Below are 111,990 nucleotides of genomic sequence, written 5' to 3'. Positions count from 1 at the left end.
AGGGCTCCAAGACGATGGGCTACGAGCTGGCCGAGCAGCTCGGCTGGCGCATCCCCGCGCAGGTCGTCATCCCCATGGCGTCGGGCTCGCTGCTGACCAAGGTGGACAAGGCGTTCCGCGAGCTGACGGCCGCGGGGATCGTCGAAGCCACCGAGTGGACGATCTTCGGCGCCCAGTCGGCCGGCTGCGACCCGATCGCCACGGCGTTCGACAACGGCTGGGACGTCGTCAAGCCGGTGAAGCCCACCGGCATCGCCAAGTCGCTCAACATCGGCAACCCCGCCGACGGGCCGTATGCGCTGGACGCCGTCCGCCGCACGGGCGGCGCGGTCGGCCGGGTGGGCGACGACGAGATCGTGCAGGGCATCCGCGACCTCGCCCGCACCACCGGCGTCTTCGCCGAGACCGCCGGCGGGGTCACCGTCGCCGTCCTGCGGCAGCTCGTCGGCGACGGCCGGCTCGACCCGGCCAAGGAGACCGTCGTGCTCAACACGGGGGAGGGCCTCAAGACCCTCGACCCGCTGGAGCCGGTCGTCGGCCCGACCCACCGCGTGCAGCCGTCGCTGGCCTCCGCACGGGCTGCCGGTCTGATCGGGTAGGCGTAGGGTCGAACCCCTCACCGGTCAGGGCGACACGAGGCTCCCCAGATCCGGCTATTCGCCCTGCGTGGAGTGGGTGTAACGCGGGCCACTCTGCTGTACCTTCTCGCACGGTTCGAGTTCCACGTTCGTGTTTCGGCGGGCGGAAGAGCGAGACCTCGGTCCCCCGATCCAGAGGGTCCGACCGCACGCACGAAACGTGGGAGCACACGTGGCACAGGGCACCGTGAAGTGGTTCAACGCCGAGAAGGGCTTCGGCTTCATCGCCGTCGACGGCGGCCAGGACGTCTTCGTCCACTACTCGGCCATCCAGATGGACGGGTACAAGAGCCTCGACGAGGGCCAGCGCGTCGAGTTCGAGGTCGTCCAGGGCTCGAAGGGCCCGCAGGCCGACGCCGTCCGCGCCGCCGGCTGACGCTCGAAGCCTGGGACGACGACGGCGCGGCTGACGTGCCGTCCGCCTCCGGCGAGCGGCCCGGTCTCCCTCGTGGGGGCCGGGCCGTCGTCGTCCCCGAGGCGGGGAGTGGTCGCCCACCGGCCGCCTGGGTGCAGGCGGTGCTGACGGCGCACCTCGTCCTCGTGGGCCTCGCCGCCGCCGTCGGGACGGTCCTGGCGACCGCCGGGGTGGACAGCTCCGGGAGGGACGAGGCGGGGCGGTTGACGGGCCCGCCGGCCGTGGTGCCAGTGGTGTCCTGGGCGGTCGCCGTGCTGGTCGTCGTCGTCGTGATCCGCTGGGTGGGGCCACGGCATCCGGAACGCCTCGCCTACTGGGCCCTCGGCACGGCGTGCTGGGCCGTCGTGCCCGTGGCCTGGTTGACCGTCGCGACCGCCGCCTCGGCCCCCGAGACGGCGGCTTGGTACCTGATGTTCTTCGCGCTCTCGCCCTACGGCTTGGTCTTCCTCGTCCCGGCGTTGGTGATCGGCGCGGTCTGGACCGCCGTCCTGGCCCGCATGAACAGCTGAGAAACGGTCGGGAACAGTCCCGCGGGTGACCCCGTTCTTGCACTCGGCAGGGTCGAGTGCCAGACTCGTTTCTGGCACTCGGCGCTGTAGAGTGCCAATCAGGTCGGAACGGTGAGGTACCGGTCCGTGGGCCGACGGAGCGCCCACGTCCCCGGTGTCGTCCGTCGCGGGCACCAACCCGGCCGTGCAGCGATCAATGCATGGAGGACATCACCACATGGCCAAGATGATCGCGTTCGACGAAGAGGCGCGCCGTGGCCTCGAGCGAGGGATGAACATCCTCGCCGACGCCGTGAAGGTGACGCTCGGCCCCAAGGGCCGCAACGTCGTACTCGAGAAGAAGTGGGGTGCCCCCACCATCACCAACGATGGTGTGAGCATCGCCAAGGAGATCGAGCTCGAGGACCCGTGGGAGAAGATCGGGGCCGAGCTGGTCAAGGAGGTCGCGAAGAAGACCGACGACGTCGCGGGTGACGGCACCACCACCGCCACCGTGCTGGCCCAGGCGCTCGTGCGCGAGGGTCTGCGCAACGTCGCCGCCGGCGCGAACCCGATGTCGCTGAAGAAGGGCATCGAGAAGGCCGTCGAGGCCGTCACCGAGTACCTGCTCTCCACGGCCAAGGACGTCGAGACCAAGGAGCAGATCGCGGCCACCGCCTCGATCTCCGCCGCCGACACCGCCATCGGTGAGCTCATCGCCGAGGCGATGGACAAGGTCGGCAAGGAAGGTGTCATCACCGTCGAGGAGAGCAACACCTTCGGCCTCGAGCTCGAGCTCACCGAGGGCATGCGCTTCGACAAGGGTCACCTGTCGGCGTACTTCGTCACCGACCCCGAGCGCATGGAGACCGTGCTCGACGACCCCTACATCCTGGTCGTCAACTCCAAGATCAGCTCGGTCAAGGACCTGCTCCCGCTGCTGGAGAAGGTCATGCAGTCGGGCAAGCCGCTGGCGATCATCGCCGAGGACGTCGAGGGCGAGGCCCTCGCGACCCTGGTCGTGAACAAGATCCGCGGCACCTTCAAGTCCGTCGCCGTCAAGGCCCCGGGCTTCGGCGACCGCCGCAAGGCCATGCTGGCCGACATCGCCATCCTCACCGGTGGCGAGGTCATCAGCGAGGAGGTCGGTCTCAAGCTCGAGAACGCCGACCTGTCCCTCCTCGGCCGCGCGCGCAAGTTCGTCACCACCAAGGACGAGACGACGATCATCGAAGGTGCGGGTGACGCCGACCAGATCCAGGGTCGGGTGAACCAGATCCGCGCCGAGATCGAGAAGTCGGACTCCGACTACGACCGCGAGAAGCTGCAGGAGCGCCTGGCCAAGCTGGCCGGGGGCGTCGCCGTCATCAAGGCCGGCGCCGCGACCGAGGTCGAGCTCAAGGAGCGCAAGCACCGCATCGAGGACGCGGTGCGCAACGCCAAGGCCGCCGTCGAGGAGGGCATCGTCGCCGGTGGTGGCGTCGCTCTCGCGCAGGCCACGGCCGTCGCGTTCGACAAGCTCGAGCTCACGGGCGACGAGGCGACCGGTGCCAACATCGTGCGCGTCGCGCTCGAGGCTCCGCTGAAGCAGATCGCGATCAACGCCGGCCTCGAGGGTGGCGTCGTCGCGGAGAAGGTCCGCAACTCCGAGACCGGCTGGGGCCTCAACGCCGCCACCGGCGAGTACGTGGACCTCGTCGCCAGCGGGATCATCGACCCCGCCAAGGTGACCCGCTCGGCGCTGCAGAACGCCGCCTCCATCGCGGCGCTCTTCCTCACCACCGAGGCCGTCATCGCCGACAAGCCGGAGAAGAACGCTCCGGCCATGCCCGGCGGCGACGGCGGCATGGGCGGCATGGACTTCTGATGAAGGACCACGTCGCCCCCCACGACACGCTTCGCGCACCGCGGGTCCCGGCGACGTAGCCGTTCCATCGCGTCACCTCCGGCAGGGGCGGCACCGCGTTCGCGGGGCCGCCCCTGTCGGCGTTCTATGGGCTCCGTTCTGCCACCGAGCCGCGGGATCGAGTGCGACGAACTCGTGGCCATCGAGCGCTGATGACCACGAGTTCGTCGCACTCGATGGGAGCCGTCAGTCCTCGGGCGCGAACACGCAGAACTCGTTGCCCTCGGGGTCGGCGAGCACGTCCCACTCGATCTCGTCGTCCTGGGCGCGGACCATCGTGGCACCGGCGGCGAGCAGGGCGGCGGTGTCGCCGAGGACGTCGAAGTGCAGGCGGTTCTTCACGATCTTCGGTTCGGGCACCGGGACGATCCACATGAGCGGCCCCGAACCGGTGGGGTCGACGATGGGCACCGGCCAGTCGGTCGGGCGCGGCTCGTCGTCCTCCGGCGTCGCGGCGTCCTCGAGCGCGTCGCGGCGCACGTAGCCCAGCGCCGTGCACCACCAGTCGGCGAGCGTCTGGTGGTCGCGGGCGTCGAGGCAGAGGTCCTTGAAGCGGGCGGGTGCGTCAGCCATGACGCAGGAGGGTAGGCGGCTGCCCGTGGCGGTGATCATCGGGACCTCGGGGTGGCAGTACCGCGACTGGCGCGGCGCCTTCTACCCGCAGAAGCTCGCCCAGCGGCTGTGGCTCGAGCACTACGCCGAGCACTTCGCCACGGTCGAGAGCAACAACGCCTTCTACCGGCTGCCCGAGCGGGAGACGTTCGAGAAGTGGAAGCAGCGCACGCCGCCCGACTTCCGCTGGGCCGTCAAGGCCAGCCGCTTCCTGACGCACATCAAGCGGCTGCGCGAGCCGGAGGAGCCGGTGGGCCGGCTGATGGAGCGCGCGGCGGGCCTGGGCGAGAAGCTGGACACGATCCTGCTGCAGCTCCCGCCGACCCTGAAGGCCGACGCCGACCTGCTGCGGGAGTGCCTGGCGCAGTTCCCCGGTGGCACGCGGGTCGCCGTCGAGCCGCGGCACGAGAGCTGGTGGACCGACGACATCCGCGCGCTCCTGGAGCGGTACGGGGCCGCGCTGTGCTGGGCCGACCGCGACGAGCAGCCGGTGGCCCCGCTGTGGCGCACCGCCGACTGGGGCTACCTCCGCTTCCACCGCGGCCTCGGCGACTGGCGCTACCGGCCCGAGACGCTGCGGCTGTGGGCCGACCGGCTCGCCGCGACCTGGGGCGCCGAGGAGGACGTGCTCGTCTACTTCAACAACGACCCCGGCTGCGCGGCGGTGATCGACGCCGTCGTGTTCGCCGAGGAGGTCCGCCGCGCCGGCCGCGTGCCCACGCGGGTGCCGACCGCCGACCAGGCGACCGGCCGCGCCTGGGCCGCCGCGGATTAGCTGAGGACCGTGGTGTCCTCGGCGTGCGCGACGCCGAGCTGATCGGCGGCCTCGCCCAGCACCGTCTGGACGGCGAGGGTGTCGGCCAGCGGCATGACCGCGCTCTCGCCGCGTCCCGCCCGCACGCCCTCGGTGACCTCGATCAGCTCGTGCGAGTAGCCCTGCCCCAGGGCCGGGCGGGTGATCGTCTCCGGCTCGGCGCCCGCCCGGTGCAGGACGATCGTCTCCGGGTGGTGGAAGCGGGGGAGGACGTCGATCCAGCCCGCCGTCCCGAACACCCGCGCCTGGCCCGGGAGCGCGTGCCGCAGCGACGTCGTGAGCGTGGCCGACCGCCCGTCGCCGTAGTCGAGCAGCAGCGCGGCCTCCGCATCGGCGCCGGAGGGGAACAGCGAGCCGGTCGCGGTCACGCGGTCGGGAGATCCGAGCAGCATCTGCGCGAACGACACGACGTACACGCCGACGTCCAGCAGGGCGCCGCCGCCGAGCTCCATCGCGAACAGCCGGTCGCTGGCGTCGTACTCGCGGGCGACGCCGAGGTCGGCCTGCACCGAGCGCACCTCGCCGATCGCGCCGTCGGCGATCAGCTCGCGCAGGGCGACGACGGCCGGCTGGAAGCGCGTCCACATCGCCTCCATCGTGAACAGGCCGGTGGCGCGGGCCCGGTCGATCACCTCGGCCGCGCCGGCGGTGGTCGCGGTGAACGCCTTCTCCACCAGCAGGGCCTTGCCGGCGTCCAAGGCGGCCAGCGCGACCGCGTGGTGCTGCGGGTGCGGCGTCGAGAGATAGAGGACGTCGACGTCCGGGTCGGCCACGATCTCCGCGTACGACCCGTACGCGCGCTCGAGCCCGTGGCGCTCGGCGAAGGCCTGCGCCCGCTCCGGTGACCGCGAGGCGACGGCGACCGCGCGGGCCCCGTCGACGACGGCGAAGTCCCGCGTCACCTTGTCCGCGATGCGGCCCGGCCCGACGATGCCCCAACGGATCTCTGTGGTCACCAGGACGACGCTAGCGGCGCCCGGCAGACTGCGAGACGTGGCCGTGCTGATCGACACCCCGGTCTGGCCCTGGCGCGGCCGGCTGTGGTCGCACCTGGTCAGCGACGTCTCCTACGACGAGTTGCACGCCTTCGTCGCGAAGGAGCTCGGCATCCCGCGGCGGGCGTTCCAGGGCGACCACTACGACATCCCCGAGGACCTCTACGACATCGCCGTCGCGGCGGGGGCGCACGCGGTCGGCGCCCGGGAGCTGCTCAGTCGGCTGCGTGCGGCGGGGCTCCGTCGCCGGAAGCGGCACGTGCCCTGAGCAGGCCGAGCTCGGCGGTCAGGTTCGCCCGGGCGCGCGGCGTCCAGTCCGCCGCGACGGCCGGCAGTCGGTACAGCTGCGGCAGCGCGAGCAACCGCTCCAGGACGGCGATGCGCCCGGCGGTGAACTCCTGATCGGAGAGGTGGCCGTACTCGGCCCGCACGGCCGAGGCGTAGGCGGCGTACCCCTCCGGCGGGCTGGCCAGCACGGCGAGGTCGGCGTCGCAGAGGACCGCGCCGTTGGCGTCCCCGGGCTCGGCATCGTGGCCGGTCGTGAGCAGCACCAGCCGCTCCACCTCGTCGAGCCGCGCGTCGGGCACGAGGCCGGTCAGGCCGGCCCGCGCCCGGGCGGCGCTGACCTGCTCGTTGTCGGTGCGCTCGGGGTCGTAGGCGACGTCGTGGTACCAGGCGGCGAGCCGGACGGCGTCGGGGTCGCTCGCCGCGTCGGCCAGCTGCCCGACCAGCCCCAGGACGGCGGCCAGGTGGGAGAGGTCGTGGTAGCGGCGGTGCGGCTCGCTCCACGCGGCGACGAGGAACGCCCACTCGGTGCGGGAGGTGGGGGAGTCGCCGGCCAGCTCCGCCCACGCCTCGAAGCCGACGAGCTCGCTCATCGGATGCCGCAGGTGCGCAGGGCCAGCAGGGCGTACGCGCGGGTCGCCGTCACCAGTTCCGCGATCGGCACCCGCTCGCCGGGCCCGTGCGCGAGGTTCAGGTCACCGGGGCCGTAGTGCAGCGTCGGTACACCGGCCGCGGCGTACTGCCGCAGGTCGCTGCCGGCGGCGATGGCCCGCTCGGCGGGCACGCCGCCGCCGGCGTCGGTGACCGCCTGACGGACGGCGGGCAGCAGCGGGTGCCCGGTCGGCAGCTCGCCGCTGGCGAAGGCCCCGCCGGTCCACGTCAGGCGGACGGGGTGCTCGGCGAGCCAGGGGTGCGCGGCGCAGACGTCGGTCAACCGGGCCGCGAACGCCTCCCTCGCCGCCTCCAGCGGCTCGCCGAGGCGCACGCCGTACCGGCCCTCGGCCACCAGCAGGTCGGGCACGGAGCTCGCCCAGTCGCCGGCCTGCACCCGCCCGATCGAGATGCCGTACGGGTAGGGCATGGTGCCGAAGCGCGGGTCGGCGCCGCGCTGGCGCTCGGCCTCGAACTCCTGCAGCGCCGCGTGCACGTGCGCGAACAGCTCCACGGCGCTGACACCCTGTTCCCGCATCGCGGCGTGCGCGGCGCGGCCGGTCACCTCGAGCCGGAAGGTCAGCGCCCCGGCGTTCGCGGTGACGACCGCCTGCGCGGTCGGCTCGGGGATCACGCAGAGCTCACCGAGATGGCCCCGGCGCAGCGTGGCCCAGGCGCCGAGCCCGCCGTCCTCCTCGCCGACGACGCCGTGGATCGCCAGGGGGCGCACCAGCTCGATGCCGGCTGCGCGGATCGCCGCGACGGCACCGAGGGAGGCGATCACGCCGGCCTTCATGTCGCACGCCCCGCGGCCGTGCACCGCACCGTCGGCGATGCGGGGCACGAACGGGTCGCCGTCCCACAGCGACAGGTCGCCGGGCGGGACGACGTCGGTGTGGCCCGACAGCACGAGGGCCGGCACGCCGTCCTCGGCGGAGGGCAGCGTGCCGACGACCCCCCACGCCTCGCTGCGCTCGACCTCCTGGCCGGGCGCGCCGGCCTCGGTGGCGGCCGCCGCGAGGTCGATCGGCCAGACGTCGACGGCGCAGCCCAGGTCGTGCAGCCATTCGGCGAGCAGGTGCTGCACCTCGCTCTCGGCCGGAGTGCCGCCGATCGAGGGGACGGCGATCATCCGGCGCAGCCGGTCGACCAGCCAGCCCTCGTCGACGGCGGTCAGGACCCCGGCCTCCGCGCCGGTCAGGTCGGCCATGCGCGGAGTCTGGCACGCCGCCTGCGCCGTCCTCCGGGGTCGGGGCGCTAGCTTGACCGTCGTGACGCAGCCGCCGCCCCCTCCGGGCTGGTACCCCGACCCCGCCGGCAGCGGGGGCACCCGCTGGTGGAACGGCATGGACTGGACCGACCACGTCCAGCAGGCCGCCCCGGTCCCGCCGCCTCCGCCACCTCCTCCGCCGGCGCCGATGCCGCCGTCGCCACCCCCGCCCCCGGTCCACGCCGCGCAGCCGCCTCCGCCCCCGCCCCCGGTCCACGCCGCGCAGCCGCCTCCGCCCCCGCCCCCGCCCGCCCCGGCTCAGCAGCCGGGCGGCCCCCAGTACGGGCCGGGGCCCTCGCTCTACGACCAGTCGGTGCTGGTGGTGAACCAGAAGACCAAGCTGATCGAGCTCACGAACGAGTACGAGGTCTACGACGCGCACGGGCAGCAGATCGGCGCCGTCGTCCAGGTGGGGCAGAGCACGCTGAAGAAGGCGGTGCGTTTCGTCTCCAACCTCGACCAGTTCCTCACCCACCGCCTGGAGGTCCGCGACGCGACCGGGGTCGTGCTGGTGCTCACCCGCCCGGCGAAGTTCGTGAAGTCGCGGGTGCAGGTGGCCCGCGGCGACGGGCTGCCGATCGGCGAGATCGTGCAGGCCAACGTCTTCGGCAAGATCCGCTTCGACCTGGTCGCGAACGGCCAGGTCGTGGGTGCCATCCAGGCCGAGAACTGGCGGGCCTGGGACTTCGCCATCGTCGACTCGGCGGGCACCGAGGTCGCGCGCATCACCAAGCGCTGGGAGGGCCTGGCCCGCACGCTGTTCACGACGGCCGACAAGTACGTCGTCCACGTGCACTTCAAGCTGCCCGAGCCGCTGGCCAGCATGGTGATCGCGGCGGCCCTCACCGTGGACACCGCGCTCAAGCAGGACGACCGCGGCTTCAATTAGATCCTCCCGGGCGAGATCGGCGATCTCGCGCGGTTTGGGGGCGGAAACCGGGCGAGATCGCCGATCTCGCCGGTCTGTGGGCGTCGAATCGCGCTCCGGAACCCCTGGCCGGTCCGGAGGCGCGTAATCTCGACCGTGTCCGGGCCGGGTGCATCGTGCCCCCGGGTGCCATTTGGTTACCGCCTTCACGGACTACCGCCCCGACCTCGGTCGGGGGCCTGGAGCCGCGTTGTGCATCTCGCCGCGAGGCGGCCGTCATCCGGTCCGGACCCCATCCTTCGACATGCCGTCCCCTGGGACCGCGCTTAGCGTGGCGTCCGGAACAGCCGGACGAGGGACGGGGGACCCGTGGCAGAGGCGGTCAAGCAGGATCCGACGATCGCGTCTGCGCGGGAGCCGCACAAGCTCCCGGTGAAGACGCTGGTCTCGGCGAGCATCGGCAACGCCGTCGAATGGTTCGACTGGACGGTCTACGCGACGTTCGTCGTCTTCTTCGCCGGCCAGTTCTTCCCGTCGGACAACGAGGCGCTCGCATTGGTCGGAGCGACGTCGACGTACGCCCTGGCCTTCTTCTTCCGCCCACTGGGCGGCCTGCTGCTCGGGCGCTTCGCCGACCTGCGCGGCCGCAAGGCCGGGATGCTGCTGACCATCCTGCTGATGGCCGGCGGCTCGATGGTGATCGCGATCCTGCCGACCTACGAGCAGGTCGGCTGGCTGGCGCCGATCCTGCTGCTGCTCGCCCGGATCGCGCAGGGGATGTCGCTCGGCGGCGAGGTCTCCAACGCCTCGGCCTACCTCGGTGAGATCGCCCCGCCGGACCACCGCGGGCGGTACTCGTCGTTCTTCTACATCTCCACCGGCTCGGCGCTGCTCGCCGCCTCCCTGCTCGGCGTCCTGCTCACCAGCACCCTCGACACCGACCAGCTCGAGAGCTACGGCTGGCGGATCGCGTTCTTCATCGGCGGCCTCCTCGGGCTGATCGGCATGTGGCTGCGCCGCTCGCTGGTGGAGACCGAGCAGTTCGAGGAGAACGCGGAGAAGGCGCGCGCCACCAAGCACCCCCTGCTGCAGACCATCAAGCACCACCCCAAGGCCGTGGGGCAGCTGATCGCTCTCACGCTGCTCAACACGCTGTCCTACTACACGTTCTTCAGCGCGCTGACGCCGTTCGCGATCACCTTCCGCGACGCCGACAAGACCGACGTGTTCATCGCCCTCTCGATCGGCACGGCCCTGTTCGTGGCGCTGTGCTACCCGTTCGGCAGGCTCTCCGACCGCTTCGGGCGCAAGCCCCAGTTGCTGGTCTGGTCCGGGGCCATGGCGGTGCTGATCGTGCCGCTGTCGTTCCTCGTGCAGGACAACCTGTTCTCGCTGATCGTCGTGTTCTGCACCGGCCTCGGGCTCTACGCGCTGATGGCCTCGCTGGCGCCGGCGGTCATGAGCGAGCTGTTCCCCACGGAGCTGCGGGCCACCGGCATCGGTGCTTGGTACAACCTGACGGTGGCCACGTTCGGTGGCACGGCACCGCTGGTCATCACCTGGCTGTCGGACGCGGGGCACCCGCTGTGGTTCTTCTGGTACGTCGCGATCGCGGCCGCCATCAGCTTCACCGTCATCCTGACGATGCGCGAGACCAACGGCACCGAGCTGCGCTGAGACGCACGACGGCCCCCCGTCCCGGGGGACAGGGGGCCGTCGAGGTGCGGGTGGCTCAGTAGGTCTCGTCGGTGGTGGTCCGCTGGACCGGGCCGCCGGCCGGGGCGCCGTAGCCCTCGGTGTGCGTCACCCGACGACGCGAACGAGGACCCCAGACGGCGACCTCGAGCACGATGCCGAGCGCGCCGACGATCATCAGGATCCAGCCGACCACCTGCAGGTCGATGCCGCTGACGTCGAGGCGCAGGGCGAAGGTGAGGATCGCGCCGAGCGCGAGAAGGACGATCGCGGTTCCGAGTCGCATGCTGACTCCCTTTCCTGGCGGTCGCGGACCGGGGTGTCCGGGCACGCGGGACCGGCGGCGGGCGCCGCTGGCAGGTTCGTTGCCCATCGGGCGCCGCCGGTAATCGCCGGCCGACGTCGTGATCCCCCGATCGGGTGGGGTCTGAGGGGCCTCAGACCCCTTAGGCGCCCGCCAGCCCCCAGGACTGCGTGGGTGCCCGATGCCGGCGGGCACCCCTCAGCACGAACGTTCTCCTCGTCCACCAGGGACGCCCCGGACCACCGGGGACATCGAGAGGACGAGACGATGACGCTCCACTACAGCAGCCCGGCACTCGACGCCGAGCTCGCCTACCGCCGCGAACAGCTCGCGGCCGCCGGCCGTGGCACCCGCAAGAGCGGCGGCAGCCGCGGCAGCTGGTTCCGGAACCGGCGGCGGGCGCACTGACCGTGTCCGCGCCGGCCGCCCCGGTGCTGTCGGCGGTCCGTGCCACGATCATCGACGTGTCACGCTGGGACGACGCACCACTGGTGGGACGGGCGGAGGAGCTCGGCCGCCTGCTCGGCGTGCTCGAGCGGGCCCGGTCCGGGCGCTCCTCCGCCGTCCTGCTCGCCGGCGATGCCGGTGTCGGCAAGACCCGCCTGCTCGACGAGCTCACCGCCCGCGCCCTCGACCGGGGTGTGCGGGTGCTCAGCGGCCACTGCGTCGACCTCGGTGACGTCGGCCTGCCCTACCTCCCCTTCGTCGACCTGCTCCGCCCCGTGGTCGCGGACCCGACGCTCGCGCCGGAGGCAGCGGCCGATCCGGCGCTCGCCGGCCTGCTGGCCGGGCGCCCGGGAGCGCTCCCGCCCGTGCCCCCGCCCGGCGAGGGCCGCGACCTCGGCCGGCCCCTCCCGGGGCGTGCGGCACCCCAGCCGATCGACGACGGCCGGCTGCAGCTGTTCGAGTCTGTCGCCGGGCTGATCTGCGAGCTGGCAGCCGCCGGCCCGCTCCTGCTGGTGCTCGAAGACCTGCACTGGGCCGACCGGTCCAGCCGCGACCTGCTGCGCTACCTGCTCGCGCGACTCACCGACGAGCCGGTCGCGGTGGTCGCCTCCTACCGCTCCGACGACCTGCACCGTCGTCATCCGCTGCGCCCCCTGCTGGCCGAGCTGGTGCGGCTGCCCGTCGTCGAGCGCCTCGATCTGGCCCCGCTCGGCGACGCCGACGTGGGCGCGTTGGTGCGCGGCCTGTCCGCCGGGGTGCCCGAGCGCACCGTCGACGACGTCGTGGCCCGGGCCGAGGGCAACGCGTTCTTCGCCGAGGAGCTCCTGGCCGCCGGCCTGCAGGGCGAGGCCCTGCCGCTGGCGTTGACCGACGTCCTGCTGGCCCGGGTCGAGCAGCGTTCCCCGGCCACCCAGCAGGTGCTCCGCATCGCCGCGGCCGCCGGGCGGCGTGTCCGGCACGAGTGGATCGCCGCGGTCGGCGGGCTCGCCCCCACCGAACTCGACCAGGCGCTGGCCGAGGCGGTCCACCACCACCTCCTGGTCGTGTCCGACGACCTGCGCTACCGCTTCCGCCACGCGCTCCTGCGCGAGGCGGTGATCGCCGATCTGCTCCCGGGGGAGCGCGTGCGGTTGCACGGGGCGATCGCGGCCTATCTGCGTAGCACTCCGGGTGCCGGCACCGCGGCCGAGCTGGCCCACCACGCGCAGGAGAGCAACGACCTGCCGGGTGCCTTCGAGGCATCACTCGAAGCGGCCGCGGAGGCCTGCCGAGTGGGCGCCCCGGCCGAGCAGGCGCAGCACCTCGAGACCGCTCTGGCCCTGTGGGCGGCCGTTCCGGACGCTGCCGAGCGCGCCGGCCGCGACCAGCCGGCGCTGCTGCTGGAGACGGCGCTGACGGCGCGCACCGCCGGGGAGCTGCACCGCGCCATCGCGCTGCTGCGCTCGGCCCTGGAGCTGCTGGGCGACGACGGCGATCCCGCGCTCCGGGCCCGGCTGCACTACACGCTCGCGCAGACGATGGTGCGGGTGGAGGACCACACCGCCGCGCACCAGGAGAGCGCCGCGGCCATGGCGCTCGTCCCTGCCGATCCGCCGTCCGAGGTGCGCACCTGGGCGGCGGCCACGCACGCGCGCATGAGCTACGCGATCGGCCTGCTCGCCGAGGGCGACGCTGCCGCGGAGGAGGCCCTCGCGGCCGCCGACGCCCTCGGCCTCGACAGCGCCTGGTCCGACACCGCCGTCTCGCAGGTGCGCTCCCGGCAGGGCCGCGACCTGCCCGCCGTGAAGGGCCGGCTGGAGGAGGCGCTGCTGCGCGCCCGCCGCTCCGGCGACCTCGAGGTCGAGATGCGGGTCCTCTACAACCTGGCGACCGTCGCCTTCGAGGCCGGGCAGGTCACCGAGGCGCTGGACTGGACCCGCCGGGCCACGCTGCGGGCACGCGATCTGGGCGTCGAATGGGCCTTCTACGCGGCCGAGCTCCGGTACCTGCAGGTCAACGCGCTGTACATGCTGGGCTTCTGGGACGAGAGCCTGGCCGAGGCCGACCTGCTCTCGCGGGTGCCCGAGATGGCCGCCCACGTGCGCGCCGTCGGGTTGCTGGTGCAGGTCGGGCGCGGCGACCCGGCCACACGCGAGCGGCTGGCCTGGGCCCGCGGGCTCCTCCCGCGGCTCGATGCGCACGTGCTGCTCTCCATGGTCACGGCCGCTGCGGAGATCGATCTGGCGGGCTGGTCGGGGGACCCCGACACCGCGGTCGACCTCGCCATCTCGACGTCGCGCCGGCTGGTGAAGCTGTGGGCCGACGACCATCTCGCCGTCCTGCGGCTGGTGGCCACCGCCCTCGGGACGCTCGGCGACGCCGCGGCGTCGGCGCGCCTCGTCGGCGACACGGCCGAAGTGGAGCGCCGGCAGGGGCAGGGGCAGCCGCTGATCGAGCTGGCCCGTTCTGCGGTGGCCGCGTTCCACGAGCTGGTCGGCGAGATGGGCGTCGAGGGGGCCGCCTGGAACTCCCGGGTGGAGGCGGAGGTCGCGCGGCTGGCGGGCGAGCCGGCGGTCGAGCGGTGGCAGGCCGCCGTCGAGGCGTTCGGGTTCGGGCACGTCTACGAGGAGGCGCGGTCCCGCTGGCGGCTGGCCGAGGCGCTCCTGGCCTCCGGCGACCGCACGGGAGCGTCGGAGCAGGCGCGGCTGGCGCACGAGGTCGCCGTCCGGCTGGGGGCGACGCCGCTGCGCGCGGCCGTCGAGAACCTGGTCCGGCGGGGCCGGCTCGACGTCGCCCTCCCGGGCGTGCGCCGGGCGGCCGAGGTCGACGCCGTCCTCACCCCGCGCGAGGCCGAGGTGCTGGCGCTGCTGGCCCAGGGCCGCACCAACCGCCAGATCGGTGCCGAGCTCTACATCAGCGAGAAGACCGCGAGCGTGCATGTCAGCAACATCCTGGCCAAGCTCGCCGCCGGCGGCCGCACCGAAGCCGTCGCGATCGCCGCCCAGCGCGGCCTGCTGCCCACTCCCTAGTCAGCGGCTCGTTCCGTGACCGGTGGGCGGTACGGCTGCACTCGCCCGGTCTCCAGATCGAACTCGCTCCGGTCCTGCGTCACGATGTCCGTCCCGTACACGTGGATCGAGACCGCGTCGACACCGTCGAGAGCCTCGACGGTGTGGATGGTGCCGTCCGGGACCAGGTGGACCGAGCCGGTGGGATTGACGAAGGTGCGGTCCGCGACGAGCTGCGCGGTCCCGGGCGTCGCGCCGCCGTCCGTCCGGCGGAACCACGTCTCGCGCTCCCGGCCGCGGTAGATCCCGATGACGGCCCAGGAGCCGTGGTCGTGCACGGGTGCTGTGACCCCCGGTGCGAACACCACCACCAGCATCGAGGCGCGCTGGTCCGGCGACCGGTGGAGCGGGTAAAGCATCCAGTCCCGGTCGTCCGGCCGCTCCTGGTACTGCTCGTCCAGCCAGTCCAGCGGCTGCGCCAGCACGGCCTGCAGCAGGGCCGTCGCCCCCGCAGGTCCGTACGCATCCTGCGACGCCAGGCGGGCGAACTCCTCGGCCAGCTCGGTCGCCGTGCGGATCCGGTCGTGCGACACGGTCATGACTGCCTCCTCGTGCGCGGGTACCTGCACCAGCAGGCACCGCCTGGACGCTAGGCGCGTCGAAGCGAGGGCGGATCCGTACCAGTACCGACTTCAGGCGCCGCTCGACTCACAGGCCGGCGTCGGCCGCGCGGCGCACGAGTTCGACGCGGGAGCGGACCCCGAGCTTCCGGTAGGCGCTGGCGATGTGCGTCTCGACCGTGCGCTCGCTGATGAACAGTCGCGTACCGATCTGCTGTGCGCTGAGGCCCTGCACGGCGAAGTCCGCGACCTCGCGTTCACGGCGGGTCAGTGACCGGGGACCCCAGCGCGGCCGCTCCCGGCGCCCCGGCCGGTGGCCGGTCACGAATGCCTCGACCTCGGTCAGCACGGCGTCGGAATCCCCAATCCACGGCCAGTGGTCGGCTCCGGGGAACTCGACGAGTCGCGCGGCCGGGATCAGCCGGGCGACGGAGCGGGAGTGCTCGACGGAGAGCCAGGGGTCGCCACGGCGGTGGAGCAGGAGGGTGGGGGTGCCCACGGTGCAGAACTCGGCGCGCAGGTCCACGGCGGCGCACAGCCCGAAGAGCTCGCGCACCTGCGCGGGGCTGGCCGCGGCGCGGGCGTTCCGGGCGAACCAGTCGCGGAAGCGCTCGTCGCCGGCCAGGCTCGGGTTCATGACGGCGGCGCTCTCCCCGGTGGCCCAGGACCGGTCGATCTCCCCGAGCACGTGGTCGAGGAAGTCGGCGCTCCACCCGGCCGGGTAGTCCGTGTCGGCGAGCAGCCGGGCGTGGGCTGCCCACAGGACCAGGCGGCGGACGGAGGCCGGATCGTCCAGTGCCACCCGGGTGCAGATGGACGCCCCCACCGCCACGCCGAAGAGGGTCGGACGATCGACTCCCGCGGCCCGCATCACCGCCCGCACGTCGTCGGCGGCAGCCTCCATCGTCAGCCGGTCCGGAGACGGGTCGGACAGTCCCGTGCCCCGGCGGTCGAACCAGATCAGCCGGCTGAACGACGCCAGGCCGGAGAGGAACCCGCTCAGGCACGCTTCCTCCCAGGCGAGGTCCAGGTGCGAGACGAACCCTGGCACGAGGACCAGGTCCGGTCCGTCCGTGCCGAGCACCTGGTAGGCGATGCTGAGGTCACCGCTGCGGGCGTACCTCACCGGAGGCCGCACACCGGCAGCGTAGGCCCGATCCGGTGACGGCCGTCAGAGCATCGTGCGGAGGCGCTCGCGGCGGGCGCGCAGGACGTCGACCGACGCCGACGCCGACGGCGGCCCGGGCACCGACTGCCGCAGCTGCGTGTGGATCACCGCGTGCGGCTGCGACGTCCGCGCGGCCACGCGCGAGACCAGCCGGTTGATCTCCCGACGCAGCTCCGCGGCGTCCCGCCAGGAACCGCCCGTGTCGTTCTCGTCCGGGTGGTCCTCGACGAGCATGAAGTCCTCGCCGTCGCCCCGGTGACTCGCGGCGATCCGCAGCCGCAGCTCCTCGTCCCGCTTCGACAGCAGCTCCGCCGTCTGCGCTGGGGTGAGCAGGCCGGGGATGCCCAGGAACTCCTCGTCCTCGGCGTCGACGGCGACCGGGCCCGACCCCTCGCCGGTGTGCGCCGTCCCCCCGTGCAGCACGTGCGCGAACCGGGCGTCGGCCTCCAGGGCCTCCCACTGCGCCAGCCCGTCGGGGTCCTTCTCCTTCGGCGGCAGCGGCTCGAGATCGAGCTCGTCGCCGACCTCGGTCTTCGGCGGCGGCATGACGTGGTTGCGCTGCTCCTCCATGGAGGCGGCCAGCGAGAGCAGCGGTCGCACCGCGGGGAGGAAGACCGTCGCCGACTCGTGCGGCGCCCGAGCGCGCACCACGCGGCCGACGGCCTGGGCGAAGAACAGCGGCGTCCGGTAGGAGGTCATCCACGCCAGGACGGCGGCCCGTGGGACGTCGACGCCCTCGGAGATCATCCGCACGCAGACGGCGATGCGGGCGGACCCGGAGGCGAACCGCTCGATCTTCTTCGACGCCTTCGGGTCGTCGGAGAGGATGAGCTCGGGCGCCTTGCCGGTCACCCGCCGGACGATCTTGGCGTAGGCGCGGGCGTCGTCCTGGTCGCTGGCGAGGATCAGCCCGGCGGCGTCGGGGATCCCGGTCTCGCGCAGGTGGGTGATCCGGTCGTCCATGGCGGCGATCACGTGCGGCACCCACTGGCCCTTGGGGTCGAGTGCCGTCCGCCACGCCTGCATCTCGACCGACCGGGTGCCTGCCTCCGACAGCGACGCGGCCACGACCTCACCGGCGGAGTTCCGCCAGCGCGACGTCCCCGTGTAGGCGGCGAACACGACCGGCCGGACGACGGAGTCGGCCAGCGCCTCCTTGTAGCCGTAGGTGTAGTCGGCGCGGGAGACCAGGCCGCCCTCGCCCTCGAACGAGTCCTCCTCGTAGCGGACGAAGGGGATGCGCTCGTCGGGCTTGGTGCGGAACGGCGTGCCGGTCAGGCACAGCCTGCGCGCGGCGAACCCGAACGCCTCCTCGGCCGCCTCACCCCACGACAGCCCGTCGCCGGCGTGGTGCACCTCGTCGAGGATCACCAGCGTCTTGACGGCGGTCGCGCGGGCGGCGTGCAGCATCGGCTTGCCGGCCACCTGCGCGTAGGTCGTGACGTAGCCCTGCGTGCCGGCCCGGACCGGGCCGACGGCGTTGGTCAGTCCGGGGTCGAGCACGATGCCCATCGCGTCGGCGGCGTCGGCCCACTGCAGGCGCAGGTGGTCGGTCGGGCAGACGACGACGATGCGGGCGACCTCGCGCCGCTGCAGCAGTCTCGCCGCCAGGGTCAGGGCGAAGGTGGTCTTGCCGGCACCCGGCGTCGCGGTGACCAGGAAGTCCTTCGGCGACTGCCCTTCGTACTGCTCGAGGGCGGCCTGCTGCCATGCCCGGAGCGGTCGGCTGCTGGTCCGTGGGGCGACTGCCTCCACCCGTGCTGCGCTCCCCATATCGCGGTCCATCTTGCGTGCTGCGAGGGCAACACGCCCAACGGTCGGGTTACCGCGCGCCCCGCCCGGGACGACGTATGGGACCGGTCCGCACGGTGCTGACCAGGGGTTTCTCGCCCCGGAGCCCCCGGGTGTGGCGATCGTCATGCTCGGGACGGACCGACACGTCACGCCCCGCCGGTCCCGGCCATCCCAGGAGCCCCCGAGACACCCGGGGCCGCCTCCGGGCCGACGGCGGCTACGGTCCGGCGGCATGACGCGGTTCGTGATCGATGCGCCCACGCTGCTGCACGTGGTGGCCGAGGGCGTCGCCGTGGCCCCAGGCCACCAGTTGGTCGCTCCCCAGCTGCTGCGGTCGCAGGCGCTCGATCTGCTCTACGCCGCCGTCCGCCGCGGCGAGCTGAGGGAGGACGTCGCGCTGGACCGGCACGAGGCGATGACCGCCGTGAAGGTGCGGCTGCTCGGCGACCGGGTGTCGCGCCGCGTGGCCTGGCGGATCGCCCGCGAGCGCGGCCTCGAGTCGACGGCGGACGCCGAGTACCTCGCGCTCACCCGGCTGCAGGCCGACGCATTCGTGTCCGTCGACCCGCAGGCGCGGGCGCGGGCCGACGGGGTGGTCCCGGTCGGGACCGTCGAGCAGCTGTCTGCCTGACCTCGGTCCGTTCAGTCGGCGGGGTCCTCCACCCAGTCGGGGCCGTTGACCTCGCCCGGTCCGGCGAGGTCGGCGGCGTCGACGATCGTGTACGCGTAGCCCTGCTCGGCGAGGAACCGCTGCCGGTGCGCGGCGTACTCCGCGTCGAGGGTGTCGCGGCTGACCACCGTGTAGAAGTGCGCCTGCCGGCCGTCGGCCTTGGGCCGCAGCACCCGCCCGAGCCGTTGCGCCTCCTCCTGGCGCGACCCGAAGGTGCCCGACACCTGGACGGCGACGGCGGCCTCGGGCAGGTCGATGGAGAAGTTCGCGACCTTGGAGACGACCAGCACCCGGATCTCGCCGTTGCGGAAGGCGTCGAAGAGCTTCTCCCGCTCCTTGTTGGTCGTCGACCCCTGGATGACGGGGGCGTCGAGCGCTGCCCCGAGCTCCTCGAGCTGGTCGAGGTAGGCGCCGATCACCAGCGAGGGCTCGTCGGGGTGCCGCTCCAGCACCCGGCGGATCACCGGCAGCTTCGACTGCGCGGTGGCCGCGATCCGGTAGCGCTCCTCGGGCTCGGCGACGGCGTAGGTCATGCGCTCCTCGTCGTCGAGCGAGACCCGCACCTCGATGCACTCGGCGGGCGCGATGTACCCCTGCGCCTCGATGTCGCGCCACGGGGCGTCGTACCGCTTCGGGCCGATCAGCGAGAAGACGTCGTCCTCGCGGCCGTCCTCGCGGACCAGCGTGGCGGTCAGCCCTAGCCGGCGGCGGGACTGGAGGTCGGCGGTCAGCCGGAAGATCGGCGCGGGCAGCAGGTGCACCTCGTCGTAGACGATCAGGCCCCAGTCCTGGGCGTCGAACAGGTCCAGGTGCCGGTACTCGCCCTTCCGGCGGGTGGTGATCACCTGGTAGGTCGCGATGGTGACCGGGCGGATCTCCTTGCGCTCGCCCGAGTACTCGCCGATCTCCTCCTCGGTCAGCGAGGTGCGGGCGATCAGCTCCCGCTTCCACTGCCGCCCGGCGACGGTGTTGGTGACCAGGATCAGGGTCGTCGCCTTCGCCTCGGCCATCGCCGCGGCGCCGACCAGCGTCTTGCCCGCCCCGCACGGCAGGACGACGACGCCCGAGCCGCCGGCCCAGAACCCCTCGACCGCCTCCTGCTGGTAGTCGCGCAGGTGCCAGTTGGACTGGTCGAGCTCGATCGGGTGCGCGGCGCCGTCGACGTAGCCCGCGAGGTCCTCGGCGGGCCAGCCGATCTTCAGCAGCGCCTGCTTGAGCCGGCCGCGCTCGGAGGCGTGGACCACCACGCTGTCGTCGTCGATGCGGGCGCCGAGCATGGGCGCGACCCGCTTGGACCGCACCACCTCCTCGAGCACCGCGCGGTCGGTGGTCGTCAGCACCAGGCCGTGCACCGGGTTGTTGGCCAGGGTCAGCCGGCCGAAGCGGTCCATCGTGTCGGCGACGTCGACCAGCAGCGCGTGCGGCACCGGGTAGCGGGAGTAGCGGACCAGGGCGTCGACGACCTGCTCGGCGTCGTGCCCGGCCGCGCGGGCGTTCCACAGCGCGAGCGGCGTCACCCGGTAGGTGTGCACGTGCTCGGGGGAGCGCTCGAGCTCCGCGAACGGCGCGATGGCCGCGCGGCAGTCGCGGGCCAGCGGGTGGTCGACCTCCAGCAGCAGGGTCTTGTCCGACTGGACGATCAGGGGTCCGTCGCTCACCAGTGAGGCTTCCTTAGTCGATCGAGGGGTCGTCGCCGCGGAGAAGGCACGCGGAACTCTCTGACGGTAACCGCCCCGGGCGACGAGGACTTCCCGCCGTCACACCCAGTCGGTGCGGCGCAACGGCGGCGGCGCACCGCCGGCGCGGCGGACCAGCACCTGGTTGACGCCCAGCTTGCCGCTCTCGAAGGAGAGCGCGGCCGCGGCCATGTAGAGCCGCCACACCCGGGCGCGCCCCTCGGACGTCAGCGCCACGGCGGTGTCCCAGTGCTTCTCCAGCCGGTCCACCCAGGCGCGCAGGGTCAGGGCGTAGTGCCGGCGCAGTGCCTCCACGTCGAGGATCTCGAACCGTTTCTCCAGCCCGGCGACGGTGTCGGCCAGGCTGATCAGCTCCCCGTCGGGGAACACGTAGCGGGCGATGAACGTGTCGTCGTCCCAGCTCGTCTCCCCGGCCGACCACGAGATGACGTGGTGCAGCAGCCGCCCGCCGGGGGCCAGGAGGTCGTGCAGGGCGGCGACGTACGTCGGCAGCCCCGACCGGCCGACGTGCTCGGCCATCCCGACCGAGCTGACCGCGTCGAAGGGCCCGTCGTCGACGGTGCGGTAGTCCTGGACCCGGATCGTGATGCGCTCCTCGAGCCCGGCCCCGGCGACCCGCTGCCGGGCCAGCGCCGCCTGCTCCTCGGACAGGGTGATGCCGACGACGTCGGCGCCGTGCTCCCGCGCGGCGTGCAGCGCCAGGCTGCCCCAGCCGCAGCCGACGTCGAGCAGCCGCATGCCCGGCCGCAGCCCGAGCTTGCGGCAGACGAGGTCGAGCTTGGCCACCTGGGCGGCGTCGAGGCCGGTGCCCTCGTCGGTCCAGACGGCGCACGAGTACACGAGCGTGGGACCGAGGACGAGCGCGTAGAACTCGTTGCCGACGTCGTAGTGGTGCGAGACGGCCGCGGCGTCGCGGCGCAGGGAGTGCAGCCGGTTCCGGCGTGCGCGGCGGTACTCCTCCGGCGGCGGGGCCGGGGGCGGGCCGACGGCGCCCAGCGCGGCAGCCGTGCGCGCGAGGCCCAGCCACTCGCGGGCGGTCGGGCGGGCGAACGCGTCGGACGAGGACAGCCGGGTGACCGCGCCGAGGGCGTCCAGCGTCGCGTAGACGTCGCCGCCGATGTCGATGTCCCCGGCGACGTAGGCGCGGGCCAGGCCCAGCTCGCCCGGTGCCCACGCCAGGCGGCGCACGGCCACCGGCGAGCGGACGACCAGCACGGGGGCGCCGGCCGGCCCGGCCTCGGACCCGTCCCAGGCGCGCAGCCGCCAGGGGAGCTCCTCGGCCCCGAGGACGGTGCGCAGCGCGGCCGCCAGGCGGCTCGCCACCGTGGGTCCAGTCTGCATCCGCGCCTCGCCTCGGCCCGTTCGACGGCGACGAGTATGGCGCTGCTCAGGCCGGTGTGGCGGGTTCCTGATCTTCCTCGACGAGTGCGACCGAGGTGATCCGGTGGACGGCGAACGTGCGGTTCTCGCCGCGGCGCTCGTCGTAGCCCTGGAGGAACCCGCCGACCAGCGACACCGGCTGCACCACGCGCTGGCTGCCGCTGCCCTGGGCATCGACGTAGCCCAGCCAGACCGGGGTCCCCTCGCGGACGGCGCGGGACAGCAGCTCGAGCGTGCCGGCGGTGGTGACCCCGGGGATCTGGCGCACCGGCTCGCTGCGGCGGGCGGACAGCGCCGCGTCGCCGGCGCGCATCTCGCGCACCGTGGCCTCCCGCTCGGCCGGCGTCAGCGGGCGCGCCACCGGGGAGGGCTCGCTGCCGGGACGGCGGCCCGCGGCCCGGGGCCGGCCGGGTGGGTGGGTGAGGACGGCGCCGCCCGGGTTCTCCCCGGCGGGGGCGTAGCCGGCGTCGCGGAGGACCGAGAGCACCTCGTCGGCGCCCAGCCCGCTGACCAGCACGCCCGGGGCCAGCCGGCGCAGCTCCGCGGCCGCGGTGCGCTTGTCGTTGAGGACCTGGGACAGCAGCCCGTGGTCGTCGGACCGCACGTAGGACTCGATCGAGCCGACCCGCAGCCGCCCGTGCTGGCGGGCGACGTCGTCGATCAGGTAGTCCAGCGCCTGGGGCACCGGCGTCCGCGAGGCGCGGGCGAAGAAGTCGTGCAGGTCGCTCGCCGACCACCCGGAGTCCAGGGCCCGCCGGACGCTGCCGTCGGAGACCCGGAAGACGGTCGCGCCACCGGAGGACTCGACGTCGGCGACCACGGCGAGGGTGTCGGCGAGCTCGGACACCAGCGGCCCGGGGGCGATCAGCGACAGGTCGGGCTGGGCGAGCACGTGGTCGACCGGGTCGGGCAGCAGCCCGCGCATGCCGTCGGCGGCGCCGTCCTCGCCGGACGCGAGCAACCCGCGACCCGCCGTCGACAGGACCCCGCCCACGAGCAGGCCCAGCCGGGCGGCTTCGGCCAGCATCCCGGGCACCGGCGCCAGCCGGTCGGCCCGGCGCGGGGTGCGCCAGCGCAGGAGGGCCACCAGGTCGTCGGGGGACAGGCCGGTGCCGGCCGGCGACTCGGCGAGCACGGTCAGCGCGGAGCGACGGATGGCCGGCGCGGTGTGCCGGACCAGGTCGGGGGAGAGCGGGTTGACCGCCTTGCCGGCGGCGTCGCGCTGCCCGACGAGCGAGGGCAGACGAACGCTGGTCAGCCAGCCGCCGGCCAGCACCGCCCAGCGGTCGGGCAGGTCCTGCTCCCGCCAGATGTCGTACGCCCGCGTGGGCAGCCACTCGTCGCGGTGCGGGCCGCCCACGTCGAGCAGCCCCGCGGCGTGGGCCAGCTCCAGCAGCCAGGCGGCCTCGGGCTCGGGGACGTGCAGCGACCGCGCCAGCCGCTTCTGGTCGCGCACGCCGATGCCGCCGCTGCGCAGCAGCCCGGCGGGCTCCTCCTCGAGGAGCGTGAGCAGTTCGGCGATCCGGCCGACGCTCTCCAGCGCCGCGCCGGCCGCCTGCCGGTCCAGGGTCTTCGGGTCGCGGGCGACCGACGGCGGCTCGGGGGGCAGCCGCGGCGGGCCGAACGGGCGGTCGCCACGCAGCAGCAGGCCCAGCTCCCGGGGGAGTTCGACGTTGAGGGCGTCGATCCGCGCCAGCAGACCGCGGTGCAGCAGCCTGCGAGCCGGCGTCGACCCGCCGTTCGGGGTGTCGGGCAGGTGCCCGACGGGGCGCTCGCCGGCCAGCCGCTCGAGCACGGCGCGCTCCTCGGGCGAGAGCTCCCCGACGGCCGCCGGGAGGTCGGCGGGCAGCTGCACCCGGAGGTCGACCGCGCGGCGCCCCAGCCCGGCGGGGTGGCGGACCGCCCGGCGCACCGGGTCGGGGGCGTGCAGGACGTCGTCGCCCCACAGCAGGGCCCGGGTGGTCAGCGTGTCCAGCGCGGCGGTGAGCACGTCCTCGGGCACGTCGGGGAGGGCCGCGACCAGCTCCTCCGGCGGCAGGCCGTCGGTGGGGGCGAGCAGCACCACGTCGAGCACCTGCAGCGTGGCGGCGTCCAGCTCGTCGAGGGCGCGGTCGACCGACACCGGCACCGCCAGCCGGCTGGCCAGCGCCACGATGTCCGACGGCGCCGGGCGTGCCACGTCGGGCCGGGCCGCGAGCAGCGCGCTCAGCTGCTCGTCGCTGCGCGTGCGCAGCCAGCCGGCGAGCGTCGCAGGAGGGTCCGTGGGCATCCGGCCCACGCTACGTCGTCGGCGGTGGGGACGCTGCTGCGAGCATGGAGCGGTGCACCCGGCCCACGACGACCCCGCCGTCCGAGCGGCGCTGGCCGGCTACCAGGCGGGCGCGGTCCGCTGGCTGGCCGGGGGCGCGATGGCCGTCGTCCTCGGGTTCCTGGGCGGCGCCGCGGCCGTCACCGTGGCCGAGACGGGACGGCGACTGCCCGGGGTGGGCCTCGTCGTCGTGGTGCTGGTCGTCGGGGGCACCGTCGCGGCGGTCGCCGGGGGCGGGGCGCTGATGCGTGCCCGCCGGTGGCGTCGGGCGCTGGCGCACACGGCGTGGCTGACCGGCCGGCTGCGGATCGCGGGGCCGTCGCTGCTGGCCTTCGAGCCCGACGGCTACGACGAACTCGACCCGGACGACGAACCGGTGCGGCTGCGGTTGATGAGCACCGCGGTCTGGCGCACCCGCGCCGCCCAGCAACTGGACGGCGGGGAGGTGCGCGTGGCGCCCGTCGGCGAGCGGGAGTGGGTGCTCACCGCCGACGGCCTGGAGACGCTGTACGGAGCCCGGCAGAGGACCTGAACGCCCCCGTCAGGGGAACAGTGCGTGCGTCGCGGCGTCTCGTCCGAGAAGATGGCCCCCAGCGAGTGCACCGCGCGGTGCGCCGGCACGACACGGAGGCGACATGGCCAAGCGCAAGGCGAAGAACGCACACCTCGTGGAGCCCACCTGGGGCGAGTCCGACAGCGGCGGCCCGCCGCTGACCGAGCTCTCCGCGTCGGTCGCCGGCCCGCTGAACCCCTTCGGCGAGGACCACTTCTTCCCGATCCCGGTCGAGCGCCTCCGGTACGCCCACCCGACCGACAAGCCCAACCGGGCCGGGGTCATGACCGCGGAAGGCCGGAAGCGGTGACCGCCCCCGCGCTGCCGTCCTACAGCAGCGGGACCTCCACGGTCCCCCTGCTCGGCGACACGATCGGGGCCAACCTGGATCGGACGGCGGCGCGGGTGGGCGACCACGAAGCGCTCGTCGAGTGTGCCACGGGTCGCCGGTTCAGCTATCCGGAGTTCGTGGCCGAGGTCGACGCGGTCGCCCTCGGCCTCGACGCCCTCGGCGTCGGCAAGGGCGACCGCGTCGGCATCTGGGCGCCCAACTGCGCCGAGTGGGCGTTCGTCCAGTTCGGGACGGCGAAGCTCGGCGCGATCCTGGTCAACATCAACCCGGCGTACCGCACCCATGAGCTGTCCTACGTGCTGAAGCAGGCCGGCATCTCGGTGCTGGTGAGCGCGCCGGACTTCAAGACCAGCGACTACCGCGCGATGGTCGCCGAGGTGCGCGGCGACTGCCCCGACCTGCGCGAGGTCGTCTTCCTCGGCTCGTCCGAGTGGCAGCGGCTGCTGGAGACCGGCCGGGCCGGCGACCGCGAGCTGCTGGTCCGCCGCGAGACCGAGTTGTCGGCCGACGACCCGATCAACATCCAGTACACGTCGGGCACCACCGGCTTCCCGAAGGGCGCGACGCTCACCCACCACAACCTGCTCAACAACGGGTTCTTCGTGGGCGAGGGCTGCGGCTACACCGAGGCCGACCGCGTCTGCATCCCGGTGCCCTACTACCACTGCTTCGGCATGGGCATGGGCAACCTGGCGTGCACCTCGCACGGGGCGACCATGGTGATCCCCGCACCCGGCTTCGACCCCGCGCTGACGCTGGAGGCCGTGCAGGAGGAGCGCTGCACCTCGCTCTACGGCGTCCCCACGATGTTCATCGCCGAGCTCGCGCTGCCGAACTTCGCCGACTACGACCTCTCGTCGCTGCGCACCGGGATCATGGCCGGCTCGCCGTGCCCGGTCGAGGTGATGAAGCGGGTGGTCAACGAGATGGGGATGGCCGAGGTGACCATCTGCTACGGCATGACCGAGACGTCACCGGTGTCCACCCAGACCGGCGCCGACGACGACCTCGACCGCAGGACGTCGACCGTCGGCCGCGTGCACCCGCACCTCGAGGTCAAGGTCGTCGATCCCGAGACCGGGCTCACCGTCCCGCGGGGCACGCCGGGGGAGTTCTGCACCCGCGGCTACTCGGTGATGCTCGGCTACTGGAACGAGCCCGAGAAGACCGCCGAGGTCATCGACCGCGCCCGCTGGATGCACACCGGCGACCTCGCGGTGATGGACTCCGAGGGCTACCTCAACATCGTCGGCCGGATCAAGGACATGGTCATCCGCGGTGGGGAGAACGTGTACCCGCGGGAGATCGAGGAGTTCCTCTACACCCACCCGGACATCGTCGACGCGCAGGTCATCGGGGTGCCCGACGAGCGCTACGGCGAGGAGCTCATGGCGTGGGTGCGGGTGCGCGAGGGTGCCGAGCCGCTCACCGCCGAGGCGCTGAAGGAGTTCTGCGCCGGCAAGCTCGCCCACTACAAGGTGCCGCGCTACGTCAAGGTCGTCGACGAGTTCCCGATGACCGTGACGGGCAAGATCCGCAAGATCGAGATGCGCCAGGTGTCGGTCGAAGAACTGGGCCTGCAGGCGGCCGCAGCCGTCAAGAACGCCTGAGAAAGGACCCCGTCCCCCTCACGCCTCGCAAGCTCGGCGCGAGCCTCTGGACGGGGCCGCGGCTGGGCGCGTGAGGCCTACGCCTTCGCCTTGGGAGCCGGGGCGAAGCGGACGATCAGCTTCGACAGCAGGCTGCCGACGACGACCCAGATCAGCGCGGCCAGCCCGTCGTTGATGGCCTCGGCGATCTTCGGGTCCGACGGTGCGAACAGGTCCTTGGTGAACCAGCCGAACGTGTCGCGCCACCCGGTCGTGAACTCGACCAGCAGGTTGTCCGGGTTGGCCTCGAACAGCACGAAGATCGCATGGATCACGATCAGTGCCGCGATCACCGAGCAGACGACGCGGACGACGGTGGCGAGGATCGTGAAGACTCGGGCCGCGGCTGCCATGGCCGTCATGATCCTCTAGCCGCCGGTCCGCCGCGACCCGTCGCCGCAGGTCAGCCAGCGCCTAACCGGCGTCGCAGGAGACGACCAGGGCGCGGTGGTCCGACAGCGGCAGCTGCACCGCCTCGGCCGGGCCGGTGGCCCGCAGGCCGGACCCGCGGACGAGCACGTGATCGATCTGGCGGGTGGGCCGGGGGGCGGGGAACGTGGCGGCGGAGGCGATCGAGCGCATCCCGGTGACCTTCGCCGCCTGCGCGGGCTGCATGTTCAGGTCGCCGAGGAGGACCAGCGGCTCGCGCGTGCCGGTGAGCGAGCGGACCAGGCGGCGCAGCTGCAGGGCGTTCCAGCCCGGGATGAACGACAGGTGGGTGTTGCACACGGTGAACTCGCCGAACGGCCCGTCCAGCACGGCGGCGACGGCGACCCGCGGCTCGTCGCGGGCCATGAACGGGCGGTGCGTCCACGTGGACCACAGCGGCACGCTCGTCCGCAGGGCCGGCAGGCGCACCACCCGCCAGGACACCACCGGGTACCGGGACAGCAGGGCGATGCCGTAGCTGGCCGACCCGGGCTGCTCCTCGCCGGTCGCCGCCATCCACGTTCCGCCGGGGGTGCCCGACAGGGCCGCCACGAACTGGTGCTCCGGGGCGCCCATCGCCTCGGCGGCCACCGAGGTCAGGTCGGCGCCGAGGGACCGCGGCTGGTCCCGGTCCACCTCCTGCAGCCCGAGGACGTCGGCGTCGAGGCTCTTCACCGCAGCCGCCAACCGGTCGACGTCCACCCGGCCGTCGTCGGGGGAGCGGCCGTGCAGGATGTTGAACGTCGCGATGCGCACGGGTCCTCTGTGCCCCGGGCGGGTGCTTCCGATGCCCGGCGTGCGTGCCGTGCGTCCGGACGGGTAGCAGGTCGGGCGTGCAGCCATCGGAACGGGACGAGATCCGCGACCTCCTCAAGCGGACCGCGGTCGCGCTCAAGGAGGGTGACGTGCCGTTCGCGCTGTGCGGCGGGTACGCCGCCTGGGTCCGTGGCGCACCCGAGCCGGACCACGACGCGGACTTCCTGGTGCCGGAGGCCGAGGCCGAGCGGGCGGCGAAGGTGCTCGCCGCGGCCGGTCTCCGCGTCGAGGAGCCCGCCGAGGACTGGCTGGTCAAGGTCGTCGGCGGGGGCTCGTTCGTGGACGTGCTGTGGCGGACCTGCGGCCACCCGGTCGAGAGCGACCTGATCGACCGGTCGGAGGTCCTCCCGGTGCTGTCGGTGCGGATGCCCGTGCTGCTGGCCACCGACATCGTCGTCACCAAGCTGATGGCGCTCGACGAGCACTACTGCGACTTCTCCCGGCTGCTGCCGGTCGCGCGGGCCCTCCGCGAGCAGATCGACTGGGCCGAGGTGCGCCGCGAGGTGGCCGGCAACGACTTCGCCGTCGTCTTCCTCGACCTGCTCGAGCGGTTGCGGGTCCTCCCCGGCGCGGACGGGAGCTGACGCGCGCTCTCAGGGATCCCTGAGGGCGTCGGTGATCAGCCGGAGGACCTCCTGCCCGGCGGGCTCGTCGGGGGCGTCGACCAGCCGTCCGTTCTCCTCGCGGTGGAACACGGGCGCGAAGTGATCGGCGCCCTCGAGCATCACGAGGCGCACGTCGTAGTCCCGCGCCCGCAGTTCCTCGGTCACCCGCTGGGATTCCGCGGCCGGGCAGACCGTGTCGGCCTCCCCGGCGACGAGGATCAGGCGGGCGTCCGGGTTCCCCCACTGATCGGGGTCGAAGCCCGGCCCGACCTCCTCGAAGCAGCCCGCGACGGCGATGATCACGTCCGGCCGCGGGGCATCGGATGGGCACGGGAGGATCGTCCCGGTGTCGTCGACCGTCTCGTCCAGGCCGCCCTGCACGGCCCACACGGCACCGAGGGACCAGCCCACCCAGACCACGGGTCGCTGCAGGTCGCCGCCGTGGTCGGCGGCGATGCCCCGGACGTACCGGTACGCGCACTCCACGTCGGTCACGGTCTCGATCAGCCCGCTCTCGCTGAAGTCGCCGCTGCGGTAGTCGGGTGCGAACACGACCGCCCCGGCTGCTGCGACCCGCTCGCCGAGCAGGGCCATGTCGGCCCTCTCGCCCTCGTTGCCGTGGTAGGCGAGGACAACCGACCACGAGCCGTCGGTGTCGGGTGCGAAGACCGAGATGGTCTGCGTCGTCTCGTCCGACACGGTCTGCGAGGTGACGCGGTAGCCGTCGTCGGGCGGGGTGCCGCCGCACGCGGAGGCGACGAGCACCGAGACGGCGACGACCGGGACAGCGACGACCTCGGTGCGGCATCGGCCGGCGCGGGGCATGCGGCATCGTGGGACCCGGGCCGCGCCCGCTGACAGAGGCGTTCGCCGCGACGTCGCGCCGGACGTCCCCGCCGCGGGTCAGCGCGCGAGGACGATCGCCACCACCGCGGCGACTCCGACGAGCGCGACGGCGATGCTCGCGGCGGCCACCATCCGGGTCTCGCCGACGTACTCGTCGGCCGCCAGCCGGCGCCGCACCTGGCGGTAGCGCACCGGGGCGAGCCCGCCGAGGACCCCGAGCCCGAGCAGGGCCACGAACCCGGCGAGCGCGATGAGCGTCGGTTCCCCGTGCCGGACCGCGGAGTGCCCCACCAGCGCCGCGACGCCCAGCATGCCCAGGCCGCTGCGCTGCCAGGCCAGCGCGGTCCGCTCCTCGGGCACGCCCGGCGGGGCGGTCACTGGTCCAGCACCTCGATCCCGACCAGGACGGCGACGACCACCACGACACCGGCGATCGCCGCTGACACCGTCGGCATCAGCCAGCTGTGCGGCAGTGGCTCGCCCGCGCGGATGGCGCGCTCGTTCGCGTGCCAGTGCCGGTACCCGGCCAGCGACGTCCCCAGGCCGATCAGGACGAGGGCGACGGCGACCGCGCTGCTGGCCCACGGAGTCCCCAGGTCCGGCGCGTAGGTGACCACCGCGACCCCGCCCGCGACGATCGCGAGCCCGGTGCGCAACCAGGCCAGGAGGGTCCGCTCGTTGGCGAGGGTGAACCGGTAGTCGGGGTGCTCGCTCTGCTCGGCCGGGAGGGACACGGGGGTCAGGCTAGGGCGCGACACGGTGGCGCGCGGAAGGGCGGGTCCGGGCCACGCGGGCGACGGCTAACCTGTCGGGCGAGCGGCCGCGTGCCGCAGCCGACCCCCGGCGTCCGCGCCGGATCCGTAGCGAGGAACAGGGATCTCACCGTGCCCACCGGCAGAGTCAAGTGGTTCAACCCGGAGAAGGGTTTCGGCTTCCTCTCGCGCGAGGACGGTCCGGACGTCTTCGTGCACAAGGACGCCCTCCCCAGCGGCACGACGGAGCTCAAGCCCGGTCAGCGCGTGGAGTTCGGCATCGTCGCCGGTCGGCGCGGCGACCAGGCCCTCCAGGTGCGCGTGCTCGAGCCGCTGCCGTCGGTCGCCGCCACGGTGGCCGAGCAGAAGCGGAAGAAGCCCGACGAGCTGGTGCCGATCATCGAGGACCTGATCAAGCTCCTCGACGACGTCGGCGAAGGCCTGCGCCGCGGCCGGCACCCCGACCGGGCGGAGTCGCGCAAGGTCGCCTCGGTGCTGCGCGCCGTCGCCGCCGACCTGGAGGGCTGACGAAGGACCCTCACCGCTCGCACGCTCGCGGCGAGCCCCTGGACGGGGTCTAACCGGCGGGTGACGAGCTCGGCGGGCCGGACGACGGCGTCGTCGACAGATCGCCGTCGGAGCGGATGAAGCCCACCGGCCACGCGCCGGTCAGCTCGCCGCACGCGCCGCCCTTGTCCTCGACGATCACGAGGTAGAACGCCGGCGGGACGACGTCGGAGGTGTTGATCTCGTCGAAGACCGTGGTCCCCGACGGCACGTCGACGTCGCCGATCGGCTCCTCGAGCCGCTCGTCGAACACCTGCACGCTCCAGCCGCTGTCGGCCAGGGAGTCGGGCACCGTGAGCGAGATCGCGGTGTCGGGGGAGACCTCGAGGATCGGCGGGGTCACCGTGTAGCGCTGCCACTCGCCGTCCAGGCAGTACTGGGTCGGGCGGAAGGTCACCTCCTGGGCGCCCACGCTGACGCGGACGTCGGGTGGCGCGTCGGACGCCTCGCTCCCGCCGCAGCCGGCGAGGACGAGCAGCACGACCGGTCCCACGAGCAGCGCGGGCACCCGGGTCACGACCACCGCTGCCCCAGCGGGTCGGTGGGTGCGTCCGAGGGCCAGGCCGGCTGCGCGGGAAGGGGAGGGGGCCGCCGGCTGCGGTGCAGGCTCCAGAGCACCAGCCCGACCGCGAGCACGAGCAGCGCGGCGGCGACGGTGAAGCCCAGCCAGCCGGTCGGCGGGAGCGCGATGCCGAGCGCGCCTCCGACGACCCACGCGAGCTGGAGCATCGTCTCGGAGCGGGCGAACGCCGAGGCCCGCAGCCGCTCGGGCACCTCGCGCTGGATGATCGCGTCGAGCGAGACCTTGCCCAGCGCGTTGGTCACGGCCGCGACGAGTGCCACGACCACGGCCATGGCGAAGCTGTAGAACAGCGCGGCGAACACCGTGATCCCGGCGGTGGCCCCGGCGGCGATGAGCACCACGCGGTCGGGGTCGGCGGCGTGCAGCCGGGAGCCCACGGCGGTGCCGGCGAAGGAGCCGATGCCGGCCGCCGCGGCGATCGCGCCGAGGGCGAGCGTCGCTTCCCACCCGCCCTCGAAGCTGGCCTGCACGAGGAACGCCGCGAAGATGGTGAGGAAGCCCCCGAGCCCGCGGAGCGCCGCGTTGGCCCGCAGGGCGAGGACGACGTGCGGGTTCACCGCCCGCCGGCGTCGTCCGGGGAGCTCGATCTCGCCGGTGGTGAACACGTCCGCGGGCATCTCACCGGTCGGGACGTCGACGTGCCGCGGCAGCCGGAGGGCGAGCACGCCCACGGCGGCGAAGACCACGGCGGTCACCTGGAGCAGCCACGAGAACCCCAGCGCCCACGCGATGCCGGCCGCGATGGCGCCCGCGACACCCGCCGTGGCCAGGCCGAAGACCGAGAGCCGGGCATTGGCCGAGGTCAGCGACATCGCCGCCGGGAGCACCCGCGGGACGACGGCGGCCCGCAGCACGTTGTGCGACTTGGACAGCACGAGCACGCCGAGTGCTGCGGGATACAGCCAGAAGTCGTCGTAGTGGGCGGCCATCACGAGGGCCAGCACGCACCGGCCGAAGAGGCTGACGGCGATCGCCCAGCGGCGGCCGCGCTGCAGCCGGTCGAGCACCGGGCCGATCACCGGCGCCAGCACGGCGAACGGCGCCATCGTCACCAGCAGGTAGAGGGCGACGTTGCTGCGCTGGGCGTCGGTGGTCGCCGCGAAGAAGAGGGTGCCGGCCAGCGACACGGCGATCATCGCGTCGCCGGCCATGTGCAGGGCGTTGACCCAGAGGAGCTGGGTGAGCCCGCTCTCGCCGGCGCCGTCGGCTCGGCTGGCGGTCCGCACGCGCTCGGCCGCGGCGGCGGTGAGCTGCCGGGAGCGGGCGACGGCGACCCGGGCGACGGTGACCTTGGGTGGCGGGACGGCATCGGGGGACGGCGGGACGGCGCCGGCCCCCGGGGGCGGGTCGTACGCCCACTGCCCACCGCCGGGAGGCGGTGCCTGGTCCGGCTGCCATGCCCCCGGCTGCCACTGCTCGCTCCCCGGCTGCCACTGCCCGGCCCCTGGCTGCCACTGCTCGTTCCCCGGCTGCCACGGCTCGGGTCCGGGCTGCCCCTGGGGCGGACCGGCCTGCCACGCCCCCGGCGCCGGCTGCCAGGCGGGAGCCGGCTGCCATTGCCCGGGAGGCGGCTGCCATTGCGCGGGAGGCGGCTGCCACTGCCCGGGAGGCGGCTGCCAGGTGCCGCCCGCGGGCGGGTACGGGGGCACGACGTCGGTGGGGGTGTCCTCGCCCGGCGGGACGGCGCCCGGAGCCCGCAGCGGGCGGGTCGAGGGCCGTGGCACCTCGAGCGGCGTGGTGTCGGCCCGCTCCAGAGGCGGTGGACCGCCGCGCCCGGGCAGCCGCGGCCGGCGACGGGCACCGGGGCGACGGGAGGCGGACACGACCCCATCGTGCCGCACGGACCTGGGCGGGCGGGGGGAACGGCCCCGAGCGTCCCCGGTGGCACTTTCGGGGTGCGGCGCGACACGGGCGGGCGCGCGTCAGCCACAATGGCTCCCGTGACCGAGCCCCACGCCCATCTGCGGTCCGCTGCCTCCGCCGACGTCGTCCTGGCCGGGGCGGTGGAACTGGCCCGCTCCGCGGCCGCGGAGACCGCCGGCGACCCCGCGCTGGTCGGCGACCACCTCGGCGTGTCGATCGAGCCCGTCGAGCCGGTCGATGACGGGATCGACCCGGCCGGGCTCGGCCTGCTGCTGACCCACAGCTTCGCCAGCCGTCTCGCCGGGTACGTCGGCTGGCGCTGGGCGGTCACCCTCGGGCGAGTGCCCGGGGAGGAGGCCGTCACCGTCGACGAGGTCGTCCTGCTCCCGGGCGACGACGCGCTGCTGGCCCCCGCGTGGGTGCCCTGGCACGAGCGGCTGCGTCCCGGCGACCTGTCGGTCGGCGACGTGCTGCCCTCGACGGAGGACGACCCGCGGCTGGCACCCGCCTACACCGTCGACGACGACTCCGCCGACGACGCGGAGGGATCCGTCGCCGCGTTCGAGCTCGGCCTCGGTCGCGAGCGGGTCATGTCCCGGGAGGGCCGCTCGGAGGCCGTGTCCCGCTGGGCCGCGGGCGAGTTCGGCCCGAACACGGCGATGGCCCGGCACGCCCCGGGGCCGTGCCTGACCTGCGGCTTCTACCTGCCGCTGGCGGGATCGCTGCGGCCGATGGTGGGGGCGTGCGGCAACGCCTACGCGCCCGCCGACGGCCGGGTCGTCACCGCCGACTACGGCTGCGGGGCGCACAGCCAGGCGACGCTGGTCGCCGACGACCCCACCGAGGTGGTCACGTCGGCGCGCTACGACACCTCGGAGTTCGACGTCCTCACCGACTAGCGGCGACGCCGTTCCGAACCGTTCCTCTTCAGCTTTCGGTACAGAAAGCGGAAGGCTCCCGCGCAGCTTTCGGTACCGAAAGCTGGGACTACTCGCTCAGTTCTCGGGGCGGTCGGGACGGCGCGGCAGCTGGCCCTGCAGGCGCATGATCCCGAGACCCAGGATCCCCAGCCCGATCGCGGCCACGCAGGTCCAGGTCCACATGCGGTCGACCCGGTCGCCCAGGAACAGCAGGACGACGAGCGCGACCGCCCAGACGGCGATCCCGACCAGCACGACACGGGCCGTGTCCACCTGCAGCGGCGGAGGGGCGTGCTTGGTCGGTCGGGGCACACGCAGACCTTAGGACGACGTCCCGCGGCGTGGTGCGCGGTCCACCTGGGCCTCACCGGAACGATCATGTGGCACGCTGTCGCCGCTCGAAGCCTGATCGTGCCCGTCACGGGGAGTCTGCATGCCCGAGAAGTCGCGCCCGTCCGCCGGTGCCAGCCGCGCCAAGGGCACCGCTGCCGCCACCACCGACGCCGACAGCGGGACGCCCGCGGACGTCGTGGCCGAGAACAAGCCACGGCGCAGCGACGGGCCGAAGGTGCGGCCGAAGAACGGGCTGGACCGCTACTTCGAGATCAGCGCCCGCCGCTCGACGGTGGGCCGCGAGATCCGCGGCGGGTTCACCACCTTCTTCACGATGGCCTACATCGTGGTGCTCAACCCGATCATCCTGTCCGGCGCCGACGTCAGCGGGGGCGAGCTGCCCTTCCCGGGCGTCGCCGCGGTCACCGCCCTGATCGCCGGCGTGATGACGATCCTGATGGGCGTCGTCGGCCGTTACCCGTTCGCCGTCGCCACCGGCCTCGGGATCAACGCGATCGTCGCCGTCTTCGCCTTCACCCAGCTCACCTGGCCGGAGATCATGGGCCTGGTCGTGCTCGAGGGCCTGCTGATCACCGTGCTGGTGCTCACCGGCTTCCGCCGCGCGGTGTTCGAGGCCATCCCGCCGCAGCTCAAGACAGCCATCGCCGTGGGCATCGGCTTCTTCCTGACGATCATCGGCCTGGTCGACGCCGGCTTCATCCGCCGCGCCCAGGAGGGCGTCGTCCCCGTCTCCTTCGGCATCAACGGCCAGCTGGCCGGCTGGCCGATCCTGGTCTTCGTCGTCGGTCTGCTGCTGATGAGCGTGCTGGTCGTGCGGCGGGTCAAGGGCGGGCTGCTGATCGGGATCGTCGCCACGACGATCCTGGCGATGATCGTCGAGGCCGTGGCCGAGGTCGGTCCCACGTTCACCGAGGACGGCGTGAACCCGCGCGGGTGGGCGCTGCAGGTGCCCACGCTGCCCGACCAGGTGGTCAGCGCGCCCGACCTCTCGCTGATCGGCAACTTCTCGCTGTTCGGCGGGTTCGAGCGCATCGGCGTCATCGCCGCCCTGCTGATCGTCTTCTCGCTGATGATCGCCGACTTCTTCGACACGGTCGGCACGGTCACCGCCGTCGGCGCGGAGGGCGGCCTGCTCGACAAGGACCGCAACCTGCCCAAGTCGCAGCCGGTCCTGCTGGTCGACTCGCTGGCCGCCGCCGCGGGTGGCGCCGGCAGCGTCTCGTCGAACACGACCTACATCGAGAGCGCGTCCGGTGTCGCCGACGGCGCCCGGACCGGCCTGGCCAGCGTCGCCACCGGTGTGCTGTTCCTCGTCGCGATGTTCTTCAGCCCGCTGGTGCAGGTCGTCCCGTCGGAGGCGGCCGCGCCCGCCCTCGTGATCGTCGGGGCCTTGATGATCACCCAGATCCGGCACCTGGTCTGGGACGACATGGTCCTGGTCATCCCGGCCTTCCTGACCATCGCCCTGATGCCGTTCACCTACTCGATCACCAACGGCATCGGCGCCGGCGTGATCACCTACGTGCTCCTCTCGGCGGTGACCGGCCAGGTGCGGCGGATCCACCCGCTGATGTGGGTCATCTCGGCGATGTTCCTCGTCTACTTCGCGCTCGAGCCGCTGCAGCAACTCTTCTGAGACACGAGGACGGCCGTTCGTCAGCTAGGCTAACGATCGTGAGCCTTTCGTCGCTGGACACCGCGGCGCTGGCCCACGACCTCCGGCTCTCGGTCATGCGCTTCTCGCGCCGGCTGCGCAACCAGCGGGTGAGCACCGCGGTGACCCTCACCCACCTGGCCGCGCTGTCGACGCTCAAGCGGCACGGGCCGATGAGCCCGGGGGAGCTGGCGGGGCACGAGCGGGTGCAGCCACCGTCGATGACGCGGGTCGTGGTCGCCCTCGAGAGCCTGGGCCTGGTGACGCGGACCCCGCACCCGACCGACGGCCGGCAGGTGGTCATCGAGCTGACCCCGGCCGCCGACGAACTGCTGGCGGCCGAGGCCCGCGCCCGCGAGGCGTGGCTGACCGGTCACCTGGAGGAGCTCTCGCCGGAGGAACGCGCCGTGCTGCGCGAGGCGGCCGTGATCATGGACAAGCTGGCCAGTGGGTGACCTGAACGAGCACTGAGCGAGCGACCGACGAACGACCGGCTGCCCCGCCGGACAACGGGATGTTCCGCGCCCTGCGGGTGCGCAACTACCGCCGGTACGCCTCGGCGAATCTGGTCAGCCTCACCGGCACGTGGATGCAGCGCATCGGTCAGGACTGGCTGGTGCTCCAGCTGTCCGGGGACAGCGGCGTGGCACTCGGCCTGACCACCGCCCTGCAGTTCGGGCCCACCCTCCTGCTGAGCATGTACGGCGGGGTCCTCGCCGACCGCTACAGCAAGCGTCGGCTGCTGCTGATCACGCAGGCGCTGATGGGTGTGCTGGCGCTGGGACTCGGGCTCCTGGTGGCCACCGAGTCGGTCGAGCTCTGGCACGTCTACCTGCTGGCCGCCGGGCTCGGCTCGGTGTCGGCGATCGACGCCCCGGTGCGGCAGGCGTTCGTGTCCGAGATGGTCGGCCCGGAACTGCTGACCAACGCGGTGAGCCTGAACTCGACCACCTTCAACGGCGCCCGCCTCGTCGGCCCCGCCCTGGCGGGGTTGCTCATCGGCGCCGCGTCGGGTGACACCGCGCCGGCGTTCTTCGTCAACGCGGCGAGTTTCGCCTTCACCCTCGCGGCGCTCGCCGGCATGCGGGTCTCGGAGCTGCGGCCCAGCCCGCCGGTCGCACGCGCCCGCGGGCAGTTGCGCGAGGGACTGGCCTACACCTGGGCGCACCCGGATCTGGTGCTGGCCATGGTGCTCGCGTTCGTGATCGGCACCTTCGGCTTCAACTACCAGGTGACCATCGCGCTGATGGCCCGCGAGGTGTTCGGGCTGGGCGCCGAGGCGTTCGGGCTGCTGTCGACGTTCTTCGCCGTCGGCTCGCTCACCGGTGCGCTGCTGTCCACCCGGCGCAGCCTGCGGCCGCGGCAGCGCTTCCTGGTCGGCTCGGCGGTGCTGTTCGGGCTGCTCACGATCGTGGCCGGGCTGATGCCCGGCTTCCTCTCCTTCGCGGTGCTCCTGGTCCCGACGGGTGCGGCCGCGCTGGTGTTCGCCGTGGCCAACAACAGCTACGTGCAACTGGGCGTGGACCCGCAGATGCGCGGCCGGGTCATGGCGCTGTACTTCATGTGCTTCCTCGGCGGAACGCCGGTGGGGGCACCGCTGATCGGCTGGATCTCCGAACGCTTCGGGGCGCCGTGGGGCCTGATCCTCGGCGGCGCCGTCTGCGTCGTCGCCGCGCTCGCTGCCGGGGCCTGGCTCGGCCGGGGACGGCGGGTGCGGCTGGAGGCCCAGCGGGCCCGGCCGTGGCTGCACCTGCGCGTGGGCGACTGACGGCATCGATCCGGCAACGGCCGTCGCCGCCGGCCAGGACCCGGGAGTACCGTCGAATCGGCGCTCGAGTGGCATCGGGAGGCGGCGTGATGTTGGTCGTCCAGATCGTGCTGGCTGCGCTCCTGTTCACCGCGCTGCTGTTCTTCGCCGACCGGTGGGCCTCCCGCTGCGCGGTCGAGGACCCGATCACCATCGCCGAGCGCCGGCACGCCCGCCGGACGCACCGTCGCCGCACCCCGGCGCGGCCGCGTCGCGTCGCGTCGGCTGCGGCGCCCGCCGAACCCGTGCGCCGGCCGATCCAGGTGGTCGCCGCCGACCTGCGCCGGCTCAACCGGCAGGTCGCGCTCGTCCCGTCCGGCTCCACCCTCGTCCGCTGGAAGGCGCTCTGGGCGGCCTACGACGGCGTGCTCGTCGAGGCGGCCGAGATGCTCGAGTGCCCGCACGAGCTCGCCGAGCAGCCCGCGGCCGGGAACGCCCGCGACATCGAGCGGGTGCGCGTGCTCGCCGCGCTGGAGGCGGCCGGCCTGGTGGTGCACGGCTGACCCCGGCGCGCCCCGGGCGGGACCTCCGCCGGCTGTTCTTCGCCGTCGACCCGCCGGCACCGGCCCGCGACGACCTCGCCGCCGCGCTGGAGCCGCTCCGGTCGGTCCCGGGTGCTCCCCGCTGGACCGATCCCTCGCGGTGGCACCTCACCCTGCTGTTCCTCGGCGCCGTCCCGGCCGACACGGTCGCGGCACTCGTGGAGCGCGCCGGACCGGCCGTCGCCCAGGCGCCGCCGATGGTGCTGCGGCTGGGCGGCGGCGGGCGGTTCGGGTCGGTGCGCCGTCCCCAGGTGGCGTGGGCAGGTCTCGGCGGCGACGTCGCGCCCCTGACGGCCCTCGCGGCCCGGCTGGCCGCGGTCGCCCGGTCACTGCGGCTCGAGGTCGAGGACCGGCCGTTCCGGGCACACCTCACCCTGGGCCGGTGGCGTCCGGGGCAGCCGGCCGACGGGACCGTGACCGACGAGCTCGCCGACTACCGCGGGCCGGACTGGCCGGTCACCGAGGTGCGGCTGATCGAGAGCCACCTCGGCCCGACGCCGACCTACGACACCCTCGCCACCTGGCCGCTGGTGACGTGATGGAGCGGCCCTGCTGCAGGGGCCCGCCGCGAGCTTGCGAGTGGTGGGGGGGCAGCGGGGTCCTTCTACTACCAGGCGTACTCCATGGGGGCTGCCTTGTAGCCGGGGAAGATCGCGTCCAGGCGGGCCAGCTGCTCCTCGTCGAGCGTCACGTCCAGCGCCCGCAGCGCGCTGTCGAACTGCTCCATGGTCCGCGGGCCCACGATGGGAGCGGTCACCGCCGGCTGGTGCAGCAGCCAGGCCAGCCCGACGTCGCCCGGGGCGTGCCCGATGTCCCGGCAGAACGCCTCGTAGGCCTCCAGTGCGGGGCGGTGCTCCTCGATCCGCTTCTGGTTGCGCTCCTCGGACCGCCGTCCCCCCTCGGTCTTCTCCAGGATGCCGCCGAGCAGGCCACCGGCCAGCGGGCTCCACGGGATGATCCCCACGCCGTAGTGCTGGGCGGCCGGCAGCACCTCCAGCTCCACGTGGCGGGTCAGTAGGTTGTAGTGCGACTGCTCGCTGATCAGGCCCTGGAAGTTGCGCCGGGCGGCGGCCTCGTTGGCGGCGACGATCTGCCAGGCGGCGTGGTTCGACGAGCCGACGTAGAGCACCTTCCCCTGCGCGACCAGCGTCTCGCAGGCCTGCCAGATCTCCTCCCACGGCGTCTCGAGGTCGACGTGGTGGAACTGGTAGAGGTCGATCCAGTCGGTGCCCATCCGGCGCAGGGAGCCCTCGCAGGCGCGCACGATGTTGCGGGCGGACAGGAAGGTGTCGTTGGGCCAGTCGGTCATCGAGCCGTAGACCTTGGTGGCCAGCACCGTCTTGTCCCGGCGCTCGCCGCCCTGGGTGAACCAGCTGCCGAGCACCTCCTCGGTGCGGCCCTTGCCGGCGTCGAAGCCGTAGACGTTGGCGGTGTCGAAGAAGTTGATGCCCTCGGCCAGCGCGCGGTCCATGATCGCGTGGGAGTCGGCCTCCTCGGTCTTCCACCCGAAGTTCATCGTGCCCAGGCAGAGCCGGGAGACCGAGAGGCCGCTACGTCCGAGGTGCGTGTAGTCCATGGAATTCACCCTGGCACCCTGGACGGCGTGCCGCAGGACGATGACCGCACCACCGCATCCGCCACCGCGTTCGACACCGCCACCGCCGTCGTCCGGACGGAGGGCGGCGGGCTGCTCGCCGAGCTCGACGCCGGGTGGGACGTCGGGGGCGGGATCCTCAACGGCGGCTACCTGCTGTCGGTGGCCGGCCGGGCGGCGGTGCTCGAGAGCCCCCACCCGCACCCGGTCGCGCTCTCGGCGAGCTACCTGCGCGCACCGGCCGCGGGCCCGGTCTCGCTGGTCGTGCAGCCCGGCCCCGGCGGTCGGACGCTCGCGCACTCGACGGTCACCCTCGCCGACGCCGGTGGGGTCGCGCTGACCGTCCTGGCGACGACGGCGACCCTCGGGGACGAGCCGGCGGAGTACTCGGTCCCGATGCCCGACGTGCCGCCGGTGGAGGAGTGCTTCTCGGTGGCCGAGCACCGGCACCTGGCCCCGCCCGGCCTGGCGATCCCCGGGCTGAGCCTGCGGGTGGACACCCGGCTCGACGCGAGCACCGCCGGCTGGGTGTTCGGCCAGGCGTCGGCCGAACCGGTGATCCGGGCCTGGGTGCGCTTCGCCGATGGTCGCGAACCCGACCCGCTGGCGCTGCTGACCTTCGCCGACGCCCTGCCGCCGACCGGCTTCGCGTTGGGACGGATCGGCTGGGCGCCGACCGTGCAGCTGCAGGTGCTGGTGCGGGCGTTGCCGGCCCCGGGCTGGTGCCTGGTCGAGGCGCGGGCGAGCGAGATGGCCGGCGGCTGGGTGGACGAGGACTACCGCATCTGGGACTCGACCGGCCGGCTGGTTGCGCAGAGCCGCCAGCTCGCCCGCGCCGCCCGCTGACGATGGTGAGCCAGGACGCGGTCAGGTGTGCCGGTCAGGCCGGCCGGGCAGCTCGACGTCGCCGGTGAGGTAGCGCTGCACGGTGGGGCCGATCGCCGCGACGATCGACTCCGGGGACGCCGATGCGAGCGGCTCCAGCCGCAGGACGTAGCGGGCCATCACCATCCCCATGAGCTGCGAGAGCACGAGCGAGGCCCGGGCGGCCCGCACGTCGGGGTCGTAGCCGAGGCTGCCCACCACCTTGCGCAGGACCTTCGAGACCAGGAACTCGCGCAGCAGCTTCGCCGTCCACTCGTTGCTCACCGCGGAGCGGATGAGCGCCAGCCCGGCCGGCCGGGCGGGGCCGTCCCAGACGTGCAGCGCCATGCGCACCACCGCGGCGCCGAGGACGGCGCGGTCGGCGGCGAGCACCTCGGGCAGCAGGTCGTCGGGGTCGGCGGGGGCGTCGACGGCGGCGAGGAACAGCTTGTCCTTGCTGCCGAAGTAGTGGTGCACCAGCGCGGGGTCGACGCCGGCGTCGGCCGCGATGCCGCGGATCGTCGCGCCGTCGAACCCGCGTTCGGCGAACGCCGCCCGGGCGGCGGCGAGGACCGCCTCCCGGGTGTCGGGGTTGCCGGGCCGGCGGCCCGGCCGTCGGTTCGGCAGCGCGCTCAGCTCGTCCTCCTCCGCAGGGTCGCCGCGGCGAGGGCGAGGGCCAGCAGGGCGGCACCGGCGACGACCGCGACGTCGATCCACATCGTGCCGGTCGCGTCGGGGGAGCTGCCGACCTCCTGCAGGGCCTCGACGGCGTAGGTCAGCGGCAGCACGTTGCTGATGGCCTGCAGCCAGCCGTCCATCTGGTCCACCGGCACCAGCAGGCCGCAGAGGAAGAACTGCGGCAGCACGACCACCGGCATGAACTGCACGGCCTGGAACTCGGTGCGGGCGAAGGCGCTGGCCAGCAGGCCCAGGGCGACGCCGAGGACGGCGTCGACGACCGCGATCAGGACCACCAGCCAGACCGACCCGACGACGTCGAGGTCGTAGACCGTGGTCGCGATCGTCACCGTGACGGCGGCCTGCACGGCCGCCGCGAGCCCGAACGCCAGTCCGTAGCCGAGCAGCATGTCCAGCCGCGCGAGGGGAGTGGTGAGCAGCCGCTCGAGCGTGCCCGACGTGCGCTCGCGCAGCATCGCGATGCTGGTGACCAGGAACATCACCATGAACGGGAAGATCCCGAGCATGGTCAGGCCCACCCGGTCGAACAGGCTCGGCTGCCCCGGCGGCACGGGCAGGTCCTTCCACAGCAGGTAGAGCAGGCCGAGCAGGACGCTGGGCAGCACCAGCATCATCGCGATGGTGCGGTGGTCGTGCCGCAGCTGGCGGAGTACCCGGGCGGCGGTGACGGTGGTGAGCCGAGGGCTCAGGTGGATCGTCCGCGTCTCGGGGCGGACCGCTGCGGTGGTCATGCCGCCACCTCCTGGCGGTCCATGACCAGGTTGAGGAAGGCCTCTTCCAGGTCGTCGGACCGGCCGTCCCTGCGCAGCTCGGCCGGGGTGGAGTCGGCGATCAGGTCGCCGTCGCGGAGCAGGAGCAGCCGGTGGCAGCGGCTGGCCTCGTCCATCACGTGGCTGGAGACGATCAGCGTCGTCCCCGCCGCGGCCAGCGCGTGGAACCGGTCCCACAGCTCCACGCGCAGCACCGGGTCGAGGCCCACCGTCGGCTCGTCGAGCACCAGCACCTCCGGGGCGCCGACCAGGGCGCAGGCCAGCGAGATCCGACTCTGCTGCCCACCCGACAGGTTGCGGACCAGCTGCCCGGCGGCGTCGGCGAGCCCGACGTCGGCGAGGGCGGCGTCGGCCTCCCGGGCGCTCATGCCGTGCAGGGCGGCGAAGTAGCGGGCGTTCTCCCGCACGGTCAGGTCCTCGTACACGCTCGGGGCCTGGGTGACGTAGCCGACGCGATGGCGCAGGACCGGCGCACCGGCCGGCTCGTCCAGGACGGTGACCTCGCCCGACCGCACCACCTGCACGCCGACGACGGCGCGCATGAGGGTGGTCTTCCCGCCGCCGCTCGGCCCGAGGAGGCCGGTCACCTGCCCCGGGGGGACGGCGAAGGACAGGCCGTGCAGGACCCGGCGTGGCCCCCGGTGGACGACCAGGTCGGTGACGGTGACGGCGGCGCCCATGGCTGCCTCCAGAACTCAACGAATGATGAACTCAACGCTAGATGAGTTGCATTCCCGGCGTCAATAAAGCCCTTGGTCCCGGTGCCGCAGCGGCGTCGTGACTCAGCTGCGGGCAGCCTGGCTCAGCGTCGACGGTGACCAGGTGCCCGGTGATCAGCCAGGCTGATCATCATCGGGACAATGGCTGCGTGCCGGCGCCTGAACTGATCACCGATCCCGCGGACCCGCGGGTCGCCGACTTCCGCGACCTCAAGGCCGGCGACCGGCCCGCCGGGCGGGAACGCGGCACCGGCCCGGTGATCGTCGAGGGCGTGCCCGCCGTCGAGCGGCTGCTCGCGTCGCCGTACCGGGTGCGGGCGGTGTTCGGGGTTCCCGGCCGGGTGGCCGCCCTCGGTCTGCCGGCCGACGTCCCGGCGTACGAGGCCGACAAGTGGGTGCTCTCGGAGGTGATCGGCTTCCGGCTGACCCGCGGGGTGGTCGCGTCCGCGGACCGACGTCCCCCCGCGGACCTCGACGCGCTGCTCGCCGGCCCCGATCCGGCCGCGCCGCGTCGGCTCGCGGTGCTCGAGGCGCTCAACGACGCGGAGAACCTCGGCTCGATCGCCCGCTCGGCGCTCGCGCTCGGGATCGACGGTCTGCTGCTCGACCCGCGGTGCGCCGACCCGCTCTACCGGCGCTCGGTGCGGGTCTCGATGGGGCACGTCCTGGCGCTGCCGTTCGCCGTCCTGCCGGACTGGCCGGGGGACCTCGCCCGGCTGCACGACGCCGGCTACCTGACCGTGGCGCTGACCCCGGCCGCGGACGCCGTCGACCTGGACGACGTCGACGCGACGGCGCACCCACGGACGGCGGTCCTGCTGGGTGCGGAGGGTCCGGGGCTCACCGCCGAGGCGCAGGCGGCGGCGATGGTGCGGGCGCGGATCCGGATGCGCCCCGGGGTGGACTCCCTCGGCGTGGCCGCGGCGGCCGCGATCGCTTTCGCTTCACTGCGCTGAGCGTGTACGGGACACGAAGGTTCCGCTAGCTTCCCGCCATGCTGGTCTGGGGACTTCTCCCGCTCGGGATCGCAGCGGTGCTCGGCGTGCTCCGGCTGCGAGACCGCGCGAGGCGGCGGAGGGCGAAAGTCGACCCCGACTTCGTTGACCGCGATCCCGCGGAGCAGCGCGTCGACCAGAAGGCCTACCGCAGGGCCCGCGAGGTCAGGTGGTTCAACGACCCGGGTTGGTGACCCGGGTCAGCCGCGCAGGGAGAAGCGGGCGAGCAGCGCCCTGGCGTCCTCGGCCTGCGGCGGGTTGCACATGACGTCGTACCGGCCGGCGACGATCTTGCTGGTGCTGATGAAGTCGCGCTTGCCCCGGGTCGCGGCGTAGCCCATTCCCCCGAAGGCAGCGCCGAAGGCCAGCCCGATGGCCAGGCCGAGGAGCACGGCGCCGGCCCAGGCGCCGCCGGTGTCGGAGAAGATGCCGAGCAGCAGGCCCACGAACAGACCCCACCAGGCGCCGCCGGCCGCACCCGCGGCGATCGCGCGGCCCATCGTCATCCGGCCGGTGACCTTCTCGATCATGCGCAGGTCGCTGCCGATGATCGTGACGTTCTCGACGGCGAACTTCTCGTCCGAGAGGTAGTCGACGGCGGCCTGCGCCTGCTCGTAGCTGTCGTAGGAACCCACCTGGACGCCGCCCAGCGGCATCGACACCGACGCTGACATGCCCGGTTCAACTCCCGGGCCCACCAGGCTGTTCCCCCTGGGAGCGGGACCGGCGTCGGCGTACCGTCGGAGCTGTCCGGCAGATCGGCGCGCACAGCCCGGCGCCGACTCCTCCGGCCCTACGTAGTGCTCGGAGCGCGCGATGTCCCTCCACGACCCCTCCATCGATCCTCGAACCGCTCAGGGCCCCACCGCGGGCGGCCCGCCGCCGGTCGCCCCGCAGCAGCGCGGCCAGGTCGCGCCCCCGCCACCGCCTCCCGCCCGGCCGTCGGTGCCACGGACCCGCACCGGGGTGATCTGGGTGACCGTGTGCGTCGGCGCCCTGCTCGCGGTCGCGTTGATCGTCTTCATGGTGCAGAACACGCAGACCGTCGAGGTCACCTTCCTCGGGATGACCGGGAGCACGTCGCTGGCCCTCATGCTGCTGATCGCGGCGGTCGGCGGCGTCCTGGTGACGCTGATCCTGGGCAGCGCGCGGATCATCCAGCTGCGGCACCAGGCCCACAAGCGCCGCTGAGGCCCTGCAGGGGCCTTCCTCAGACGAGGCTGTCGGCCCAGGCGCGGTGCAGGCCGGCGAACCGGCCGGTGCCACCGACGAGGTCGGCGGGGGAGCCGTCCTCGACGATCTCGCCGTCCTCCATGACCAGCACCCGGTCGGCGATCTCCACGGTGGACAGCCGGTGGGCGATGATCAGCGCCGTCCGGTCGGCGAGCAGGGTGCGCAGCGCGTGCTGCACCAGGCGCTCGCTGGGCACGTCGAGCGAGCTGGTCGCCTCGTCGAGGATCAGCACCGCGGGGTCGGCCAGGAACGCCCGCGCGAAGCTGACCAGCTGCCGCTGGCCGGCCGACAGCCGGCCGCCGCGCTTGTGCACGTCGGTGTCGTAGCCCTCGGGCAGGGCCGCGATGAACTCGTGTGCCCCGATCGCGCGGGCGGCCGCCTCGATCTCGGACGGCGTCGCGCCGGGCCGGCCGAAGGCGATGTTCTCGGCGATCGTGCCGGTGAACAGGAAGCTCTCCTGCGTCACCATCACCAGCGCGCGCCGCAGGTCGCTGTCGCGCAGCGACGCCAGCGGCACGCCGTCGAGGCGCACCTCGCCCTCGAGCGGGTCGTAGAACCGCGCGGCCAGCCGGGCCAGGGTCGACTTGCCCGCCCCGGTGGCACCGACCAGCGCGACCGTCTGGCCCGCGGGGATCTCGAGATCCAGGCCGGGCAGGACCGTCCGGTCGGTGTAGCCGAACCGGACGCCGTCGAAGCGGAGCTCGCCCCGGGGCGCGGGCAGCGGCACCGGGTCGGCGGGTTCGGCGACCGTGGGCCGCTCCTCCAGCACCCCGGACAGCTTCTCCAGCGCCGCCGTCGCCGACTGGTAGGAGTTGTAGAACATCGCGACGTCCTGCAGCGGGTCGAAGAACCGCCGCAGGTAGAGCAGGAACGACACCAGCGTGCCGACGGCGAGGGCGCCGTCGAGCACCCGCAGCGAGCCGTAGCCCAGCACGGCGACGGTGACCAGGTTGCCGATCAGCGTCACCGCCGGCACGAACACCGCGATCAGCCAGAACGCCCGGTCGTGGGCCAGCCGGTTGTCCTCGTTGAGCGCGGCGTGCAGCTCGTCGTTGCGCGGCTCGCGACGGAACGCCTGGACGGCACGGATGCCGCCGAAGGTCTCGGTGAACTGCACGATCAGCGCGGCGATCGTCTCCCGCGTGCGCCGGTAGGCGACCGTCGAGTTCCGCTGGAACCAGCGGGCGACCCAGAACAGCACGGGGAAGCCGAGCAGCGCGACCAGGCCCAGCGGCGGGTCGAGCACGACCAGGACGACGCCGATGGTGACGACGCTGAAGAGCGCGGTCAGCAGCCCGTCGAGCCCCTCGTCCAGCAGCTCGGCCAGCGACTCGACGTCACTGGTCAGCCGGCTGATCGTCTTGCCCGATGTGTAGCGCTCGTGGAAGGACAGCGGCAGCCGCTGGACGTGGGTGAACACCCGCCGGCGCAGGGTCAGCAGCACCTCCTGGCCCACCCGGCCCGACCAGGTGAGGAAGCGGAACCGCAGCGCCGCGTCCAGCACGGCGCAGGTCACCATCGCGGTGCTGATCCAGACCAGTGGGCCGGGATCGCCGTCCAGCAGCGCGGGAACGGCGACGTCGATGCCCACCCCGATGAGGAACGGCCCGGCCAGCCAGGCCAGGTTCTGCACCACGATCGTGACCAGCAACCCCCACAGCGCGCGGCGGTGCGGCTGGAGCAGCTCGCCGAGCAGCCGCCGGGAACGCTCGCGCAGGAAGATGCCGGCGCCGGTGGACAGGTCGTCGGTGTTCTCGGTCGCGACGCCGCGCCAGTGCTCCTGCGGGTCCTCGGGCGAGCCGGTGGCCGGGGAGGAGGCGGTGGTCACGAGAACGCCCCGGACAGCTCGCTGTCCTGCGCCAGCAGGTCGCGGTAGGCGGGCACCTCGGCCAGCAGCTCGGAATGCGTGCCGACGGCGGTGATCCGGCCCTCCTGCAGGAGCGCGACCCGGTCAGCCAGGAGCACGGTCGAGGGGCGGTGCGCGACGACGAGCGCGGTGGTGCCGGCGAGCACGCTGCGCAGCGCGGCCTCGACCAGCGACTCGGTGTGCACGTCGAGGGCCGACAACGGGTCGTCGAGCACCAGCACCGACGGGCGGCCGAGCACGGCCCGCGCCAGCGCCAGCCGCTGCCGCTGCCCGCCCGACAGCGACAGGCCCTGCTCGCCGATGCGCGTGGCCAGCCCCCAGGGCAGGTCGTGCACGAACTCCGCCTGCGCGACCCGCAGGGCCTCGTCGACGTCGTCGTCCCCGGCGTCGGGGCGGCCGAGCGTGAGGTTCTCCCGCACGCTCATCGAGAACAGCGTGGCGTCCTCGAACGCCACGGCGACGACGCTGCGCAGCTGGGCCAGCGGCAGGTCGCGGACGTCGACGCCGTCGACGGTGACCCGCCCGGCGGTGACGTCGTACAGCCGCCCGACCAGCGCGGTCAGCGTCGTCTTGCCCGAGCCGGTGGCCCCGACCAGCGCGACGGTCTCACCGGGCGCCAGGTCGAGGTCGACGCCGTCGAGCACCGGCCGGTCGGCGCCCGGGTAGGTGAAGCCGACGTCCTCGAAGCGCAGCCGGGCGGGGGAGCCGACGTCGGCCGGCTCGAGGCCTGGCCGGTCGGCCACGGTCAGCGGCGCGTCGAGGAGCTCGCCGATGCGGTCGCAGGCGCTGGCCGCCTCCTGCGCCTGGGCGAGCAGGAAGCCGATCGAGAGGATCGGCCACAGCAGGACGGTGAACAGCGCGACGAAACCGACCAGGCCGCCGACGGTGAGCGCGCCCGTGCCGACGGCGAGGGAGCCGCCGACGAGGATCAGCGCGCGGGTCACCTGCGGGTGGAACTCGAAGACGCACCACAGCAGGGCGAGGGTGCGCACCTTCTGCAGCTGCAGGCTGCGCAGCCGCACGGCCTTGCGGTCGTAGCGGTCGAACACCAGGCCGCTGCGGCCCAGCGACTTGACCACCCGGATGCCCTGCACGGACTCCTCGACGTCCGTCGCCAGCTCGCCCTGCTCGTCCTGCACGAGCCGCGACTCGGCGTTGTACCGCTTCTCCCAGCGCAGACCGACGACGGTCAGCGGGACGGTGGTGAGCAGGACGGCCAGGCCGAGCGGCCAGTAGGTGAGCAGCAGGAGCGCGAGGACGACGGCGCAGGTGACCAGGTTGACCAGCAGGAAGACGCCGCCGAAGCCGACGAAGCGCCGGATCGTGGACATGTCGCTCGTGGCGCGGGAGAGCAGCTGACCCGACGACCAGCGGTCGTGGAAGGAGACCGGCAGCCGCTGCAGCCGCTGGTAGAGCGCGTCGCGCAGGTCGCGCTCCAGCCGCAGGCTGCTGTGGTTCATCGCCCAGCGGCGCACGAAGAACAGCGCCGCCTCGGCGACGCCGAAGACCAGAGCCAGCCCGACGTAGGGGATCAGCCCGGCGCGGTCGCCGTCGGCCAGCGGCCCGTCGACGACCCGCTGGATGATCAGCGGCACCGCGAGCTGCGCCAGCGACGCCAGCATTGCGGACGCGACGGTGAGCACGAGCCAGCCGCGGTACGGGCGGGCATACGGCCGCAGCCGGAGCAGCGCGGACAGCCGGCCCCGCTCGGCGGGCGGCGGATGCGGCGGGTCGGTGTCCATGGCGGGTCGAGGCTAGGCGCAGGTAGTGACCGAGGCGAACGAGTTTCGCTCGCGGCGCAGCAGTTCCGGAAGCTTTCGGTACAGAAAGCTCCGGTGCGGCGCTGAGCTTTCGGTACAGAAAGCGGGGACGTGTGCTCAGCGGTGGCGGCGGACCCCGAAGACGATGTCCTCCCAGGCCGGGATGCGGGCCCGGGGGTCCTCGTCCTCGCCCTCCGCGAGCGGCTCGCCCTCGCGGGCGAGGACCACGGTGTCGTGCTCGGCCACCTCGTCGAGCAGCGCGTCCAGGGCGGGGTCGCGGTCGGGGCTGCCGTCGGTGGGGTGCACGTCGCGGACGTGCTCCTCCTCGACCACCCCGATGACGTGGCTCAGGTCGTCGGTGAGGTGCGCGTCGAGCTCGTCCTGCTCGGGTGCGGCGGGGTGGTCGTCGCTGCGCAGCATCGAGACCGGGCGGCTCGCCCGGTGCACCGGTATGGCGCCGACACCAGAGGGGACGTCGGGGACGACCCGGACCAGCCGGGTGCCCTCCGCGAAGTCCATCGTCGCGGCGTCGAGCGGGGTGACGGTGCGCGCCGGGACGTCGAACGCCCAGCGGGTGACGCCGGACTTGTCGCCGCCCCGCCAGGTGCCGCTGACCACCCACGTGCCGTCGTCGTCGCGGTAGGCGTCCCAGCCCACGGCAGCCGGGTCGGCGTCGATCAGCCGGAGCCGCTCGGTCATGAACCGGTGCAGGACGACGCTCGGCGTGCCCTCCGACAGGCGGACGCGGGCCTCCCGGGCCTGCTCGGCCACCCGCTCGCGCTCCTGCAGCACCGGATGGGCGAACCGCATGATCCGCTCGACGCGGGTGCCCGAGGACGCCGCGACCTGCTCGGGGGTCTCGCCGCTGCGGATGCGGGACTGGATGACCCGCGGCGGGAGCTCCGTGCCGAGGTCGACGTCGATCTGGGTCAGCCGGCGGGCGTCGCCGCGGGCGGCCGCGCGGACCCGGTCGTCGATCGGCAGCTCGAAACGCTCACCGGTCTCGGCGTCGTCGCCCTCGGCGGCGAGGATCAGGCTCTTCCCGTCGTCGGAGAGCGCCACGAGGCGCAGCGTGCGCATGGGCGGACCTCCAGCGGGCGAGCACGGACCGGTCCCGGCATGAGACCTGGAGGCCGAGGCTATCGGCGCGCCGCGACGGCGACCGGCAGGCGCGCGGCGCGGCGTGCCGCGGGCGCGGGCAGATGGTGCCGGGAGGACTCCCGCCCGCCGATGACATCTGCCGGAAACGCGGGGTGCGCACAGTGGGTCCCGACGCGCGTCCCGCATGGGATCGTGCCGCCGTCCGCGGCCGGACCGCCGACCACCTGAGGAGGTGCGATGACCACCCCCCTGACCCGGCGCCCGTCCGGTCCGCAGCTCGCGCCTCGTGCCGCGAGCGGGCTGCCCGAGGACGTCCGCCGCGTGATCGCGGGCATCGCGAGCGCGCCCGGAGCCTGGTGCCCGGCGCTGTCGCCGGACGGCGACCGGGTCGCCTACGTCACCGACCGGTCGGGGACGCCGCGCCTGGAGGTGGCCGCCGTCGACGGCGCCACCCCGCCGTGGACGGTCTCCGGTCCCGACCAGGAGGTGGTCAGCGTCGCCTGGTCGCCCGACGGCGGCCGGCTGGCCTACCTGGTCAGCCCCGGCGGATCGATCTGCGCCGAGCTGCACGTCGTGCGGCCGGACGGCGCCGGGCGCCGCCTGCTGGCGGGCGAGGACCCACGCGCCACCGTCTTCGCCGGAGGATGGACCGGCCCGGGCCACTACGTGTGCTCGATCGCCCCCGGAGACGGTCCCGACGCCGACGTCGTGCTCGTGGACGTCGTCACCGCGGAGCAGCGCACCCTCGCGCGTGGCGGCTTCCTCTCGGTCACGTCGGTGTCGGCCGACGAGCGCTTCGTGCTGGCCCGCCGCGGCCCGCGCGGCTACCGGCACATCGTCGTCGCCGAGGTCGCCACGGGGGTGCAGCGCCGGGTGCTGGCCCTCGACGCCCCCGGCGGCCTCGCCTCGGAGGACGGCCGGTTCGGGCCCGACGGGTCGGTCTACGTCCGCGCCTCCCTGCCCGGCCCGCCGTTCACCGACCGAGCCGGCCTGGTCGCCGTCCCGCTGTCCGACGACGGGGTGCCGGGGGAGGGGCGGGTGGTCCTGGCCCGCCCCGACGCCGACCTCGACGGGTACGCGCTGCTCGCCGACGGCACCGTCCTCGCCGTCTGGACCACCGACGGCGTCACCGAGCTGTGGCTGCACGCCCTGGACGACGGCGCGGTGCTGCGGCGGATCGGGCTGCCGGAGCCGGTCATGCCCGGCTGGTCGCTGGCCGCCGACGGCGCGACGCTGATCGCCGAGCTGACCGGGCCGCGGGCGCCGCGGGCGCTGTGGCGGGTGCCGCTCACCGGCGGCGACCGGGCCGTCCCGCTGCCCTCCGGTCCCCAGCACCCCGACCCGGCGCTGCTCGTGACCCCGGTGCGGCACGAGTACCTCGCCGCCGACGGGCTGCGGCTGGCCGGGTGGCTCTACGTCCCCCGGGGCGTCCGCGGCCCCAACCGGACGGTCGTGAGCTTCCACGGCGGACCCGAGGGGCAGGAGCGGCCCGATTTCTCACCCGTCGCCCAGAGCCTGGTCGCCGCCGGGTTCACCGTGTTCGCGCCGAACGTGCGCGGCTCCGGCGGGTGCGGGCGTGCGTTCACGACGGCCGACGACGGTCCCGCCCGCGAGGCGTCCTTCCTCGACGTCCCGACGACGGTGGACCGGCTCGTCGCGGCCGGCATCGCCGAGCCCGGCCGGATCGGCGCGCACGGCTGGTCCTACGGCGGCTATCTCGCCCTGGTCGCGCTCACCCGGTGGCCGGACCTGTTCGCGGCCGGGGCGACGCTGGCGGGCATGAGCGACCTGCGGACCTTCTTCGCCGGCACCGAGCCGTGGATGGCGGCGGCGTCGGTGACCGAGTACGGGGACCCGGTGGCCGACCGGGAGATGCTCGGCGCGATCTCGCCCATGACGATGGTGGAGCGGCTGCGCTCGCCGGTGCTGCTGGCGCACGGGGACCGCGACACGAACGTGCCGGTCGCGGAGTCGGTGCAGCTGCACCAGGCCCTGCAGGCGCTCGGGGCGACCAGCGACCTGCTGCTGCTGCCGGGCGAGGGGCACACCGTCGTGGGACGCGACCACCTCGTCGAACTCAGCGGCCGGGTGGCCGCCTGGTTCGATCGGTGGCTGTGAGTCCCGACCTGCTGGCCGACTACCCCGCAGCCGTCGCCGACGAGGCGGTCGAGCCCGGTGGTCGGCTGCGCCCGGCCTACGCGCCGCTCGGGCCGGTGCTGCACCGGCTCGGGACGGCGGGGCTGGCCGAGGCGGCGGCCGCGCTGGAGGCGGAGCGCAGCCGCCGCGGCGTGAGCCTGAGCGCGTGGTCGGACGGACGCCAGCACCCGCAGCCATTCCGCCAGGACCCGTGGCCGCGCGTGGTGCCGCTCGCCGAGTGGACCCTGCTCGCCGCCGGCGTCGAGCAGCGGCACCGTGCACTCACCGCCTTCCTGGCCGACGCCTACCGGGCGGCCGGCCGCCGGCGCGGTGACCCCGACCGGGATCCCGACGTCGTCCGCGCCGGTGTCCTGCCGCCCTGGGCCGTCGCCCACAGCCCGGGCCGCACGCCGGAGGCCGTGGGACTGGCCTGGCCGGGGCAGGCGCGGGCGGGCATCGCCGCGGCCGACGTCGTCCGCACCTCCGACGGCCGCTGGGTCGTCGTGCGCGATGAGCTGCGGGCACCCGCCGGGCTGGGCTTCGCGCTGGCCGGCCGGGACGTGGCGCGGGCCGCCGTCCCGGGGTTGTGCCCGGCGGAGGACTCCGGCGTCGTCGACCCGCGGGCCGCGCTGCCGGTGCTGCAGGCCGGCCTCGCCGCGGGCGCGCCGCCGGAGTGCGCCGGGCCGCCGACGGTCGCCGTCCTCACCGCCGGGCAGACCGACGGCGCCTACGCCGAGCACGCGATCCTCGCCGAGGCCCTGGGCGTTCCGCTGGTCCGTGCCGGCGACGTGTGGCCGCGGGCCGACGGCGGGGTCGAGCTCGCGGTCCGCGGCGAGCGGGTGCCCGTCGACGTGCTGTACCGCCGGTTCGACGACGCCGCGCTCGGCGCCTACCGGACGCCCATCGGGCAGGCCCTGGACTCGGTGCTCGCCGAGGCCGTGCGCGCCGGCCGGCTGGGGCTGGTCAACGTGCCGGGGAACGGCGTGGCCGACGACGTCACGACGTTCGCGTTCGTGCCGGCCATGATCCGCTTCTACCTGGGTGAGGACCCGCTGCTGGACTCCGTCCGCACCTGGCTGCTGGCCGACCCCGACCAGTGGGCGCAGGTGCGCGACCGGCTGGACGAGCTCGTGGTCGAGCCGGCCGAGGGCTACGGCGGCAGCGGCACCGTGGCCGGCCCCACCGCGTCGGCCACCGAACTGGCCCAGCTCTACGCCGAGGTGGCCGCGGCCCCGCACCGCTTCGTCGCGCGGGAGGCGGTGGACTCCACGACGGTGCCGACGCTGGTCGACGGCGTGCTGCGGCCCCGGCACGTGGACCTGCGGGTGTTCTCGGTGGCGACGCCGGAGCCGCGGGTGCTCCCGGCGCCGTTGACCCGCGTCGCGGCGCAGGCGGGATCGACGGAGACGGCGGCCGCGCAGGGCGGTGGCACGAAGGACACCTGGCTGCTGGGGGAGCTCAGGCCGCCGGGCTCTCCAGCAGGGCGGTGATGACCACCGTCGTGCCCTCGGGGCTGGGCGTCGCGGTGATCTCGCCGACCGCCGTCATGAGGGTGGACCCGCGGCCGCGGTCCATGCTCGGCACCCGCTCCCGCCACTGCCCGTAGTCCCGCACCGAGATCCGCACCCGGCCGTCGGCGACGGTCGCCGCCACGTCGACGAACGGCTCCGTCGGGTCCTGGGCGTGCTCGACGGCGTTGGTCGCCGCCTCGCAGGCGGCCAGGAGCAGGTCGTAGGCCTGCTCCTCGTCGACACCGGCCAGCTCCAGGTGCAGCCGCAGCGCCCGGCGGAGGACCGGGATCGACGCGGTGTCCGAGGGCAGGCGCCAGGCGGCGTGGCCGCTGCCCCCGACGGCGGGGCGCGGCTCCAGCCGCTGGGCCGGCAGCCGCGGTGCGGGCAGCCGGGTCGCGACCGGCTCGGGGACGACCGGCTCGGCGACGACGGCCGCCGCGGGACGCTCGGCGGCGACGTCCGGCACCGCGGCCGCGGTCCGCCCGGCGGCCCGCTCCAGCGCGACGCGGACCCGGGCGACGAGTTCCTGGGCGCGGAACGGCTTGGCGAGGTAGTCGTCGGCGCCCGCCCCCAGCCCCTCCACCGCGGCCTCCTGGCCGGCGCGCGCCGTCAGCATGATCACCGGGATCCCCCGGGTGACCGGGTCCAGGCGCAGCCGGCGGAGCAGCTCGAACCCGTCGACCCGCGGCATCATCACGTCGGTCAGCACGACGTCGGGCCCGTGCTCGGCGATCGCCGCCAGCGCCTCATGGCCGTTCGCCGTCGTCCGGACGGTCCAGTGCGGGGACAGCAGGCGGGTCAGGTAGGCGCGCATGTCGGCGTTGTCGTCGACCACCAGCACGGTGGCGCCCGGCGGTGCGGTCGCCGGGGCCGCGACCGCGCCGGGTCGGCTCGTGTCGGCCTCCCAGCTCTCGGCCTCGCCGCGGGCCACGTCGGACGGGACGGCGGGGGAGGCGGTGGCGTCGGCGGCGCCGAACGGCATCCGGACGGTGAACGTGCTCCCCGTGCCGGGCTCGCTCTCGACCAGCACCTCGCCGCCGTGCAGCCTGGTCAGCTCGTGCACGAGCGCGAGGCCGATGCCGGTGCCCTCGCGGGTGCGCGCGGTCGCCCCCGGCACGCGGTGGAAACGGTGGAAGAGCCGGGGGATCTCCTCGGGGACGATGCCCACGCCGGTGTCGGCCACGGTGAGCACGAAGCCGTCGTCCTCGCTGCGCACCGCCACCGTGATGCCCCCGACGAACGTGTACTTCACCGCGTTGGCGAGGAGGTTGACGACGACCTTCTCCCACATGCGCGGATCGACGTGCGCCGGGCGGTGCAGCGGCGGGCAGTCGACGGTCAGCGCCAGGCCGGCCCGCTCGGTGGCGGCGCGGAAGATCCCCGCCAGCTCCGCGGTGAAGCCGGCGACGTCGGTCTCCACCCGCACCGCGGTGGCCCGCCCGGACTCGATGCCGGCCACGTCGAGCAGGTCGTTGACCAGTCGCTGGAGGCGCCGGCCGTTGCGCACCGCCAGGGTCAGCTGGTCGCGGACATCCGCGGGCAGCGGGGCCCCGCCGTCGTCGAGGACGTCGTCGATCGGGCCGAGCAGCAAGGTGAGCGGGGTGCGCAGCTCGTGGCTGACGTCGGTGAAGAACGTCGTCTTGGCCCGGTCGAGCTCGGCGAGCGACTCGGCGCGGCGGCGCTCGGTCTCGAACGCGCGGATGTTGGCGACGGCGCCGGCGAACTGGCCGGCCACCAGCTCGAAGAACGAGCGGTAGTCCTCGTCCAGCGCGCGGTTGGGGCTCTGCCCGGCGACCAGGAGCCCGGTCGGTCCGCCGTCCCGCGTGGTGCGCAGAGGGAGGACGACGCTCGCCGTCACCGGGTCGCCCCACGGCCCGCCGGCGACGGCCAGGCCCCCGGCCGCGTCCGCGAGGGCCGCCGGGTCGTCGACGATCTCCGGCAGCCCGCTCGGGTCGCAGCCGGCCGCGGCGGCGAGGACGTAACCCGGCCGGTCGGCGGAGGAGAGGTACACGGCGGCGAACGGCACGTCGAGAGCGGCCTCGCCCACCGCCCGGCACATCGCGGTGACCGTCGCGGACTCGTCACCGAGCCGCCCCCCGACCGCGGACAGGTCGTGCAGCAGGCGCTGCCGGCGAGCCGCCAGGATCTCGCCGGTCACCTCGGTGAGGACCGCGTGCATGCCGGCGACCCGGCCGTCGTCACCGAACGCGGGGGCGTGCGAGACGGTGAAGTAGGTCTCCTCGCGGTACCCGGCGCGCTCGAGGGGGAGCAGCAGACCGGGCAGCCACGAGGCCTCCCGCGTGGTCATGGCGTGCTCGATCGGCGGCCCCAGCGCGTCCCAGCCCTCGGCGAGCGTGATCCGGATGTCCTCGCCGATCGCCGGGTGCTTCGCGCCGATCAAGGGGGCGTAGGCGTCGTTGTAGAACTGGCGGAACTCGGGCCCCCAGGTGAGCACCATGGGGAACCTCGACACCAGCACGGTACGGACGGCGTGGCGCAGGGCGGCCGGCCACGAGGGAACCGGCCCCAGGGGTGTCGCGGTCCAGTCGTAGGCGGCCATCAGCCGCCCCGCCTCGCCTCCGTCGGCGAACAGCTCGCCCGCGCCGGGGTCCGACGAGGAACCGCGAACCACGTCCACCTCCCACCGGGACAGCTCGGAGCACCACGAGACCGTGTGTGCGGCAGGCATCCGGCCGACCTCGATGTCAGCGACCCGCCCCCGCAACGTACCTGCGCTCCCCGGATGGTGCCCGGGCGCAGACTGGTTCAGAGGCGTTCGACCACGTGGTCGATGCAGGCGGTCAGTGCGGTCACGTCGTCGGGGTCCACCGCGGGGAACATCCCGACCCGCAGCTGGTTGCGGCCGAGCTTGCGGTAGGGCTCCACGTCGACGACGCCGTTGGCGCGCAGCGTCGCGGCCAGCGCGGCGGCGTCCACCGAGTCGGCGAAGTCGACCGTCCCGACGACGAGGGACCGCTGCGCGCGGTCGGTCACGAACGGGGTCGCGTACTCCGATGCCTCGGCCCACCGGTACAGGCGGTCCGACGACTCGCGGGTGCGCGCGACCGCCCCGTCCAGCCCGCCGAGCGAGAGCATCCAGTCGATCTGGTCGGCCAGCAGGAACAGCGTGGCCACGGCGGGGGTGTTGTAGGTCTGGTCCTTCGTGGAGTTGTCGACGGCGATCGACAGGTCGAGGAACCCGGGGATCCAGCGACCCGAGGCCTTGATCTCCGCGATCCGCCCGAGCGCGTCGGCCGACATCAGCGCGATCCACAGGCCACCGTCGGAGGCGAAGCTCTTCTGCGGGGCGAAGTAGTAGACGTCGGTCTCGTCGATGTCCACCGGCAGGCCCCCGGCGCCGCTGGTGGCGTCGATGAGCACGAGGGCGTCCGCGTCGGCGCCGTGCGGCCGGGCGACCGGCGCCATGACACCGGTCGAGGTCTCGTTGTGCGCCCAGGCGTAGACGTCGACACCGTCCTGCGCCTTCGGCAGGGCGAGCGACCCCGGCTCGGCCTTCGCGATCACCGGCTCGTCGAGGAAGGGCGCCTCGGCGGCGCCGGAGGCGAACTTGGCGGAGAACTCGCCGTAGACGCCGTGCGCGCTGCGCTGCCGGATCAGCCCGAGGATCGCCGCGTCCCAGAACGCGGTGCTCCCGCCGTTGCCGAGCACCACCTCGTACCCGTCGGGCAGGTCGAACAGCGTCGAGAGGCCCTCCCGGATGCGGCGCACCAGGCCCTTCACCGGCGCCTGGCGGTGCGAGGTGCCCATGAGGGCCGCGCCGTCGGTGGCCAGGGCCCGGAGCGCCTCGGGGCGCACCTTCGACGGCCCGCAGCCGAAGCGGCCGTCGGCGGGCAGGAGTTCGGCCGGGATGGTGATGCTCATCCGAAGTCGCCTCTCGCTTCTCGGGGTCGGTCACGTCGGGGCAGGACGGTGACGGCCCGGGACCGCGCGAGGCGGGCCCGGGCCGTCGGCACGTCAGGTGGGTGCGTGGATCACGCCGGCGCGTGGTGGGGCGTCACCTTGCGCATGGCCTCGTCCCAGCCGTCGACCTCTTCGGGCTTGCGCGGCTCGGGCCCGATGTAGCGGGCCGAGGGGCGCACGAGCCGGCCGGTGTTCTTCTGCTCGAGGATGTGCGCGCACCAGCCGGCGGTGCGGGCGCAGGTGAACATCGAGGTGAACATGTGGCTGGGCACCTCGGCGAAGTCGAGGACGATGGCCGCCCAGAACTCCACGTTGGTCTCGATCGGCCGGTCGGGGCGCCGCTCCCGCAGCTCCTTGAGAGCGGCCTGCTCCAGGGCCAGTGCCGCCTCGAAGCGCGGGGCACCGAGCTCCTCGGCGGAGCGGCGCAGCACGCGGGCGCGCGGGTCCTCGGCGCGGTAGACCCGGTGGCCGAAGCCCATCAGCCGCTCGCCGCGGTCGAGCAGGTCCTTCACGTATTTCTCGGCGTTGCCGCTCTCCTCGACGCCGTCGAGCATGTGCAGCACCCGGGAGGGGGCGCCGCCGTGCAGCGGACCGGACATCGCGCCGATGGCGCCCGACAGCGAGGCCGCCACGTCGGCGCCGGTGGAGGCGATCACCCGGGCAGTGAACGTGGAGGCGTTCATGCCGTGCTCGGCGGCCGAGGTCCAGTAGGCGTCGACGGCGGCGATGTGCCGGGGGTCGGGCTCGCCCCGCCAGCGGGTCATGAACCGCTCGACGATCGTGTTGCACTCGTCGATGCGCTTCTGCGGCACCGCGGGGACGCCGATGCCGCGGGCGGACTGCGCCACGTAGGACAGCGCCATGACGGCGGCCCGGGCGAGCTCCTCGCGGGCCTCCTCGGCGTCGATGTCGAGCAGCGGGCGGTAACCCCAGATCGGGGTGAGCATCGCCAGCGCCGCCTGCACGTCGACCCGCACGTCACCGGTGTGCACCGGGATGGGGAACGGCTCGGCCGGCGGGAGGCCCGGGCCGAACTTGCCGTCGACCAGGAGGGCCCAGACGTTGCCGAACGTGACCTTGCCGACGAGGTCCTCGATGTCGACGCCGCGGTAGCGCAGCGCGCCGCCGTCCTTGTCCGGTTCGGCGATCTCTGTCTCGAAGGCGATGATGCCTTCCAGGCCGGGTACGAAGTCGTCGGCCATCTCGCATGCTCCTCTGCGCGCGGGATCCGCGCGCGACCGATCGGTCGCGCACGATTGCCTGACGACCCTAGGTGAGGGCGACACGCCGGATGCACGCGGGGCGGCTGGGAGCGGCCGGCAGCGGCGGGGGACCGCCGCGCGAGCGCCTGCGGTGACAGCATGACCGGGTGGCCGATCTCTCCCGCATGCGCACCAACTACGACGGCAGCCTGCGCGAGGCCGACCTCGCGCCCACGTGGGTGGAGCAGTTCGACCGATGGTTCGCCGACGCCGTGGCCGCGGAGCTGCCCGAGCCCAACGCCGTGGTCGTGGCCACCGCCGACGCCGACGGGGCGCCCGACGCCCGGATCGTGCTGATGAAGGGCTACGACGAGGCGGGCTTCCTCTTCGGCACGAGCTACGCCTCGACCAAGGGCGCGCAGCTGGCCGTCAACCCGCGGGCGGCACTGGTCTTCCCGTGGCACGCGCTGCAGCGCCAGGTGCGGGTGACCGGGCGGGTGGAGCGGGTGGGCGACGCGGCGTCCGACGCCCTGTGGGACCCCCGTCCGCGGGCGGCCCAGCTGGCCGCGGCCGCCTCGGTGCAGTCGACCGTCGTCGACTCGCGGGACGAGCTGGCCGAGCGGGTGCGGCTGCTCGACGAGCAGACCCCGGCCGGCGGGGTACCGAGGCCGGCCGCGTGGGGCGGGTACCGGGTGGTGCCCGAGCAGGTCGAGTTCTGGCAGGGCGGCCAGGACCGGCTGCACGACCGGCTGCGGTTCGTGCAGGACGCAGCGGAAGGGGGCGGCTGGATCGTGCAGCGGCTGGCCCCGTGACGAAGGACCCCGCTGCCCCCCATTCCTCGCGAGCTCGGCGCGGGCCCCCGCAGCGGGGCCGGGGCTGGGCGATCGACACCACCCCGCTGCGCAACCGGCCCTTCCGGCGGCTGTTCTGGGGCGTCGCCGCGACGATGCTCGGCCAGCAGATGACGCTGGTCGCCGTCCCGTTCCAGGTGTTCGCGCTGACCGGGTCCTCGCTGCTGGTCGGTGTGACCTCGATCGTGGCGCTGGTGCCGCTGATCGTCTTCGGCCTGCTCGGCGGGGCGATCGCCGACACCATGGACCGGCGCCGCCTGATGCTGATCACCTCGTGGGGCGCGGCGCTCAGCAGCGCGCTGCTGGCAGTCCAGGCCCTGCTGCCCGGCGGGGGCAACCTGGTGCTGCTGTGGGTGCTCACGGCCTGCGTCTCCGGCTTCGCCGCGGTCAACCAGCCCACCCGCAGCGCCGCCGTCCCCGCCCTGGTCGGCCGCGAGGGAGTCCCTGCCGCCAATGCGCTGACCATGACGGTGCGGCACGTGTTCGTGATCGGTGGGCCGCTGCTGGCCGGCCTGCTGATCAGCCTGGGCGACCTGTTCGTCACCTACGCGGTCGACGCGGTCGGCTTCGTGGTCGCCGCCGTCCTGCTGCGCGGGCTGCCGGCCCTCCCGCCACGCTCGACGACGGAGCCGGTCCGCCTGATGGCCGCCGTCCGCGGGGTGGGCGAGGGGTTCGTGTTCCTGCGCACCCAGCCGGTGCTGCTCATGACGTTCGTCGTCGACATCATCGCGATGCTGTTCGCCTGGCCGCAGGCCGTCTTCCCCGAGCTCTCGGAGACCCGGTACGCCGACACGCCGAACAGCCTCGGCTGGCTGTTCGTCGGCATCTCGATCGGGGCGCTGCTCATGGGCCTGACGTCGGGCTGGGTGTCCCGGGTCGACCGGCAGGGCGCGGTGGTGCTCGGGGCGATCGTCGTCTGGGCCCTGGCGATCATCGGGTTCGGGCTGGCGCCGTCGCTGTGGCTGGCCGTGCTGTGCCTGGCCGTCGCCGGCGCCGGCGACATGGTCAGCGCGGTGCTGCGCACGTCCATGCTGCTGGAGGCCGCCCCGGAGGAGATGCGCGGCCGGATGCAGGGCGTGTTCCTGGTCGTCGTGGCCGGTGGGCCGCGGCTGGGCGACCTGCGGGCCGGGGCCATGGCCAGCGCGGCGGGGGTGAGCGTCGCCATGGTGTCCGGCGGGATCGTCGTCGTGGTCGCGATGCTGGTGGTGGCGCTGCTGGTGCCCTCGTTCCGCCGGTTCCGCGCGTCGCGGGTGCCGCACGAGGAGATCCTGGCTGGGCGGGCCCGGCCGGACTCGTCCGCCCCCGAGAGTGACGAGGGCCGGCCGGGGCCCGGCGTCCACTAACCACATGTCGTTGCCGGAATACAACCGTTCCGGTAACGATCGGTATGGATCGGTTACCGGGCGAGCGCGGAGGCGACCACGGCGAGGTCGGCGACGAGCGCGTCGTAGGCGCCGGCCCGTGACTCCTCGGGCGTGCGCAGCACCGCGGAGGGGTGCGTCGTCGCCAGCATCCAGGTCTGCGACGGGGCGTCCTCGTCCTCGTCGGCCTCGTCCGGCGCCGCCTCGGCCCCCGGTGGGATCCAGGGCAGCAGGTGCCCGCGGTCCTGGGTGATCCGGAAGGACGGCGAGATCAGCGCCTTGGCCGCCGTCGCACCCAGGCAGACCACGACCTCCGGCTTGAGGACGACGAACTCCGCCTCCAGCCACGGCCGGCAGGCCCGCAGGTGCTCGGGCCCCGGGGTCTGGTGGATCCGCCGCTTGCCCTTCACCGTGAACCGGAAGTGCTTGACCGCGTTGGTGACGTAGGCGTCGCGGCGCTCGATGCCGGCGTCGGCCAGTGCCCGGTCGAGCAACTTGCCCGCCGGGCCCACGAACGGTTCCCCGGTGCGGTCCTCCTGGTCGCCGGGCTGCTCGCCGACCAGCACCACGCGCGCGGTCTCCGGCCCCTCCCCGAACACCGTCTGCGTGGCGGGCTCACCCAGCTCGCAGGCCCGGCACCCCGCCGCCGCGCTTCGGAGCCCCTCGAGGCCGACTCCCTCCGGGGGCTGCGCGATCCCGTTCTCGCTCATGCGCCGATGACACCGCAGCGGAGCGCGGCGCGCGAGGTGAGGGCCGATACGGTCGGGGGCAGCAATCGTGGCGGCAGGAGGAACGGGTGCTCGAGTTCGACGGCCTGCGGAAGAGCTTCGGGTCGAACCAGGTCCTGTCCGGCGTGACCTTCGCGGTCGCACCGGGCTCGATGTTCGGCTTCTGCGGCGCCAACGGGTCGGGCAAGACGACGACGATGCGCATCGCCATGGGCCTGGTCCGCGCCGAGGCCGGTGAGGTGCGCTGGCACGGCCGGCCGCTGGACGGCGAGGTGCGCCGCCGGATCGGCTACATGCCGGAGGAGCGCGGGCTGTACCCGAAGATGAAGGTCGCCGAGCAGGTCGCCTACTTCGCCCGGCTGCACGGGCTCGACAGCGGGGCCGCCGCGCGCGCCGCCACCGAGTGGGTCGACCGGCTGGGGCTGGGGGAGCGGCGCGGCGACCCGGTGGAGAAGCTGTCGCTGGGCAACCAGCAGCGGGTCCAGCTGGCCGCCGCGCTGGTCAGCCGGCCGGAGATGCTGATCCTCGACGAGCCGTTCTCCGGCCTCGACCCGGTGGGTGTCGACGCGCTCGCCGAGGCGCTGCTGGAGCAGTGCCGGGCCGGGGTGCCGGTCCTGTTCTCCAGCCACCAGCTGGACCTCGTGGAGCGGCTGTGCGACTCCGTCGGCATCCTCGCCCGGGGGGAGATGGTCGCGGTCGGCACCGTCGAGCAGCTCCGCCGGCAGGAGGGCGGGCGGCTGCTGCGGGTCGTCGTGCCCGACGCGCCCCCGCACTGGGCGGCGGAGCTGCCCGGTCTGCGCGTCGTCTCCGAGCAGGCCGGTGACACCCTCCTCGACCTCGACGGCGGCGCCGACGACCAGGCCGTGCTCGCCGCGGCGCTGGCCACGGGCCGGGTCACGCACTTCGCCTGGCGCGAGCCGACGCTCGTCGAGCTGTTCCGCGAGGCCGTCGCCGTCCCGACCGCACCGGGGGTGGCCGCGTGAGCGAGCCCCGCGGTCTGGGCAGCGCGGCGCTGGTCCGGCTGGTCGCCGCCCGGGAGATCTCGGCCCGCGTGCGGGACAAGAACTTCATCATCAGCTCGATCGTGATCCTCGTGCTCCTGCTGGGCACCCTCGGCCTGCAGGTGGCGCTGGGCTCCGGCGAGGAGCAGACGCGCGTCGGCGTCGTCGGCGACGTGTCGGCACTCGGGCCGGCCATGGAGGCGCAGGGCCAGGCGCTCGACGTCGACGTCGCCGTGGTCGAGCTCGACGACGAGGCCGCCGCACGCACCGCGATCGCCGACGGCGACGTCGACGGCGTGCTCGTCGACCAGGCCTCCGCCGCCCCCCGGTTGCTCGTGGAGCAGTCGGCGGGCGGCCCGCTGCAGGCCGTCGTCCAGGGGGCGGTGGCGCAGCTGGCCCTGGCCGACCAGCTGGCGCAGGCCGGCGTGACCTCGCTCGAGATACCCGAGGTGGCGGTCACCGCCCTCGACCCGGAGGCCGACGCGAACGGCCAGCGGGTGGTCGTCGCGATCATCGGCGTCGGCGTGCTCTACGGCCTGCTGATCCTGTTCGGGCAGTTCGTCGCCCAGGGCGTGGTGGAGGAGAAGGCCAGCCGGGTCGTGGAGCTGCTGCTCGCGACGATGAAGCCGTGGCAGCTGCTGGCCGGGAAGATCCTCGGCCTCGGGGTGCTGGGGCTGGCCCAGATCGTGACGATCGCGGCGATCGGCGTCGGCGGCGCGCTCGCCTTCGACCTGGTCGACATCCCCGGCGAGCTGATCGGCACCGCGCTGTCGGTGGTGCTGTGGTTCGTCCTGGGCTACGCCTTCTACGCGGCGATCTTCGCGGTGGCGGCGTCGCTGGTCAGCCGGCAGGAGGATCTCGGCACCGTGGTCATGCCGACGACGCTGGTCCTGGTCGTGGCCTTCATCGTCGGCATCCAGGCCTCGGCCGAACCCGACGGGGCGCTGGCCGTCATCACCTCGTACGTGCCCGGGCTGTCCCCGCTGGTCATGCCGGTGCGCCAGGCAGCCGGCGAGGTGGCGCTGTGGGAGATGGGGCTGGCCGTCGTCCTCATGCTGGTCGCGGTCGGGGTCATCGTGCGGCTGGGCGGCCGCGTCTACGCCGGCGCCCTGCTGCGCACCAGCGGCAAGACCAAGATCCGCGAGGCGCTGAGGGCCGACCGCCTCTGAGTGTCCGGCGCGGCGGCACGACCGCAGCCGCCGCCGGGTTCCGCCGTGAGGTCACGAGTGCCGCGGTAGAGCGCGGTCGCCGCGGCCGTACCGCGGCACCGCCGGCCTGGCGCGAGGCGTTCGGCGGCTGAGCGGGCGCCCGTTGGGGTGAGGTCACCCCGACGGGAGAGGCGGGGAGGGCCCGCGGCACTCGATCATTCCCCGCATGACCGAGGACCTGGACAGGCGCCTACGGCGGCTGCGGGCCTCCGACGACGCCGACGCGCTCATCGACCTCGGCTGCGACCTCGCCGACGCGGGCCGGCAGACCGAGGCGGAGGAGTGCTTCCGCCGCGCCGCCGACCTCGGCGACACCATGGGCGCGTTCAACCTCGGCAACACCCTCGCCGCCCAGCACCGCTGGGAGGAGGCGGTGCACGCCTACGAGGTCGCGCTCTCCGGCGGCGAGGCCGACGCCTGGCGCAACCTCGGTCTGGTGCTCGAGGACCTCGGCGACCTGGCCGGCGCGATGCGGGCCTACCGCGGTGCGGTCGACGCCGGCGACCTCGAGGGCGGGCTGCAGCTGGCGTTCCTGCTGCGCGAGCAGGGCGAGCGCGAGCAGGCCATGGGGGTTGCGGAGGAGATCGCCGCCGCCGGCGACCCCGAGGCCGCCGCCGTCGTCGCCTGCTGGCGCTGGTGCGCGACGCTCGACCCCTCGCTCGAGGACGACCTGCGCGCGGGCCAGCACCACTTCCCGGCCGCGCGCAGCGACCTCGCCCACCTGCTGCGGGAGACGGGGCGGCCGGTCGAGGCCCGCGCCGTGCTCGAGCGCGGCGCCAAGCTCGGGGAGCAGGTGGCCTGGCTGCCGCTGGGCAACCTGTACCGCGAGGAGATGGGTGACGACGAGGCCGCCGAGGAGGCCTACCGCAGCGGGATCAACGCCGGCGACACGTACTGCCACCACAACCTGGCGGTGCTGCTCGCCGACCGGGGTGACATCGACGGCGCGGTCGAGCAGTTCCGCCTCGGTGCGGCGGCCGGCGACCAGCTGGCGGCGCAGAGCCTGCGCGAGCTGGAACAGCACGGCTGAAGGCCGCGAGATCTGCACAGTGGTGGCCATCAGGGCTTGATGGCCACCACTGTGCAGATCTGGCGCCCGACATGAGCCGGACACACGGGGGCCGGATACTCGGCGCGTGTCCGAAGCCACCGTCGACGTCGCCGACCTCCGCCACCACGCCGGGCCGACCGGGTCGGGCGACCGTGCCGACGACGCCCCGCTCCGCGACGACATCCGGCTGCTCGGCCGCGTCCTGGGCGAGGTGATCGGAGAGCAGGCCGGGGAGGACGTCCTCGACCTGGTCGAGTCCACCCGCGTCGAGGCGTTCAAGATCCGTCGCTCCGAGGTGGACCGGGCCCAGCTCGCCGAGCGGCTGGCCGGCCTCGACATCCGGTCGGCCAACCACGTCATCCGCGCGTTCAGCCACTTCTCGCTGCTGGCCAACCTGGCCGAGGACATCCACCACGAGCGGCGCCGGCGCTTCCACCGGCGCGAGGGATCCCCACCCCAGAAGGGCAGCCTGGCGGCCACCTTCGCGCTGCTCGACGAGGCCGACCTGCCCGACGACGTCGTCGCCCGGGAACTGGCCGGTGCCCTGGTGTGCCCGGTGGTCACCGCCCACCCGACCGAGGTGCGCCGGAAAACGGTCTCCAAGGTGCAGCGGGACATCACCGACCTCATCCGCGCCCGCGACCGGGCCGCGCTCGGCGAGACCGACGTCGACGAGTGGTCGGGGAAGCTGTGGCGCTCGGTCCTGACCCTCTGGCAGACGGCGCTGCTGCGGCTGTCCCGGCTGCGGCTGCGGGACGAGATCGACGAGGCGCTGCGCTACTACGAGCTGTCGCTGTTCGAGGTCGTGCCCGCCCTCAACGCCGAGCTGCGCCGGGCCCTCGACGAGCGCTGGCCCGACGCGGGGCTGCTGCGCCGGCCGATGCTGCTGCCCGGCTCGTGGATCGGCGGCGACCGCGACGGCAATCCGTTCGTCACCGCCGACGCGCTGCGCCGGGCGACCTCGCGCCAGGCCGAGACCGCCATCGGGCACCACCTCGCCGAGCTGCAGGAGCTGCGCCTCGAGCTGTCGATGTCCGACCGGCTGGTCACCCCGACCCGCGAGCTGTACCGGCTCGCCGAGGAGTCCCGCGACGACTCCCCGTTCCGTGCCGACGAGCCCTACCGGCGGGCACTGGGCGGGATCGCCGACCGGCTGGCCGCGACCGCGACGGCCGTGCTCGGCCGGGTGCCCGGCCCGGCACCGCACGCGGAGCTGCCGCCCTACGCCTCGCCGGACGAGCTGCGCGCCGACCTCGACGTCATCGACGACTCCCTGCGCAGCCACGGCGCCGGTGCGCTGGCCGACGACCGGCTGCGGCGGCTGCGCGAGGCGGTCGAGGTGTTCGGTTTCCACCTGTGCGGGCTGGACCTGCGGCAGAACTCGTCGGTGCACGAGGAGGTCGTGGCCGAGCTGCTGGCCTGGGCCGGCGTCTGCGACGACTACGCCGCCCTCGACGAGCCGGCGCGGGTCGAGCTCCTGGGCCGCGAGCTCACGCTGCGCCGTCCGCTGGTCCGCCCGGACGCCGAGCTGTCGGAGACCGCGCGCGGGGAGCTCGACGTCCTGATCGCCGCCGCGGAACGGGTGGCGCTGCTCGGGCCGCGGACGATCCCGAACTACGTGATCAGCATGTGCGAGTCGGTCAGCGACGTGCTCGAGGTCGCCGTCCTGCTCAAGGAGGTCGGGCTGCTCGACCCCGACGGCGCGGCCGGTCCCTCGTGCCCGGTGGGCATCTCGCCGCTGTTCGAGACGATCGGCGACCTCCAGGGCGGCGGCGCCACGCTCGCCGCCGTCCTCGCGCAGCCGCTCTACCGCGAGCTGCTGTCCTCCCGCGGCGACGTCCAGGAGGTGATGCTGGGCTACTCGGACAGCAACAAGGACGGCGGCTACCTCGCGGCCAACTGGGCGCTGTACCGGGCCGAGCTCGATCTGGTCGAAGTGGCCCGGGCGGAAGGCATCCGGCTGCGGCTGTTCCACGGCCGGGGCGGCACCGTCGGCCGCGGCGGTGGTCCGAGCTACGAGGCGATCCGCGCCCAGCCGCCGGGAGCGGTGGCGGGCGCGCTGCGGATCACCGAGCAGGGCGAGGTGATCGCGGCCAAGTACGGCGACCCCGACCTGGCCCGCCGCAACCTCGAAGCGCTGGTCGCGGCCACGCTGGAGGCCAGCCTGCTCGACATCGAGGGGCTCGGCGACGACGCCGACGAGGCCTACGTGCTGCTCGACGACCTCGCCGGCCGCGCCCAGCAGGCGTACCGGGCGCTGGTGCACGACACCCCGGGCTTCGTCGAGTGGTTCCGCGCGGCGACGCCGATCAAGGAGCTGGGGGAGCTCAACATCGGCAGCCGCCCGCCGTCGCGCAAGGCCGGTGACACGATCGCCGACCTGCGGGCCATCCCCTGGGTGTTCAGCTGGTCGCAGACCCGGATCATGCTGCCCGGCTGGTACGGCACCGGTTCCGCGCTGGAGAGCTGGGTGGACGGCGACGAGGAGAAGCTCTCCCGGCTGCGGGAGCTGCACCGGCACTGGCCGTTCTTCCGCACGGTGCTGTCGAACATGGGCATGGTGCTGGCCAAGACCGACCTCGACCTGGCCGCCCGGTACGCCGAGCTGGTCGAGGACGAGGACCTGCGGGCCCGGGTGTTCGACCAGATCACCGCCGAGCACGAGCGCACCTGCCGGATGCTGCTCGCGGTCACCGGCGACGACCAGTTGCTCGCCGACAACCCGTCGCTGGCCCGCTCGATCCGCAACCGCTTCCCCTACCTGGAGCCCCTGCACCACCTGCAGGTGGAGATGCTGCGGCGGCGCCGGGCCGGCGACGACGACGAGCTCACCCGCCGCAACATCCAGCTGACCATCAACGGCATCGCGACAGCCCTGCGCAACAGTGGCTGAGCACCGCGTCGCCACCGGCGGCCCGGACCTGACCCGCGCGGCCGCGACGCTCGGCCTCGCCACGGCGGCGCTCGCGCCGGCGATCAGCGACCCGGCCTACCGCGTGCTGGTCGGTGACGACGGGTCGGCCGTGCTGCTGCGGCGGCAGTGGACGCCGGAGGGGATCGTCGAGGCGGTCCTGCTGGCCGCGTCGGGGATCGGGCCGGACGCTCCCGCCGTGCTCGCGACGGCGGTCGCGTGGGGGTGCGACCGGGTGCGGGACCGGCCGGGTGGGCGGGGCGTCGTGTCCGTGTGGGCGCCCGACGACGACGCGCCCGTGGCACTCCGCTTCCTGCACCTGGCCGCGCTCGCGGCCACCCGCGTCGAGACGGCGGTCGCGCTGGCCCGCGGCACCGGCGAGGACCGGGTCAAGGTCGACGGCAGCCCGTCGATCGCGGCCGACGAGGCCGCGCACCTGGCCGCTGCCGAGGTGTTCGAGGCGCTGGGGCTGCCCGTGCTCAGCGAGGAGCGCACCGACCTGCACGTGCCCGACGACCAGCCGTGGGTGGTGCTCGACCCGCTCGACGGCACCGGCAACTTCCTCGCCGGCCTGCCGCCGTGGGCGTTCTCGGCCGGGCTGGTGCACGCCGGGCGGCCGGTTGCCGGGCTCGTGGTCGACCTGTCGTCGGGCCGGCGCTGGTGGTCCGACGGCGAGGGGGCCTGGCGCGACGGTCAGCCGGTGCGGCCGAGGCCGGGCAGCACCGTCGTCGTCCCGTCGGCGCCGGCCGGTGGCGTGGTGACCGTCCCGGGGCCCGCCCGGCGGGTGCGGGTGACCGGCTGCACCGCCGTCGAGCTCTGCCTGGTGGCCGACGGGTCCGCGGCGGCGTGGCACGACATCGACCGCAGCGGCACGCACGTGCACGACGTCGCCGGCGCGCTGGCGATCCTGGCGGCGGCGGGCGGGGTGGCACTCACCGCCGGCGGTGCGCCGGTCGTGCTGCGGCCCGACACCGACGCGCGGATCCGGCTGGTCGCGGCGTCGTCGCAGGAGGCAGCGGAGGAGCTGCTGTCCGCGGTGTCGTGATGGTGATCAGGCAGGACGCCGCGGTCAGCGGGTCGAGGCCGCGGCAGCCCGGACGGCGGCCATCAGCGAGTCCCACTCGTGCAGCGTCGTCCGCTCCCGGCCGAAGGTGGCGCCGAGCGCGATCTCGGCGGCGTCGATGGCCCGCCAGTCGTCGAGCAGCACCGGCCGGGCGCCGCGGGCCACGAGCGTGTCGACCAGGTCGTCGACCGGTCCCTGCGCCCGCAGCCGGCCCTCGGCCGCATCCGCGAGCAGCGAGGCCACCGTCTCGCGGGCGTCGTGCTTGTTGGTGCCGACGACGCCGCTCGGACCGCGCTTGATCCAGCCCGCCACGTACTCGCCGGGGGAGCGCACCCCGTTCCGCAGCACCCGCCCGCCGTCGTGGGGCACCGTGCCCGAGCGCTCGTCGACCGGCAGGCCCGGCAGCGGGCACCCCCGGTAGCCGACGGAGCGGACGACGAGGTCGGCGGGCAGCAGCTCGGTCTCACCGGTGCCCATGGCGCGGCCCTCGGCGTCGACGGCGGTCCGCTCCACCTCGACCGCGGTCACCCGGTCCTCCCCGAGCAGCCGGGCCGGGCGGCTGAAGAAGCGCAGGGTCAGCCGGACCCGGCCGGGCTCGGGCGTGTGCTCGGTCCAGCCCCGCAGCACCGCCAGGTTCCGGGTGACGTTGCGGTCGGCGGCCGCGCGCTCCTCGGTGTCGGCGTCGAGCTCGAGGTCGGCCGGATCGACGAGCACCGTGGCGCCGGCCAGCTCGCCGAGCTCGCGGAGCTCCTGCGTGGTGAACGTCGCCTGGGCCGGGCCGCGGCGGCCGAGCACCGTCACGGTCTCGACCGGGGTCGCGGCCAGGGCGTCGAGCACGTGCTGGGGCATGTCGGTCGACTCGAGCTCCGCCGAGGTCCGGGCCAGCACGCGCGCGACGTCCAACGCGACGTTGCCCACCCCGACGACGACGACCGACCGAGCCCGCGCCAGCGCCGTCTCGATGCGGGCGCGGTCGGCGTCGGGGTGGCCGGTGTACCAGGCGACCAGCTCGGTCGCGGCGAGACTGCCGGGCAGCTCCTCGCCGTCGATGCCGAGGTGCCGGTCGAGCGACGCCCCGTAGGTGTAGACGACGGCGTCGACGTGGCGGCGCAGCTCGTCGAGGCTGATGTCGGTGCCGACGTCGACGTTGCCGACGAAGCGCACCAGCGGGTGGTCGAGGGTGCGGTGCAGGGTGTCGCGGATGGCCCGCATCTTCGGGTGGTCGGGGGCGATGCCGTGCCGGACCAGGCCGAACGGGGTGGGCAGCCGGTCGATCAGGTCGACGGCGACCGGGACGTCGTCCTGCCGGGTGAGTGCCTCGGCCGCGTAGATGCCGGCCGGCCCGGCGCCGACGACGGCGACGCGCAGGGGAGGCCCCGCGGGGGCGGGGGGCGACGCTCCGTTGTCGGACACGTCCGCATCCTGACCCGGCCCGGCCTCCGGCACCAGGTCAGCCGCAGGCGTTGTTGCGGTCGAGGCCACCGACGACGTACTGCGTGAGCGTGACCCGGCCGCCGGGGACGAGCGCCGGGTTGCTGCAGTCGCTCGAGGCGTCGGCGAGCGAGGTCGAGCCGGCCAGCCAGTTGGCGCGACCGGCGAGGTTGCTCCCGGGCGGCACGTTCCCGACGATCTGCGCCCACTGCTGGCCGGTGGAGTAGAGGCCGACCCGGCCCCCACGGGCGATCACGTAGCCGGTCATGCCTTCCAGGGTCGCCCGGTTGCGGGCCAGCGCCTCGGTCGAGCCGGACTGCCACGTGTTCGTCGTCTCGACGTCGAGCCACCAGACGTAGCTGGCGGGCCGGCCGTCGACGCGGGCCGCCCGGGCAGCAGGGGTGAAGAAGGACAGGATGCTGTTGCTCGCGCGCTCCCAGCCGTACTCCCAGGAGCAGGCCATCGAGTTGCCGCCGTCGCAGGCGCCGTAGGGCGTCGAGCCGGTGGTCGGCCAGGTGGAGACCTGGTCGCGGACCTCGCCCGGGTTGGCGGTGTTCAGGTACAGCTGGGCCTTCGGCTGGGACGGGACGGAACCGTTGGACCGCCACGCCCAGGCGAGCTGCGTGGCCAGGCAGGGGTTGGCGCGCGTGGACAGCCCGCCGTTGACACCGACGATCGCGAAGGCGCGGGCGCTGGGGAGGGACGAGCCGCACTGGGGGTAGGACACGTCGTAGCCGACCCGGGTGGGGGCGGCGGCCGACGCCGTCGCCGGCACGCCGAGAACCACCGCCGCCAGTGCGAGCGCGGCGGTCACGACCGTGCGCAGCCTCTTCCCCATCGTCGGCGAACGTACACGGCAATCGTTCGCGGGAGGAGGCCCCGACGGGGGTATCCGGGCCGGGTCAGGAAGGCTGGCAGACCGGGCACCAGTAGAGGTTGCGCCCGACCATCATCTCGGTCCGCACGTCGGTGCCGCAGATCCGGCAGGGTTCCCCGGTCCGCCGGTAGACGTAGTGGGCGTCCTCCCGGGTCGGGACTCCGCGCCGCCGGGAGCGGTCCTCCGGCCGGGTGGTCACAATGCGGCCGAGTCGGACGCCGGCGCGCATGAGGGTGACCAGGTCGGCCCACATGCGCGCCCACAGCGCCTCGTCCACCGCTCGTCCGGGCCGGAACGGGGAGATCCCGTGCCGGAAGAGCAATTCCGCGCGGTACACGTTGCCGACTCCGGCCAGCACGGTCTGGTCCATGAGCAGGGCGCCGACCGCCGTCCGGCTGGCCGCGATCCGGCGCAACGCGCGGCCGGCGTCGGCTCGTGGGCGGAGCGGATCGGGGCCCAGCCGGGCGAGGATCGCGTCGACCTCGGGCCTGGTCAGCACCTCGCACGCGGTCGGCCCGCGGAGGTCGGTCCACACGCCGGCCCCGTCGGGACCGTCGGCCACCCAGCGCATCCGCAACGCGCCCCGGGCCGGCGGGGGCGTGCCCGTGCCGCCGGTGAACGCGCCGTAGAGACCGAGGTGCACGTGCACCGTGTCGCCGCCGAACCGGGCGAACAGGTGCTTGCCGTAGGAGCGCACCCCGTCGAGCACCCGCCCGTCGACGAGGGCGGCCCCGGCGGTGAACCGGCCCTGCGGGCTCGTGACGTGCACCGGTCGCCCGGCGAACTGTGTCGTCTGCTCGCGGGCCAGGCGGAAGAGGGTGTGTCCTTCAGGCACCGGCGGAGCGTAGGCGGCCGGTTCCGGTCAGCGGTCGGCGGTCGCCAGACCGAAGTGCGGACGGTCGGACTCGGCCACGAGGTCGACCGTGTCGGGGTGCTCCTGGATGAAGTGACGCACGAACGAGCAGTAGGGGAGGACGTGCAGGCCGCGCTCGCGGGCGGCGTCGAGGACCCCGGCGACGAGCGCCGTCCCGATGCCGCGGCCGCCGAGGCTCGGGTCGACCTCGGTGTGCGGGAGCGTCATGGTGCCGCCGTCGACGTGGTAGCTCGCCAGCCCGACGACCCGCCCGTCGATCCGGACCTCGAAGCGCCCCTTCTCGGGGACGTCCACCACCGTCGTGTCCATGTTCTTCGTCCACCCTTCCGTCCTCGGCGCCGTTGCCGAGGCCCGATGTGAGTCACAGCACGGTAACCCGGCGACTCCTCTGCGTCCCTCAACCGATACTGACGAGTTGCGTGGGACGTGTGTTCCCCGCCGGGCGCCGTTCATGCATGCTGCGATACGTCACCGTGCCGGAACGGCTCGTGCGTCCTCCGGTGCCGAGCCGGCGCGGGCCACGGCGTCGACGACGTCGGTCATGCCCGGCGCCTCAGCCGCAGCAGGCGGCGCCGGCCACGGGTGCACCGACCGCGGTGATCTCCAGCTCGGCCGCGCGACCGCCCCCGCCGCCGGTGGCGAAACCGAGCCGGGGGGAGCCGTCGGCCCACGCGGCGTGCGCGGCGTCGACCGGCGTCCTGACCGAGCAGACGCCGGTCTCCGGCAGCACCAGCTGCACCTCGTCGGCGGCCGCGTCGTCGCCGGCCAGGTGGGCCGCGATGGACCGGACCTGCTCGTTGCCGGTCGTGATGAGGAAGGTCGGCGCGCGACCGTAGGCCTTCATGCCCACCACGTAGAACCCCGGCTCGCCGTCGTGGGCGAGCTCGCGGTGCCCGTGCGGCGGCACGGTGCCGCAGGAGTGGAACGCCGGGTCGATCAGCGGTGCCAGCCGGGTCGGCGCGTCAAGCCCGGCGTCGAGGTCGAGCCGGACCTCGGCGAGCATCCCCAGGTCCGGGCGGAAGCCGGTCGCGGCGGCCACGGCGTGCACGCCCTCGATGCGCAGCTCGCCCTCGGCCGTCTCGCCGACAACCGTGACGCTGTCGCCGTCGTCGGCCGTCTCCAGGCGCGTGACGGAGAAGCCGGGAACGTGCTCGATGGCTCCGGAGGCCACGAGGGAGCCCAGGTCCGTACCCAGCTTGCCGCGGTCGCGCAGCTGGTCGGAGTCGCCGCCGCCGTACAACCGGGTCGCGTCGGTGCCGCGGATGGCCCACACGATCTCCGTGCCCGGCTCCTCTCGGGCCAGCCGGGCGAGGCTCAGCAGGGTGTTCGCCGCCGAGTGGCCCATGCCGACGACGAGGGTGCGCCGACCGGCGAATCGGGCCCGGTCGGCGCCGAGCACGTCGGGCAGCGGGCCGACCAGCAGTCCGGCCGCCTGCGCGTCGGCCTCGCCGATGGCGGGCAGGCCGGCGGCCCCGAGCGGGTTGCGCTGGGCCCAGGTGCCCGAGGCGTCGATGACGGCGGCGGCGCGGACGTCGCTCACCCCGTTGGTGTCCTGCACGCGGACCAGGAACGGGCGCTCCGCGCGGCCGAGCGTGCGGGACTTGTCCAGCCCCGCGCGGGAGACCGCGAGCACCCGCGCGGCGGTCCGGACCACGTCGTCGCCGAGGGCGGCGGCCAGCGGCTCGAGGTATCCGGCGACGATCTCGGCGCCGGTCGGCGGCACGTCGCCGGCGGGCTGGGTCCAGCCGGTCGGGGCGAGCAGCTTCTCGGCGGTGGCGTCGACGATGTACCGCCACGGGGTGAAGGTGCGGATGTGGCCCCACTCGCGCATCGCCGCACCCACGGCCTCGCCGGCCTCGAGGACGAGAGGGGTGAGGCCGCGGGCGGACAGGTGTGCTGCGGCGGCGAGGCCGACGGGGCCGGCGCCGATGACGACGACCGGCAGGCCGGTCTGGGGAACGTGCGTGCTCACGGGGGGCCTTCCTCGGGGTGTCGTGGGTGTCAGGCGGTGGCGCAGCAGGCGGCCGGCACGCCGCGGAGTGCGGTGGCGAGTGCCGTCACGCGACGGAGGGAGCGTGCGACGGCGGACGGGCGGCAGCAGCGGACGATCGCGGCCAGGCGGGCGGCCTGCGCCTCGCGGCGCAGCTCGGCGCCACGCTGCTCGGCGAACACCGCGACGAGGTACGGACTGGTCATGGTCGGCTCCCTCACTCGCCGGCGGGAGAACGTGCCGGCAGATCCCGGTCGAAGCAGTACATTGATGTCTGTCGATACGAGACTGTGGACGACGTATCGATGTTTGTCAATGTGTTTGGCGACCGAGTTGCCGAGACCGAGGAGGGACCAGATGACCGTGCGCGAGCTGCCGGTGCTCGATCAGCCCGAGGTGGTCGCCTGCTGCGCGCCGCTGGCCGCCGAGGTCCTCACCGCTCCCGAGGCCGACACGCTCGCCAAGCAGTTCGCCGCGCTCGCCGACCCGGTCCGGCTGCGGCTGGTGTCGCTGCTGGCCACCGACGAGGGCGGCGCGGTGTGCGCCTGCGACCTCGTCGAGCCGGTCGGCCGCAGCCAGCCGACGGTGTCCCACCACCTGAAGGTCCTCGTCGACGCCGGGCTGGTCACCAGCGAACGGCGCGGCCGCAACGTCTGGTACGCCACCGTGCCGGCCGCGCTCGAGGCGCTGCGGACCGCACTGGCTGCCCGCTGAGCACTGTGGGGCACTGACGCTCCACCCCGGCGACGTCCGACCGGTTCAGCCGCCGACCGGCTACCGGTGCGGTCAGCCGGCGTGGCGGCGCAGCAGTCCCAGGTCGGCGACGGTCGGCCTGACATCACGATCGTCGGACAGGTGCCGGCGGGGCAGCACGGGCGGCCGGGTCCGAAGAGTCGCCACCCACTCGTACCAGGTGTGGCCGGCGGCGTCGGTCAGCGTGGTCGGGCCGGCCATCAGCATGGTGGCCCCGTCGAGGGACGCCGACGGGATCTGCCTGCGTTCGATGATCTCGAGCAGCCGGAGGCGCAGCGCGGACCGGGCCCGGTCCGTGTCGTCACTGGGCAGCATCGCCGTGGCCGTGATCTGCATGGGACGACAGTGATCGGTCTCGCGCGCCCAGGGCACCGGTGAGCGTCGCGAAGATGGGACCGAAAGTCCCTCGTCAACTCGCCGCATCCTGGTCCGGCGCTCCCGGAGCGGCCGGTTGCGCCTGACCCGGGACCCGAGCCGCGGGTCGGTGCCCCCGGCAGGATTCGAACCTGCGACACACGGTTTAGGAAACCGATGCTCTATCCCCTGAGCTACGGGGGCTCGTCGGCTCGGCCGACCGGGGTGTGCGCCCCGAGGTTAGCGGGCGCTGCGGCCCCGCCCTTCGCCGCTCCGGGGAACTAGCGTCGGGCCATGGTGCTGCCGCTGGTCGAGCTGCTGATCGTGCTGCTGCTGGTCGGCCTGCTCGTGCTCGGCACCTGGTCGCTCTGGAAGGTCTGGGTCGGGCCGCGGCCGGTGGGGCGGGGTGCGGTGGGCGAGCTGCCGCCGGCGCAGCGGGCCCAGGTGGCCGCGGCGATCGAGGCCGCCCGCTGGGCACCGGCGCACGACGAGGTCGACGGCGCGACCCGCGTGCTGGTGCGCAAGGCCTACACCGGCCTCGACGGGCACCCCGTCGTCCTCGAGGAGCGGGTGATCGTCACGTTCCCGGCCGACGACCCCGGCTGGGAGGTCCGCTTCATCGAGGGCATGTCCCAGGCCCGCTTCCGCTGCACCTACCTCAACGCCGAGGGATAGCCCGGCGGCGCCGGCGGCGATCTCCGGGGACGATGGGCCGGTGACCGCAGCGCCGACCGCCGACGCCGTCCGTGACGTGGCTCCGGACCCGGCCGCCCTCGACGACCTGGCCGCGCTCCTCGCCGACGGCGACGTCGTCACCCTCTCGGGCGCGGGCCTGTCCACCGACTCCGGCATCCCCGACTACCGGGGTGCGACCGGCAGCCTGCGCCGGCACACCCCGATGACCTACCAGACCTTTCTGCGCGACCCGCGCGGCCGGCACCGCTACTGGGCCCGCAGCTTCGTCGGCTGGCGGCAGATCCGCGGCGCCCGGCCGAACCCCGGTCACCGGGCGGTGGCCGAGCTCCAGGCCGCCGGACTCGTCGGTGCGGTCATCACGCAGAACGTCGACGGCCTGCACCAGGCCGGCGGCGCCCGGGACGTCGTCGAACTGCACGGCGGCCTGGACCGCACGGTCTGCCTGGCCTGTGGCGACGTCGCCGGCCGGGCCGAGCTCGACGAGCGGCTGCGCGCGGCCAACCCGACGTTCGGCCCGCGGGTCGACGAGGTGAACCCCGACGGTGACGCCGAGCTGCCCGACGAGTTGCTCGACGGCTTCGTGATGGTCGACTGCCTGGCCTGCGGCGGGGGACCGCTCAAGCCCGACGTGGTCTTCTTCGGCGAGACGGTGCCCCGCGACCGCGTCGACCGCTGCTTCGACCTCGTCGACGGCGCGGGGAGTCTCCTGGTCCTGGGCTCGTCGTTGACCGTGATGAGCGGCTACCGGTTCGTGCTGCGGGCGGCGAAGCTCGGCATCCCGGTCGCGATCGTCAACGTCGGCCCGACCCGCGGGGACGCGAAGGCCGACATCAGGGTCGACGCCCCGCTCGGCGCCGTCCTCCCGGAGCTGGCCCGCCGCTGCGCGCCGGCTCGCTGACTGACCCGGCGGCCGGTCGCGGTCTGTTCGAGGATGGACCGCGATGCAGACCTTTCTCCCGGTGGCCGACTTCGAGGAGAGCGCGCGGCTGCTGGACTCCCCGCGGCTGGGCAAGCAGCGGGTCGAGACGCTGCAGATCCTGCGTGCGCTCGAGCTGCCCGACTACGGCTGGGCCAACCACCCCGCCGTCCTGATGTGGCGGGGCCGGACCGCCGCGCTGGTCGCATACGGGCTGGCGATGGTCCGCGTCTGGCGGGACCGCGGCTACGCCGACACGACGGACGCCCAGATTGCCGAGTTCGCCCCGGACGTCGTGGGTGCGGCCCAGGACGACCTGGCGGCGGCGGGGCTGCTGCCCTCCTGGGTCGGGGACGAGGCGCTGCACCGCTCGCACCGGTCCAACCTCGTCGCCAAGGACCCGGCCTTCTACCGCGCCCGGTTCGCCGAGCTGTTCGGCGCCGAACCCGACGACCTGCCCTACGTCTGGCCGGGGCCCGACGACGTGCCGCCGTCCCCGGAGCCCGAGGGTGTCCGCGTGTGGGTGGTGCGACCGCGGGCCCACGGCGAGCTCGGGGCCTGCCTCGCCACCGGCGTCGTCGGGTTGGGCACCCAGGCGGGGGTGGACGTCGACGCCACCGGACTCAGCCCTGCCGAGCTCCGGGCCCTGGCGAAGGAGCTCTCCGGGCGCCGCCCGGCCAAGGACCTGCGGCAGCTGTCGGTCCTCGTCGACGAGATGCGACCCGGGGACCCGGTGGCGGTGCCGGTCGAGCAGGGTGCCGGCCTGCTGCTCGGTGAGGTCGTGGGCGACTACCTGTTCCAGGGCCGCGAGCTGCTCCCGCACCGCCGTCCGGTCCGGTGGGACCGGGTCGTCCCGCGGTCGGCGGTCCGTCCGCCGTCGGCCCTGCAGGACCCGCGGGCGCTGTTCTCGGTCGTCCTCGACCCCGCGGTGCTCGAGCGTTAGGCCCCCGGCAGCGGCACGTTCTGCAGCCGCACCTGCCCGCGGGCGACCAGCTTGCCGTCGTCGGAGCGGGTGAGCGTGACCTGCCAGAGCTGCAGGGTCCGGCCCTGCTGGACGGGCTCGGCGACGACGTCGATCCGGCCGGTGGTCATCGGCCGGACGAAGTCGGTGTTGTTGTTCACGCCCACCGCGAACTGCCCGCGCTCGGCCACGGCGGCGCTGGCACCGATGCTGGCCGCCGACTCGATCACGGTGCAGTAGACGCCGCCGTGCACGACGCCCCAGGGCGTGTGCTGGTCGGAGCCCAGGTCGACGTGGCCGGCCACCCGCCCCCCGCTCATCTCGGTCACCCGGAACCCCGACGCGGCGACGAAGGCGCTCGCCGCCGTGAGGTCGACGTCGGGCAGGTTCTCGCTCACGCGTCCCACACCAGGCAGAAGGGGTGGCCGACCGGGTCGGCGTAGACACGGAAGTCACCGCCGCCACCGGGCAGCCGGCGGGCGCCGAGCGCGAGGACCTTCGGCTCGGCGTCGTCGACGTCGGCGACCCGGATGTCGAGGTGGAACTGCTGCGGCCGGTCGGGATCGGGCCAGTCCGGCGGTCGCAGGTCCGGGGCCTGCTGGAAGGCGATCCGGTAGCCGGCGCCGGTGACGACGATCCAGTCGTTGCCCGGCTCGCCCTTCACCTCCATGCCGAGCAGGTTCGCGTAGAAGGTGGCGAGTGCGTGCGCGTCGGGCGCGTCGATCACGACGGAGTGCAGCTGACCGATCATGGGACCCATCCTGGTCGGAGGGGCGGCCACGGGGCGACCCGACCTGCGCCGCCCCGCGTGGGTGCCGCAGGATCGCTGCCGTGACCGCACCCCGGCTCGGAACCCTTACCTGGCTGCCCGCGGCCGAGCACCCGGAGCTGCTCGGCGACGCCGTGGCCGCCGTGCTGCCCGCCGTCCCCGGGCCTGTATGGGTGGCCCGCATCGACGACGATCTGGCCGACACCGCGGCCTTCACCGACGCGTACGCGGTACCGCCGGAGGCGTCGGCCAACTGCGTCGTGGTCGCCGCCCGCCGGGCCGGGCAGACCACGCTGGCCGCCTGCGTGGTCCTCGCCACCACACGGGCCGACGTCAACGGGCTCGTCCGCCGGCACCTCGGGGCGCGCAAGGCGTCCTTCGCGCCGCAGGACGTCGCGGTCGCGGAGACCGGCATGGCCTACGGCGGCATCACGCCGCTGGGCCTTCCTGCGGCGTGGCCGGTGCTGGTCGATGCGGCCGTCGCCGCCGCGGAACTCGTGGTCATCGGCTCGGGCACGCGGGGGAGCAAGCTCGCCGTGTCCGGTGCCACCCTGGCCGCGCTGTCCGCGGCGGAGGTGCTCGACGGGCTGGGGCAGCCGGTGCCCGCCGACCCTCAGGCCGCACCCCCGCCCCCGGTCCCCGTGCGTGCCCCCGACGACACCGACGTGGGCTGGGGGGAGCCCCCGCGCGACACCGACGAGGACGACCGCCGCTACCTCGAGGACCGCCCACCGCACTGGGGCAGCGACTAGAGCTGGCCGGGCAGGCTGGTCGTGCCCGGCCCGGACGGGTCGCCGCCCGGCCCCATGCCCTGCTGGGCCCGCAGCAGGTCGCGGATCTCGAGCAGCAGCTCGACCTGGGTCGGCTCGGCCGGCCCGGGCTCCTCGCCGCGCTTGCGCCGCTCCATGATCTTCTTCAAGGGCACGACGACCACGAAGTAGACGACGGCGGCCGTCAGCACGAACGTGATCACCGCGTTGATGAACGCGCCCCAGGTGAACTTCTGCTCGTTGACCGTCGCGATGCCACCATCCACGCCCCCACCGCCGATGAGGCCGATGAGCGGCTCGAGGAACGAGCTCGTGAAGGCGGCGACCAGCGCCGTGAACGCGGTGCCGATGACCACCGCCACGGCGAGGTCGACGATGTTGCCCCGGAGCAGGAAGTCCTTGAATCCCTTGAGCATGCGGGGAGTGAACCGTGCCCTGCGGCTCCCTGGCCAGGGGCGATCGGCGTGTCACGGCGGAGGCAGGGTGACCGTGAGCGTCGACGACGTGGCGGCCGCGGCCAGCCGGGCCGCCGTCTCGCCGTCGACGGCGACCACCAGCAGGCCGGCCGCCGCGTCCTCCACCGGCGGGGCCCGCTGGTCGGCCGCCACCAGCACCAGCGCGTCGGCCGCCACGACCACGGCGGCCGCCTCCCCGTCACGCGTCGCGAGGACGTCGATCCGGTCACCGGTGCGCACCAGCGCGGCGACGGCCAGGTCGGCCAGCCGTACCGGGGCGGCCACCTGCCCGGCGGGGAGCAGCGCGGTCAGCCCCGCGCCGACCACGCGGACGTCGGTGATGACCTCGCCGGCACGGACCGCCCCGGCCAGCACGCGACCCGCCACCGCGTCGACGGCGGAGGTCGCGCCGGCAGGGACGAGGGCGGGCGGCAGTCGCCCGACCTCGAGATCGGTCGCGGTCAGCCGCGTGCCGGCGGGCAGGTCGGCGGAGGCGACGACGACCGGCGACGTCGGGCCGGGTGCCTCGACGGCCGGAGCCGAGCCCCCGCGCAGCGACAGCACGAGTGCGAGGGCCAGCAGCACCGCTGCGGCGACCTGACGCAGCAGGTGCAGCGGGGAGAGCGGACGGCGGAGACGCAGCACCCCCCGACCGTGCCCGGCCGCATCAGGCTGCGGGGCGGATCAGCGGGATCTGTGGAGGGAGGGAGCGCCTGTGGACGGCGGAGGTGCCGTCGTCGTCAGTTCGCGGCCTTGGCCGTGCTGCCGCTGCCGGAGCTGCTCGAGGACGAGGACGCGCTCTCCTTCGACGACGACGACGACGAGGAGGAGGAACTCTCCTTGGTCGACGACGAGCCGTTGGAGGAGGCGCTCTCCGAGGACGTGGACGCCTTGCGGCTGTCGGTGCGGTAGAAGCCCGACCCCTTGAACACGACGCCGACCGAGCCGTAGACCTTGCGCACCGGCGCGCCGCACTCGGGGCACTCGCTCACGGGTGCGTCGGTGAACGACTGCACCAGTTCGAACTCGTGCTTCCCCTCGGGGTTGGTGCAGGCGTACTGGTAGGTCGGCACGGTGGAACTCCCTGGTCGCGCACTGATCGGGTGCCGGCGGCTTAGCACTCATGCCCGGCGACTGCCAATTGTGCGCCATGTGACGGCCGTCGTCCACGTGCCGCGTCGAGCGTCACGTTTGCGCGATCCCTGAGCGCGACCGCGATCTCCGTGTGCGCCGAACTGCGGGCGCGGCGTGCGTCGCGGACGAGCCGTGCGCGTGATCGCGGTCGAGTGCGTGGGATTGCGGCCGGGCGATCTCCGCCGCCGACATCGCCTGCAGCGGCGTGGCCGTTCGGCGCCTCGGAGGGCTTCCGCCCCCACTGCCGCATCTGGGTGGCGGTCGTCTCTTCAGCCGCGGGCCGCTACCGATCGACCCCGGGTGACCGACGTCCTCAGCGGATCGCTGTCACCGCGCTGAGCGCAGCGCCCGGGGGGCCGATCCGCTCCGGTGGGTCCGGCTGCAGGCCCGCCTCGCGGAGCTGACCGAGCAGCACGTCGACGGCGGGCAGCTCCATGCGGCCCTCCTGCGCCCGCAGCAGCAGGTCCAGGTGCCGGCTGAACAGCTGCGGCCCCACCACGGTGGTGACGATCACGAGGGCGCCGCCCGGTGCGAGCAGGCGGGCGACCGCGCGCAGCAGCTCCACCCGCTCGTCGACGGGCACGTAGTAGATGACGTTGGCGAGCAGGGCCAGGTCGATGCCGTCGGTGAGGGCGCCCGGGCGACCGGCGGCGAGCGCCTTCTGGATCTCGACCGCCTCGACGCTGGCCCGGTCGGCCAGGCCCCGCTCGCTCAGCGTGCGCCGGGCCAGTGCCGCGGCGTCGGGGTCGACGTCCACACCCACGCCGGTGGCGTCCGGAGCGGCCTCGAGCATCGCCGCCAGGTGGAGGCCGGCACCGCACCCGATGTCGAGCACCCGGCGCGGCCGGCGCTCGCGGACCGTCCGGGTGAGCAGGTCGTGGAGCAGCGGCTCCAGGACGGCGGAGAGCCGGGCGATGACCTCGGCCTGCTCCTCGATGTCGCGGCGTCGCAGGCCGCCGGAGAGCAGCGGTCGCAGCTCCCGGTAGAGCTCGGTGTGGTAGCCGCCGAAGCCCTCGTAGATGGCCCGCACCTGGTCGTCGTCGACGACCGCTCGACCGGCCTTGGTGAGTGCCCATGAGCCCTCGCCCGTGATGAACCCCGCCGCCGCCAGCACGCGGAGGTAGGCCGCCAGTAGGTCGGGATCGGGCGCACCCAGGCGGTCGGCCAGCGCGGCGGTGCTGACCGGCCCGCCGGCGAGCGCGTCGAGCACCCCGAGATCGGCGGCCGCCGCGACCAGCTGCAGGCGAACCGCCGCCTGTCCGTCCCGCGCCGCCCGCAGCCGCGCGCGGAGGTTCCCGCTGCGCAGCACCTCGACCAGCACTCTCGGGTTGGGCATCCTCGCCATCGAGCACCCCCTCGGCAGAGGGCGCGACGGTAGCGCACCTCGACCGCCCGGTTCGCGGTCCATTCGGGCCACCTGCAGCCGGCTTCCCGGTACCCGCGATCTCGTGCTCGCCGGCGCAATCACGCGCACGCGGCGAACCGCACTCTCAGCTCGACATCCGCAATCGTGACGCTCGCCGACACGTGCCGCACACCACGCTGCGCCCCCCGTCGGGGGATGCCGCGGTGGGTCACCGGTCGCGGCGGGGACATGGACGTGCCCTCGAAGAGCCGTTCGCCTCCTCTGCGCGCCGGCCCCGCCGCCGAGACTGGCCGATGGGTGGCAGCCGCCGTCCGACACGGGCGCAGGGTCGGAAGGGTGGTCAGCGCATGGACACGATCGTCGCGACCAGGAACGGGCGGGTCCGGGGGACCACTGACGACGGGGTCAGCGTCTTCCTGGGCATCCCCTACGCGGCGCCGCCGTTCGGCGCGAACCGCCTCCGGCCGCCGCAGCCGCCCGCGTCGTGGACCGGCGTCCGCGATGCCACGGTCCTCGGCCCGGAGCCGCCGCAGCCGCAGTTCGGCCCGGACCCGACGGGTCTCCTCTACGACCCCGCGGTGCCCGGCGAGGAGTGCCTGAACCTCAACGTCCACACCCCCGACCCGGGAGCCAGCGGGCTGCCGGTGATGGTGTGGAGCCCCGGGGGCTCGTTCCAGTTCAGCTCCGGCGGCAGCTACGACGGCAGCCGGTTCGCCCGCGACGGCGTGGTCTGCGTGACCATCAACTGGCGCACCGGCGCCGACGGTTTCCTCTACCTCGGCGAGGACGACGACGGCGCCAACCTCGGTCTGCTCGACCAGATCGCCGCCCTCACCTGGGTGCGGGACAACATCGCCGCCTTCGGCGGGGATCCCGACCGCGTCACGGTGTTCGGCGAGTCCGCCGGGGCGATGTGCATCGGCATCCTGCTGTCGATGCCGCGCGCCGAGGGGCTCTTCCGGCGGGCCGTGCTGCAGAGCGGAGCGGCCCACCACGTCATCCCGGCCGACGCGGCGACGCGGATCGGAGCCCGGCTGGCCGAGGTGCTGGGCGTTCCGCCCACCCGGGCGGCGATCGCGGAGGTCCCGGTCGAGCGACTGCTCGAGGCCCAGGCGCGGATCAACGCCGAGGTGCTGACCTCCCCGGACCCCGCGCGGTGGAGTGCGGAGGTCGTGGCCAGCACCATGCCCTTCCACCCGGTGATCGACGGGGAGGTCGTCCCGGCCGTCCCGATCGACCGGATCGTGGCCGGGGCGGGCGCCGACGTCGACGTGCTGGTGGGCACGAACTCCGACGACTGGCGGATGTTCGTCGTCCTGGGCGGGCTGATGGACAGCGTGACCGACGAGGCCCTGGCCGGGCCGGTGGAGGTCTACGGCTCGCAGAGCATGGCCGCCTTCGGGCTGCCCGCGGAGTCGGCGCTGCCGGCCTACCGCGCCGCCCATCCGGGGGGCACCGCCGGCGACCTGCTGGCAGCGGTCGAGACGGACTGGTGGGTGCGCCTGCCGGCCGTGCGGCTGGCCGATGCGCACGCGCCGTCCCCGGCCGGGACCTTCATGTACGAGTTCGCCTGGCCCTCCCCGGCCTTCGGAGGGCAGTTGGGCGCCTGTCACGCCCTGGAGATCCCGTTCGTCTTCGACACCCTCGACAGGGGACGCGAGCAGATGCTGGGCGGGGCGCTGGGGGAGGACCCGCCACAGCAGTTGGCCGACGCGATGCACGCCGCGTGGGTGGCTTTCGCGAGGGACGGTGATCCGGGGTGGCCGCGCTACGACCTCGCGCGACGCGCGACGATGCGCTTCGACGTCACCTCGTCGGTGATCGACGATCCCTACGCCCGCGAACGGGACCTGTGGGCCGGGGTGCGGTGAGTGGCCCCGGGACGCGACGATCCTCGGGTGAGGCGGTGGCGGTCCGCACAGTACGGTTACGGGCTGTGACGCAGCGGTGGCTCGACGACGAGCAGCAGCGGACCTGGCGCGCCTGGCTCACGGTGACGGAGCTGCTGCCCCGCGCGCTGGACGCCCAGTTGCAGCGGGACGCCGGCATCAGCCACGCGGCGTACGTCGTCCTGGCGATGCTCTCGGAGTCCCCGACCAGCAGCCGGCGGATGAGCGACCTGGCACGGCGGGCGAACCAGTCGCAGAGCCGGCTGTCGCACACCGTGGCCCGGCTGGAGGACCGCGGCTGGGTGCGGCGTGAGCGTTCCACGGAGGACGGTCGCGGCAACGTGGCCGTGCTGACCGACGCCGGTTGGGACGTCGTCCGTTCGGTCGCACCCGGTCACGTGGACGCCGTCCGGGCGGCGGTGTTCGACCCGCTCACCGAGGACCAGGCGCGTGCCCTGGGCGATGCGCTCGGCGCGATCATGGAGCGGCTCGATCCCGACCACAGCCTGCGGGTCCGGTCCGACGGCGGCTGACGTCTCGCCGGTCGACGTCGCCCCACCCGGGGTTCAGCGGCCCAGGTGGCGGTAGCGGTGCAGCCGGCTGCGGAAGCGCTCGGTGTCGTCGCGCCCGAGCAGCCCGGCCAGCTCCTCGCCCAGCACGCGGCCCAGCCGCAGGCAGAACTCGACCGGCTCGTCGGCGGCGTCGGGCCGTTCGGGGACGACGCGGTCGACGATCCCGGCCCGCCAGAGGTCGGTGGCCCGCACCCCCTGGTGGGCGGCCATCTCGTCGGCGCGGTCGATCGTCCGGTGCACGATCGCCGAGGCCCCCTCCGGCGGCAGCGGACCCAGCCAGCCGTTCGCGGCGGCCAGCACGCGGTCGGCCGGGGCCAGCGCGAGCGCCCCGCCGCCGGTGCCCTGGCCGAGCAGCACCGCGATCGTCGGCGCCCGCAGCATCACCAGGTCGTGCAGGCAGCGGGCGATCTCTCCGGCCAGCCCGCCCTCCTCCGCCTCGCGGGACAGCGCCGCTCCGGGGGTGTCGATGAGGGTGACCAGCGGCAGCCGCAGCTCCTCGGCCAGGTGCATGCCGCGCCGAGCCTCGCGCAGCGCCGCCGGCCCCAGCGGTGCCGACAGCGACTGCCCGCGCCGGTCCTGCCCGAGCACGACGCACGGCGCCCCGCCGAAGCGGGCCAGCGCGAGGAGCAGCCCGGGGTCCTTCTCGCCGGCGCCCGTGCCGGACAGCCCGACGACGTCGGTGGCGGCGGTCCGCAGCAGCCGGCGCACGCCGGGACGGTCGGTGCGCCGCGACGCCGTCACCACGTCCCAGGCGCTGCGGCCGTCCTCCGGGTCGTCGGCGTCGGTGCCGTCCTCGGCGGTGGGTCGCTCGGCGCCGCGCACGTCGACGTGCCAGGTCTGCCGGGCGGCCAGCACGCGCAGCGCGCGGTCGGCGACCTCGCCGATCTCCTCGTGCGGGACGACGGCGTCGATGAGCCCGTGCTCGGCCATGTGCTCGGCGGTCTGCACGTCGGCCGGGAACTTCTCCCCGTAGAGCGCCTCGTAGACGCGGGGGCCGAGGAACCCGATGGAGGCGCCGGGCTCGGCGATGGTCACGTGCCCGAGCGAGCCCCACGACGCGAGCACGCCACCGAAGGTCGGGTTGCGCAGGTAGACGAGGTACGGGAGCCCCGCCTCCTTGTGCCGGGCGATCGCCGCGGTGATGCCGATCATCTGCAGGAAGGCGACCGTGCCCTCCTGCATCCGGGTGCCGCCCGAGACCGGCGCCGCCAGCAGCGGCAGGCCCTCCTCGGTGGCCCGCTCGACGGCGGCGATCAGCCGCTCGGCGGCGGCGACCCCGATGGAGCCCGCGAGGAAGCCGAACTCCCCGGCCACCACCGCCACCCGGCGGCCGCGGAGCGTGCCCTCACCGGTGATGATCGACTCGTCCTGGCGGGACCGCTCCGCGGCCGCCGCGAGCTCGGCCGCGTACTCCGGGGAGACCGTGCCCCGGTCGACCGGCGAGTCCCAGGTGCGCCACGAGCCGGCGTCGAGGACCCGATCGCGCAGGGTGCGCGCGTCCAGCCGCTCGCTCATGTCGCGTGCCCGTCCTCGACGTCCTCGCTGCCGTCGGGCTGCGCGACGCCGCCGGACAGCCACGCGCGGATCGCGTCGCCGTCGGCGCCGAGCGTCGGCGGGGCCAGGTGCTCGCGCCGGGTCGTCTCCGTCTCGCCGCCGGGACCTGCGTCGAAGAAGCGCAGCGGCGGGCCGGGCAGGGACAGCGGGCCCAACGTCGCGTGGTCCACGTCGACCAGCAGCCCCTGCGAGAGCGCCTGGTCCCAGGTGTAGACCTCGTCGATCGTGCGGACCTTGCCCGCCGGGATGCCCACCTTGTTCAGCCGGGCCAGCAGGTCCTCGGCGGCGATCTGCGCGAACGCGCCCTCGAGCAGCGCGATCACCTCGCCGCGGTGCTCGACGCGCTCGCCGTTGGTCGCCATCCCGGGCGCCTCGGGGTCGAACCCGAACTCGGCGCAGAGCTTGCGCCACAGCGACTCGCTGGCGCAGGCCACCTGCACGCTGCCGTCGGCGCAGTGGAACAGACCGTAGGGCGCGATCGAGGGGTGGTGGTTGCCCTGGGCCCGGCCGACCTTGCCGGCGACGGTCCAGGCCGTGCCCTGGAAGGCGTGCACGCCGACGATCGCGGCCAGCAGCGACGTGCGCACGACCTGCCCGCGGCCGGTGCGCTCCCGCTCCAGCAGCGCGGCCAGCACGCCGTAGGCGCCGTACATCCCGGCCAGGAGGTCGCCGATGGGCACGCCGACCCGCTGCGGGTCGTCGGGCCCCGAGCCGGTCAGCGACATCAGCCCGCCCTCGCCCTGGGCGATCTGGTCGTAGCCGGCGCGGCCGCCCTCGGGCCCGTCGTGGCCGAACCCACTGATCGCCAGGGTGACCAGCCGCGGGTTGAGCTCGGCGAGCACGGCGGTGCCGAAGCCGAGCCGGTCCAGGGTGCCCGGGCGGAAGTTCTCCATCAGGACGTCGGCCCGCCGCACCAGCTCGGTGAGCACGGCCTTGTCGGCGTCGTCCTTGAGGTCGAGGGTGATCGACTCCTTGTTCTTGTTCGTCGACAGGAAGTACGTCGACTCGCGCTCGCCCTGGTCGGGTTGCACGAACGGCGGCCCCCACCCCCGGGTGTCGTCACCGCTGCCGGGGCTCTCCACCTTGATCACGCGGGCGCCGAGGTCGCCGAGCATCATCGCCGCGTGCGGCCCGGCCAGTGCCCGCGTCAGGTCGACGACCAGGATCCCGTCCAGTGGTCCGCTCACGTGCTGCTTCCCTTCCATGCCCTGAACTTGATCACAGCCACCCGGGGACGACGAACACCAGCCAGGCCAGCAGCGGTCCGATGGCCACCACGATGGCCGCGTAGCCCAGGATCTGCTTGTAGAAGCGGTCCTTGTCGATGTCGTGCGCGTTGGCCAGCACGAGCGCGCCGTTGGTCGAGAACGGGCTCACGTCGACGATGGTCGAGGCCACCGACAGCGCCACCACGACCCCGATCGCGCTGATGTCGCCGGATTCGAGGAACGGCACCGCCAGCAGGATCGCGACGCCGATGATCGCCGTCGACGACGCGAACGCCGACACCACCCCGCCGATGTAGGCCAGCAGCAGCGCGATCAGCAGCGGCACGCCGAGCCCGATCACCGCGTCGCCGACGTAGTCGATCGTGCCGGCCTCCTCGAGCACGAACACGAAGGTCAGCACGCCGGCGATGAGCAGCACCGTCGACCAGCTGATCTGGCTGACCGCGCCCTTGTGCTTCTGCGCGGAGAACAGCGCTAGGACGACGGCGACGCTGATGGCCACGAACCCGATGTCGAGGTCGAAGCCCAGCGCCAGGACGGCGACCACCACGAGCCCGACCAGGGTGAGGATCTGCTCGAAGCGCACCGGCTGCGGGACGTCGGGGTGCACGTGCTCGTCGTCATCGCCGCCGACCGCCGGCCCGGGAGCGGCACCGTGCCCGCGGACGACGGTGCCGTGGGCGTGCTCGGTGTGGGGCAGCGGTTCGGCCTCCACCTTCCGGCCGATCAGCTTGCGCCCGCCGAGCACGAAGAACAGCACCAGCGCGATGGCGAGGTTGAAGAACAGCGCGCCGAGGAAGACGGCCAGCGGGCTGCCCGGCAGGCCCTCGTCGCGGACGATCGTGTTCACCGTGACGCCGTACACGCTGATGGGGGAGAAGCCCCCGCCCTGGGCGCCGTGGATGACCATCATGCCCATCAGCAGCGGGCTGATCCCGTGGCGGGCAGCGAAGCTCAGGGCGATCGGCGCGATGATCGCCACCGCCGCCGGGGACAGCGCGCCGATGGCCGTGAGCACGCCGGTGACGAAGAACATGATCCAGGGGATCGCCGCGACGTGGCCGCCCACGAGCCGGACCGCGCCGCGGACCAGCAGGTCGACCGTCCCGTTGTTCTCCGCGATGGCGAACAGGTAGGTGACGCCGATCAGCGTCAGCACCAGCCCAGCGGGGAAGCCGCCGATGATCTCGTCGGTCTCGAGCCCGACCGACAGGGTGCCCACCACGAACGCCGCCACGAACGCCAGCGCCCCCATGTTGATCGGCAGGAAGGTGGCGATCGCGAAGATCACGACCAGCGCGATGATGGTGACGATCTCAGGGGACACGGGCACTCCCACGACGTCGGGGGATCCGGCCCGCTCACCGTCTCATTGACTCGTGGGTAGCGCCTGCCAGCCGCCGGAGGGGGTGACGACCGCCGTGACCCGGCGGTCGTGCCGTTCGACCGGCAGCGCGTCGACCAGTTCGTCGTCGAACACGAGGGCCACCAGGACGGCGTCGTCGCGGGCCAGGGGCAGGGCGCGGTCGTAGTAGCCGCCGCCGCGGCCGAGCCGGGCGCCGTCACGGGCCACGGCCAGCGCCGGGACGACGACGACGTCGGCCTCGCCGATCGCGGCCGGCTCCAGTCGCGGCCCGGTCGGCTCCAGCAGCCCGAACCGGCCCGGCGCCAGCCGTCCGGTGTCGACCGCCCAGCGCAGTTCCCTCCCGGTGTCGGGCACGACCGGGAGCAGCACCCGGGTGCCCGGTCGGGACAGCGCGCCGGGCAGCGCGCCGGCCCCCGGCTCGGTCTCGTCGGGGACGAACGCCGCGACCGTGGCGGCCCCGGCGAGCCCGGCCTGCAGCGCCCGGGTGAGCGCGGCGGCCGCGGACGCCCGCTCGGCGGCCGGGCGCTGCCGGCGTCGGGCCAGCAGGCGTGCGCGCAGCTCCGACTTGACCTCGGGTCCGGTGGGCACGTCGGCAGGCTAGCTACGCTGCCTGCCATGCCCAGCCCGAACGTCCGACCGGCGCGCAAGGCCGTCATCCCCGTCGCCGGGATGGGCACGCGCTTCCTCCCGGCCACCAAGTCCGTGCCGAAGGAGCTGCTGCCGGTCGTCGACCGGCCGGCGCTGCAGTACATCGTCGAGGAGGCGGCCCGCGCCGGGCTGCCCGAGGTGCTGATGGTCACCGGCCGCAACAAGGCCGCGATCGAGGACTACTTCGACCGGCACCCCGAGCTCGAGTCGGCCCTGGAGAAGAAGGGCGACGCCGACCGGCTCGCCTCCGTGCACGCCTCCACCGACGTCGCGCAGGTCCACTTCGTCCGCCAGGGCGAGGCGCGCGGGCTCGGGCACGCCGTGCTCCAGGCCGCCGCGTTCGTCGGCGACGAGCCGTTCGCGGTGCTGCTCGGCGACGACCTGATCGACGCCCGCGACCACCTGCTCGAGCACATGCTCGCCGTCCAGGCCGAGCACGGCGGCTCGGTGATCGCGCTGCTCGACGTCGGCTTGGAGAACATCGACAAGTACGGCGCCGTGGCGATCGAGCCCGGCACGCAGACCGCGATGGACGGCGACGAGGTCGTGCGGATCACCGGTCTGGTGGAGAAGCCCCCGATCGACGAGGCGCCCAGCAGCCTGGCCATCATCGGCCGCTACGTGCTGGCCCCGGAGGTGTTCGAGGTGCTGCGCGAGACGGCCCCGGGCCGGGGCGGCGAGATCCAGCTGACCGACGCGCTGGCGACGCTCGTGGCGCGCGGGGAACCGCTGCACGGCGTCGTCTTCAGCGGGCGTCGCTACGACACCGGCGACCGGCTGGACTACCTCAAGGCGGTCGTGCGGCTCGCTTCCGAGCGGGACGACCTGGGCCCGCCGTTCACCGCTTTCCTGCGCGAGTTCGTGACGGAGCTGCCCGCGGAGGGCGCGTCGCCGTCCTGACCGGGCGCGGCAAGGGCACCATCGGGCGACGGCACGGCGGAGCGACGGTGGTGAGGACGGTTCGGGACATGGACGGCGATCAGAACACGGGAGGGTTCCGGGGGTACCGGGACACCGCCCAGGTCGACATGCCCATGGCGCCGCCGGTGCACGGGCGGGCCTCCGGCGGCCGGCCCGGCGCCGACCCGGTGCCCGCGCCCCGCACGGTCCTGGACCCGAGCCCCGCCCCGCAGGACCACCGCACGACGCCCGACCAGCCGCGCACCGTCGAGCGGCACCTCGACGAGATCCTCGCCGCGATGCCCGAGCCCGAACCCATCGAGCTCGCCGTCCTCGACGCGCAGGGCCTGCTGTGCGCCGAGGAGGTCGTCAGCCAGCGCGCGCTGCCCGCCTTCGACCAGGCGGCGCTGGACGGTTACGCGGCGCGGTACGACGACGTCGCCGCAGCCACCGTCGAGGCACCGGTGCAGCTCGGGGTGGTGGGGGAGAGCGTCGCGGGCGCGACCTCGCCGTCGTCGATCGGGCCGGGCCTGGCGCTCAAGGTCGCCGCGGGCGCGATGATGCCCGCCGGTGCCGACGTCGTCGTCCCCGCGGTCTGGACCGACCAGGGACCGGTGCGCGTCGCCGTCCAGGCCGCCCCGCCGGCCGGCAGCTACCTCCGCCGCACCGGCGACGACGTCGCCCCCGGCGACCCGGCGGTCGGCGTCGGCACCCCGATCGGTCCGGCGCAGATCAGCCTGCTGGCGGCTGTCGGGCGCGAGCGCGTGCTGGTGCGGCCCCGCCCGCGCATCGCCGTCCTCTGCGCCGGCGGTGAACTGGTCGACGTAGGCACCGTCCCGGCGCCCGGGCAGATCGTCGACGTCAACAGCTACGCCCTGGCCGCGGCCGCGCGTGACGCCGGCGCCGAGGCCTACCGCTCGGGCATCCTGCCCGCGGACAAGCGCCGCCTCACCGAGGTGCTCGAGAGCCAGCTGCTGCGCAGCGACCTCGTGCTGATCGCCGGCACCTTCGCCAGCGGCGGCTCGGACATGGTGACCGACGCGCTCGCCGAGCTCGGCCAGATGCGCTTCCGCCAGGTCACCATGCATCCGGGGCCGGTGCAGGGCTTCGGCCGCCTGGGCCGCGACCAGATCCCGGTGATCTGCGTGCCGGGGGAGCCGGTCGCCGCGCTGGTCTCCTTCGAGGTGTTCGTCCGCCCGGCCATCCGGCTGATGCTCGGCAAGCGGCAGCTCTTCCGCCGCACCGTCCAGGCCATCGCCGGGCAGCAGCTGGAATCACCGCTCGGCTACCGCCAGTACCTGCACGGCACCGTCATGCGGCACCCCGACGGCGGGTACGTCGTCGAGCCGGTCGGCGACGGCACGGATGCGCAGCTCGCCCGCATGGCCCGGGCCAACTGCCTGATCGTGATCGACGAGGACGTCACCGAGGTCGCCGCGGGCGGGCTGGTCACCGTCATGCCCCTGCTGCTCGGCGGCTGACCTCGACCCCGTGACCGACCCCGCCCTCCACCCCGGCTGGCCCGCGCGCCTGACCTGGGGGCCGGTCGAGCTGCACCCGCTGCGCCGCCGGGACGCCGTCGAGTGGAGCCGGGTGCGCCTGGCCAACGAGGACTGGCTGCGCCCGTGGGAACCCACCGCGCCGATGCCCTGGGCGGAGCGGCACAGCCCGGCGGCCTACCGGGCCATGCGGCGGGCGGTCGGGCGCCGGGCGCGGCTGGGCACCTCGCTGCCCTTCGCCGTCCGCGTCGAGGGGCGCCTGGCCGGGCAGGTCACGATCGACAACATCGTGCGGGGCGTGCTGCGGGCGGGGTACCTCGGCTACTGGATCGACCAGGCGGTCGCCGGCCGGGGCATGGCCTCCCTGGCGGTCGCGCTGGTCTGCGACCACGCGTTCGGGCCGGTCGGGCTGCACCGCGTCCAGGCCGACATCCGGCCGGAGAACGGCCCGAGCCAGCGCCTGGTCGAGCGGTTGGGCTTCCAGCGGGAGGGCCTGCTGCGGCGCTACCTCGACATCGACGGCGACTGGCGCGACCACCTCGCGTACGGGCTGTTGGCCGAGGACCTGCCCGGCGGCGTGCTCGCCCGGTGGAAGGCGAACAACCCCTCCGGCGCATAGCACGCGGGGGGCTGCCGGAGCCGGGAGGCGGTCCGCGACACGCCTCTGTCGTCACACCAGTCACACAACACTCAGCGACACACCGCGCGCCTCCCGGATCCGGGTGGAGTTGCTGCCTAACCTGCCGATGCGAGTGACTCATGTGACAGGTGGTGTTCGAATGGGATCGGGCGTGCTCTTGGCCGCTCTGGTCGTTCTCTGGTTCGTCGTGCTGGTGCCCATGGTGGTGACCCGCGGCGACACGCAGGGAGGCCGGGCCGAACTTGCCGACTCGGGTCGGACGCTGCAGCGGCGCCGGACGGTGGACCCCGTGGTCCACGCCGACACCGAGCGCGTCTCGATCGACCGCGACCTGCTGCGCACCAGTGGTGAGCTGCAGGTCGACGTGCACGCCCTCCGGCGGCGCACCCTCGGCGGTCTCGCCGCGCTCGCGGTCCTCGCCGTCGTCGGCGCGGTCGTCGTCAGCCCCTGGCTCTGGACGGCGCAGGTCGTCCTCGACGTCGCCGTCGTCGGCTACGTGCTGGTCCTGCGGAAGGCGGCCCGCCGCGAGCGGCTCGCCGCCCGCCGCGCGGCCCGTGCCGCGGCCCGCGAGGCGCTCCGGGCCCGCCCGGCGCCGGTCCAGCGCTCCGTGGTCGAGGAGGTCGTGCACGAGACCGTGGCGCAGGCCGACCTGCCCCGCCTGCCGCACCCGAGCGTGCCGCTCGCCCCGGTGCGCACGCTGCGCCCGGGTCGCGTGGTCGCGGCCCGGACGCCGGCCCCGGCGGGCTGGCAGAACAGCGCGGTCGTCGGTCTGGACGACGACGACATCGGGTTCGCCGACATCGACGAGTACCAGCCGCGCCGAGTGGCCAACGCCTAATCGCGTTCTCCGGCGCCACCGCCCGCCCCGGTGGTGGCGCCGGAGATCTCGGACGGTAAACTCTCCGTCGAAGGGGCTGTGGCGCAGTCCGGTAGCGCACCTCGTTCGCATCGAGGGGGTCAGGGGTTCAACTCCCCTCAGCTCCACCACCTTCACCGCACCAGCCGACGCCGTCGGGGCCTGCCGCCCCGGCGGCGTTCCCTGTTTCTCGGGACGCGCCCGCGGTGGGTGCACCATCGACGCACCGGGCGGCACCCGAGCCGGCCCCGCGAGACCAGGAGTACGCACGATGGGATCCCCCGAGGACGTGCCGGCCGACCGGATCCTGGAGGTGTCCTCGCGCATCGCCGATCTCCTGCTGGAGATCCAGGAGCGGGTCAACCGGCAGATCGACGCGACCCAGGCGGACCTGCTGCCCGGCGTCCGGCGCGAGCTCGGTCAGGAGGACGCCGACGCGGTCGACCTGACCGGCCTGGTGAACACCCGGATCGCCGGCCTGAGCGTCGTCGTCACCCCCGAGGCGGTCGCGACCGTCCTGCCGCTCACGGCCGCCTCGGCAGCCACCACGCGGGCCGGTCGCCGCGCCATGACCGACATCATCAGCGGCGCCGACGGCCGGCTCGGCGTCATCGCCGGACCGTGCTCGATCCACGATCCGGCCGCGACCCTGGAGTACGCGGCCTTCCTCCGGAGCATGCGCGACCGGCACGGCGCCGACCTCGAGATCGTCATGCGCACCTACACCGAGAAGCCGCGCACCGAGGTCGACTGGAAGGGCTTCGCCTACGACCCCTTCCTCGACGGCTCCGCCCGCATCAGCGTCGGCCTGATCGCCACCCGGATGCTCATGGGGCGGATCACGGCCCTGGGTGTGCCGGTGGCCGCCGAGCCGCTGAACGCCCTGACCCCGCAGTACGTCGACGGGCTGGTGACCTACAACGGCGTCGGTGCGCGCAACGTCACCGACCAGACCGCCCGCGAGCGGGTCTCCGGCTTCTCGTCGGTCGTGGGCTTCAAGAACTCGCCCGAAGGCAGCATCGAGGCCGCTATCCAGGCCGTCGTCGCCGCCCGGGCGCCGCACGAGTTCCTCGGGGTCGACCGGCACGGGATGACCGCGCAGCTGTCCACGACCGGTAACGAGACCGCGCACGTCATCCTGCGCGGCGACAAGGACGGCCCGAACTACTCCGCGGCGCACGTCGCCGACACCGAGCAGCGCCTGCGTGCCCGCGGCCTGCCCGGGGTCGTCGTCGTCGACGCCTCGCACGGCAACAGCCAGAAGAACCACCTGCGGCAGATCGAGGTCGTGCACGACCTGGCCGGCCAGGTCGCGGCCGGCGGGTCGGCGATCCGGGGCGTGATGCTGGAGAGCAATCTCGTCGCCGGACGGCAGGACCTCGACCAGCGGGATCCCGGCGCGCTGGAGTACGGGAGGAGCGTGACCGACGCCTGCATCGACCTGCACACCACCGAGGCCCTGCTTGCCGAGCTCGCCGAGGCGGCACGCGCGCGGCGCACGTCGGGTGCCGCCGTGGCCGTCCCCGACGGGGGACGGCGATGAGCCCCGCCGAGCCGGCGCCCGACCGGCTGGCCGGGCCGCTGCGCTGGCTCGGTCGAGCGGTGGTGGTCGTCGTCGCGCTGTGGTTCATCACCGACGGCCTGCGCGAGACGTGGTCGGCCGCAGACACGGTGGCCACCGTGCTCGTGTGGGTGGGCGGCGCCCTCGCCGTCGCGTTCGTCGCCGCCGGCCTGGTGTACCTCGCCCGGCGGGGCCGGGAGAGCTAGCGCGCCCCGCGGAAGTCCGGCGTCCGCTTCTCGACGAACGCGCGCACGCCCTCCCGGCCCTCGGGATCGGCGGCGGACTCGGCGATCAGCCGGGCCTCGTCGTCGAGCTGCTCGTCGAGGGTGCGGGTGGCCGCCTTCCGCACCAGGGCGCGGGTGCGCACCATCGCCCGCACCGGCCCGGCGGCCACCTGGTGCGCGAGCGCGACGGCCGACTCGTGCACCTCGTCGTCCTCGACCAGCCGGCCGACCAGGCCGAACAGGTGGGCCTCGGCGGCCGTGAGTACGCCGTTGGTGAGCATCAGGTCCAGCGCGCGGGGGGCGCCGAGCGCGCGGGTCAGCGCCCAGGAGGTGCCGCCGTCGGGGGAGAGCCCGATCGCGCCGTAGGCCGGCCGGATCTTCGTCGACCGGGCACAGACCACGAGGTCGCAGGCGCCGACCAGCCCGACCGCCGCCCCGGCGACCGCGCCCTGCACCCCGGCGACCACGGGCACGGGGCACTGCAGGACGAGCCGGATGACCTCGTGCCAGTCGTGGGCGAGCTGCCCGACGAACGCGCCCGGGTCGGCGGCACCGGCGAAGGTGTGCACGTCACCGCCCACGCAGAAGCGTTCGCCGTTGCCCAGCAGCAGCACGGTGCGGGTGGCCTCGGGCCGCTCGCGGAAGGCGGCCGCGAGCTGGCGGGCCGTCGCCGGGTCCAGGGCGTTGCCGGCCTCGGGGCGGGCCAGCGTGATCCGCCAGACCTCGCCGTCGGTCTCGGTGAGCACCCGGGGGCGGTCCTGTGCGCCGGTCATCGTCGTCCCCTCGTCGTCGGTGCCGTCACCGTAGGTCCGCGTCCGATGCTCAGAACCAGGAGGGGAACCACATCCGCAGCAGCCACTCCGAGTGCAGCAGCGGCTCGCCGGCCAGGATCGGGTAGAAGAAGACGAACGTCGCCGCGACCAGGGCGAGGTAGAGGCAGACCAGTGCCAGCCCCAGCTGCCGGCGCCACTGGTCGTCGGGCCGGCGGCCGATGACGTCCTGCAGCGCGAGGGTGACCGCCAGGACGAAGAACGGCAGCACCGGCGCCATGTAGAAGATGAACATCGTGCGCTCGAGGTTGATGAACCAGGTCAGCCAGCCCGCCGCGATGCCGACCGCCACCGTGATCGCCGCGGGGTCGCGCCGGGCGACGATCCGCCAGACCAGCCAGAGCATCGCGGGGGCGAAGGCGAACCAGAGCGTCGGCGTCCCGACCATCAGGATGTAGCGGACGATCTGCTCGCCGGAGGGGTCGGCGAGGCCCTGCGGGTTCCACAGCAGGATCGGCCGGCCGTTGACCAGCCACGACCACGGGCCCGACTCCCACGGGTGCGGCGTCGACAGCCCGCTGTGGAAGCTCAGCCACTGGGCGTGCTCGTGCCACAGCGAGCGCAGCGCGTCGGGGATCCACGGGTAGGCCGTGTCGGGGTTCTGCTGCGCCCAGGCCTTGCCCTGCGAGGTCTCGCCCAGGAACCAGCCGGTGAACGAGGCCAGGTAGGTCAGCACGGGCACGACCGCCAGCGCCCAGAGCGCACCGGGCAGCCCGCGCCGCAGCACCGTGCGGGTCGGCCGCCGGACGCCCGCCTCGCGCCAGGCGGCGCGGTCCCAGAACAGCGACAGGACGGCGAAGAACGCGAGGAACCAGACGCCGCTCCACTTCACCGCGCAGGCGGCGCCGAACAGCACCCCGGCCGCGATCCGCCAGCCGCGGGGGCCGAGCCGGAACCCGCTGCCGGTCATCCGGTCGGCGCCCTCGCGCACCCGCGCCCGCACCCGGTCGCGGTCGACCACCAGGCAGGCCACGGCGGAGACGACGAGGGCCTGCAGGAACACGTCGAGCAGGCCGATCCGCGCCAGGGTGAACGCGAACCCGTCGAGGGCCATCAGCAGGCCGGCGATCAGGCCGAGCAGCGTGGAGCCGGTCAGCCGCCGGGTCAGCCGGACGAGCACGACGACGACGACCGTTCCGGCGATCGCCGACGGGATGCGCCAGCCCAGGCTCGTGTACCCGAAGACCTGCTCGCCCAGCGCGATGAACCACTTGCCCAGCGGCGGGTGGACGATGAACGAGTAGCCGCGGTTGTACTCGAAACCCCAGGTCAGCAGCTCGCGCGCCTCGGGCGGGTAGTAGGCCTCGTCGAAGAGCAGGTCGCGCGGGTAGGTGATGTTCCACAGCCGGCTGACGAACGTGGCCAGCCCCAGGACGGCGGTGAGGGTCCACGCGAGCCGCCGGTCGTCGGGCAGCGGCGGTGTGCGGTCGCGCAGCGGGCGCGGCGGCGGCCAGCGGCGCACCCAGCGCAGGGGAGCCGACGACGTCGGGTCCTCCTCCTCCGCGCGTTCCGGGGCCAGCACCGCCATGCCGCCAGGGTATGTGGGCCGGTCCCCGGCCCGGCCGTGACAGGCTCGCGGCGTGACGGGACGGCTGGTGCTCGGTGGCGCGCCCCTCGGGCAGCCCGGCGACGTGGGCCCGCGGCTGCGCGAGGTGATGGCCTCGGCCGACGTCCTGGCCGTCGAGGACACCCGCCGCCTGCACCGCCTGGCCACCGACCTCGGGGTGACGTTCACCGGCCGGGTCGTGACCTTCCACGAGTCGGTGGAGCAGGCGCGGTTGCCCGGGCTGGTCGCCGCGATGGCCGACGGCGCGACGGTGCTGCTGCTCACCGACGCCGGCATGCCCTCGGTGTCCGACCCGGGCTACACGCTGGTGCGCGCCGCGATCGACGCCGGCATCCCGGTGACCTCCGTGCCCGGACCGTCGGCGGTGACGACGGCGCTGGCCGTGTCGGGGCTGCCGGTCGACCGGTTCTGCTTCGAGGGCTTCCTGCCGCGCAAGCAGGGCGAGCGACGGTCCAGGCTGGCGTCCCTGGCCGACGAGCGCCGCACGATGGTGTTCTTCGAGTCCCCGCACCGGCTGGCCGACGCGCTCACCGACGCGGCGGCCGCGTTCGGCGACGCGCGCGAGGCCGCCGTCTGCCGCGAGCTGACCAAGACCTACGAGGAGGTCCGCCGGGGCGGCCTGGCGTCGCTCGCCGCCTGGGCGGCGGACGGGGTGAAGGGCGAGATCACGCTGGTCGTGGCGGGGGCGCCGGACGTCGCGGTGTCGATGGGGCCGGCCGAACTGGCCGCCGCGGTGGCCGAGGAGGAGGCCGCGGGCGCCACGCGCAAGGACGCCATCCGCACCGTCGTCGTCCGTACCGGGCTGCCCCGCCGCACCGTCTACGACGCCGTCGTCGCCAACAAGCCCACCTGACCTCGGGCAATGGAAGCTTTACCTGCGTCTTGGCGCTCGAGAAGCAGGCAAAGCTTCCTTTGCAGCAGGCTCAGCCGACGCGGAGCTGGGCGAGCCGCGTGCGGTACACCTCAAGGACCTTGCGGCGCACGCCCTCGGGATCGCGGAGCACCTCGGCGAAGGTGAACCTCAGCACGACCCAACCGAGTGCCGCGAGCGCAGTGTCGCGCGCCAGATCTCGCCGCCGGTCCTCCGGGGAGGTGTGATACCGAGCCCCGTCGAGTTCGACCGCCACCTTGACCTCGGGCCATGCTCGGTCAAGGGAGATGCGGCCGCTGGGCAGCTCGATCCGGTACTGCCCCACGCTTCGGGGCAACGAGCGGTGCCGGAAGACGTTCAGGACGCCGTGAGCCTCGAGTTCGCTCTGGCAGCCGTCGGCGATGAGTTCGATCGTCTGACGGAGCAGGCGCCGGCCGGCGATGTTCGGGCGCTCGGCGAGAGCTTCGTCGAGGAGGTCGGCGGTAACCCGCCCGCGGCGAGCGAGGTCGAGGGTGAGGGGACGGCGTTCATCGGGTGGCAGCAGCGGCCAGGAGTCGATGACCGTGCGTGGCAGCGTCGTGATCCGCAGTCCGTGGCGTATGACGCACTGGTCGGAGTCCGGGTCGAACCGCTTCCTGCGATGCACGATCAGCCCCGGAGCGCCGGCGCGGCGCAGGCTCTCCTCCACCGTGAGGTGGAGAGGATGTTCCAGGCGCCGTTCCCCCCACACCGCGAGAGCAGTCAGATGGCTGAGGGCCGCCTGAGGCCCGGCGTGCAGGAGCGCAGCGCGCAGCGTCGTTAGGCCGCCGTCGTCCGGTCCCTTCAGCCGGTACACGTGCGGGAAGACGCGGACGAGCTGCCTCCGGCCAATGTGACCGTCGAGAACGGCACGCGGCACGCTACGGAGGAGTTGCTGCCGAGTGGCCAGCCCACCGTGCTCCAGAACGGTCTCGCATATCACTTGTCGCCAATCCACGACGGCAGGGTGTCGTGTCGCACCGCCTGCGTGGAGACCGCGACGACAACCTGTGGATAGCGGGTCGGTCGTCCGGGCCGGGCACCTCACCAGGCAAAGGAAGCTTTGCCTGCGTCCTGGAGCCCAGAACGCAGGAAAAGCTTCCATTGCCCGGGGCAGGCAGCGGACAGCCGGCTTACAGCCAGCCGTTGCGCTTGAAGCCGCGGTAGAGCAGGACGCAGGCGGTGAGGATGAGCAGCAGCACCATCGGATAGCCCCAGCGCCAGTCGAGCTCCGGCATGTAGCTGAAGTTCATGCCGTAGATGCCCGCGATCGCGGTGGGGACGGCGATGATGCCGGCCCACGCCGAGATCTTGCGCATGTCCTCGTTGTCGGCCTGGGAGGTGCGGGCGAGCGAGGCCTGAAGGATCGAGGTGAGCAGCTCGTCGAGCGAGCCCACCTGGTCCCGCACCCGGATCGCGTGGTCCTCGACGTCGCGGAAGTACGAGCGCATCGCGTCCGGGACGACGTCGACCTGCCGGTTGGCCAGCTTCTGCAGCGGGTTCTCCAGCGGTGAGACGGCCCGCCGCAGCGACATGAGTTCCCGCTTGAGCTGGTAGAGGCGGCCGATGTCGTCGGCGCGCCGGTCGCTGAACACCGACGCCTCGAGCTCGTCGACGTCGTCCTCGACCGCGGCCGCCACGTCGACGAAGTCGTCGACGACGTGGTCGGCGATGGCGTAGAGCACCGCGGAGGGGCCCAGGCACAGCAGCTCGCGCTGCTGTTCGAGGCTGCGCCGCAGCGCGGTCAGCCCGCCGTGGTGGCCGTGCCGGACGGTGATCACGTAGTTCGCGCCCAGGAAGACCATGATCTCCCCGGTGTCGACCACCTCGCTGGTCGCGGTCAGCTGCTCGTGGGCCACGTAGGTGGCGGTCTTGAGCACCATGAAGATGCCGTCGTCGTACTGCTCGAGCTTGGGCCGCTGATGGGCGTAGACGGCATCCTCGACCGCCAGCGGGTGCAGGCCGTAGCGGCCGGCGATCCCCGCGAGTTCCCCCTCCGAGGGCTCGTAGAGGCCCAGCCACACGAAGCCGTCGCGCTCGGTGGCCTCCCGCAGCGCGTCGTGCGGGTCGGTCGGATCGATCCGCCGCCCGTCGACGTAGACCGCGCAGTCGACCACCAGGTCCGCGTCCGGGCGGCGGCCCGAGCCGGGCCGCGCGGCGCCGGCGGGCCGGGGACGCAGCACCGGGGTGCGACCGTCGTCCCGGCCGCTGGTCCCCAGAGGGCGTGGCACGGACGACGACGTGTCGCTGGTCATGGTTCCGCCTCCCTCGTGCCCGGCTCCCGGGCGTCTGCAGCGTAGGCATGCGGGGGAGTCGCGCCCGTGTCACGCTCGCCGGGACGATGCCGAGCCGGGCCGTGCCGAGGAGGACGCCGTGACCGCTGGCACCCGCCGGGTGAAGTCCGTCGAGGACTCGATCAAGGACACCGACCACCCCGAGCACCGGCTCAAGAAGCACCTGTCCGCGCTCGACCTGACCGTCTTCGGCGTCGGCGTGATCATCGGTACCGGCATCTTCGTGCTGACCGGCGAGGTCGCGAAGACCACCGCCGGCCCGGCCGTCGCCATCTCGTTCGTGATCGCCGGGGTGGTGTGCGGTCTCGCCGCGCTCTGCTACGCGGAGTTCGCCTCGACCGTGCCGGTCGCGGGCTCGGCGTACACGTTCTCCTACGCCACGCTCGGGGAGTTCGTCGCCTGGATCATCGGCTGGGACCTCGTCCTCGAACTGGCCCTCGGGGCCGCGACCGTCTCCGTCGGCTGGTCGGGCTATCTCAACCAGCTGCTCGGCGACCTGGGCATCCCGCTGCCCACCTCGATCGCCGGCGAGGAGGCGACGGTCAACATCCCGGCGATCCTCATCGCCCTGCTGATGACCGGCGTGCTGATCCTCGGGATCAAGCTGTCGTCGCGAGTGACGTCGGTGATCGTGGCGATCAAGGTCGCGATCGTGCTCCTGGTGATCGTCGTCGGCGTCTTCTACGTGAAGGCCGCGAACTACACGCCCTTCGTGCCACCGTCCGAGGCGGGTGAGTCGGCCAGCGGCTGGACGGCGCCGCTCATCCAGACCCTGTTCGGGTTCACCCCGAGCACGTTCGGGGTCGGCGGCATCCTCGCCGGGGCGGCGATCGTCTTCTTCGCGTTCATCGGGTTCGACATCGTGGCGACGGCGGCGGAGGAGACCAAGAACCCCGCGCGCGACATGCCCCGCGGCATCATCGGGTCCCTGGCTGTCTGCACCGCCCTCTACGTCGCCGTCTCGCTGGTCGTCGTGGGCATGCAGCGCTACACCGAGCTGTCCTCCGAGGCGCCGCTGGCCGACGCCTTCCGCAGCGTGGGCCTGCCGTTCCTGTCGGGCGCCATCTCGGTCGGCGCCCTGGCCGGGCTGACCAGCGTGGTGATGATCCTGCTGCTCGGGCAGTCGCGGGTGCTGTTCGCCATGAGCCGCGACCGGCTGCTCCCGCCATCGCTGGCGAAGGTGCACCCCAGGTACGGCACGCCCTACGCGATCACGCTGATCACCGGCGGCGTCGTCGCGCTGCTGGCCGGCTTCGTGCCGCTGAGCACGCTGGCGGAGCTGGTCAACATCGGCACGCTGTTCGCGTTCGTGCTGGTGTCGCTGGCGGTCATCATCCTGCGGCGGACCCGGCCCGACCTGCCGCGATCCTTCCGAGTGCCGTGGGTGCCGCTGCTCCCCGTCGTCTCGGCGCTGGCCTGCTTCTACCTGATGCTCAACCTGCCCGCCGAGACGTGGCTGCGGTTCGCCGTCTGGATGCTCCTCGGCGTCGTCCTCTACTTCTCCTACGGGCGCCGCAGGAGCCGGTTCACCACGCCGGGCGACCGGGAGGACGCCGCGGCCGCCAACGCCGCGCGCCGGGGGTGACTCACCCAAGGGGGTGAGATCCCGCGTCCGGGTCTACAGCTGGGGCGCGCACGCGCCGAGCTGACCTGCATGGCGATCAGCGTCCTCGATGTCCGCGACACCTTCGTGTCGCCGCGCGCCGCCGCGCCGTCGTCCCGGACCGTCGCCGAGCCGGCCGCCCTCCGCCGGGTGCCGCTCTCCGCGCTGGCCGCCGGACTGATCGCCATCGCCGAGGGCGTCGGCCTGCTCGCCGCCGCGCTCACCGGCCTGGACGGCGTCCTGTCCTCCCCGCTGCGTCCCACCGGCGTGGTCGTCGCCGTCGGGCTGGTCGTGCTGGCCGGCTGGATCGTCCTGTGCGCCGGCAGCGGTGCCGCCCTGATCGACGCCACCGGCCGCCGCACCTACGTCGGTGTCGCCCTGGGCGAGACCGCGCTGGTCGGCCTGCTCTCGGTCGTCGCCGTCGCCACCCCCGTCTTCGCCGCCGCCCCGTTCGGCCTGCCGCTGCCCGCCGTGGTGGCCCTGGCCTTGGCGGTGCCGGTCGGCAAGCTGCTCCTCGTCGGCGCCCCCACCGCCCAGCAGTGGGTGGCCCAGGGGCCCCGCGCCCGCGAGGCCCGGCCCGACCCGGTCGCCGCGCACCGGCTGCTGGCGACGCTGACCCTCGGCGTCATCGGCGCCGGACTGGTCGCCCTGACCGTGCTCGCACCGGTCGCCGAGGGCGGCGCGGACCTCGAGGGCACCGTGTCGAGCGTCGTCTACCAGCCCTGAGCCCGAACCGACTGGACGGTCCTCCGTACTGTTGACCCGTGAGTGATCGGCACATCCTGACCGCCGTCGCGTGGCCCTACGCCAACGGCCCGCGGCACATCGGACACGTCTCCGGCTTCGGCGTCCCCTCGGACGTCTTCAGCCGCTACCAGCGGATGGCCGGCAACAAGGTCCTCATGGTCAGCGGCACCGACGAGCACGGGACCCCGATCACCGTCGCGGCGGACGCCGAGGGGGTGTCGCCGCGCGAGATCGCCGACCGGAACAACCGGATCATCGTCGGCGACCTGGCCGGGCTCGGCATGACCTACGACCTGTTCACCCGGACGACGACGGCCAACCACGCCGCCGTCAGCCAGGAGATCTTCCTCGGCCTGCTCAAGAACGGGTACGTCTTCCCGAAGACGACGCTCGGCGCGATCAGCCCGTCGACCGGCCGCACCCTGCCCGACCGCTACATCGAGGGCACCTGCCCCATCTGCGGCTTCGACGGCGCCCGCGGCGACCAGTGCGACAACTGCGGCAACCAGCTCGACCCGATCGACCTGATCAACCCGCGCAGCCGGATCAACGGCGAGACGCCGAAGTTCGTCGAGGAGGAGCACTACTTCCTCGACCTGCCGGCGTTCACCCGCGCACTGGGCGACTGGCTGGGCACCCGCAAGAGCTGGCGGCCCAACGTTCTGAACTTCAGCGTCAACCTGCTCGACGACCTCAAGCCGCGCAGCTACACCCGCGACATCGACTGGGGCGTGCCGGTGCCCCTCGACGGCTGGCGCGACCGGCCGGACAAGCGCATCTACGTGTGGTTCGACGCCGTCGTCGGCTACCTGTCGGCGTCGATCGAGTGGGCCCGGCGGTCGGGCGACCCCGAGGCCTGGCGGCAGTGGTGGCAGGCGCCGGACTCCGACGCCTACTACTTCATGGGCAAGGACAACATCGTCTTCCACTCCGAGATCTGGCCCGCCCAGCTGCTCGGCTACAACGGCGAGGGCGACAAGGGTGGTACGCCGGGCTCGCTCGGCCGGCTCAACCTGCCCACCGAGGTCGTCTCCAGCGAGTTCCTCACGATGGAGGGCCGCAAGTTCTCCTCGTCGCGCCAGGTCGTCATCTACGTGCGCGACTTCCTGGCCCGGTACGACGCCGACGCGCTGCGCTACTTCATCGCCGCGGCCGGGCCGGAGAACCAGGACACCGACTTCACGTGGGCGGAGTTCCTGCGCCGGAACAACGACGAGCTCGTCGCCGGGTGGGGCAACCTGGTCAACCGCACGGTCTCGATGGCGGCCAAGAACGTCGGCGCCGTCCCGACGCCGGGCGAGCTGACCGAGGCCGATCGCGCGCTGCTGGCCACGACGTCGTCGGCGTTCGACACGGTCGGCGACCTGCTGGGGCGCAACCGGCAGCGGCACGCCGCGTCCGAGGCGATGCGGGTGGTCGGCGAGGCCAACAAGTACCTGTCCGACCAGGCGCCCTGGAAGCTCAAGGAGGAGCCCGCCCGCCGCGACACGGTGCTGTTCACCGCGCTGCAGGCGGTCAGCGACTGCAACGCGCTGCTCAGCCCCTTCCTGCCGCACTCCGCGCAGAAGGTGCACGAGCTGCTCGGCGGCACCGGCGTGTGGTCGCCGGAGCCGCGGATCGAGGAGGTCACCGATCTCGACGACGGCTCGCCCTACCCGGTGATCACCGGCGACTACGACGCCGCCCAGGCGGTCTGGGCCTCCCGGCCGATCGAGGCCGGGGTCCCGCTGGCCGCGCCGACCCCGGTGTTCAAGAAGCTCGACGAGTCGATCGTCGAGGAGGAGCTGCGCCGGCTGGAGGAAGACGGGGACTCCGAGTGAGCCGGTCGGCCGCGTCCCGTGCGAACAAGCGCGGCGAGCCGCCGCCGTCGCCGGAGCCGCTGCCGGCTCCCGCGCTGGACAGCCACACGCACCTCGACATCGTCCTGGGGGAGCGGCCGGCCGGCGACGAGCACGGGGAATGGGCGTCGGACGACGACGTCGACGCCGAGATCGCCGCCGCGGTCGCGGTCAACGTCCCGCGGCTGGTGCAGGTGGGCGTCGACGTCGCGTCGTCCCGCTGGTCGGCGGCGCTGGCCACCCGGCATCCGAACGTGCTCGCCGCCGTCGCGCTGCACCCGAACGAGGCCGGGGCCGGGAAGGCGACCGACGACGCCCTCGCCGAGATCGACCGGCTCGCGGCGCTGCCGCGGGTGCGGGCGGTGGGGGAGACCGGCCTGGACCGCTACCGCACCGGCCCCGAGGGCTGGGCGGACCAGGAGGCGTCGTTCCGGGCGCACATCCGCATCGCGAAGGACCGTGGGGTGGCGCTGGTCATCCACGACCGGGACGCGCACGAGGAGATCCTGCGCGTGCTCGAGGACGAGGGCGCTCCCGAGCACACCGTCTTCCACTGCTTCTCCGGGGACGCCGACTTCGCCCGCCGGTGCATCGACCGGGGCTTCGCGCTCTCCTTCGCCGGCACGGTGACCTTCGGCAACGCCGGTGCCCTGCGGGAGGCGGCGGCGCTCACCCCGGTGGAGCAGATGCTCGTCGAGACCGACGCCCCCTTCCTCACCCCCATGCCGCACCGCGGCCGCCCGAACGCCTCCCGCCTGGTCCCGCACACCGTCCGCGCCCTCGCCGACCTGAAGACCCTGGACCTGGCCGAGTTCTGCACCGCCCTGACCACGACCGCGGAACGCGTCTTCGGCAAGTGGGAGGAATAGGCCGCGCCGAGCGGGACCCGAAGGGTCCCCGAGGGGTGGCCTGAACTCCGCGAAGCGGTCACGCGGAGCGGGGCCCGAAGGGTCCCCCGAGGTGGGACGAGAAGGGCTCCGCGCACGGGGGGAACGGCATTTGGCCGCGGTGTCCCCCGGAGGGGGACAATCAACACCGTGGGTCGCCTCATCGCTGTCGTCCTGTTCATCGCCGTCCTCGTCCCCGGCGTGCTCCTGGCGCGCGCGTGGTGGCTGGCTTCGGGCCGCCGCGCTGTCGCGGGTGGGGCCGTCGAGCTGGCCGAGCCCACCCCCGAGGGCACGGAGACCCTGCGTCGCCAGGCTCAGCACGGCCGGCGGATCCGGCGGCTCGGCTTCCTCCTGGGGTTGGCCGGTGTGGTCGGCAGCGTCCTCATGTTCGCCGAGGCATCGGTCTTCCTCTGGGTCCCGGCCCTGGGGATCGGCCTGCTCGCCGGTGTGCTGCTCGCCGAGGCCACCCGCCCCCGCCCCCGCTGGGTCACGGCCACGCCGGTGCGCCGGCCGCGGCAGACCGAGCTGATCTCGGGCTGGTTGGTGTGGACGATGCGGGTGGTCGCCGTGGCCGAGCTGGTGGCGGCCGGCGTCCTGTGGTCCGGCGGGGACCTGCCCGACGCCGTCGGCTGGGTCGCGGTCGTCATCCCGCTGGGCGCCTGGCTCCTGGCCGAGCTCGCGCTGCTGCGGTCGTTGCTGCGGCCGCTGCCGGCCGCGGGCGCCGACGTGCCGGTGGACGAGGCGCTGCGGACGTGGACCGCGCACCTGGTCGCCGCCGCCGCCAGCGTGCTGGCGATGCTGCCGCTGGGCACGCTGCTGCTGGTGGCCGGGATCGACCTCGGCGACCGCGTGACCGAGAACGTGGACCTGCTGCCGGTGGCCCTCGTCGCGGGCGGCTTCTCCGCGCTGGCGGCCGGTGTCGCGGTGGCCGGTTTCCTGCTGCCGTGGCTGCGGCCGGTCCGCTCCAGCGAGCGCGCCCTGGCCGGCTGAACCCGCCTCTCCTGCCCGGGATCCACCCGGTTCACCCTGTGGCCTTCGTCACCCGCCGGGCGCCCGGCAGCTCGTCGCCCCACCAGCACCTTCGAGCTCGCGTGTCACACACGGTGTCGGCGCGCCCACGCAGAGCACCCACAGTTCTCTGCTTGACTGGCTGTGCAGCATTGCCACTCGTACCGTCTTCGTTATCGTGTCGTGACCGATCAGCCGGGGTGGAGACCGACCCGGGCGGTGCCGCCGACTCGGGAGCTCGCGCTCCGGAGCCGGCTGCCGCCCGAGACGGCGGACTCCTGCCCGGGTTCTGTGACCCTGTGGAAGTGTCGTGCGCCGTTCCCTCCAGCTCAGCCTGTTCGCCCTCGTCCTGCTCGGACTCGTGGGCGGCACCCTGGCGTTCTTCCTCGCCCAGAAGTCCGTGACGGTCACCGTCGACGGCCAGAGCCGCAGCATCGGCACGTACGCCGACACGGTGGGCGAGATGCTGGAGGAGGAGGGCCTCGAGCCCGCCGCGCACGACGTCGTCCTGCCGGCCGCGCACCAGTCGGTCTCCGACGGGGACACCGTGATCCTGAACCGGGCCCGCCAGCTGGAGCTCACCGTCGACGGCGTCTCCCGCGAGGTGTACGTGACGGCGCTCTCGGTCGACGAGGCGCTCGAGCAGCTCGGCTACCGGGCCGAGGGTCTGGTCCTCTCGGCCAGCCGCAGCGACCGCCTGCCGCTGGACGGCATGGCGCTGACGATCACGACCCCCAAGAACATCACCCTCGTCGCCGACGGGCAGGAGCGCGTGGTCACCACGACCGCCGCCACCGCCGGCGACCTGCTGGCCGAGCAGGGCCTCGCGCTGAGCGAGACCGACCGGACCAGCCTCTACCCGCAGCAGGCCCTGCTGGACCGGATGCGGCTGCAGGTCTTCCGGGTGCAGGTGAGCGAGGTGCCCGTCACCTCCGCGATCCCGTTCGAGCGGGTGGAGACCCCGGACGCGAACGCCTTCGAGGGCGACGAGACGATCACCCAGCCCGGCCAGGCCGGTGAGCAGATCACCACCTACCGGGTAACGGTCACCGACGGCGTGGAGACCGGCCGGGAGGAGCTGCGCACGGAGGTCACCCGGCAGCCCGTGGCCGAGCAGGTCACGGTCGGCACGAAGGCCCGCCCGGCCAACTCCCCGAGCGCCGACGGTCTCAACTGGGCGGCGCTGGCGCAGTGCGAGTCCGGTGGCCGGCCCAACGCGGTGAACCCGTCCGGCAGGTACCACGGTCTCTACCAGTTCTCCGTCGCCACGTGGCAGTCCGTGGGCGGCACCGGGCTGCCGTCCCAGGCGTCGCCGGACGAGCAGACCTACCGGGCGCAGCTGCTCTACCAGCGCTCCGGTGCCGGGCAGTGGCCGCACTGCGGCTCCCGCCTGTTCAGCTGATCGGTCCCTCCTGACCGCCACCCCGGACCAGTCCGACGGGCTGCTGGGCCCCGCCGCCATCCGCGAGCTGGCCCAGCAGCTCGAGCTGCGACCCACGAAGTCCCTCGGGCAGAACTTCCTGCACGACGCGAACACGATCCGTCGGATCGTGCGGACCGCCGATCTCCGTGACGACGACGTGGTGCTCGAGGTCGGCCCCGGTCTCGGATCGCTGACCCTGGGTCTGCTGCCCGCCGCCGCGCACGTCGTCGCCGTCGAGATCGACCCGCGGCTGGCCGCGCTGCTCCCGACGACCGTCGCCGAGCGGAGGCCCGATCTCGCCGACCGGCTCACCGTCGTCGAATCCGACGCGCTCCGGGTCACCGAGCTGCCCGGCCCGGCGCCCACGGCGCTGGTGGCCAACCTGCCGTACAACGTCGCCGTCCCGGTGCTGCTGCACCTGCTGGACCTCGTCCCGACCCTGCGCAGCGCCCTGATCCTGGTGCAGGCCGAGGTGGCCGACCGGCTGGCTGCGGCGCCGGGGAGCGCCGCCTACGGCGTCCCGTCGGTGAAGGCGGCCTGGTACGGGGAGGTGCGCCGGGCCGGAGCCGTGGGACGACGGGTGTTCTGGCCCGAGCCGAACGTCGACTCCGGCCTGGTCGCCCTCGTGCGGCGGCCGCCACCCCCGGGCGACCGGGTCGCGACCTTCGCCGTGATCGACGCCGCCTTCGGCATGCGCCGCAAGGGGCTGCGCGCGGCCCTGGCGCGGTGGGCCGGGAGTCCGGCCGCCGCCGAGACCCGGCTGCGCGCCGCGGGCATCGAGCCCGCCACGCGGGGTGAGCAGCTGTCGGTCACCGATTTCGCGCGCCTCGCCGCGACCGAGCCGGAGCAGCCGTGACCTCCGCGGTCACCGCGCGGGCCCCGGCGAAGGTCAACGTGCACCTGGCCGTCGGTCCCCTCCGGGCCGACGGGTTCCACGAGCTGCGCACCGTGTACCTCGCGGTCTCGCTCTTCGACACCGTGACCGCGCGGCCGTCTGACGGCCTGTCGCTCACGGTGTCGGGTGAGGGCACCGGCCCGGGGGCCGGGGCCGACGTCGTCCCGCTCGACAGCCGCAACCTCGTCTGGCGGGCGGCCGAGCTGCTGGCCCGGCACGCGGGCGTGCCGGCCGACGCCGCGCTCGACGTCGTCAAGACCATCCCGGCCGCGGCGGGTCTGGCCGGGGGTAGTGCCGACGCGGCCGCCACCCTCGTGGCCCTCGACGCGCTCTGGGGCACCCGGGCCCGGCGGGAGGACCTCGCCGGCCTGGCCGCGGAACTGGGCAGCGACGTGCCGTTCAGCCTCCACGGGGGCGTGGCGCTGGGCTCCGGGCGGGGCGAGCAGCTCTCCCCGGTCCTGGCCCGCAGGCGCTGGGACTGGGTGCTCGGCATCGCGGGGGAGGGGCTGTCCACCCCGGCGGTCTACGCGGAGCTCGACCGGCTGCGGGCCGACGGGAAGGTGCCGGACGGCGAGACGCTCGCCCCGGCCGAGCCGGTGATCGCCGCGCTGCGCAGCGGGCCCCCCCAGGCGCTCGCCGCGGCACTGCTGAACGACCTCCAGGCGCCTGCGCTGGCCCTGCGCCCGGCGCTGCGGCGGGCGTTGCGTGCGGTCAGCGACGCCGGGGCCGCCGCCGCCCTCGTCAGCGGGTCCGGGCCGACCGTCGCCGCCCTCGCCGACGACGAGCGGGGCGCCCTGCGGCTGGCGGCAGCGGTCGCCGGCGCGGGCGTGTTCCGCACCGTCCGGGCCGTGCACGGGCCCGTTCCGGGCGCGCGTCTGGTGACCTGAGAGAGGACCGTCAGGCGGTGAGGCCGGGCTGCGGGTCGAGGTGCGCCAGGCCGTTGTAGGCCAGGTTGACCAGGTGCGCGGCCACGTCCTGCTTGCCCAGCGACCGGTTGTCGAGCCACCACTGCCCGACGAGGGCCACCATGCCGACCAGCGCCTGGCTGTAGAGCTCGGCCAGCCGTGGGTCGTAGCCGCGCTCGTCGAACTGGCCGGCCAGGATGTGCTCGACCTTGCGGGCGACCTCGCCGATCAGCGACGAGAAGGTGCCGACGCCGCTGGTCACCGGCGGGGAGTCCCGCGTGAGCACCCGGAAGCCCTCGGTGTCCTCCTCGATGTACTCGAGCAGGACCAGGGCCGCGCGCTCCAACAGCTCGCGGGGGTGCCCCGGGGTGGACAGCGCCGAGGTGAACCGGTCGAGCAGGCGCTGCATCTCCCGGTCGACGACGACTGCGTACAGCCCCTCCTTGCCGCCGAAGTGCTCGTAGACGACCGGCTTGCTGACGTCGGCCCGGGTGGCGATCTCCTCGATCGAGGCCGCCTCGTAGCCCTTCTGGCCGAACAGCTCGCGGCCCACGTCGAGCAGCTGCTGGCGTCGCTGCGCGCCGGTCATGCGCACCCGGGGCCGTGACGTGCTGCTGGTCATGCCGGCCATCCTCCCCTCGGTCCCCTGCAGGGTCCCGCCGCGAGCGTGCGAGTGGTGGAGGTCAGGGGGTCCTGCGTCAGCCGGCTACCGTGGCCGGCTCGCGCCGCTTGGCGGCCAGCCGGACCGGGTCGGGCCACTTGACGTTGCGGGCCCAGCCGAGCTTCTCGAACGCCCAGATCACGCGCGCGCTGATGTCGACCTGGCCGCGCAGCACGCCGTGGCGGGCGCACGTCGGGTCGGCGTGGTGCAGGTTGTGCCACGACTCGCCGGCGCTGAGGATCGCCAGCGGCCAGAAGTTGGTGGCGCGGTCCCGGGAGGCGAACGGCCGGTTGCCCACGACGTGGCAGACCGAGTTGATCGACCAGGTCACGTGGTGCAGCAGGCCGATGCGCACCAGCCCGGCCCAGAAGAACGCCGTCCAGGCGCCGGCCCAGCTCTGCGTGACCAGCCCACCGATGACCGCCGGGAGGAAGACGCTCAGCGCCGCCCACACCACGAACGTCCGGCCGATGCCGACCAGCCCGGCGTCCTTCAGCAGGTCGGGCGCGTAGCGCTCCTGGCTGGTCTTCCGCCGCTCGAACAGCCAGCCCAGGTGGGCGTGAAACATGCCCTTGACCAGCGCTCGCGCGTCGGTGCCGTAGCGCCAGGGCGAGTGCGGGTCGCCCTCGCGGTCGGAGAAGGCGTGGTGCCGGCGGTGGTCGGCCACCCACTGCACGACCGGCCCCTGGACCGCCATCGACCCGGCGACGGCGAGCCCGAGCCGCAGCGGCCGGGCCGCCTTGAACGAGCCGTGCGTGAAGTACCGGTGGTAGCCCACCGTGACGCCGAGCAGGCTGAAGAAGTAGAAGCCGACGGCCAGCCCGACGTCGAGCCACGACAGCCCCCAGCCCCAGACGGCCGGGACGACGGCGGCGAGGGCGACGAACGGCACGACCACGAACGTGTACAGCGTGACGATCTCGAGGGTGCTCTTGCGCCTGCCGATGGCATTGGCGGGAAGGCCGGCGTGCGGTTCCGCGGGGCGGGGCGGAGCGGTGGGCCGGGTGAGAGCAGGCGCGGACAAGAGGCCTCCGGGGCGGGGAGAGTGAAGCGGCCGGCGGCACTGTCGTACAGGCGCCCGTGGCCGAGGCTACGTGTCCGTAACCTACGTCAGCGTAGGGACGGCGGCGACTCCAGGTGCCCACCGGACGGGTGCCGGGACGTGCTCCGCGGGCGGCCCGGCCCTAATGGGGCCGCACTCGGTCGGTTCTGGAGATGATCGGGTGTCCGAGCCGCCGGTGGGTGAACACTGCCCGACCCAGGTCCGATCGTTGAGGCCCAGGCCTAGATCGTGTCCCCGCCGGTTGGG

Annotated in this window: 110 protein-coding genes, 2 tRNA genes and 3 pseudogenes (1 of these 115 only partly in view); 58 read left to right on the top strand and 57 right to left on the bottom strand. The window is 74.0% G+C overall.

Annotation, left to right across the window (positions count from 1 at the left end; genetic code table 11):
* From thrC to groL, 4 genes are all read left to right on the top strand, one after another.
* A protein-coding gene (gene thrC / locus ABD644_RS18135) for a threonine synthase (RefSeq protein ID WP_344690419.1) crosses the window boundary here: on the top strand, positions 1-599 show its 3' end. Its footprint begins 649 nt before the window's first position; only the last 599 of its 1,248 coding nucleotides appear in the window; the start codon falls outside the window, past its left edge; its stop codon occupies positions 597-599.
* Positions 600-810: 211 nt separating this feature from the next.
* Entirely contained in the window at positions 811-1,014 is a 204-nt protein-coding gene (locus ABD644_RS18130) for a cold-shock protein (RefSeq protein WP_344690418.1), read from the top strand.
* Positions 1,015-1,049: 35 nt separating this feature from the next.
* Positions 1,050-1,562 carry a hypothetical protein gene (locus ABD644_RS18125; RefSeq protein WP_344690417.1) on the top strand — a complete coding sequence of 171 codons (513 nt, stop codon included), beginning with the start codon at positions 1,050-1,052 and terminating at the stop codon, positions 1,560-1,562.
* Between the two features lie 217 nt (positions 1,563-1,779).
* Positions 1,780-3,408: a chaperonin GroEL gene (gene groL, locus ABD644_RS18120; protein ID WP_344690416.1), complete on the top strand. Its 1,629-nt coding sequence runs from the start codon at positions 1,780-1,782 to the stop codon at positions 3,406-3,408.
* A 225-nt stretch (positions 3,409-3,633) separates the two neighbouring features.
* Here the strand turns inward: groL and ABD644_RS18115 are convergent, their stop codons facing one another.
* Positions 3,634-4,020 (bottom strand): VOC family protein, encoded by a 387-nt coding sequence (locus tag ABD644_RS18115; RefSeq protein ID WP_344690415.1) that lies wholly within the window; start codon positions 4,018-4,020, stop codon positions 3,634-3,636.
* On the opposite strand from ABD644_RS18115, the gene ABD644_RS18110 reads away from it, so the two are divergent.
* Positions 4,019-4,834: a DUF72 domain-containing protein gene (locus ABD644_RS18110; protein WP_344690414.1), complete on the top strand. Its 816-nt coding sequence runs from the start codon at positions 4,019-4,021 to the stop codon at positions 4,832-4,834. The two genes, ABD644_RS18115 and ABD644_RS18110, sit on opposite strands and share 2 nt — an antisense overlap.
* On the opposite strand, the gene ABD644_RS18105 is transcribed toward ABD644_RS18110, so the two are convergent.
* The gene (locus ABD644_RS18105; RefSeq protein ID WP_344690412.1) at positions 4,831-5,829 is read right to left on the bottom strand and encodes a Gfo/Idh/MocA family protein; all 999 of its coding nucleotides are present in this window, start codon (positions 5,827-5,829) and stop codon (positions 4,831-4,833) included. The genes ABD644_RS18110 and ABD644_RS18105 overlap by 4 nt on opposite strands.
* Before the next feature lie 37 nt (positions 5,830-5,866).
* On the opposite strand from ABD644_RS18105, the gene ABD644_RS18100 reads away from it, so the two are divergent.
* The gene (locus tag ABD644_RS18100; protein ID WP_344690411.1) at positions 5,867-6,136 is read left to right on the top strand and encodes a DUF4031 domain-containing protein; all 270 of its coding nucleotides are present in this window, start codon (positions 5,867-5,869) and stop codon (positions 6,134-6,136) included.
* Here the strand turns inward: ABD644_RS18100 and ABD644_RS18095 are convergent.
* On the bottom strand, positions 6,084-6,746 hold the full coding sequence (locus ABD644_RS18095) for an HD domain-containing protein (protein ID WP_344690410.1): 663 nt from the start codon (positions 6,744-6,746) through the stop codon (positions 6,084-6,086). The genes ABD644_RS18100 and ABD644_RS18095 overlap by 53 nt on opposite strands.
* On the bottom strand, positions 6,743-8,014 hold the full coding sequence (locus tag ABD644_RS18090; protein ID WP_344690409.1) for an ArgE/DapE family deacylase: 1,272 nt from the start codon (positions 8,012-8,014) through the stop codon (positions 6,743-6,745). The genes ABD644_RS18095 and ABD644_RS18090 overlap by 4 nt, the downstream gene beginning before the upstream one ends.
* 61 nt (positions 8,015-8,075) lie before the next feature.
* On the opposite strand from ABD644_RS18090, the gene ABD644_RS18085 reads away from it, so the two are divergent.
* Complete coding sequence (locus tag ABD644_RS18085; RefSeq protein ID WP_344690407.1) at positions 8,076-8,963, top strand: LURP-one-related/scramblase family protein; 888 nt, start codon at positions 8,076-8,078, stop codon at positions 8,961-8,963.
* A gap of 348 nt (positions 8,964-9,311) precedes the next feature.
* Complete coding sequence (locus tag ABD644_RS18080; protein ID WP_344690406.1) at positions 9,312-10,619, top strand: MFS transporter; 1,308 nt, start codon at positions 9,312-9,314, stop codon at positions 10,617-10,619.
* A gap of 55 nt (positions 10,620-10,674) precedes the next feature.
* Here ABD644_RS18080 and ABD644_RS18075 read toward each other — a convergent pair whose 3' ends face one another.
* The gene (locus tag ABD644_RS18075) at positions 10,675-10,923 is read right to left on the bottom strand and encodes a DUF6458 family protein (RefSeq protein ID WP_344690405.1); all 249 of its coding nucleotides are present in this window, start codon (positions 10,921-10,923) and stop codon (positions 10,675-10,677) included.
* A 285-nt stretch (positions 10,924-11,208) separates the two neighbouring features.
* On the opposite strand from ABD644_RS18075, the gene ABD644_RS18070 reads away from it, so the two are divergent.
* The gene (locus ABD644_RS18070) at positions 11,209-11,349 is read left to right on the top strand and encodes a hypothetical protein (RefSeq protein ID WP_344690404.1); all 141 of its coding nucleotides are present in this window, start codon (positions 11,209-11,211) and stop codon (positions 11,347-11,349) included.
* 2 nt (positions 11,350-11,351) lie between these two features.
* The gene (locus ABD644_RS18065) at positions 11,352-14,396 is read left to right on the top strand and encodes a helix-turn-helix transcriptional regulator (RefSeq protein WP_344690403.1); all 3,045 of its coding nucleotides are present in this window, start codon (positions 11,352-11,354) and stop codon (positions 14,394-14,396) included.
* Here the strand turns inward: ABD644_RS18065 and ABD644_RS18060 are convergent.
* The 3 genes from ABD644_RS18060 to ABD644_RS18050 form a co-directional block, all read right to left on the bottom strand.
* Positions 14,393-14,974, bottom strand: coding sequence for a cysteine dioxygenase family protein (locus ABD644_RS18060; protein ID WP_344690402.1), 582 nt, complete (start codon positions 14,972-14,974; stop codon positions 14,393-14,395). The two genes, ABD644_RS18065 and ABD644_RS18060, sit on opposite strands and share 4 nt — an antisense overlap.
* Before the next feature lie 109 nt (positions 14,975-15,083).
* A complete protein-coding gene (locus ABD644_RS18055; RefSeq protein WP_344690401.1) occupies positions 15,084-16,133 on the bottom strand; it encodes an alpha/beta fold hydrolase in 1,050 nt (349 codons plus the stop codon).
* A gap of 33 nt (positions 16,134-16,166) precedes the next feature.
* A complete protein-coding gene (locus tag ABD644_RS18050; protein ID WP_344690400.1) occupies positions 16,167-17,936 on the bottom strand; it encodes a DEAD/DEAH box helicase in 1,770 nt (589 codons plus the stop codon).
* A gap of 253 nt (positions 17,937-18,189) precedes the next feature.
* Between ABD644_RS18050 and ABD644_RS18045 the strand changes: the two genes are divergently transcribed.
* Complete coding sequence (locus ABD644_RS18045; RefSeq protein ID WP_344690399.1) at positions 18,190-18,588, top strand: hypothetical protein; 399 nt, start codon at positions 18,190-18,192, stop codon at positions 18,586-18,588.
* An 11-nt stretch (positions 18,589-18,599) separates the two neighbouring features.
* Here the strand turns inward: ABD644_RS18045 and ABD644_RS18040 are convergent, their stop codons facing one another.
* From ABD644_RS18040 to ABD644_RS18030, 3 genes are all read right to left on the bottom strand, one after another.
* Positions 18,600-20,285 carry a DNA repair helicase XPB gene (locus ABD644_RS18040; RefSeq protein WP_344690398.1) on the bottom strand — a complete coding sequence of 562 codons (1,686 nt, stop codon included), beginning with the start codon at positions 20,283-20,285 and terminating at the stop codon, positions 18,600-18,602.
* A gap of 99 nt (positions 20,286-20,384) precedes the next feature.
* Positions 20,385-21,647, bottom strand: a complete 1,263-nt coding sequence (locus ABD644_RS18035; protein ID WP_344690397.1) for a class I SAM-dependent methyltransferase — start codon at positions 21,645-21,647, stop codon at positions 20,385-20,387.
* A 64-nt stretch (positions 21,648-21,711) separates the two neighbouring features.
* Positions 21,712-23,973 carry a helicase-associated domain-containing protein gene (locus ABD644_RS18030; protein ID WP_344690396.1) on the bottom strand — a complete coding sequence of 754 codons (2,262 nt, stop codon included), beginning with the start codon at positions 23,971-23,973 and terminating at the stop codon, positions 21,712-21,714.
* 52 nt (positions 23,974-24,025) lie between these two features.
* Between ABD644_RS18030 and ABD644_RS18025 the strand changes: the two genes are divergently transcribed.
* From ABD644_RS18025 to ABD644_RS18015, 3 genes are all read left to right on the top strand, one after another.
* Positions 24,026-24,544 carry a hypothetical protein gene (locus ABD644_RS18025; protein ID WP_344690394.1) on the top strand — a complete coding sequence of 173 codons (519 nt, stop codon included), beginning with the start codon at positions 24,026-24,028 and terminating at the stop codon, positions 24,542-24,544.
* A 103-nt stretch (positions 24,545-24,647) separates the two neighbouring features.
* Positions 24,648-24,875, top strand: coding sequence for a hypothetical protein (locus tag ABD644_RS18020; RefSeq protein ID WP_344690393.1), 228 nt, complete (start codon positions 24,648-24,650; stop codon positions 24,873-24,875).
* Positions 24,872-26,527, top strand: a complete 1,656-nt coding sequence (locus ABD644_RS18015; protein ID WP_344690392.1) for an AMP-binding protein — start codon at positions 24,872-24,874, stop codon at positions 26,525-26,527. Before ABD644_RS18020 ends, ABD644_RS18015 begins: the two co-directional genes overlap by 4 nt.
* Before the next feature lie 77 nt (positions 26,528-26,604).
* Here ABD644_RS18015 and ABD644_RS18010 read toward each other — a convergent pair whose 3' ends face one another.
* Both ABD644_RS18010 and ABD644_RS18005 read right to left on the bottom strand, forming a co-directional pair.
* A complete protein-coding gene (locus ABD644_RS18010; RefSeq protein ID WP_344690391.1) occupies positions 26,605-26,919 on the bottom strand; it encodes a hypothetical protein in 315 nt (104 codons plus the stop codon).
* A gap of 61 nt (positions 26,920-26,980) precedes the next feature.
* Positions 26,981-27,751: an endonuclease/exonuclease/phosphatase family protein gene (locus ABD644_RS18005; RefSeq protein WP_344690390.1), complete on the bottom strand. Its 771-nt coding sequence runs from the start codon at positions 27,749-27,751 to the stop codon at positions 26,981-26,983.
* A gap of 77 nt (positions 27,752-27,828) precedes the next feature.
* Between ABD644_RS18005 and ABD644_RS18000 the strand changes: the two genes are divergently transcribed.
* On the top strand, positions 27,829-28,395 hold the full coding sequence (locus ABD644_RS18000) for a nucleotidyltransferase family protein (RefSeq protein ID WP_344690389.1): 567 nt from the start codon (positions 27,829-27,831) through the stop codon (positions 28,393-28,395).
* Positions 28,396-28,404: 9 nt separating this feature from the next.
* Here the strand turns inward: ABD644_RS18000 and ABD644_RS17995 are convergent, their stop codons facing one another.
* The 3 genes from ABD644_RS17995 to ABD644_RS17985 all read right to left on the bottom strand — a co-directional run bounded on the left by ABD644_RS17995 (position 28,405) and on the right by ABD644_RS17985 (position 29,996).
* On the bottom strand, positions 28,405-29,241 hold the full coding sequence (locus ABD644_RS17995; protein WP_344690388.1) for an alpha/beta hydrolase: 837 nt from the start codon (positions 29,239-29,241) through the stop codon (positions 28,405-28,407).
* A gap of 78 nt (positions 29,242-29,319) precedes the next feature.
* On the bottom strand, positions 29,320-29,640 hold the full coding sequence (locus ABD644_RS17990; protein WP_344690387.1) for a DUF202 domain-containing protein: 321 nt from the start codon (positions 29,638-29,640) through the stop codon (positions 29,320-29,322).
* A complete protein-coding gene (locus ABD644_RS17985) occupies positions 29,637-29,996 on the bottom strand; it encodes a YidH family protein (protein WP_344690386.1) in 360 nt (119 codons plus the stop codon). The genes ABD644_RS17990 and ABD644_RS17985 overlap by 4 nt, the downstream gene beginning before the upstream one ends.
* Positions 29,997-30,146: 150 nt before the next feature.
* Between ABD644_RS17985 and ABD644_RS22750 the strand changes: the two genes are divergently transcribed.
* The gene (locus tag ABD644_RS22750) at positions 30,147-30,542 is read left to right on the top strand and encodes a cold-shock protein (RefSeq protein WP_425547470.1); all 396 of its coding nucleotides are present in this window, start codon (positions 30,147-30,149) and stop codon (positions 30,540-30,542) included.
* A 49-nt stretch (positions 30,543-30,591) separates the two neighbouring features.
* Here the strand turns inward: ABD644_RS22750 and ABD644_RS17975 are convergent, their stop codons facing one another.
* Entirely contained in the window at positions 30,592-31,098 is a 507-nt protein-coding gene (locus tag ABD644_RS17975) for a DUF2771 family protein (RefSeq protein ID WP_344690385.1), read from the bottom strand.
* A complete protein-coding gene (locus ABD644_RS17970; RefSeq protein WP_344690384.1) occupies positions 31,095-32,987 on the bottom strand; it encodes an MFS transporter in 1,893 nt (630 codons plus the stop codon). Before ABD644_RS17970 ends, ABD644_RS17975 begins: the two co-directional genes overlap by 4 nt.
* Positions 32,988-33,104: 117 nt before the next feature.
* On the opposite strand from ABD644_RS17970, the gene ABD644_RS17965 reads away from it, so the two are divergent.
* Positions 33,105-33,926 carry a DUF3027 domain-containing protein gene (locus tag ABD644_RS17965; RefSeq protein WP_425547469.1) on the top strand — a complete coding sequence of 274 codons (822 nt, stop codon included), beginning with the start codon at positions 33,105-33,107 and terminating at the stop codon, positions 33,924-33,926.
* Positions 33,927-34,022: 96 nt separating this feature from the next.
* Here the strand turns inward: ABD644_RS17965 and ABD644_RS17960 are convergent, their stop codons facing one another.
* Positions 34,023-34,259, bottom strand: a complete 237-nt coding sequence (locus ABD644_RS17960; RefSeq protein WP_344690382.1) for a DUF2530 domain-containing protein — start codon at positions 34,257-34,259, stop codon at positions 34,023-34,025.
* A gap of 121 nt (positions 34,260-34,380) precedes the next feature.
* Between ABD644_RS17960 and ABD644_RS17955 the strand changes: the two genes are divergently transcribed.
* From ABD644_RS17955 to thpR, 5 genes are all read left to right on the top strand, one after another.
* Complete coding sequence (locus ABD644_RS17955; RefSeq protein WP_344690381.1) at positions 34,381-35,937, top strand: NCS2 family permease; 1,557 nt, start codon at positions 34,381-34,383, stop codon at positions 35,935-35,937.
* A gap of 38 nt (positions 35,938-35,975) precedes the next feature.
* Positions 35,976-36,410: a MarR family winged helix-turn-helix transcriptional regulator gene (locus ABD644_RS17950; protein WP_344690379.1), complete on the top strand. Its 435-nt coding sequence runs from the start codon at positions 35,976-35,978 to the stop codon at positions 36,408-36,410.
* Between the two features lie 59 nt (positions 36,411-36,469).
* Positions 36,470-37,723 (top strand): MFS transporter, encoded by a 1,254-nt coding sequence (locus ABD644_RS17945; protein ID WP_344690378.1) that lies wholly within the window; start codon positions 36,470-36,472, stop codon positions 37,721-37,723.
* 86 nt (positions 37,724-37,809) lie between these two features.
* Complete coding sequence (locus ABD644_RS17940; RefSeq protein ID WP_344690377.1) at positions 37,810-38,265, top strand: hypothetical protein; 456 nt, start codon at positions 37,810-37,812, stop codon at positions 38,263-38,265.
* On the top strand, positions 38,157-38,843 hold the full coding sequence (gene thpR, locus ABD644_RS17935; RefSeq protein ID WP_344690376.1) for an RNA 2',3'-cyclic phosphodiesterase: 687 nt from the start codon (positions 38,157-38,159) through the stop codon (positions 38,841-38,843). Before ABD644_RS17940 ends, thpR begins: the two co-directional genes overlap by 109 nt.
* A gap of 68 nt (positions 38,844-38,911) precedes the next feature.
* Here thpR and ABD644_RS17930 read toward each other — a convergent pair whose 3' ends face one another.
* Entirely contained in the window at positions 38,912-39,880 is a 969-nt protein-coding gene (locus ABD644_RS17930; RefSeq protein WP_344690375.1) for an aldo/keto reductase, read from the bottom strand.
* 27 nt (positions 39,881-39,907) lie between these two features.
* Between ABD644_RS17930 and ABD644_RS17925 the strand changes: the two genes are divergently transcribed.
* Complete coding sequence (locus ABD644_RS17925; RefSeq protein ID WP_344690374.1) at positions 39,908-40,744, top strand: thioesterase family protein; 837 nt, start codon at positions 39,908-39,910, stop codon at positions 40,742-40,744.
* Positions 40,745-40,765: 21 nt separating this feature from the next.
* Here the strand turns inward: ABD644_RS17925 and ABD644_RS17920 are convergent, their stop codons facing one another.
* The 3 genes from ABD644_RS17920 to ABD644_RS17910 are packed head-to-tail and all read right to left on the bottom strand — an operon-like array spanning position 40,766 to position 42,911.
* A complete protein-coding gene (locus ABD644_RS17920) occupies positions 40,766-41,479 on the bottom strand; it encodes a TetR/AcrR family transcriptional regulator (RefSeq protein WP_344690372.1) in 714 nt (237 codons plus the stop codon).
* On the bottom strand, positions 41,395-42,192 hold the full coding sequence (locus tag ABD644_RS17915) for an ABC transporter permease (RefSeq protein ID WP_344690371.1): 798 nt from the start codon (positions 42,190-42,192) through the stop codon (positions 41,395-41,397). The genes ABD644_RS17920 and ABD644_RS17915 overlap by 85 nt, the downstream gene beginning before the upstream one ends.
* Positions 42,189-42,911: an ABC transporter ATP-binding protein gene (locus tag ABD644_RS17910; protein ID WP_344690370.1), complete on the bottom strand. Its 723-nt coding sequence runs from the start codon at positions 42,909-42,911 to the stop codon at positions 42,189-42,191. The genes ABD644_RS17915 and ABD644_RS17910 overlap by 4 nt, the downstream gene beginning before the upstream one ends.
* A 188-nt stretch (positions 42,912-43,099) precedes the next feature.
* On the opposite strand from ABD644_RS17910, the gene ABD644_RS17905 reads away from it, so the two are divergent.
* Both ABD644_RS17905 and ABD644_RS17900 read left to right on the top strand, forming a co-directional pair.
* The gene (locus ABD644_RS17905; RefSeq protein ID WP_344690369.1) at positions 43,100-43,906 is read left to right on the top strand and encodes a TrmH family RNA methyltransferase; all 807 of its coding nucleotides are present in this window, start codon (positions 43,100-43,102) and stop codon (positions 43,904-43,906) included.
* A gap of 38 nt (positions 43,907-43,944) precedes the next feature.
* Positions 43,945-44,139: a hypothetical protein gene (locus ABD644_RS17900; protein WP_344690368.1), complete on the top strand. Its 195-nt coding sequence runs from the start codon at positions 43,945-43,947 to the stop codon at positions 44,137-44,139.
* A gap of 6 nt (positions 44,140-44,145) precedes the next feature.
* Here ABD644_RS17900 and ABD644_RS17895 read toward each other — a convergent pair whose 3' ends face one another.
* Positions 44,146-44,619, bottom strand: coding sequence for a YflT domain-containing protein (locus tag ABD644_RS17895; protein ID WP_344690367.1), 474 nt, complete (start codon positions 44,617-44,619; stop codon positions 44,146-44,148).
* A gap of 142 nt (positions 44,620-44,761) precedes the next feature.
* Between ABD644_RS17895 and ABD644_RS17890 the strand changes: the two genes are divergently transcribed.
* Positions 44,762-45,136, top strand: coding sequence for a LapA family protein (locus ABD644_RS17890; protein ID WP_344690366.1), 375 nt, complete (start codon positions 44,762-44,764; stop codon positions 45,134-45,136).
* A 19-nt stretch (positions 45,137-45,155) separates the two neighbouring features.
* Here the strand turns inward: ABD644_RS17890 and ABD644_RS17885 are convergent, their stop codons facing one another.
* The 3 genes from ABD644_RS17885 to sepH all read right to left on the bottom strand — a co-directional run bounded on the left by ABD644_RS17885 (position 45,156) and on the right by sepH (position 49,885).
* Positions 45,156-47,006, bottom strand: a complete 1,851-nt coding sequence (locus ABD644_RS17885; protein WP_344690365.1) for an ABC transporter ATP-binding protein — start codon at positions 47,004-47,006, stop codon at positions 45,156-45,158.
* Positions 47,003-48,787, bottom strand: a complete 1,785-nt coding sequence (locus tag ABD644_RS17880) for an ABC transporter ATP-binding protein (protein WP_344690364.1) — start codon at positions 48,785-48,787, stop codon at positions 47,003-47,005. The genes ABD644_RS17885 and ABD644_RS17880 overlap by 4 nt, the downstream gene beginning before the upstream one ends.
* A gap of 135 nt (positions 48,788-48,922) precedes the next feature.
* On the bottom strand, positions 48,923-49,885 hold the full coding sequence (gene sepH, locus ABD644_RS17875) for a septation protein SepH (protein ID WP_344690363.1): 963 nt from the start codon (positions 49,883-49,885) through the stop codon (positions 48,923-48,925).
* A 258-nt stretch (positions 49,886-50,143) separates the two neighbouring features.
* Here sepH and ABD644_RS17870 point away from each other — a divergent pair, with 258 nt between their 5' ends.
* Positions 50,144-52,024, top strand: coding sequence for a S9 family peptidase (locus ABD644_RS17870; RefSeq protein WP_344690362.1), 1,881 nt, complete (start codon positions 50,144-50,146; stop codon positions 52,022-52,024).
* Positions 52,021-53,532 carry a circularly permuted type 2 ATP-grasp protein gene (locus ABD644_RS17865; RefSeq protein WP_344690360.1) on the top strand — a complete coding sequence of 504 codons (1,512 nt, stop codon included), beginning with the start codon at positions 52,021-52,023 and terminating at the stop codon, positions 53,530-53,532. Before ABD644_RS17870 ends, ABD644_RS17865 begins: the two co-directional genes overlap by 4 nt.
* Here the strand turns inward: ABD644_RS17865 and ABD644_RS22745 are convergent.
* The 5 genes and pseudogenes from ABD644_RS22745 to ABD644_RS17850 all read right to left on the bottom strand — a co-directional run.
* Positions 53,501-53,851 (bottom strand): annotated as a pseudogene (locus ABD644_RS22745) (ATP-binding protein); the annotation flags it as partial. The gene ABD644_RS17865 and the pseudogene ABD644_RS22745 sit on opposite strands and share 32 nt — an antisense overlap.
* A gap of 192 nt (positions 53,852-54,043) precedes the next feature.
* A pseudogene (locus ABD644_RS22740) lies at positions 54,044-54,382 on the bottom strand (response regulator transcription factor); the annotation flags it as partial.
* 156 nt (positions 54,383-54,538) lie between these two features.
* A pseudogene (locus ABD644_RS22735) lies at positions 54,539-55,612 on the bottom strand (GAF domain-containing sensor histidine kinase); the annotation flags it as partial.
* 707 nt (positions 55,613-56,319) lie between these two features.
* A complete protein-coding gene (gene serC, locus ABD644_RS17855; protein WP_344690358.1) occupies positions 56,320-57,435 on the bottom strand; it encodes a phosphoserine transaminase in 1,116 nt (371 codons plus the stop codon).
* Between the two features lie 110 nt (positions 57,436-57,545).
* Positions 57,546-58,676 carry a citrate synthase 2 gene (locus tag ABD644_RS17850; protein ID WP_344690357.1) on the bottom strand — a complete coding sequence of 377 codons (1,131 nt, stop codon included), beginning with the start codon at positions 58,674-58,676 and terminating at the stop codon, positions 57,546-57,548.
* Positions 58,677-58,843: 167 nt separating this feature from the next.
* Between ABD644_RS17850 and pdxH the strand changes: the two genes are divergently transcribed.
* Complete coding sequence (pdxH, locus tag ABD644_RS17845) at positions 58,844-59,488, top strand: pyridoxamine 5'-phosphate oxidase (protein WP_344690356.1); 645 nt, start codon at positions 58,844-58,846, stop codon at positions 59,486-59,488.
* A complete protein-coding gene (locus ABD644_RS17840) occupies positions 59,485-60,870 on the top strand; it encodes an MFS transporter (protein ID WP_344690354.1) in 1,386 nt (461 codons plus the stop codon). Before pdxH ends, ABD644_RS17840 begins: the two co-directional genes overlap by 4 nt.
* A 53-nt stretch (positions 60,871-60,923) precedes the next feature.
* On the opposite strand, the gene ABD644_RS17835 is transcribed toward ABD644_RS17840, so the two are convergent.
* The gene (locus tag ABD644_RS17835; protein ID WP_344690353.1) at positions 60,924-61,760 is read right to left on the bottom strand and encodes a UdgX family uracil-DNA binding protein; all 837 of its coding nucleotides are present in this window, start codon (positions 61,758-61,760) and stop codon (positions 60,924-60,926) included.
* On the opposite strand from ABD644_RS17835, the gene ABD644_RS17830 reads away from it, so the two are divergent.
* The 5 genes from ABD644_RS17830 (at position 61,685) to ABD644_RS17810 (ending at position 68,832) form a co-directional block, all read left to right on the top strand.
* Entirely contained in the window at positions 61,685-62,599 is a 915-nt protein-coding gene (locus ABD644_RS17830; protein WP_344690352.1) for an ABC transporter ATP-binding protein, read from the top strand. The two genes, ABD644_RS17835 and ABD644_RS17830, sit on opposite strands and share 76 nt — an antisense overlap.
* A complete protein-coding gene (locus ABD644_RS17825; RefSeq protein WP_344690351.1) occupies positions 62,596-63,786 on the top strand; it encodes an ABC transporter permease in 1,191 nt (396 codons plus the stop codon). Before ABD644_RS17830 ends, ABD644_RS17825 begins: the two co-directional genes overlap by 4 nt.
* A 205-nt stretch (positions 63,787-63,991) precedes the next feature.
* Positions 63,992-64,855: a tetratricopeptide repeat protein gene (locus ABD644_RS17820; RefSeq protein ID WP_344690350.1), complete on the top strand. Its 864-nt coding sequence runs from the start codon at positions 63,992-63,994 to the stop codon at positions 64,853-64,855.
* A gap of 106 nt (positions 64,856-64,961) precedes the next feature.
* Positions 64,962-67,769, top strand: coding sequence for a phosphoenolpyruvate carboxylase (gene ppc / locus ABD644_RS17815; protein ID WP_344690349.1), 2,808 nt, complete (start codon positions 64,962-64,964; stop codon positions 67,767-67,769).
* Complete coding sequence (locus ABD644_RS17810; RefSeq protein ID WP_344690348.1) at positions 67,762-68,832, top strand: inositol monophosphatase family protein; 1,071 nt, start codon at positions 67,762-67,764, stop codon at positions 68,830-68,832. Before ppc ends, ABD644_RS17810 begins: the two co-directional genes overlap by 8 nt.
* Positions 68,833-68,856: 24 nt before the next feature.
* Here the strand turns inward: ABD644_RS17810 and ABD644_RS17805 are convergent, their stop codons facing one another.
* From ABD644_RS17805 to ABD644_RS17780, 6 genes are all read right to left on the bottom strand, one after another.
* Positions 68,857-70,263, bottom strand: coding sequence for an FAD-dependent oxidoreductase (locus ABD644_RS17805; RefSeq protein ID WP_344690347.1), 1,407 nt, complete (start codon positions 70,261-70,263; stop codon positions 68,857-68,859).
* Positions 70,264-70,300: 37 nt separating this feature from the next.
* Positions 70,301-71,119, bottom strand: a complete 819-nt coding sequence (locus tag ABD644_RS17800) for a glycoside hydrolase family 25 domain-containing protein (protein WP_344690346.1) — start codon at positions 71,117-71,119, stop codon at positions 70,301-70,303.
* 64 nt (positions 71,120-71,183) lie between these two features.
* On the bottom strand, positions 71,184-71,993 hold the full coding sequence (locus ABD644_RS17795; protein WP_344690345.1) for an Fpg/Nei family DNA glycosylase: 810 nt from the start codon (positions 71,991-71,993) through the stop codon (positions 71,184-71,186).
* A gap of 27 nt (positions 71,994-72,020) precedes the next feature.
* Positions 72,021-72,485, bottom strand: a complete 465-nt coding sequence (locus ABD644_RS17790) for a GNAT family N-acetyltransferase (RefSeq protein ID WP_344690344.1) — start codon at positions 72,483-72,485, stop codon at positions 72,021-72,023.
* A gap of 100 nt (positions 72,486-72,585) precedes the next feature.
* Complete coding sequence (locus ABD644_RS17785) at positions 72,586-74,004, bottom strand: NAD(P)-binding domain-containing protein (RefSeq protein WP_344690343.1); 1,419 nt, start codon at positions 74,002-74,004, stop codon at positions 72,586-72,588.
* Between the two features lie 29 nt (positions 74,005-74,033).
* Positions 74,034-74,228 (bottom strand): hypothetical protein, encoded by a 195-nt coding sequence (locus ABD644_RS17780; RefSeq protein WP_344690342.1) that lies wholly within the window; start codon positions 74,226-74,228, stop codon positions 74,034-74,036.
* A 151-nt stretch (positions 74,229-74,379) separates the two neighbouring features.
* On the opposite strand from ABD644_RS17780, the gene ABD644_RS17775 reads away from it, so the two are divergent.
* Positions 74,380-74,736, top strand: coding sequence for a metalloregulator ArsR/SmtB family transcription factor (locus ABD644_RS17775; protein WP_344690340.1), 357 nt, complete (start codon positions 74,380-74,382; stop codon positions 74,734-74,736).
* A gap of 72 nt (positions 74,737-74,808) precedes the next feature.
* Here the strand turns inward: ABD644_RS17775 and ABD644_RS17770 are convergent, their stop codons facing one another.
* Together ABD644_RS17770 and ABD644_RS17765 are read right to left on the bottom strand one after the other, a co-directional pair.
* Positions 74,809-75,111, bottom strand: coding sequence for a hypothetical protein (locus ABD644_RS17770; protein WP_344690339.1), 303 nt, complete (start codon positions 75,109-75,111; stop codon positions 74,809-74,811).
* A 149-nt stretch (positions 75,112-75,260) separates the two neighbouring features.
* Positions 75,261-75,333 (bottom strand) — tRNA-Arg (locus ABD644_RS17765).
* Between the two features lie 90 nt (positions 75,334-75,423).
* Between ABD644_RS17765 and ABD644_RS17760 the strand changes: the two genes are divergently transcribed.
* From ABD644_RS17760 to ABD644_RS17750, 3 genes are read left to right on the top strand one after another with little or no spacing between them, the layout of a single operon-like run.
* A complete protein-coding gene (locus ABD644_RS17760; RefSeq protein WP_344690338.1) occupies positions 75,424-75,804 on the top strand; it encodes a hypothetical protein in 381 nt (126 codons plus the stop codon).
* A gap of 40 nt (positions 75,805-75,844) precedes the next feature.
* Positions 75,845-76,723, top strand: a complete 879-nt coding sequence (locus ABD644_RS17755) for an NAD-dependent protein deacetylase (RefSeq protein ID WP_344690337.1) — start codon at positions 75,845-75,847, stop codon at positions 76,721-76,723.
* 43 nt (positions 76,724-76,766) lie between these two features.
* Complete coding sequence (locus ABD644_RS17750) at positions 76,767-77,684, top strand: MSMEG_6728 family protein (RefSeq protein WP_344690335.1); 918 nt, start codon at positions 76,767-76,769, stop codon at positions 77,682-77,684.
* Here ABD644_RS17750 and ABD644_RS17745 read toward each other — a convergent pair.
* Positions 77,681-78,100: a PaaI family thioesterase gene (locus ABD644_RS17745; protein WP_344690334.1), complete on the bottom strand. Its 420-nt coding sequence runs from the start codon at positions 78,098-78,100 to the stop codon at positions 77,681-77,683. The genes ABD644_RS17750 and ABD644_RS17745 overlap by 4 nt on opposite strands.
* Positions 78,097-78,453, bottom strand: coding sequence for a VOC family protein (locus tag ABD644_RS17740; protein ID WP_344690333.1), 357 nt, complete (start codon positions 78,451-78,453; stop codon positions 78,097-78,099). The genes ABD644_RS17745 and ABD644_RS17740 overlap by 4 nt, the downstream gene beginning before the upstream one ends.
* Before the next feature lie 80 nt (positions 78,454-78,533).
* Here ABD644_RS17740 and ABD644_RS17735 point away from each other — a divergent pair, with 80 nt between their 5' ends.
* Positions 78,534-79,223 carry a YbaK/EbsC family protein gene (locus ABD644_RS17735; RefSeq protein ID WP_344690332.1) on the top strand — a complete coding sequence of 230 codons (690 nt, stop codon included), beginning with the start codon at positions 78,534-78,536 and terminating at the stop codon, positions 79,221-79,223.
* On the opposite strand, the gene mscL is transcribed toward ABD644_RS17735, so the two are convergent.
* The 4 genes from mscL to ABD644_RS17715 all read right to left on the bottom strand — a co-directional run bounded on the left by mscL (position 79,220) and on the right by ABD644_RS17715 (position 82,166).
* Entirely contained in the window at positions 79,220-79,657 is a 438-nt protein-coding gene (gene mscL, locus ABD644_RS17730) for a large conductance mechanosensitive channel protein MscL (RefSeq protein WP_344690331.1), read from the bottom strand. The genes ABD644_RS17735 and mscL overlap by 4 nt on opposite strands.
* Positions 79,658-79,708: 51 nt before the next feature.
* On the bottom strand, positions 79,709-80,341 hold the full coding sequence (gene cpaB, locus ABD644_RS17725; RefSeq protein ID WP_344690329.1) for a Flp pilus assembly protein CpaB: 633 nt from the start codon (positions 80,339-80,341) through the stop codon (positions 79,709-79,711).
* A 95-nt stretch (positions 80,342-80,436) separates the two neighbouring features.
* Positions 80,437-80,769, bottom strand: coding sequence for an FmdB family zinc ribbon protein (locus tag ABD644_RS17720; protein WP_344690327.1), 333 nt, complete (start codon positions 80,767-80,769; stop codon positions 80,437-80,439).
* A 374-nt stretch (positions 80,770-81,143) separates the two neighbouring features.
* A complete protein-coding gene (locus ABD644_RS17715; RefSeq protein ID WP_344690326.1) occupies positions 81,144-82,166 on the bottom strand; it encodes a methyltransferase in 1,023 nt (340 codons plus the stop codon).
* 377 nt (positions 82,167-82,543) lie between these two features.
* Here ABD644_RS17715 and ABD644_RS17710 point away from each other — a divergent pair, with 377 nt between their 5' ends.
* Together ABD644_RS17710 and ABD644_RS17705 are read left to right on the top strand one after the other, a co-directional pair.
* On the top strand, positions 82,544-84,067 hold the full coding sequence (locus tag ABD644_RS17710; protein ID WP_344690325.1) for a carboxylesterase/lipase family protein: 1,524 nt from the start codon (positions 82,544-82,546) through the stop codon (positions 84,065-84,067).
* Between the two features lie 65 nt (positions 84,068-84,132).
* Positions 84,133-84,618: a MarR family winged helix-turn-helix transcriptional regulator gene (locus tag ABD644_RS17705; protein ID WP_344690324.1), complete on the top strand. Its 486-nt coding sequence runs from the start codon at positions 84,133-84,135 to the stop codon at positions 84,616-84,618.
* Between the two features lie 33 nt (positions 84,619-84,651).
* Here the strand turns inward: ABD644_RS17705 and ABD644_RS17700 are convergent, their stop codons facing one another.
* The 4 genes from ABD644_RS17700 to ABD644_RS17685 are packed head-to-tail and all read right to left on the bottom strand — an operon-like array spanning position 84,652 to position 89,394.
* Positions 84,652-86,172, bottom strand: coding sequence for a carboxyl transferase domain-containing protein (locus ABD644_RS17700; RefSeq protein WP_344690323.1), 1,521 nt, complete (start codon positions 86,170-86,172; stop codon positions 84,652-84,654).
* Complete coding sequence (locus ABD644_RS17695; protein ID WP_344690322.1) at positions 86,169-87,398, bottom strand: CaiB/BaiF CoA transferase family protein; 1,230 nt, start codon at positions 87,396-87,398, stop codon at positions 86,169-86,171. Before ABD644_RS17695 ends, ABD644_RS17700 begins: the two co-directional genes overlap by 4 nt.
* 31 nt (positions 87,399-87,429) lie before the next feature.
* Complete coding sequence (locus ABD644_RS17690) at positions 87,430-88,767, bottom strand: SLC13 family permease (protein WP_344690321.1); 1,338 nt, start codon at positions 88,765-88,767, stop codon at positions 87,430-87,432.
* Positions 88,768-88,809: 42 nt separating this feature from the next.
* Positions 88,810-89,394 carry a 5-formyltetrahydrofolate cyclo-ligase gene (locus tag ABD644_RS17685; protein WP_344690320.1) on the bottom strand — a complete coding sequence of 195 codons (585 nt, stop codon included), beginning with the start codon at positions 89,392-89,394 and terminating at the stop codon, positions 88,810-88,812.
* Between the two features lie 27 nt (positions 89,395-89,421).
* On the opposite strand from ABD644_RS17685, the gene ABD644_RS17680 reads away from it, so the two are divergent.
* The 7 genes from ABD644_RS17680 to ABD644_RS17650 all read left to right on the top strand — a co-directional run bounded on the left by ABD644_RS17680 (position 89,422) and on the right by ABD644_RS17650 (position 95,116).
* Entirely contained in the window at positions 89,422-90,354 is a 933-nt protein-coding gene (locus ABD644_RS17680) for a UTP--glucose-1-phosphate uridylyltransferase (protein ID WP_344690319.1), read from the top strand.
* Positions 90,355-90,422: 68 nt separating this feature from the next.
* Positions 90,423-91,835, top strand: coding sequence for a molybdotransferase-like divisome protein Glp (glp, locus tag ABD644_RS17675; protein ID WP_344690317.1), 1,413 nt, complete (start codon positions 90,423-90,425; stop codon positions 91,833-91,835).
* Positions 91,836-91,845: 10 nt separating this feature from the next.
* Positions 91,846-92,472, top strand: a complete 627-nt coding sequence (locus ABD644_RS17670) for a GNAT family N-acetyltransferase (protein ID WP_344690316.1) — start codon at positions 91,846-91,848, stop codon at positions 92,470-92,472.
* 172 nt (positions 92,473-92,644) lie between these two features.
* Positions 92,645-93,331, top strand: coding sequence for a hypothetical protein (locus tag ABD644_RS17665; RefSeq protein WP_344690315.1), 687 nt, complete (start codon positions 92,645-92,647; stop codon positions 93,329-93,331).
* Positions 93,332-93,403: 72 nt separating this feature from the next.
* Positions 93,404-93,480: transfer RNA gene (locus tag ABD644_RS17660), tRNA-Ala, on the top strand.
* Positions 93,481-93,620: 140 nt separating this feature from the next.
* Complete coding sequence (locus ABD644_RS17655) at positions 93,621-94,892, top strand: 3-deoxy-7-phosphoheptulonate synthase (protein ID WP_344690314.1); 1,272 nt, start codon at positions 93,621-93,623, stop codon at positions 94,890-94,892.
* Positions 94,889-95,116, top strand: coding sequence for a hypothetical protein (locus ABD644_RS17650; RefSeq protein WP_344690313.1), 228 nt, complete (start codon positions 94,889-94,891; stop codon positions 95,114-95,116). The genes ABD644_RS17655 and ABD644_RS17650 overlap by 4 nt, the downstream gene beginning before the upstream one ends.
* Here ABD644_RS17650 and ABD644_RS17645 read toward each other — a convergent pair.
* Entirely contained in the window at positions 95,113-95,907 is a 795-nt protein-coding gene (locus tag ABD644_RS17645) for an enoyl-CoA hydratase/isomerase family protein (protein WP_344690312.1), read from the bottom strand. The two genes, ABD644_RS17650 and ABD644_RS17645, sit on opposite strands and share 4 nt — an antisense overlap.
* A gap of 49 nt (positions 95,908-95,956) precedes the next feature.
* On the bottom strand, positions 95,957-97,492 hold the full coding sequence (locus ABD644_RS17640; RefSeq protein WP_344690311.1) for a dolichyl-phosphate-mannose--protein mannosyltransferase: 1,536 nt from the start codon (positions 97,490-97,492) through the stop codon (positions 95,957-95,959).
* A 52-nt stretch (positions 97,493-97,544) separates the two neighbouring features.
* Here ABD644_RS17640 and rsmI point away from each other — a divergent pair, with 52 nt between their 5' ends.
* Positions 97,545-98,384: a 16S rRNA (cytidine(1402)-2'-O)-methyltransferase gene (gene rsmI / locus ABD644_RS17635; protein ID WP_344690310.1), complete on the top strand. Its 840-nt coding sequence runs from the start codon at positions 97,545-97,547 to the stop codon at positions 98,382-98,384.
* A 70-nt stretch (positions 98,385-98,454) separates the two neighbouring features.
* On the opposite strand, the gene ABD644_RS17630 is transcribed toward rsmI, so the two are convergent.
* Both ABD644_RS17630 and corA read right to left on the bottom strand, forming a co-directional pair.
* A complete protein-coding gene (locus tag ABD644_RS17630) occupies positions 98,455-99,237 on the bottom strand; it encodes a DUF559 domain-containing protein (RefSeq protein ID WP_344690309.1) in 783 nt (260 codons plus the stop codon).
* A 316-nt stretch (positions 99,238-99,553) separates the two neighbouring features.
* On the bottom strand, positions 99,554-100,675 hold the full coding sequence (corA, locus tag ABD644_RS17625) for a magnesium/cobalt transporter CorA (protein WP_344690308.1): 1,122 nt from the start codon (positions 100,673-100,675) through the stop codon (positions 99,554-99,556).
* Between the two features lie 118 nt (positions 100,676-100,793).
* Between corA and ABD644_RS17620 the strand changes: the two genes are divergently transcribed.
* The 8 genes from ABD644_RS17620 to ABD644_RS17585 all read left to right on the top strand — a co-directional run bounded on the left by ABD644_RS17620 (position 100,794) and on the right by ABD644_RS17585 (position 110,002).
* Positions 100,794-102,299 (top strand): amino acid permease, encoded by a 1,506-nt coding sequence (locus ABD644_RS17620; protein ID WP_344690307.1) that lies wholly within the window; start codon positions 100,794-100,796, stop codon positions 102,297-102,299.
* Between the two features lie 69 nt (positions 102,300-102,368).
* Complete coding sequence (locus tag ABD644_RS17615) at positions 102,369-103,043, top strand: hypothetical protein (protein WP_344690306.1); 675 nt, start codon at positions 102,369-102,371, stop codon at positions 103,041-103,043.
* Between the two features lie 38 nt (positions 103,044-103,081).
* Positions 103,082-104,884, top strand: a complete 1,803-nt coding sequence (metG, locus tag ABD644_RS17610) for a methionine--tRNA ligase (RefSeq protein WP_344690305.1) — start codon at positions 103,082-103,084, stop codon at positions 104,882-104,884.
* The gene (locus tag ABD644_RS17605) at positions 104,881-105,771 is read left to right on the top strand and encodes a TatD family hydrolase (protein WP_344690304.1); all 891 of its coding nucleotides are present in this window, start codon (positions 104,881-104,883) and stop codon (positions 105,769-105,771) included. Before metG ends, ABD644_RS17605 begins: the two co-directional genes overlap by 4 nt.
* Positions 105,772-105,939: 168 nt before the next feature.
* Complete coding sequence (locus ABD644_RS17600) at positions 105,940-106,779, top strand: hypothetical protein (RefSeq protein ID WP_344690303.1); 840 nt, start codon at positions 105,940-105,942, stop codon at positions 106,777-106,779.
* Positions 106,780-107,107: 328 nt separating this feature from the next.
* Positions 107,108-108,199 carry a resuscitation-promoting factor gene (locus ABD644_RS17595; RefSeq protein ID WP_344690301.1) on the top strand — a complete coding sequence of 364 codons (1,092 nt, stop codon included), beginning with the start codon at positions 107,108-107,110 and terminating at the stop codon, positions 108,197-108,199.
* Positions 108,156-109,076 carry a 16S rRNA (adenine(1518)-N(6)/adenine(1519)-N(6))-dimethyltransferase RsmA gene (gene rsmA / locus ABD644_RS17590; RefSeq protein ID WP_344690300.1) on the top strand — a complete coding sequence of 307 codons (921 nt, stop codon included), beginning with the start codon at positions 108,156-108,158 and terminating at the stop codon, positions 109,074-109,076. Before ABD644_RS17595 ends, rsmA begins: the two co-directional genes overlap by 44 nt.
* Positions 109,073-110,002, top strand: a complete 930-nt coding sequence (locus ABD644_RS17585) for a 4-(cytidine 5'-diphospho)-2-C-methyl-D-erythritol kinase (RefSeq protein ID WP_344690299.1) — start codon at positions 109,073-109,075, stop codon at positions 110,000-110,002. The genes rsmA and ABD644_RS17585 overlap by 4 nt, the downstream gene beginning before the upstream one ends.
* 10 nt (positions 110,003-110,012) lie before the next feature.
* Here the strand turns inward: ABD644_RS17585 and ABD644_RS17580 are convergent, their stop codons facing one another.
* Entirely contained in the window at positions 110,013-110,642 is a 630-nt protein-coding gene (locus tag ABD644_RS17580) for a TetR/AcrR family transcriptional regulator (RefSeq protein WP_344690298.1), read from the bottom strand.
* A gap of 76 nt (positions 110,643-110,718) precedes the next feature.
* Positions 110,719-111,705 (bottom strand): acyl-CoA desaturase, encoded by a 987-nt coding sequence (locus ABD644_RS17575; RefSeq protein ID WP_344690297.1) that lies wholly within the window; start codon positions 111,703-111,705, stop codon positions 110,719-110,721.
* Between the last annotated feature and the right edge of the window lie 285 nt (positions 111,706-111,990).

It is taken from the genome of Blastococcus jejuensis (genome assembly GCF_039534705.1).
Taxonomy (GTDB): Bacteria; Actinomycetota; Actinomycetes; order Mycobacteriales; family Geodermatophilaceae; genus Blastococcus_B; species Blastococcus_B jejuensis.
The sequence above is the reverse complement of the archived record's forward strand: the minus strand, read 5'-3'. Positions and strand labels throughout refer to the sequence as shown.

Coding starts and splice junctions, on each gene's coding strand:
- groL (WP_344690416.1), top strand. CDS start 1,780: ATGGCCAAGATGATCGCGTTCGACGAAGAGGCGCGCCGTGGCCTCGAG.
- ABD644_RS18110 (WP_344690414.1), top strand. CDS start 4,019: ATGACGCAGGAGGGTAGGCGGCTGCCCGTGGCGGTGATCATCGGGACC.
- ABD644_RS18115 (WP_344690415.1), bottom strand. CDS start 4,020: ATGGCTGACGCACCCGCCCGCTTCAAGGACCTCTGCCTCGACGCCCGC.
- ABD644_RS18095 (WP_344690410.1), bottom strand. CDS start 6,746: ATGAGCGAGCTCGTCGGCTTCGAGGCGTGGGCGGAGCTGGCCGGCGAC.
- ABD644_RS18090 (WP_344690409.1), bottom strand. CDS start 8,014: ATGGCCGACCTGACCGGCGCGGAGGCCGGGGTCCTGACCGCCGTCGAC.
- ABD644_RS18075 (WP_344690405.1), bottom strand. CDS start 10,923: ATGCGACTCGGAACCGCGATCGTCCTTCTCGCGCTCGGCGCGATCCTC.
- ABD644_RS18070 (WP_344690404.1), top strand. CDS start 11,209: ATGACGCTCCACTACAGCAGCCCGGCACTCGACGCCGAGCTCGCCTAC.
- ABD644_RS18060 (WP_344690402.1), bottom strand. CDS start 14,974: ATGACCGTGTCGCACGACCGGATCCGCACGGCGACCGAGCTGGCCGAG.
- ABD644_RS18050 (WP_344690400.1), bottom strand. CDS start 17,936: ATGGGGAGCGCAGCACGGGTGGAGGCAGTCGCCCCACGGACCAGCAGC.
- ABD644_RS18045 (WP_344690399.1), top strand. CDS start 18,190: ATGACGCGGTTCGTGATCGATGCGCCCACGCTGCTGCACGTGGTGGCC.
- ABD644_RS18030 (WP_344690396.1), bottom strand. CDS start 23,973: ATGCCCACGGACCCTCCTGCGACGCTCGCCGGCTGGCTGCGCACGCGC.
- ABD644_RS18020 (WP_344690393.1), top strand. CDS start 24,648: ATGGCCAAGCGCAAGGCGAAGAACGCACACCTCGTGGAGCCCACCTGG.
- ABD644_RS18010 (WP_344690391.1), bottom strand. CDS start 26,919: ATGGCAGCCGCGGCCCGAGTCTTCACGATCCTCGCCACCGTCGTCCGC.
- ABD644_RS17995 (WP_344690388.1), bottom strand. CDS start 29,241: ATGCCCCGCGCCGGCCGATGCCGCACCGAGGTCGTCGCTGTCCCGGTC.
- ABD644_RS17955 (WP_344690381.1), top strand. CDS start 34,381: ATGCCCGAGAAGTCGCGCCCGTCCGCCGGTGCCAGCCGCGCCAAGGGC.
- ABD644_RS17945 (WP_344690378.1), top strand. CDS start 36,470: ATGTTCCGCGCCCTGCGGGTGCGCAACTACCGCCGGTACGCCTCGGCG.
- ABD644_RS17930 (WP_344690375.1), bottom strand. CDS start 39,880: ATGGACTACACGCACCTCGGACGTAGCGGCCTCTCGGTCTCCCGGCTC.
- ABD644_RS17915 (WP_344690371.1), bottom strand. CDS start 42,192: ATGACCACCGCAGCGGTCCGCCCCGAGACGCGGACGATCCACCTGAGC.
- ABD644_RS17910 (WP_344690370.1), bottom strand. CDS start 42,911: ATGGGCGCCGCCGTCACCGTCACCGACCTGGTCGTCCACCGGGGGCCA.
- ABD644_RS17900 (WP_344690368.1), top strand. CDS start 43,945: ATGCTGGTCTGGGGACTTCTCCCGCTCGGGATCGCAGCGGTGCTCGGC.
- ABD644_RS17895 (WP_344690367.1), bottom strand. CDS start 44,619: ATGTCAGCGTCGGTGTCGATGCCGCTGGGCGGCGTCCAGGTGGGTTCC.
- ABD644_RS17890 (WP_344690366.1), top strand. CDS start 44,762: ATGTCCCTCCACGACCCCTCCATCGATCCTCGAACCGCTCAGGGCCCC.
- ABD644_RS17880 (WP_344690364.1), bottom strand. CDS start 48,787: ATGGACACCGACCCGCCGCATCCGCCGCCCGCCGAGCGGGGCCGGCTG.
- sepH (WP_344690363.1), bottom strand. CDS start 49,885: ATGCGCACGCTGCGCCTCGTGGCGCTCTCCGACGACGGGAAGAGCCTG.
- ABD644_RS17870 (WP_344690362.1), top strand. CDS start 50,144: ATGACCACCCCCCTGACCCGGCGCCCGTCCGGTCCGCAGCTCGCGCCT.
- serC (WP_344690358.1), bottom strand. CDS start 57,435: ATGAGCATCACCATCCCGGCCGAACTCCTGCCCGCCGACGGCCGCTTC.
- ABD644_RS17850 (WP_344690357.1), bottom strand. CDS start 58,676: ATGGCCGACGACTTCGTACCCGGCCTGGAAGGCATCATCGCCTTCGAG.
- ABD644_RS17820 (WP_344690350.1), top strand. CDS start 63,992: ATGACCGAGGACCTGGACAGGCGCCTACGGCGGCTGCGGGCCTCCGAC.
- ABD644_RS17800 (WP_344690346.1), bottom strand. CDS start 71,119: ATGGGGAAGAGGCTGCGCACGGTCGTGACCGCCGCGCTCGCACTGGCG.
- ABD644_RS17790 (WP_344690344.1), bottom strand. CDS start 72,485: ATGAACGGCGCCCGGCGGGGAACACACGTCCCACGCAACTCGTCAGTA.
- ABD644_RS17780 (WP_344690342.1), bottom strand. CDS start 74,228: ATGACCAGTCCGTACCTCGTCGCGGTGTTCGCCGAGCAGCGTGGCGCC.
- ABD644_RS17775 (WP_344690340.1), top strand. CDS start 74,380: ATGACCGTGCGCGAGCTGCCGGTGCTCGATCAGCCCGAGGTGGTCGCC.
- ABD644_RS17770 (WP_344690339.1), bottom strand. CDS start 75,111: ATGCAGATCACGGCCACGGCGATGCTGCCCAGTGACGACACGGACCGG.
- ABD644_RS17760 (WP_344690338.1), top strand. CDS start 75,424: ATGGTGCTGCCGCTGGTCGAGCTGCTGATCGTGCTGCTGCTGGTCGGC.
- ABD644_RS17750 (WP_344690335.1), top strand. CDS start 76,767: ATGCAGACCTTTCTCCCGGTGGCCGACTTCGAGGAGAGCGCGCGGCTG.
- ABD644_RS17740 (WP_344690333.1), bottom strand. CDS start 78,453: ATGATCGGTCAGCTGCACTCCGTCGTGATCGACGCGCCCGACGCGCAC.
- mscL (WP_344690331.1), bottom strand. CDS start 79,657: ATGCTCAAGGGATTCAAGGACTTCCTGCTCCGGGGCAACATCGTCGAC.
- ABD644_RS17715 (WP_344690326.1), bottom strand. CDS start 82,166: ATGCCCAACCCGAGAGTGCTGGTCGAGGTGCTGCGCAGCGGGAACCTC.
- ABD644_RS17710 (WP_344690325.1), top strand. CDS start 82,544: ATGGACACGATCGTCGCGACCAGGAACGGGCGGGTCCGGGGGACCACT.
- ABD644_RS17700 (WP_344690323.1), bottom strand. CDS start 86,172: ATGAGCGAGCGGCTGGACGCGCGCACCCTGCGCGATCGGGTCCTCGAC.
- ABD644_RS17680 (WP_344690319.1), top strand. CDS start 89,422: ATGCCCAGCCCGAACGTCCGACCGGCGCGCAAGGCCGTCATCCCCGTC.
- glp (WP_344690317.1), top strand. CDS start 90,423: ATGGACGGCGATCAGAACACGGGAGGGTTCCGGGGGTACCGGGACACC.
- ABD644_RS17655 (WP_344690314.1), top strand. CDS start 93,621: ATGGGATCCCCCGAGGACGTGCCGGCCGACCGGATCCTGGAGGTGTCC.
- ABD644_RS17650 (WP_344690313.1), top strand. CDS start 94,889: ATGAGCCCCGCCGAGCCGGCGCCCGACCGGCTGGCCGGGCCGCTGCGC.
- ABD644_RS17645 (WP_344690312.1), bottom strand. CDS start 95,907: ATGACCGGCGCACAGGACCGCCCCCGGGTGCTCACCGAGACCGACGGC.
- ABD644_RS17640 (WP_344690311.1), bottom strand. CDS start 97,492: ATGGCGGTGCTGGCCCCGGAACGCGCGGAGGAGGAGGACCCGACGTCG.
- corA (WP_344690308.1), bottom strand. CDS start 100,675: ATGACCAGCGACACGTCGTCGTCCGTGCCACGCCCTCTGGGGACCAGC.
- ABD644_RS17615 (WP_344690306.1), top strand. CDS start 102,369: ATGGCGATCAGCGTCCTCGATGTCCGCGACACCTTCGTGTCGCCGCGC.
- ABD644_RS17580 (WP_344690298.1), bottom strand. CDS start 110,642: ATGACCAGCAGCACGTCACGGCCCCGGGTGCGCATGACCGGCGCGCAG.